The sequence below is a fragment of the Flavobacterium aquidurense genome (genome assembly GCF_001404985.1).
Classification (GTDB): Bacteria; Bacteroidota; Bacteroidia; order Flavobacteriales; family Flavobacteriaceae; genus Flavobacterium; species Flavobacterium aquidurense_B.
Genome location: NZ_JRLF01000012.1, coordinates 57,672 through 173,014, shown reverse-complemented (window position 1 = coordinate 173,014; position 115,343 = coordinate 57,672). Strand labels below are relative to the sequence as shown.

The 115,343-nt window shown below is 33.4% G+C and carries 101 protein-coding genes and 3 tRNA genes (2 of these 104 cut by a window edge); 50 read left to right on the top strand and 54 right to left on the bottom strand.

Translation table 11 applies throughout. From position 1 onward, the window contains the following. Window positions 1-1,047 carry the end of a T9SS type B sorting domain-containing protein gene (locus RC62_RS12570; RefSeq protein WP_055095640.1) on the top strand. The gene continues 1,308 nt to the left of window position 1, outside the view, so only the last 1,047 of its 2,355 coding nucleotides appear in the window; the start codon falls outside the window, past its left edge; the stop codon is at window positions 1,045-1,047. A 138-nt stretch (window positions 1,048-1,185) separates the two neighbouring features. Here RC62_RS12570 and typA read toward each other — a convergent pair whose 3' ends face one another. Continuing rightward, window positions 1,186-2,982 carry a translational GTPase TypA gene (gene typA, locus RC62_RS12565; protein ID WP_055095638.1) on the bottom strand — a complete coding sequence of 599 codons (1,797 nt, stop codon included), beginning with the start codon at window positions 2,980-2,982 and terminating at the stop codon, window positions 1,186-1,188. A 222-nt stretch (window positions 2,983-3,204) separates the two neighbouring features. Here typA and RC62_RS12560 point away from each other — a divergent pair, with 222 nt between their 5' ends. Beyond that, on the top strand, window positions 3,205-4,860 hold the full coding sequence (locus tag RC62_RS12560; RefSeq protein ID WP_245176822.1) for a PAS domain-containing protein: 1,656 nt from the start codon (window positions 3,205-3,207) through the stop codon (window positions 4,858-4,860). Window positions 4,861-4,865: 5 nt separating this feature from the next. Next, complete coding sequence (locus RC62_RS12555) at window positions 4,866-5,279, top strand: response regulator (RefSeq protein ID WP_055095634.1); 414 nt, start codon at window positions 4,866-4,868, stop codon at window positions 5,277-5,279. A 345-nt stretch (window positions 5,280-5,624) separates the two neighbouring features. On the opposite strand, the gene rpsT is transcribed toward RC62_RS12555, so the two are convergent. The 5 genes from rpsT to proS form a co-directional block, all read right to left on the bottom strand. After that, entirely contained in the window at window positions 5,625-5,876 is a 252-nt protein-coding gene (gene rpsT / locus RC62_RS12550; protein ID WP_055095632.1) for a 30S ribosomal protein S20, read from the bottom strand. A 153-nt stretch (window positions 5,877-6,029) separates the two neighbouring features. Continuing rightward, window positions 6,030-6,101 (bottom strand) — tRNA-Glu (locus RC62_RS12545). A gap of 43 nt (window positions 6,102-6,144) precedes the next feature. Continuing rightward, window positions 6,145-6,216, bottom strand: a tRNA-Glu gene (locus tag RC62_RS12540). Between the two features lie 44 nt (window positions 6,217-6,260). Beyond that, window positions 6,261-6,332: transfer RNA gene (locus RC62_RS12535), tRNA-Glu, on the bottom strand. A gap of 77 nt (window positions 6,333-6,409) precedes the next feature. Next, window positions 6,410-7,888 carry a proline--tRNA ligase gene (gene proS, locus RC62_RS12530; RefSeq protein WP_055095630.1) on the bottom strand — a complete coding sequence of 493 codons (1,479 nt, stop codon included), beginning with the start codon at window positions 7,886-7,888 and terminating at the stop codon, window positions 6,410-6,412. Between the two features lie 101 nt (window positions 7,889-7,989). Here proS and RC62_RS12525 point away from each other — a divergent pair, with 101 nt between their 5' ends. The 5 genes from RC62_RS12525 (at window position 7,990) to RC62_RS12505 (ending at window position 13,632) form a co-directional block, all read left to right on the top strand. Beyond that, window positions 7,990-8,985: a hypothetical protein gene (locus tag RC62_RS12525; RefSeq protein ID WP_055095626.1), complete on the top strand. Its 996-nt coding sequence runs from the start codon at window positions 7,990-7,992 to the stop codon at window positions 8,983-8,985. Between the two features lie 46 nt (window positions 8,986-9,031). Beyond that, window positions 9,032-10,555 (top strand): OmpP1/FadL family transporter, encoded by a 1,524-nt coding sequence (locus RC62_RS12520; RefSeq protein ID WP_055095625.1) that lies wholly within the window; start codon window positions 9,032-9,034, stop codon window positions 10,553-10,555. A gap of 213 nt (window positions 10,556-10,768) precedes the next feature. After that, a complete protein-coding gene (rimO, locus tag RC62_RS12515; protein ID WP_055095623.1) occupies window positions 10,769-12,082 on the top strand; it encodes a 30S ribosomal protein S12 methylthiotransferase RimO in 1,314 nt (437 codons plus the stop codon). A gap of 42 nt (window positions 12,083-12,124) precedes the next feature. Beyond that, a complete protein-coding gene (locus RC62_RS12510) occupies window positions 12,125-12,694 on the top strand; it encodes a hypothetical protein (protein ID WP_055095621.1) in 570 nt (189 codons plus the stop codon). A 32-nt stretch (window positions 12,695-12,726) separates the two neighbouring features. Continuing rightward, a complete protein-coding gene (locus RC62_RS12505; RefSeq protein ID WP_055095619.1) occupies window positions 12,727-13,632 on the top strand; it encodes an N-acetylmuramoyl-L-alanine amidase in 906 nt (301 codons plus the stop codon). 455 nt (window positions 13,633-14,087) lie between these two features. Here RC62_RS12505 and RC62_RS12500 read toward each other — a convergent pair whose 3' ends face one another. From RC62_RS12500 to RC62_RS12465, 8 genes are all read right to left on the bottom strand, one after another. Further along, the gene (locus RC62_RS12500; RefSeq protein WP_055095618.1) at window positions 14,088-15,161 is read right to left on the bottom strand and encodes an outer membrane beta-barrel protein; all 1,074 of its coding nucleotides are present in this window, start codon (window positions 15,159-15,161) and stop codon (window positions 14,088-14,090) included. A 522-nt stretch (window positions 15,162-15,683) separates the two neighbouring features. Beyond that, window positions 15,684-16,649 (bottom strand): glycoside hydrolase family 5 protein, encoded by a 966-nt coding sequence (locus RC62_RS12495; RefSeq protein ID WP_055095616.1) that lies wholly within the window; start codon window positions 16,647-16,649, stop codon window positions 15,684-15,686. 11 nt (window positions 16,650-16,660) lie between these two features. After that, on the bottom strand, window positions 16,661-17,899 hold the full coding sequence (locus RC62_RS12490; protein ID WP_055095614.1) for a glycoside hydrolase family 27 protein: 1,239 nt from the start codon (window positions 17,897-17,899) through the stop codon (window positions 16,661-16,663). Window positions 17,900-18,017: 118 nt separating this feature from the next. Next, entirely contained in the window at window positions 18,018-19,004 is a 987-nt protein-coding gene (locus RC62_RS12485; RefSeq protein WP_055095612.1) for a T9SS type A sorting domain-containing protein, read from the bottom strand. Window positions 19,005-19,211: 207 nt separating this feature from the next. Continuing rightward, entirely contained in the window at window positions 19,212-20,267 is a 1,056-nt protein-coding gene (locus RC62_RS12480; protein ID WP_055095610.1) for an IPT/TIG domain-containing protein, read from the bottom strand. Window positions 20,268-20,284: 17 nt separating this feature from the next. Beyond that, window positions 20,285-21,883 (bottom strand): RagB/SusD family nutrient uptake outer membrane protein, encoded by a 1,599-nt coding sequence (locus RC62_RS12475; protein WP_055095608.1) that lies wholly within the window; start codon window positions 21,881-21,883, stop codon window positions 20,285-20,287. 11 nt (window positions 21,884-21,894) lie between these two features. After that, window positions 21,895-25,092, bottom strand: coding sequence for a SusC/RagA family TonB-linked outer membrane protein (locus RC62_RS12470; RefSeq protein ID WP_055095606.1), 3,198 nt, complete (start codon window positions 25,090-25,092; stop codon window positions 21,895-21,897). Between the two features lie 311 nt (window positions 25,093-25,403). Further along, complete coding sequence (locus RC62_RS12465) at window positions 25,404-26,282, bottom strand: helix-turn-helix domain-containing protein (protein WP_055095604.1); 879 nt, start codon at window positions 26,280-26,282, stop codon at window positions 25,404-25,406. A gap of 304 nt (window positions 26,283-26,586) precedes the next feature. Between RC62_RS12465 and RC62_RS12460 the strand changes: the two genes are divergently transcribed. The 5 genes from RC62_RS12460 (at window position 26,587) to RC62_RS12440 (ending at window position 33,101) form a co-directional block, all read left to right on the top strand. Further along, window positions 26,587-27,723: a glycoside hydrolase family 26 protein gene (locus tag RC62_RS12460; protein WP_055095602.1), complete on the top strand. Its 1,137-nt coding sequence runs from the start codon at window positions 26,587-26,589 to the stop codon at window positions 27,721-27,723. A gap of 38 nt (window positions 27,724-27,761) precedes the next feature. Beyond that, on the top strand, window positions 27,762-29,153 hold the full coding sequence (locus RC62_RS12455) for an MFS transporter (protein ID WP_055095601.1): 1,392 nt from the start codon (window positions 27,762-27,764) through the stop codon (window positions 29,151-29,153). A gap of 27 nt (window positions 29,154-29,180) precedes the next feature. After that, window positions 29,181-30,371, top strand: coding sequence for a glycosidase (locus RC62_RS12450; RefSeq protein WP_055095599.1), 1,191 nt, complete (start codon window positions 29,181-29,183; stop codon window positions 30,369-30,371). A 5-nt stretch (window positions 30,372-30,376) separates the two neighbouring features. After that, window positions 30,377-31,567, top strand: a complete 1,191-nt coding sequence (locus RC62_RS12445) for an AGE family epimerase/isomerase (protein WP_055095597.1) — start codon at window positions 30,377-30,379, stop codon at window positions 31,565-31,567. Between the two features lie 247 nt (window positions 31,568-31,814). Further along, entirely contained in the window at window positions 31,815-33,101 is a 1,287-nt protein-coding gene (locus RC62_RS12440) for a glycoside hydrolase 5 family protein (RefSeq protein WP_055095595.1), read from the top strand. Between the two features lie 147 nt (window positions 33,102-33,248). Here the strand turns inward: RC62_RS12440 and RC62_RS12435 are convergent, their stop codons facing one another. From RC62_RS12435 to RC62_RS12420, 4 genes are all read right to left on the bottom strand, one after another. Then, the gene (locus RC62_RS12435; RefSeq protein ID WP_055095592.1) at window positions 33,249-34,205 is read right to left on the bottom strand and encodes an aldo/keto reductase; all 957 of its coding nucleotides are present in this window, start codon (window positions 34,203-34,205) and stop codon (window positions 33,249-33,251) included. A gap of 319 nt (window positions 34,206-34,524) precedes the next feature. Continuing rightward, window positions 34,525-36,819, bottom strand: coding sequence for a beta-glucosidase BglX (gene bglX, locus RC62_RS12430; RefSeq protein ID WP_055095590.1), 2,295 nt, complete (start codon window positions 36,817-36,819; stop codon window positions 34,525-34,527). Between the two features lie 289 nt (window positions 36,820-37,108). Beyond that, entirely contained in the window at window positions 37,109-38,500 is a 1,392-nt protein-coding gene (locus tag RC62_RS12425; RefSeq protein ID WP_055095588.1) for a sialate O-acetylesterase, read from the bottom strand. Beyond that, window positions 38,490-39,584, bottom strand: coding sequence for an SGNH/GDSL hydrolase family protein (locus tag RC62_RS12420; protein ID WP_055095586.1), 1,095 nt, complete (start codon window positions 39,582-39,584; stop codon window positions 38,490-38,492). Before RC62_RS12420 ends, RC62_RS12425 begins: the two co-directional genes overlap by 11 nt. Before the next feature lie 218 nt (window positions 39,585-39,802). Here RC62_RS12420 and RC62_RS12415 point away from each other — a divergent pair, with 218 nt between their 5' ends. Further along, window positions 39,803-40,309: a C40 family peptidase gene (locus tag RC62_RS12415; protein ID WP_055095584.1), complete on the top strand. Its 507-nt coding sequence runs from the start codon at window positions 39,803-39,805 to the stop codon at window positions 40,307-40,309. 107 nt (window positions 40,310-40,416) lie between these two features. On the opposite strand, the gene RC62_RS12410 is transcribed toward RC62_RS12415, so the two are convergent. Together RC62_RS12410 and RC62_RS12405 are read right to left on the bottom strand one after the other, a co-directional pair. Further along, complete coding sequence (locus RC62_RS12410) at window positions 40,417-41,988, bottom strand: murein L,D-transpeptidase (protein ID WP_055095583.1); 1,572 nt, start codon at window positions 41,986-41,988, stop codon at window positions 40,417-40,419. Window positions 41,989-42,150: 162 nt separating this feature from the next. After that, window positions 42,151-42,564: a DUF1573 domain-containing protein gene (locus RC62_RS12405; protein WP_055095581.1), complete on the bottom strand. Its 414-nt coding sequence runs from the start codon at window positions 42,562-42,564 to the stop codon at window positions 42,151-42,153. A 163-nt stretch (window positions 42,565-42,727) separates the two neighbouring features. On the opposite strand from RC62_RS12405, the gene RC62_RS12400 reads away from it, so the two are divergent. The 3 genes from RC62_RS12400 to RC62_RS12390 all read left to right on the top strand — a co-directional run bounded on the left by RC62_RS12400 (window position 42,728) and on the right by RC62_RS12390 (window position 45,636). Beyond that, entirely contained in the window at window positions 42,728-43,990 is a 1,263-nt protein-coding gene (locus tag RC62_RS12400) for a sensor histidine kinase (protein WP_055095579.1), read from the top strand. Beyond that, a complete protein-coding gene (locus RC62_RS12395) occupies window positions 43,987-44,670 on the top strand; it encodes a response regulator transcription factor (protein WP_055095577.1) in 684 nt (227 codons plus the stop codon). The genes RC62_RS12400 and RC62_RS12395 overlap by 4 nt, the downstream gene beginning before the upstream one ends. Window positions 44,671-44,871: 201 nt before the next feature. Beyond that, entirely contained in the window at window positions 44,872-45,636 is a 765-nt protein-coding gene (locus RC62_RS12390; RefSeq protein WP_055095575.1) for an MBL fold metallo-hydrolase, read from the top strand. Between the two features lie 2 nt (window positions 45,637-45,638). On the opposite strand, the gene RC62_RS12385 is transcribed toward RC62_RS12390, so the two are convergent. Next, entirely contained in the window at window positions 45,639-47,882 is a 2,244-nt protein-coding gene (locus RC62_RS12385) for a B12-binding domain-containing radical SAM protein (RefSeq protein ID WP_055095573.1), read from the bottom strand. Between the two features lie 277 nt (window positions 47,883-48,159). Beyond that, window positions 48,160-49,437 (bottom strand): MFS transporter, encoded by a 1,278-nt coding sequence (locus RC62_RS12380; RefSeq protein ID WP_055095571.1) that lies wholly within the window; start codon window positions 49,435-49,437, stop codon window positions 48,160-48,162. 268 nt (window positions 49,438-49,705) lie between these two features. Between RC62_RS12380 and bshC the strand changes: the two genes are divergently transcribed. The 3 genes from bshC to RC62_RS12365 all read left to right on the top strand — a co-directional run bounded on the left by bshC (window position 49,706) and on the right by RC62_RS12365 (window position 53,404). Beyond that, window positions 49,706-51,295, top strand: a complete 1,590-nt coding sequence (bshC, locus tag RC62_RS12375) for a bacillithiol biosynthesis cysteine-adding enzyme BshC (protein ID WP_055095569.1) — start codon at window positions 49,706-49,708, stop codon at window positions 51,293-51,295. 167 nt (window positions 51,296-51,462) lie between these two features. Further along, window positions 51,463-52,734 carry an acyltransferase family protein gene (locus RC62_RS12370; protein ID WP_055095567.1) on the top strand — a complete coding sequence of 424 codons (1,272 nt, stop codon included), beginning with the start codon at window positions 51,463-51,465 and terminating at the stop codon, window positions 52,732-52,734. 250 nt (window positions 52,735-52,984) lie between these two features. Next, entirely contained in the window at window positions 52,985-53,404 is a 420-nt protein-coding gene (locus RC62_RS12365; protein WP_055095565.1) for a nucleoside-diphosphate kinase, read from the top strand. Between the two features lie 128 nt (window positions 53,405-53,532). Here the strand turns inward: RC62_RS12365 and RC62_RS12360 are convergent, their stop codons facing one another. Both RC62_RS12360 and RC62_RS12355 read right to left on the bottom strand, forming a co-directional pair. Beyond that, a complete protein-coding gene (locus RC62_RS12360) occupies window positions 53,533-53,829 on the bottom strand; it encodes a DUF721 domain-containing protein (protein ID WP_055095563.1) in 297 nt (98 codons plus the stop codon). Further along, window positions 53,810-54,250 (bottom strand): hypothetical protein, encoded by a 441-nt coding sequence (locus RC62_RS12355; RefSeq protein ID WP_055095561.1) that lies wholly within the window; start codon window positions 54,248-54,250, stop codon window positions 53,810-53,812. Before RC62_RS12355 ends, RC62_RS12360 begins: the two co-directional genes overlap by 20 nt. A gap of 281 nt (window positions 54,251-54,531) precedes the next feature. Between RC62_RS12355 and RC62_RS12350 the strand changes: the two genes are divergently transcribed. Then, window positions 54,532-55,596, top strand: a complete 1,065-nt coding sequence (locus RC62_RS12350; RefSeq protein WP_055095559.1) for a serine hydrolase domain-containing protein — start codon at window positions 54,532-54,534, stop codon at window positions 55,594-55,596. A 196-nt stretch (window positions 55,597-55,792) separates the two neighbouring features. On the opposite strand, the gene ftsY is transcribed toward RC62_RS12350, so the two are convergent. From ftsY to RC62_RS12295, 11 genes are all read right to left on the bottom strand, one after another. Beyond that, window positions 55,793-56,746: a signal recognition particle-docking protein FtsY gene (ftsY, locus tag RC62_RS12340; RefSeq protein ID WP_055095555.1), complete on the bottom strand. Its 954-nt coding sequence runs from the start codon at window positions 56,744-56,746 to the stop codon at window positions 55,793-55,795. 264 nt (window positions 56,747-57,010) lie between these two features. Beyond that, complete coding sequence (locus RC62_RS22765) at window positions 57,011-57,163, bottom strand: DUF4295 domain-containing protein (RefSeq protein ID WP_007805819.1); 153 nt, start codon at window positions 57,161-57,163, stop codon at window positions 57,011-57,013. 98 nt (window positions 57,164-57,261) lie between these two features. Continuing rightward, window positions 57,262-57,444 carry a 50S ribosomal protein L33 gene (gene rpmG / locus RC62_RS12335; RefSeq protein ID WP_017495179.1) on the bottom strand — a complete coding sequence of 61 codons (183 nt, stop codon included), beginning with the start codon at window positions 57,442-57,444 and terminating at the stop codon, window positions 57,262-57,264. A gap of 27 nt (window positions 57,445-57,471) precedes the next feature. After that, window positions 57,472-57,708: a 50S ribosomal protein L28 gene (rpmB, locus tag RC62_RS12330; protein ID WP_008468080.1), complete on the bottom strand. Its 237-nt coding sequence runs from the start codon at window positions 57,706-57,708 to the stop codon at window positions 57,472-57,474. A 71-nt stretch (window positions 57,709-57,779) separates the two neighbouring features. After that, window positions 57,780-59,033, bottom strand: a complete 1,254-nt coding sequence (locus tag RC62_RS12325) for a CinA family nicotinamide mononucleotide deamidase-related protein (protein WP_055095553.1) — start codon at window positions 59,031-59,033, stop codon at window positions 57,780-57,782. 227 nt (window positions 59,034-59,260) lie between these two features. Then, a complete protein-coding gene (locus tag RC62_RS12320; RefSeq protein WP_055095551.1) occupies window positions 59,261-59,605 on the bottom strand; it encodes an Hpt domain-containing protein in 345 nt (114 codons plus the stop codon). Continuing rightward, window positions 59,605-60,216, bottom strand: coding sequence for a fumarylacetoacetate hydrolase family protein (locus tag RC62_RS12315; protein ID WP_055095549.1), 612 nt, complete (start codon window positions 60,214-60,216; stop codon window positions 59,605-59,607). The genes RC62_RS12320 and RC62_RS12315 overlap by 1 nt, the downstream gene beginning before the upstream one ends. 94 nt (window positions 60,217-60,310) lie before the next feature. Beyond that, entirely contained in the window at window positions 60,311-61,081 is a 771-nt protein-coding gene (locus RC62_RS12310; protein WP_055095547.1) for a 3'-5' exonuclease, read from the bottom strand. Window positions 61,082-61,297: 216 nt separating this feature from the next. After that, window positions 61,298-62,629 (bottom strand): dihydrolipoamide acetyltransferase family protein, encoded by a 1,332-nt coding sequence (locus tag RC62_RS12305; protein WP_055095545.1) that lies wholly within the window; start codon window positions 62,627-62,629, stop codon window positions 61,298-61,300. A gap of 84 nt (window positions 62,630-62,713) precedes the next feature. Next, entirely contained in the window at window positions 62,714-63,877 is a 1,164-nt protein-coding gene (locus RC62_RS12300) for a glycosyltransferase family 2 protein (RefSeq protein WP_055095543.1), read from the bottom strand. A 30-nt stretch (window positions 63,878-63,907) separates the two neighbouring features. Next, window positions 63,908-65,089 carry a hypothetical protein gene (locus tag RC62_RS12295; protein ID WP_055095541.1) on the bottom strand — a complete coding sequence of 394 codons (1,182 nt, stop codon included), beginning with the start codon at window positions 65,087-65,089 and terminating at the stop codon, window positions 63,908-63,910. Window positions 65,090-65,254: 165 nt separating this feature from the next. Between RC62_RS12295 and RC62_RS12290 the strand changes: the two genes are divergently transcribed. Then, window positions 65,255-65,818 carry a hypothetical protein gene (locus RC62_RS12290; RefSeq protein WP_055095539.1) on the top strand — a complete coding sequence of 188 codons (564 nt, stop codon included), beginning with the start codon at window positions 65,255-65,257 and terminating at the stop codon, window positions 65,816-65,818. Between the two features lie 56 nt (window positions 65,819-65,874). Here RC62_RS12290 and RC62_RS12285 read toward each other — a convergent pair whose 3' ends face one another. After that, the gene (locus RC62_RS12285) at window positions 65,875-67,065 is read right to left on the bottom strand and encodes a DUF5009 domain-containing protein (RefSeq protein ID WP_055095537.1); all 1,191 of its coding nucleotides are present in this window, start codon (window positions 67,063-67,065) and stop codon (window positions 65,875-65,877) included. Window positions 67,066-67,179: 114 nt separating this feature from the next. Here RC62_RS12285 and RC62_RS12280 point away from each other — a divergent pair, with 114 nt between their 5' ends. After that, a complete protein-coding gene (locus RC62_RS12280; RefSeq protein WP_055095535.1) occupies window positions 67,180-67,920 on the top strand; it encodes a tyrosine-protein phosphatase in 741 nt (246 codons plus the stop codon). On the opposite strand, the gene RC62_RS12275 is transcribed toward RC62_RS12280, so the two are convergent. After that, a complete protein-coding gene (locus tag RC62_RS12275; RefSeq protein WP_055095533.1) occupies window positions 67,917-69,335 on the bottom strand; it encodes an undecaprenyl-phosphate glucose phosphotransferase in 1,419 nt (472 codons plus the stop codon). The two genes, RC62_RS12280 and RC62_RS12275, sit on opposite strands and share 4 nt — an antisense overlap. 145 nt (window positions 69,336-69,480) lie before the next feature. On the opposite strand from RC62_RS12275, the gene RC62_RS12270 reads away from it, so the two are divergent. The 6 genes from RC62_RS12270 (at window position 69,481) to RC62_RS12245 (ending at window position 74,942) form a co-directional block, all read left to right on the top strand. Continuing rightward, on the top strand, window positions 69,481-70,446 hold the full coding sequence (locus RC62_RS12270; protein ID WP_055095531.1) for a hypothetical protein: 966 nt from the start codon (window positions 69,481-69,483) through the stop codon (window positions 70,444-70,446). 131 nt (window positions 70,447-70,577) lie between these two features. Then, on the top strand, window positions 70,578-70,997 hold the full coding sequence (locus RC62_RS12265; RefSeq protein WP_055095529.1) for a helix-turn-helix transcriptional regulator: 420 nt from the start codon (window positions 70,578-70,580) through the stop codon (window positions 70,995-70,997). 257 nt (window positions 70,998-71,254) lie between these two features. Beyond that, window positions 71,255-73,117 (top strand): ABC-F family ATP-binding cassette domain-containing protein, encoded by a 1,863-nt coding sequence (locus RC62_RS12260; protein WP_055095526.1) that lies wholly within the window; start codon window positions 71,255-71,257, stop codon window positions 73,115-73,117. Window positions 73,118-73,244: 127 nt separating this feature from the next. Next, window positions 73,245-73,613 carry a four helix bundle protein gene (locus RC62_RS12255; protein WP_055095524.1) on the top strand — a complete coding sequence of 123 codons (369 nt, stop codon included), beginning with the start codon at window positions 73,245-73,247 and terminating at the stop codon, window positions 73,611-73,613. A 78-nt stretch (window positions 73,614-73,691) separates the two neighbouring features. After that, entirely contained in the window at window positions 73,692-74,165 is a 474-nt protein-coding gene (locus tag RC62_RS12250) for an FKBP-type peptidyl-prolyl cis-trans isomerase (protein WP_055095522.1), read from the top strand. Between the two features lie 234 nt (window positions 74,166-74,399). Then, window positions 74,400-74,942, top strand: coding sequence for a hypothetical protein (locus RC62_RS12245; RefSeq protein ID WP_055095520.1), 543 nt, complete (start codon window positions 74,400-74,402; stop codon window positions 74,940-74,942). A 112-nt stretch (window positions 74,943-75,054) separates the two neighbouring features. Here RC62_RS12245 and RC62_RS12240 read toward each other — a convergent pair whose 3' ends face one another. Then, the gene (locus RC62_RS12240; RefSeq protein ID WP_055096691.1) at window positions 75,055-76,605 is read right to left on the bottom strand and encodes an SDR family NAD(P)-dependent oxidoreductase; all 1,551 of its coding nucleotides are present in this window, start codon (window positions 76,603-76,605) and stop codon (window positions 75,055-75,057) included. 166 nt (window positions 76,606-76,771) lie between these two features. On the opposite strand from RC62_RS12240, the gene RC62_RS12235 reads away from it, so the two are divergent. Both RC62_RS12235 and RC62_RS12230 read left to right on the top strand, forming a co-directional pair. After that, entirely contained in the window at window positions 76,772-77,563 is a 792-nt protein-coding gene (locus RC62_RS12235) for an O-methyltransferase (protein ID WP_055095518.1), read from the top strand. 104 nt (window positions 77,564-77,667) lie between these two features. Next, the gene (locus RC62_RS12230) at window positions 77,668-78,057 is read left to right on the top strand and encodes a helix-turn-helix domain-containing protein (RefSeq protein ID WP_055095517.1); all 390 of its coding nucleotides are present in this window, start codon (window positions 77,668-77,670) and stop codon (window positions 78,055-78,057) included. 87 nt (window positions 78,058-78,144) lie between these two features. Here the strand turns inward: RC62_RS12230 and RC62_RS12225 are convergent, their stop codons facing one another. Further along, window positions 78,145-78,804 carry a DUF6565 domain-containing protein gene (locus RC62_RS12225; protein ID WP_055095515.1) on the bottom strand — a complete coding sequence of 220 codons (660 nt, stop codon included), beginning with the start codon at window positions 78,802-78,804 and terminating at the stop codon, window positions 78,145-78,147. Between the two features lie 309 nt (window positions 78,805-79,113). On the opposite strand from RC62_RS12225, the gene RC62_RS12220 reads away from it, so the two are divergent. The 10 genes from RC62_RS12220 to RC62_RS12175 all read left to right on the top strand — a co-directional run bounded on the left by RC62_RS12220 (window position 79,114) and on the right by RC62_RS12175 (window position 90,039). Then, a complete protein-coding gene (locus tag RC62_RS12220; RefSeq protein ID WP_055095513.1) occupies window positions 79,114-79,800 on the top strand; it encodes an ABC transporter ATP-binding protein in 687 nt (228 codons plus the stop codon). Window positions 79,801-79,922: 122 nt separating this feature from the next. After that, window positions 79,923-80,492, top strand: a complete 570-nt coding sequence (locus tag RC62_RS12215; protein WP_055095511.1) for a cob(I)yrinic acid a,c-diamide adenosyltransferase — start codon at window positions 79,923-79,925, stop codon at window positions 80,490-80,492. A 291-nt stretch (window positions 80,493-80,783) separates the two neighbouring features. Continuing rightward, window positions 80,784-81,005, top strand: a complete 222-nt coding sequence (locus tag RC62_RS12210) for a DUF2795 domain-containing protein (RefSeq protein ID WP_007138072.1) — start codon at window positions 80,784-80,786, stop codon at window positions 81,003-81,005. 86 nt (window positions 81,006-81,091) lie between these two features. Beyond that, window positions 81,092-84,433: a preprotein translocase subunit SecA gene (gene secA / locus RC62_RS12205; protein WP_055095509.1), complete on the top strand. Its 3,342-nt coding sequence runs from the start codon at window positions 81,092-81,094 to the stop codon at window positions 84,431-84,433. A gap of 302 nt (window positions 84,434-84,735) precedes the next feature. Beyond that, a complete protein-coding gene (locus RC62_RS12200) occupies window positions 84,736-85,080 on the top strand; it encodes a hypothetical protein (protein ID WP_055095507.1) in 345 nt (114 codons plus the stop codon). A 115-nt stretch (window positions 85,081-85,195) separates the two neighbouring features. Next, window positions 85,196-85,999, top strand: a complete 804-nt coding sequence (locus tag RC62_RS12195) for an MbnP family protein (RefSeq protein ID WP_055095505.1) — start codon at window positions 85,196-85,198, stop codon at window positions 85,997-85,999. Window positions 86,000-86,159: 160 nt separating this feature from the next. Beyond that, window positions 86,160-87,200, top strand: a complete 1,041-nt coding sequence (locus RC62_RS12190; RefSeq protein WP_055095504.1) for a cytochrome-c peroxidase — start codon at window positions 86,160-86,162, stop codon at window positions 87,198-87,200. A gap of 249 nt (window positions 87,201-87,449) precedes the next feature. Next, window positions 87,450-88,409, top strand: coding sequence for a hypothetical protein (locus RC62_RS12185; RefSeq protein ID WP_055095503.1), 960 nt, complete (start codon window positions 87,450-87,452; stop codon window positions 88,407-88,409). Window positions 88,410-88,516: 107 nt separating this feature from the next. Further along, entirely contained in the window at window positions 88,517-89,152 is a 636-nt protein-coding gene (locus tag RC62_RS12180; protein ID WP_055095502.1) for a DUF2306 domain-containing protein, read from the top strand. After that, window positions 89,149-90,039, top strand: a complete 891-nt coding sequence (locus RC62_RS12175) for a YARHG domain-containing protein (protein ID WP_055095501.1) — start codon at window positions 89,149-89,151, stop codon at window positions 90,037-90,039. The genes RC62_RS12180 and RC62_RS12175 overlap by 4 nt, the downstream gene beginning before the upstream one ends. A gap of 101 nt (window positions 90,040-90,140) precedes the next feature. Here RC62_RS12175 and RC62_RS12170 read toward each other — a convergent pair whose 3' ends face one another. The 4 genes from RC62_RS12170 to cysC form a co-directional block, all read right to left on the bottom strand. Further along, window positions 90,141-90,803 (bottom strand): TrmH family RNA methyltransferase, encoded by a 663-nt coding sequence (locus tag RC62_RS12170; RefSeq protein ID WP_055095500.1) that lies wholly within the window; start codon window positions 90,801-90,803, stop codon window positions 90,141-90,143. A 69-nt stretch (window positions 90,804-90,872) separates the two neighbouring features. Next, window positions 90,873-91,832, bottom strand: coding sequence for a sulfotransferase family protein (locus tag RC62_RS12165; RefSeq protein WP_055095499.1), 960 nt, complete (start codon window positions 91,830-91,832; stop codon window positions 90,873-90,875). Window positions 91,833-91,840: 8 nt separating this feature from the next. Further along, window positions 91,841-92,524, bottom strand: coding sequence for an aspartyl/asparaginyl beta-hydroxylase domain-containing protein (locus RC62_RS12160; protein WP_055095498.1), 684 nt, complete (start codon window positions 92,522-92,524; stop codon window positions 91,841-91,843). Window positions 92,525-92,541: 17 nt separating this feature from the next. Next, on the bottom strand, window positions 92,542-93,075 hold the full coding sequence (cysC, locus tag RC62_RS12155) for an adenylyl-sulfate kinase (RefSeq protein WP_055095497.1): 534 nt from the start codon (window positions 93,073-93,075) through the stop codon (window positions 92,542-92,544). Window positions 93,076-93,385: 310 nt separating this feature from the next. Here cysC and RC62_RS12150 point away from each other — a divergent pair, with 310 nt between their 5' ends. The 4 genes from RC62_RS12150 (at window position 93,386) to RC62_RS12135 (ending at window position 98,706) form a co-directional block, all read left to right on the top strand. Beyond that, window positions 93,386-94,087, top strand: a complete 702-nt coding sequence (locus RC62_RS12150) for an SIR2 family NAD-dependent protein deacylase (RefSeq protein ID WP_055095496.1) — start codon at window positions 93,386-93,388, stop codon at window positions 94,085-94,087. Then, the gene (locus RC62_RS12145) at window positions 94,084-94,776 is read left to right on the top strand and encodes a sterol desaturase family protein (protein WP_055095495.1); all 693 of its coding nucleotides are present in this window, start codon (window positions 94,084-94,086) and stop codon (window positions 94,774-94,776) included. The genes RC62_RS12150 and RC62_RS12145 overlap by 4 nt, the downstream gene beginning before the upstream one ends. 90 nt (window positions 94,777-94,866) lie before the next feature. Further along, a complete protein-coding gene (purB, locus tag RC62_RS12140) occupies window positions 94,867-96,213 on the top strand; it encodes an adenylosuccinate lyase (protein ID WP_055095494.1) in 1,347 nt (448 codons plus the stop codon). Between the two features lie 243 nt (window positions 96,214-96,456). Beyond that, window positions 96,457-98,706 carry a cation:proton antiporter gene (locus RC62_RS12135; protein WP_055095493.1) on the top strand — a complete coding sequence of 750 codons (2,250 nt, stop codon included), beginning with the start codon at window positions 96,457-96,459 and terminating at the stop codon, window positions 98,704-98,706. 95 nt (window positions 98,707-98,801) lie between these two features. On the opposite strand, the gene RC62_RS12130 is transcribed toward RC62_RS12135, so the two are convergent. The 4 genes from RC62_RS12130 to RC62_RS12115 all read right to left on the bottom strand — a co-directional run bounded on the left by RC62_RS12130 (window position 98,802) and on the right by RC62_RS12115 (window position 102,916). Further along, window positions 98,802-99,440: a peroxiredoxin gene (locus RC62_RS12130; RefSeq protein ID WP_055095492.1), complete on the bottom strand. Its 639-nt coding sequence runs from the start codon at window positions 99,438-99,440 to the stop codon at window positions 98,802-98,804. 176 nt (window positions 99,441-99,616) lie between these two features. Then, complete coding sequence (locus tag RC62_RS12125; RefSeq protein WP_055095491.1) at window positions 99,617-100,837, bottom strand: MFS transporter; 1,221 nt, start codon at window positions 100,835-100,837, stop codon at window positions 99,617-99,619. A gap of 17 nt (window positions 100,838-100,854) precedes the next feature. Next, entirely contained in the window at window positions 100,855-101,769 is a 915-nt protein-coding gene (locus tag RC62_RS12120; RefSeq protein ID WP_055095490.1) for an AEC family transporter, read from the bottom strand. Between the two features lie 64 nt (window positions 101,770-101,833). Continuing rightward, window positions 101,834-102,916, bottom strand: a complete 1,083-nt coding sequence (locus RC62_RS12115) for a serine hydrolase domain-containing protein (protein ID WP_055095489.1) — start codon at window positions 102,914-102,916, stop codon at window positions 101,834-101,836. 179 nt (window positions 102,917-103,095) lie between these two features. On the opposite strand from RC62_RS12115, the gene RC62_RS12110 reads away from it, so the two are divergent. From RC62_RS12110 to meaB, 3 genes are all read left to right on the top strand, one after another. Then, window positions 103,096-103,503, top strand: a complete 408-nt coding sequence (locus RC62_RS12110) for an Rrf2 family transcriptional regulator (protein WP_055095488.1) — start codon at window positions 103,096-103,098, stop codon at window positions 103,501-103,503. 56 nt (window positions 103,504-103,559) lie between these two features. Beyond that, window positions 103,560-104,201, top strand: a complete 642-nt coding sequence (locus RC62_RS12105; RefSeq protein ID WP_055095487.1) for an NAD(P)-dependent oxidoreductase — start codon at window positions 103,560-103,562, stop codon at window positions 104,199-104,201. A gap of 149 nt (window positions 104,202-104,350) precedes the next feature. Next, window positions 104,351-105,448: a methylmalonyl Co-A mutase-associated GTPase MeaB gene (gene meaB, locus RC62_RS12100; RefSeq protein ID WP_055095486.1), complete on the top strand. Its 1,098-nt coding sequence runs from the start codon at window positions 104,351-104,353 to the stop codon at window positions 105,446-105,448. Window positions 105,449-105,518: 70 nt separating this feature from the next. On the opposite strand, the gene RC62_RS12095 is transcribed toward meaB, so the two are convergent. The 3 genes from RC62_RS12095 to RC62_RS12085 form a co-directional block, all read right to left on the bottom strand. Next, window positions 105,519-107,453 (bottom strand): LTA synthase family protein, encoded by a 1,935-nt coding sequence (locus tag RC62_RS12095; protein WP_055095485.1) that lies wholly within the window; start codon window positions 107,451-107,453, stop codon window positions 105,519-105,521. Window positions 107,454-107,502: 49 nt separating this feature from the next. Further along, window positions 107,503-107,730, bottom strand: coding sequence for a hypothetical protein (locus RC62_RS12090; RefSeq protein ID WP_055095484.1), 228 nt, complete (start codon window positions 107,728-107,730; stop codon window positions 107,503-107,505). A gap of 101 nt (window positions 107,731-107,831) precedes the next feature. Continuing rightward, window positions 107,832-109,217 carry an MATE family efflux transporter gene (locus tag RC62_RS12085; protein WP_055095483.1) on the bottom strand — a complete coding sequence of 462 codons (1,386 nt, stop codon included), beginning with the start codon at window positions 109,215-109,217 and terminating at the stop codon, window positions 107,832-107,834. A 190-nt stretch (window positions 109,218-109,407) separates the two neighbouring features. Here RC62_RS12085 and RC62_RS12080 point away from each other — a divergent pair, with 190 nt between their 5' ends. Then, window positions 109,408-109,926: a hypothetical protein gene (locus RC62_RS12080; protein WP_055095482.1), complete on the top strand. Its 519-nt coding sequence runs from the start codon at window positions 109,408-109,410 to the stop codon at window positions 109,924-109,926. Between the two features lie 168 nt (window positions 109,927-110,094). After that, window positions 110,095-111,030, top strand: a complete 936-nt coding sequence (locus RC62_RS12075) for a DUF6268 family outer membrane beta-barrel protein (protein ID WP_055095481.1) — start codon at window positions 110,095-110,097, stop codon at window positions 111,028-111,030. A gap of 2 nt (window positions 111,031-111,032) precedes the next feature. On the opposite strand, the gene RC62_RS12070 is transcribed toward RC62_RS12075, so the two are convergent. The 4 genes from RC62_RS12070 to RC62_RS12055 form a co-directional block, all read right to left on the bottom strand. Further along, a complete protein-coding gene (locus RC62_RS12070) occupies window positions 111,033-111,746 on the bottom strand; it encodes a LytR/AlgR family response regulator transcription factor (RefSeq protein WP_082421288.1) in 714 nt (237 codons plus the stop codon). Between the two features lie 151 nt (window positions 111,747-111,897). Further along, the gene (locus RC62_RS12065) at window positions 111,898-112,947 is read right to left on the bottom strand and encodes a sensor histidine kinase (protein ID WP_055095479.1); all 1,050 of its coding nucleotides are present in this window, start codon (window positions 112,945-112,947) and stop codon (window positions 111,898-111,900) included. A gap of 126 nt (window positions 112,948-113,073) precedes the next feature. Beyond that, complete coding sequence (locus tag RC62_RS12060; RefSeq protein ID WP_245176821.1) at window positions 113,074-113,670, bottom strand: porin family protein; 597 nt, start codon at window positions 113,668-113,670, stop codon at window positions 113,074-113,076. A 232-nt stretch (window positions 113,671-113,902) separates the two neighbouring features. Next, a protein-coding gene (locus RC62_RS12055; protein ID WP_055095477.1) for a cytochrome-c peroxidase crosses the window boundary here: on the bottom strand, window positions 113,903-115,343 show its 3' portion. It continues 371 nt past the right edge of the window; 1,441 of the gene's 1,812 nt are visible here — the last part of the coding sequence; its start codon lies beyond the right edge, outside the window; the stop codon is at window positions 113,903-113,905.

The following is a 115,343-nucleotide window of genomic DNA, read 5'->3' as shown; positions in this document are numbered from 1 at the left end:
ATTGTTTTTGCAAGACTGGAGAATCAATATGGCTGCTTTAAAATTGCCGAAGTAACATTAAAGATTTCAAACACAACAATTGCAGATCAAAATCCAATAGCAACTTGTGATAGTGATGAAAAACAAGATGGTTTTTATCAATTTGATCTTGAAGCACAAGTAACTCCGCAATTCTCAGCAGGTCTACCAACTGGCTTGGTTTTTATGTATTATTCAAATACAAATGATGCTTTAATAGGTAAAAATGCATTATCCAACATCTTTAAAAATACAACTCCTTACAGCCAGATAATTTACGGAAAAGCAACAAATGGAGCTGACTGCTTTGATATAAAGCCGATAACTCTTGTGGTAAATACATTTGACCCTCCAAATTTTGAAAATGAAACAGAATATGTATGCAAAGGAGAAGAAATAATATTAAGTGTAGCTTCAAATTTTGCCACTTATTTATGGAACACAGGGAACACAACTAATGCCATAAAAATAAATTCAGCAGGCGATTATTCTGTAACTGTAACAGATGTAAATGGTTGTGAAAAAACTAAAAATTTTAAAGTAGTTTCATCTGAACCAGCCTTAATAACAGAAACTATTGTAAAGGATTTTTCAGGAACTGATAATTCAGTACTTATAAAATATACAGGAATGGGAGATTATGAATTTTCATTAGACGGAACTGTTTTCCAGAATGATCCATTATTTACCGCTGTAAATCCCGGAACTTATTATGCAATTGCCAGAGACAAAAATGGCTGCGGATTATCTAATTCAGTTATCGTTTACGTTTTAGACTATCCCAGATTTTTTACTCCCAACGGAGATGGATATAATGATTTATGGTACATAAAAAATATAGATCAGCTTCCTGATTATAAAATTTTCATCTTCGATCGTTACGGAAAATTATTAAAAGAAATGAATCAAAACAGCGATGGCTGGAATGGTGTTTTTAATGGTCAGCAACTACCTTCAGACGATTATTGGTTTACATTACAATTTGTAGATGGTGAAAATGTAAAAGGTCATTTTAGTCTTAAGAGATAAAACTAAAAAACAATACTCATTTCGATTTCAATTATAAATATTGAAATTATTGAAAAAACAAGGTATAAAAAAATCCCAAATTCCAGTTCCGAGGCTTCGGTAGAAATTTGGGATTTTTATATTAAATGCTAGAAAGATTTAGATTTTAAATCTTTTTCTATCAGTTTCTGTCAAATAGATTTTTCTCAAACGAATAGATTTTGGTGTAACCTCTACATATTCATCTTTTTGAATATACTCTAAAGCTTCTTCTAATGAGAAAATGATTGGAGGAATAATTCTCGCTTTTTCATCATTTCCAGAAGAACGAACGTTAGATTGTTTTTTCTCTTTTGTTACGTTTACACACATATCATCAGCACGAGAGTTTTCTCCAATTACCTGACCTTCGTAAATTTCTGTATTTGGTTCAACAAAAAACTTACCACGATCTTGCAATTTATCGATAGAATAAGGAATAGCTTTTCCTTTTTCCATAGAAATCAATGAACCTTTGTTACGTCCGGCGATTTCACCTTTGTAAGGCTCATAACCAATGAAACGGTGTGCCATAATAGCCTCACCAGCTGTTGCAGTAAGCAATTGGTTACGTAATCCAATAATTCCACGTGATGGAATATTAAATTTTACAATCATACGCTCCCCTTTAGTTTCCATACTCAACATTTCACCTTTACGCAAAGTAACAAACTCTACCGCTCTACCTGAAAGTGATTCTGGTAAATCGATTGTTAATTCCTCAATTGGCTCACATTTTTTACCATCAACTTCTTTGATGATAACTTGTGGCTGACCAATTTGTAATTCATAACCTTCTCTTCTCATTGTTTCAATAAGAACAGATAAGTGAAGTACTCCACGGCCAAAAACCATGAATTTATCAGCAGAATCAGTTTCACCTAACTTCATAGCTAAGTTTTTCTCTAATTCTTTTGTCAATCTTTCTCTAATATGACGAGATGTTACAAATTTACCTTCTTTACCAAAGAAAGGTGAATCATTAATTGTAAACAACATACTCATTGTAGGCTCATCGATATCAATCGTTTTTAGACCTTCCGGATTTTCAAAATCAGCGATAGTATCACCAATTTCAAAACCTTCAACTCCAATGATTGCACAAATATCTCCAGCAATAACTTCTTGTACTTTTTTACGACCAAGTCCTTCAAAAGTATGAAGTTCTTTGATACGGGATTTAGATATAGTACCATCTCTTTTTACTAATGAGATTGGCATACCTTCTTTAAGAACTCCTCTTTCAAGACGACCAATAGCAATACGACCTGTAAAAGCTGAGAAATCTAAAGAAGTAATCAACATTTGTGGTGTTCCTTCAGAAACTTTAGGAGCTGGTACATTTTCAACAACCATATCCAATAATGCTTCAACATTATCAGTTACGTTTTCCCAATGATCAGACATCCAGTTATTTTTAGCAGAACCATAAACTGTAGGAAAATCCAACTGCCATTCTTCAGCACCTAATTCAAACATTAAGTCAAAAACTTTCTCATGAACTTCTTCAGGAGTACAGTTTTCTTTATCAACTTTATTAATAACTACACAAGGCTTTAAACCTAAGTCAATCGCTTTTTGCAATACAAAACGCGTTTGTGGCATTGGACCTTCAAAAGCATCAACTAGCAAACATACACCATCGGCCATGTTTAATACACGTTCTACTTCTCCTCCAAAATCCGCGTGGCCTGGAGTATCGATAATATTGATTTTTGTTCCTTTATATTGAACTGAAACGTTTTTTGAAGTAATAGTAATACCTCTCTCACGCTCTAAATCGTTATTATCAAGAATTAAATCACCTGTGTTTTCGTTGTCACGAAATAATTGACAGTGATACATAATTTTATCAACCAAAGTGGTTTTACCGTGATCGACGTGGGCAATAATTGCAATATTTCTAATAGATTCCATCTGAGATTTTTAATGGGTGCAAAGGTACACTTTATTTTGATATAAAAAACGTTTCTAAGATAGTTTGCGTATATACAAGTAATTAGTTCGTTAAAACAATGTAAATTTAACCCCCAAAATGAACTTTCGTTATTGTTTAATTATAGTTAATTTAACTATATTTGAGTAATGAAAAGTAAAACTCTCCAAATTACTCTAATTTACGTTATCATATCGCTAATTATGGCAGCAGTCTGTCATAAAATACTTACTACCTACTTTTCTAAACTCGAATATTTTTATTTATTTTTCTTAAAAGACATTCTTTTTATCCTCGCTACAGGTTTTATCTTCAAATACATACTATCTAAAAATGAAAGAAAAAATGTTTCCGTTTTTGAAAAATTAAAGAGTACAAACGAAGAAATTAAAGAATCAAACGAAAAATATGACATCGTTGCAAAAGCGACAAGCGACACAATTTGGGATTGGAAAATTCAGGAAGACAGCATTAACTGGAACAAAGGAATAGAAAGCATTTTTGGTTACAAATCTACAGAAGTAGGAAAAACTTCAAAGTGGTGGTTTGACAAAATTCATCCTGAGGACAGTATCAGAATGTCGATTAAACTCTATTCGTTTATTGAACAAAAAACAGAAAAGTGGCAGGATCAGTATCGTTTCAGATGCGCTGACGGAAGTTATAAATACGTTCTTGATCGTGGTTTTTTATTAAAAGATGAAAACGGAAGAGCCATCCGAATGATTGGAGCCATCCAGGATATTACCAAACAAAAAGAAGAAGAACAGCGATTAAAACTCTTAGAAACCGTAATTACGCAATCTAAAGATTCGATTTTAATTACAGAAGCAAATTCACTAGATCGAAAAATCCCCAAAATCGTCTATGTAAACCCTGCATTCTCACATATGTCAGGATATCTTTCGCATGAAATAATAGGAAAATCTACAAATATATTTAAAGGACCAAAATCTGATTCTGAAGAATTAAAAAAACTATTAAGAGCAATAAAAAACGAAGAAGAATGCCTAATAGAAACCATTAGCTACACAAAGAAAAATGAAGAATACTGGGTTCGATTTTCTATGATCCCGATTTTCAATAACGAAGGTGTTATCTCACACTGGATTTCTATACAAAGAGATATAACAGATGAGAAAAAATTAGAAACAGAAAAAGAACACCTAATCAGGGAACTAACTCAAAACAATAAAGACTTAAAACAATTTTCATACATTACATCGCATAATTTAAGAGCGCCTTTATCAAATCTAATAGGATTATTAAATCTTATTGAAGATATTGCTATTGAAAATCCTGAATTAGAAGAAATTCTTGCCGGATTCACCAAATCAACCCATCTTTTAAACGAAACAATCAATGATTTAGTAAAAGTCATTATTATCAAAGACAACCCTTCTATGCAAAAAGAAGAAGTATCTTTAAAAGAAGTATTCGAAAATGTATTTAGTCAATTGTCTTTTCAAATTGAATTACACAAACCGATAATCAAATTAAATTTTGAAAAAGTCCCTTTATTAAACACAAACAAAGCATATATAGAAAGCATTTTACTTAATTTGCTCACCAACTCTATTAAATACAAATCAGAAAATAGAAAATTAAAAATATCCATTACCGCAGAGCAAGTTGACCATCAGGCAATTTTAACTTTTAAAGACAACGGAATTGGTATTGACCTGGAGAGAAATGGCGACAAAGTTTTTGGTCTGTATCAAAGATTTCACAACTATCCTGACAGCAAAGGATTGGGTTTATATCTCGTAAAATCACAGGTAGAAACAATGGGAGGAACAATAAGTATTGAAAGCGAAGTAAATAAAGGAACAACATTTACAATAACATTTAAAAATTAATTTTTATGCTGGAGCAAATTTTATGCATTGACGACGACCCAATCACATTAATGTTATGCAAAAAAGTAATTTCAAAATCATCATTTTCCAAAGAAATTATCACAGCTCAAAATGGCGAAGAAGCACTACATCATTTTAATAATTTAAAATATACCAACAACAAAAACAAAGTAAACAAAAAACCGGAATTGATATTCTTAGACCTAAACATGCCTGTTATGGGCGGCTGGGAATTTCTGGACCACTTTACCTCACCTGCTTATGCAGACTTTAATACCGCACACGTAATTGTATTATCATCGACAATTGATCCTGACGATTTAGCTAAAGCAAAAAAATATCCGATCATTATAGATTTTCTCTCAAAACCAATTACTCAACCTATGTTAGAATATCTAAAGAAGAAAATAGCTAAATAAATTTTAGTTACTTCATCGATTATAATGGCGTTACCCTCCGGCTCGGGCTGTATGCTAAATCTTTTGTGCCGGCAATTTTATATAAAAGACAAAACCTGTATTGTCACAAAAGGATATCGCTGCCATCCCTAACGCAACCAACAAAATTCTAAAAACAAAACTCAAATTTTAGAAGAATCACATAAACAAATCGAAATAAAAAAATCCAAATTTCAATAAACACCGCTAAAGCAAGCACGTATAAATTGGAATTTGGATTTTTTTTTGAATTTCTTCAGTTTTTGCTCAAACAAAAAAAGTCCTCTAAAAGAGGACTTTTTATATATTTTAGGAAATTGTAGTTAATTACAATTTAGCAACATGCTTAGTTAATTTAGACTTCAAGTTAGAAGCTTTATTATCATGAATGATGTTCTTTTTAGCTAATTTATCAATCATAGAGATTACAGTTGATAATTTTGAAGTTGCATCAGCTTTATCAGTAGCTATTCTTAATGCTTTAATAGCATTACGAGTAGTTTTATGTTGATATCTGTTAAGAACTCTTCTTTTTTCGTTACTTCTGATTCTTTTTAATGCTGACTTATGATTTGCCATTTTTTTTAATTTTAGATGTAATAATTATTATAGATACTAGTTAAAAAAGAAAAACCTCCCACAATTGCATAGCAATCACTTTGGTTTTAACTAATAAAATAAAAATCGAGACACCAATCTTTATTTTACAAAACTTATTCACAACTAATTTTGTAGTCTGTAAGGGAATCGAACCCCTGTTACCAGGACGAAAGCCTGGAGTCCTAACCCCTAGACGAACAGACCAATATTGTCTAAGTTTTTCTATATTTAAATAGAGGTATTATTGTAGCCCGTAGCGGAATCGAACCGCTCTTACATGGATGAAAACCATGCGTCCTAACCGATAGACGAACGGGCCATTTTAATTCTCATTATTTCAAGAAAAATACGCAGTAAAAGTAGTAGCCCGTAGCGGAATCGAACCGCTCTTACATGGATGAAAACCATGCGTCCTAACCGATAGACGAACGGGCCTGCTTCTCTAATGCGGATGCAAAAATACAACTATTTTTAAGATGTACAATACCTGATGCAAAAAAAATTAAAAAAAATTAATATGCCTTTGCAAACAACACTCTTTTTGAAGACGGATTGCCAGTAAACACACAAGTTCCCGCCTCTTCAACAGCATCTAAAGGAACGCAACGAATTGTCGCTTTTGTCAAATCTTTTATCTTCTCTTCGGTCGCAGCAGTTCCATCCCAATGTGCAGATACAAACCCTCCTTTACCATCTAAAATTTCCTTAAATTCCTCAAAACTATTTACTTCTGTAATATGAGTATTACGATAGTCCAATGCTTTATTAAATAAATCCGCTTGAATCTGTTCTAACAAGTCATTTACATAAGTAACAATTCCTTCTGCAGAAACAACTTCTTTTGTCAGCGTATCACGTCTTGCTACTTCAAAAGTTCCATTCTCAAGATCTTTTGGACCAACAGCAATCCTAACAGGAACACCTTTTAATTCCCATTCAGCAAATTTGAATCCTGGTTTTTGAGTTGTTCTGTCATCATATTTAACTGAAATCTTTAATTTTCTTAATTTAGCCGTCAATTCATTAACTGCAGCTGTAATTTCAGCAAATTGTTCGTCTGTTTTATATATAGGAACAATTACAACTTGTATTGGCGCTAAATTTGGAGGCAACACTAATCCCTGATCATCAGAGTGCGTCATAACCAAAGCTCCCATCAAACGAGTAGAAACTCCCCAAGATGTTCCCCACACATGTTCTTGTTTTCCTTCTGCATTCGCAAACTTCACATCAAAAGCTTTCGCAAAGTTCTGCCCTAAAAAGTGAGATGTTCCTGCCTGCAATGCTTTACCGTCTTGCATTAAAGCTTCAATACAATACGTTTCATCAGCACCTGCAAAACGTTCTGTTTCGGTTTTTATACCTTTCACAACCGGAATAGCCATAAAATCCTGAACAAAATCAGCATAAACATTCATCATCTTTTCAGATTCCTCTATAGCTTCTGCCTTTGTAGCATGTGCAGTATGTCCTTCCTGCCATAAAAACTCTGCAGTTCTTAAAAACAAACGTGTACGCATTTCCCAACGAACCACATTAGCCCATTGATTAATTAGCAAGGGTAAATCTCTGTAAGATTGTACCCATCCTTTATAGGTAGACCAGATAATTGCTTCACTTGTAGGACGAACTATAAGTTCCTCTTCCAGTTTTGCATTAGGATCAACCATAAGTTTCCCTGGTTTATCCGGATCATTTTTTAATCTGTAATGTGTTACAATAGCACACTCTTTTGCAAATCCTTCTGCATTTTTTTCTTCAGCCTCAAACATGCTCTTAGGCACAAATAAAGGGAAGTACGCATTTTGATGTCCTGTTTCCTTAAACATTCGATCTAACTCAGCCTGCATTTTTTCCCAAATAGCATATCCGTATGGTTTTATAACCATACATCCTCTAACGCCTGAATTTTCGGCTAGATCTGCCTTTACAACCAGCTCGTTATACCATTTCGAATAATCTTCTGATCTTGTAGTGAGGTTCTTACTCATATTGAATAGTTTGGCACAAATTTTGTTTTAATAATTTTAACTAAATAGTTTGACAAAACTAACTATTTTTGTAATGTGCAACAATAAAAAACACCACAGATATGAAAACTTATACTTCTCTTCGCCAAAACTCAAGTCATATTTACTTAATTGGATTACTGGGTTTTCTTTTAGCATCGTGTGGTTCTTACCAAAATACTTCATATAATGATAATGACGGAGTATATGGTGGCTCACCAAGAACGTATGCTCAGACAAATACCACAAATACTAATAATCAATACAAAGATTACTTTAAATCTTTGCAAGACGATAATCAGCCAACTGAAATTTTTACAGATGTTGATAGTTATGGCAATTATCAAGACAATGACAGCACACAAACTGTAGCGACTGCTTACCCTGCTTGGGGAAGCGCCAATTCAGAAGTTTCAGTAAACGTTTATTCAGACCCTACATGGTCAATGGGATTTGGCTTTGGTTTTGGATATCCATATTACGGTTACGGATATGGAGGAGGTTATTGGGGCTACCCTGGATATGGCTGGGGCTACCCTGGATACTGGGGAGGCGGATGGGGCTACCCTGGATACTACAGACCTTATTATGGTTATGGATACAACAACTATTCTTACAGTTATGGAAGAAGAGGTTCAGCCTCATATTACGGAGGCAGAAATTATGCTTCTAACAGAAATTTTACAACAAACAGAGGTTATAATAGTAATAGAAACTACACCACAAACAGAAACTATACTACAAATAGAGGAAGTTATACTACCAACAGACAAAATGGCTACTCTGACTACAGAAGAAGCTCTTCTGTAAACGGAAGAACGTACAACTCTTCAAGCCCTACATTTACAAACAGAAGAAGTACAACCCAAGGTCAAAACAATAGCTATGATTACTCTAACAGAAGATCAAGCAGCAATACAACAACCAGAAGCTACGATAGCGGTAATTCATCAAGAAGCTACTCTCCTAGCCCATCACGTTCTATGAATAGTGGTGGCGGTGGCGGAAGCATGAGATCATCTGGCGGCGGTGGCGGTGGCGGAAGATCATATGGCGGAGGCGGTGGTGGAAGAAGATAATCTCTTCATTCACTTATCTAAAAAATCACATTAAAACTTTACCCAAATGAAAAAAATATTATTCCTACTTATTACAGGACTAACAGCCAGCGTCTCACATTCACAAGAAATATCTGATGCCGTTCGTTATGCGCAAGACAATTTAACCGGAACAGCACGTTTTAGAGCAATGAGCGGTGCGTTTGGAGCAGTTGGTGGAGATTTATCTTCTATGAGTGTCAATCCGGCAGGATCTGCAATTTTCTCTAACAATCAAACTGGTATAAGTTTCAGTAACCAAAATATCAAAAATAATTCTAACTATTTTGGAACTCAGACAAGCGACAAAGAAAATTCATTTATTCTAAATCAGGCAGGAGCTATTTTTGTTTTTCATGATCACAACCCAAGCAACAACTGGAAAAAAATTGCAATTGGAGCAACTTATGAAAACACGAATAATTTCGACAACAGTGTTGTGTCAGTAGGAACAAATCCAACAAATTCTATTGATAAATATTTTTTAGCTTATGCTAATGGAGAACCATTTAAAAATAATGGAATCCCTTTAAGCGTAATTACCGACATTCCATATAGAGATCAGTTTTTCACTGAACAGCAAGCTTATTTTGGATATAGAGGTTTTGTTATAAACCCAGTTACAGAAACTGACAATAACAATCAATACACTTCAAATGTACCTGCAGGTGGTAACTACTATCATGAAAATGAAGTTTACACCAGCGGATACAATAGTAAATTAAGTTTTAATATCGCTACATCTTATAAAGACAGAATATATCTTGGAGCTAATTTAAATGTACATATAACTGATTTCAGAAGATCAAGCAGTTTTTATGAAGATAACAGCAATCCATTAGAAGCAAATGCAACTATTTCGAATTTGCGTTTTAATAATGACCTGTATACTTATGGTAATGGTTTTTCTTTTCAACTTGGAGCTATTGCAAAAGTTACAGAATCATTTCGTCTTGGTTTAGCTTACGAATCAAATACGTGGTATGAAATGAATGATGAAGTTTCTCAAAGCCTTTACACTACCACACAAGCTATCAACGGACCAGAAAATTACGCAAACATAAACCCAAATATTGTGAATGTTTATGATTCATATACTTTACAAACTCCGGGAAAAACCACTTTTAGTGCTGCATATGTATTTGGAAAATCAGGTTTAATTAGTGTAGATTACGCTATCAAAGACTATGGAAATACTAAATACAAACCAACAAACGATGAAGGCTTTAGCCGTGTAAACACCCAGATTAACAATCAACTAACAAGCAATGGCGAATTACGAGTTGGTGCTGAATATAAAATAAAACAGTTGAGTTTACGCGGCGGTTACCGTTTTGAAGGAAGTCCATATAAAAACGGAACAACTATTGGAGACACAAACAGTTATTCAGGAGGTTTAGGATATAATTTTGGAGGAACTAAACTAGATTTAGCTTACTCTTACTTAGAAAGAAAATCTAATCAGGGATTTTTCGCAACCGGATTTACTGATGGCGCCAACATTACATCGAAGCTAAACAATGTTACTTTGACTTTATTATTTGAATTGTAATTAAGAATAAATAGATGAATTGAAATTTCCGTCAGGTTTTACTTGGCGGATTTTTTTTAGCCCTGATGAGAGTGACATCCTTTTTCTTGCTTCTTTAGCAAGGAAAAGATATAACGGACAGCAGGAATAGCTTCATAAAAAACATCTAAAAGAAACGGAAACAAGTGGTGTTTGAATAAAAAAGTGTAATTTTGCACTCCAATTTATAAAAGTATGAGAACCAAGTCTTTAAAAAAGAACAAAATTAACGTAATCACTCTTGGGTGTTCGAAAAATGTATATGACAGTGAAGTTTTAATGGGACAGCTTCGTGCAAACGGAAAAGAAGTGACTCATGAGGCGCCTGCAGCAGAAGAAGGAAACATTATCGTAATCAACACTTGTGGTTTTATTGATAATGCTAAAGCAGAATCAGTAAATATGATTTTGGAATATGCAGACAAAAAAGACAGAGGATTAGTTGATAAAGTTTTTGTAACAGGATGTTTATCTGAACGTTACAGGCCTGATTTAGAAAAAGAAATTCCTAATGTGGATCAATATTTTGGTACAACAGAATTACCTCAGTTGCTGAAAGCTTTAGGAGCTGATTATAAACATGAACTATTAGGAGAACGTTTGACAACAACTCCTAAAAACTATGCTTACCTGAAAATTGCCGAAGGTTGCGACAGACCTTGCAGCTTTTGCGCTATTCCCCTTATGCGTGGTAAACACGTTTCTCAATCTATTGAAAAACTAGTAAAAGAAGCTGAAGGTTTAGCTAAAAATGGCGTTAAAGAACTAATTTTAATTGCTCAGGACCTAACTTATTATGGTCTTGACATTTATAAAAAAAGAAATCTTGCTGAGCTTTTAGAAGCATTAGCAAAAGTAGAAGGTATAGAATGGATTCGTTTACATTATGCATACCCTACAGGTTTCCCAATGGATGTATTAGAATTAATGAAACGCGAACCTAAGATTTGTAATTATATCGATATTCCCTTACAACATATCTCTGACTCTATATTAAAATCTATGCGTCGTGGTACTACTCAGGCTAAAACGACTCAATTATTAAAAGATTTTCGAGCAGCTGTTCCCGGAATAGCAATTAGAACAACTTTAATTGTTGGATATCCAGGTGAAACTCAGGAAGATTTTGAGATTTTGAAAGATTTTGTTCAGGAAATGAAATTTGACCGAATGGGATGTTTCGCTTATTCTCATGAAGAAAACACGCATGCTTATTTATTAGAAGATGATGTTCCGGATGATGTAAAACAAGCAAGAGCAAACGAAATAATGGAATTACAGTCTCAAATTTCATGGGATTTAAACCAGGAAAAAGTAGGTCAGGTCTATAGATGTATCATTGACAGAAAAGAAGGAGCTCACTTTGTAGGAAGAAGCGAGTTTGACAGCCCGGATGTAGATAATGAAGTTTTGATTGACGCTTCTAAACATTACGTAAAAACAGGAGAATTTGTTAATATAAGAATAATAGAAGCAACAGAATTTGATTTATACGGAGAACCTGCTTAAATTTACGCTAAACAATTACCAATTTTAGATAAAAACAATTTTATGAAACCTATACAATCTTTATTTCTTTTGGTTTTTACTTTATTCTGCTTCAATTCTGTTTCTGCTCAATACGGAAATGGATACAATAATGGTTACGGAGGTGGCGGTTATGGAGGAAACGGATACGGAAGAGGTGGTGGAATGGGTATGGACAGAAGTATGATGGGAGGACCGCAAGGCAACACCAGCAAACCTAAAGAAGTTCCTGTAGAAGAGACAGCTGCTAAAATTGTAGAACAAATGAAACCGGTAGTAAATCTTGATGAACTTCAAGCGATTGCTATTACGAATGTTTTTACTGACAGTATGAAAGAGCAAGGTATTCTTTTGAAAAATGAAAGCAGCAGCCAGGATGAGAAATTAGAACAAATTAAAGCTCTAAGAGAAAGTACTACAAAAAAGATTACTGCTTTTTTGAATCCTGATCAGATTGAAAAATATACTGCTTTTATGGCTGATTTTAAGGAAATAAAAAAACCTTCTAAATCAAAAAAGAAAAAAGATTCTAAAGAAAACAAAGACACAAAAGATGTTAAGGAAGATATAGAAACAAAAGAAATCAAAGAATAATTGTTTCAAACTCGTCTTAAAATATAACTACCATGGCAAAAAAACATTTTTGTTTCCTGATATTAGCCCTAATCATTACCGCATGTTCTACAAACCCCTACAAGACAACTGAAAAGGTTTATGACAAGCAGCTTAAAACTTTAGAAAATCAAATTACAAACAAAGAAGCCCAACCAATTCCGGCAGTCACCCCTGTTGTTATTGACACAACTTATGCTGCACAATTAGGTATAGTAAAAGATACCCTGTCAAAAACCGGATCTACTTATTTACTAAATGGTGTAAACACAGAATGGATTGGCACAGTAAACTTTAATTTAAGAAAACCAAGTTTTATTGTTATTCATCATACAGCACAGGATTCTATCCAGCAAACTATAAAAACTTTTACCATAACCAGAACACAGGTAAGTGCTCATTACATCATTTCTGAGAATGGGAAAGTCGTTCAAATGTTAAATGACTATTTAAGAGCATGGCATGCAGGAGCATCGACCTGGGGGAAAAACACAGACTTAAACTCTTCTTCTATTGGGATAGAGCTTGACAATAATGGTTTTAAACCTTTTACAGAAGCACAAATTAGTAGTCTTGTAGCTCTTTTGACAAAATTAAAGAAGGATTACAACATTCCGACTCAAAACATATTAGGTCACGCGGATATTGCACCAGGCAGAAAACAAGATCCAAGCGCGTTGTTTCCATGGAAAACGTTAGCAGAAAAAGGATTTGGAATATGGCCGGATGAAGTTCTCGAAGAAGCTCCGTTTGATTTTAAAATCGAACCGGCTTTAAGAATTATTGGATATAATACTAAGAATCTTTCAGCAGCAATTCAGGCTTTCAAATTGCATTATATTCAAACTGATACAACTGCTACTCTAGATCGAAAAACAATAGATACTATTTACTCGATTTATAAAAAGCAAATTCAGTAAAAAAATAAATACTAAAATATAAACGCGTTTCTAAATATTTAGAAACGCGTTTTTTTTATTACTATATCACGTAGTAACAAATAAAAAGAAGAGTTTTGCCACAGATCAAACAATTAAAAAGATTGATTCTTCTTTTCTTTCTCTGTTTTTTACCACAAACTACACTAATTTGCATAAATTGAAATAAAACATAATGTTAGAAACTAAACGAAAAACTTTTTTTGTTTGACACAGATTCTGCAGATTAAATGGATTTAATTTTAGCTTTTGCATTAAATATTCTTACACACATTTACCTAAATCTTTTTTAAATCTGCGTGAAAAGAATTTACTAACTCTTCTTCAGTTCCCTATACTCTAATCGTAGCAAAAAAGTCTTCAAATAAAAAAGCTGCCAAAACATTAGTATGTTTCGACAGCTCCAAAAAAAAAAAAAAAAATATCAATCTTTATCTCTAGAAAGAGTATGTTGTAGCAATTAATCCGAAGAAAGATCCTCCTGCTGGAGCAGCATCTTTATCTAAGAAAATATCTTCAGACGCAGCATCGTATCTTAGCTCAGGAATTATGGTTAGTTTTCCAACTTTATAATTCAAAGAAACTGTATTAGCAAAAACATTTGATCCTGTTAATGTCCCTAAACTGGCAGCAGCATCTTTAGCATCAAAATATTCTATTCTGTAAGCCAGACTCAAAGATGGCTTAAAAGCATAATTAGCATATCCTACTAATGCGAACCAATCTCCGTCTAACTCACTATCGAAATCATTTTTGGTTTTAGCATATGTTGCATTAAATCCCAAAGAAAAAGCATCAGTTATTGTTTTAGATGCCACAAAATCGATTTGTGTTTTATTCTCATCAGATGCAGGATTACTACTGCCTGATGTAAAATTTAAATAAGCACTTCCGGTATCACCTATATATCCTAATTGTGCGATATATGTTTTTTGGCTTGAACCTGCATCCATGGCTGATTTAAAATCTGTAGGATTTGTAATCCCGGCCATAGCTGTAAATTTCCCTGATGTATATACTGCTTTTACTCCAGTATTAAAAAATGGGCCATAAGAAAAAGCATAAGACATGCTATAGTTTTTATTGCCTATCGCATCTAATACTTCATATCCTATATGTGTACCAAAACTACCTGCGACTACTTTAAATTCATCCGAAACCTGATAAGTAAAGAACAATTGTTTAATTAAAAATTTTGCTGTAATATCTTTATCCGTTGTTTCATTATATGAAAATTCCCCTGCTCTTTTTCCAAAACCTAAGTCTACAAAAACTGAAGCTTTTCCGAACGTATGCGCTGCCTGAATTGAGGCCATCCCTAATTCGAATGAATCTTGTGAGTTGGTAAAGCTCGTTAATCCATTCATTTGTTTTGAAAAATCATATTTATAATAAGCGTCTGCTGATCCTCCCCAAGTGGTTGCTGGCGAAACTGATGCTTCAGTCTCATCTTGGGCAAAAGCAAAAGAACTTGTTAACATCGCGGCTAATACGTGTAATACTTTTTTCATGTGTTAATTGGTTTTTAGTTATTAATTGATTCTGGTTAGTTAATCTTTTATATATCTATTTAATAGTATAAGTCATTTCTAAAACCTCTTACCCGCCTCTAAAACATTCTCTTTTTCATTAGCGAATTTATTAACTTTTGCATGAGTAGAATAACTGAAATCTGTTTTTTTGATGTTTTGAGTAAAGAATTATGGATTACAAAAATTAACTTGGCAATAATCATGATTTGACATTTATACTTCTTTATTTTTGAAAATTCAATAACCAAATTTCACATCAAACCCCATTAAATTAAAAATAAAATAAACTTTTACCTACTTAAAAACATACAATACCACATAAAAATATCTTTAAAAAACAACCACCCCCTTAAAAAATAGGGTATATTAAAAATAAAAATAAAATAATACTTTAAAAGACAGATTCACGAAAAATAAATTACACTAAAAACCACACGTAACAATTCCTACAAAAAAAATCTGTTCAAATTGAACAGACTTTAAAAACTTATGCGAGGATGGTTATTCCTGAGTATTGTATTTTCTTAAAAATTCCCGAACTTTAATCCCAGATTCTTTTAAATCTTCTTCTTGCCACTTTCCTTCTGATTTAGCAGACTTTTTTAAAATAGAACAAGTTTCATCTTTATCAGAAACAGACCAGGTGATCCAGCTTAATTTTCGGGCTTCCATCCAATCTATATATTCCTCCCACGCTTTTATATTTAAAGGGCCATCTCCTGAAGCCTCCATACCTGCAGATTCTGAAATAAATACAGGCAAACCACTTTTTATTGCATCATCTGTTTTATCTCTTAACTCTTTGCCATGTGTTGCCGCATAAAAATGCATTGTATACATTATATTGCTAAATCCTTTAATTGGGTCAGCAGCAGGAAGATCAACATCCTGATCCCAATGTGGACAACCCACGAGAATAATATTATGCGGGTCGTTTTTTCTAATGACCTTAATTACTTCTTCGGCATAAGCCTTAACTTCTGGCCACGATTCATAATCAGGTTCGTTAAATATCTCATATATTACATTAGGATACTTTGCATACTTTTTAGAAACCTCATCAAAAAATGCTGTAGCTTCTTTTAAATTAATATTATGACTATGCCAGTCAATAATAACATATATATCATTTTTTATAGCCCCTTTTACAACCGCTTCAATTTTTTGCTTTGAAAGTTGCGGTTCTTTTATATATGACATTTCACCTAACTCAATTCCCATTGCAGCACGAACTACATTGCAATTAAAATCTTTTTTTAACCAACCTACTGCTTTTTCATTATAGAATCTCGGCCACATGCTATGCCAGCCAAAACTCAGTCCACGCAATACAATTGGTTTATTGTTTTTATCTGTCAATTGAGTTCCGCTAACATTTAACTGACCATGATGTTTTACAAATTGTGCATTCGAAACAAAAAACATCAATAATAAAATAAGTATAAAGAGATTTGTTTTCGTTTTCATTATTATAAGTTTTAAGGTATTAATCGCAGTGTTATTACATCATGAGGAGCAATATCAGCAGTAAAATTCTTTTTTGTATTACCTGTCTCTTTATTTTTCCAAAGATCTTTTAGCTTGTAAATTGTTTTACTAAAATTAGCTTCATAACCAAAATCAGCATCTTTGATAGTATGCTTTTTCCAATCAAAATTGATTTTTTTCGCCAATTCACTTCTGTTCAAAAAAGTCAAGGCCCAATTACCATCTGCCAAAGGTTTTACCCAAACTTCAAGCCCATCTTCAGCAGAATATTTAAATCCCTGAATCCCTAATTTATCCTGATTAACAGCTATTAATTCCTTATTGGTTAAAATTGCAAGTGTTTCTTTAGACATTTTTCTAAAATCATTTCCGGCAACAAGCGGTGATGCCATCACACACCACATTGCAAAATGCGACTTATCCTCGGTATCATTCATTTCGTTTCCTACTTCCATCATATCAAAATCATTCCAATGATCCGGACCAGAATATTTACGAATATCTTTACGCATCTCTACGATTTTCATAAATCCCCAAGAAGACCAATTTCCTTCTTCGTGTTTAAATTCGCAATCAAAGCAAGGATAGATATCTCCAGAAATCCTCCATAAATTACCAATTGGTTTTCCCCATTCCCATGGTTGATTATCTCCCCATTCGCAAAGACTGAAAACAATAGGTCTTCCGGCAGTTTTAAGCGCATTGCTCATTGTCGTATAAGCTTCTTTAGCTGTGATTCCCTGCGTATTGCACCAATCGTATTTCAAAAAATCTATTCCCAGTTTAGCATAAAATCGAGCATCCTGATATTCGTAACCTCGTGTTCCCGGATAACCGGCACAAGTTTGCGTTCCTGCACAGTTGTATAAACCAAATTTCAAGCCTTTACTGTGAACATAATCGATTACTGCTTTCATTCCGCCGGGAAATTTAACCGGATCAGGAATCAAGTCCCCGTTTACATCACGTTCTCTGGTCATCCAGCCATCATCCAGTACAATATAATTATAGCCTGCAGCAGCCATTCCGGATGACACCATAATATCAGCTGTTTCTTTTACTAATTTTTCATCAATACTTGTCCCGAAAGTATTCCAGGAATTCCAGCCCATTGGAGGCGTCATTGCCAAACCTTCAAATTTTCCTGCCAGCTGTGTGTGCGTATTTCCCTGACTAAACCCTAAACCTGATATGCTTAAAGCAAACAATAATACTACTGCTTTTTTCATTTTTTATTTATTTTGATATTTTATTATATTCTATTGTAGTTTTTAAATGGATAATGATATAAAAAACTCCATCGCGATATTTCGAAATGGAGTTCTTATTTTTTAAAAAGAACTTAATTTAATTCACAACCAAATTTTGAGTTTTTACAATCCCATTTGGGTACGTTACCTGTACAATATAAAGTCCCGCTGTTAAAGAAGCTCCAACTGTAGTTTTCAGTGGAAATGATGTTGACGCAGCCGATAACGGAAAAGTAGCTTTTAAAACACCTGAACCATTATATACTTTACAAATTGTACCGGTTCCTAAAGAACTAATTGCCGGAGCATAAATAGTTATATATCCGTTACTATAAGGATTTGGGGCTATTGTCACATCATAATTTACTCCCGGGGTATTATTAGCACATCCTGCTAAGTTTAAAGAAACCGAATTGCCATATGATGTTGAAGTAACTGAGTTTGATAAACATCCTGACGACGAAGTTGTACTTGTTACATCATATAAAAAATAAGATTGTCCGTTTAATGGCAGTTTTAATTCGAATACATTTTTAGAAGTTTGCGTAATTATAATACTGGCATCAGGAACCCTTGGTGAAATAGTAAAATTGGTATTGGGAGTCGGATTTGGATTTGGGGTAATATTAAGTGTTATTATATGGTATTGAGTTGTACAATAATCATTTGTTTTTGTAACATAATAACTGGGTTGTGCCGGTAAATTTGGAGCTATAAAGGTAAAAACATTACTTTGAGCAACCACAGTTGTACCATTCAAAAATTGTACAGTAAGAGTTGTACCTCCCGCAATAGAACCCGGATTTTTATATAACACTTTAGAAAGTGACAATAGGGATGGATTCCCTGAAAATGTAACACTTGGATCACTGCATATCCATTTTACTTCTGTATAGTCAATCCCATCCGAAGGTTTTGTAACTGTATAAGTGGGACTTGAAGACAAACAATACGGATTTGCACCTCCAATAACTTGAGCATTTACTGCAAAACTGATTAATATTAAAATAAAACTTAATATCGAAAGTTCATTTTGTTTTGAAATTTTTAAAGTGCGAACACCTGAAAAGTCATTTTTTTTCATGATTTTTGTTTTATATATTTTGTTATAATACAATAAATTTAACCAGAAAAATAAACCATAAATGATATTATTTCCTCAAATAGCAGTACTAAAAAATCACACAACTACTTGATTATCAAATTAAAAACCCGAAAAAATATTCTAAAAAAGTATTCCCTAATTGAGTAGATCAGGGAATACTTAAAACAAAACTCAAAATAAAATGTACTATTTCAAAACAAACCCCATGTCATCCATAAGGATAGTGTTGCCACCAAAACCACCGGATTCCTGTAATGTTAACTGATCAAAAGTTGTTGGATTTCCAATTTCAGAAAAAGGGATTTCGATTGTAGTCCAGTTTGAAGCCAGAGACTTCTTAATTTGATAAGCCCATCCGCCAAAAACAAATGTTATACTTGCATTTGTATTTGTAGAAATGCTTTTAACCTTAACTCTAAACGCTTTATACTTGGAAACATCTCTTGAATTAAATTTCATATCTGCCCCATTCCATCCACCAAAAACAAATTTAATCGATGATTCTCCCTGCACTTTATCCACTTTATAACCAGTATCAAAAGAGTCTGCACTCTGCCACATCCAGTGACCCGCATCTCCTTGCATTACATCATCATAAAGTGCTGAACCAATAGCTTCTGCAGAAACACCAGTACCTGAAATATTAGTAACTGAGACATATTTATCAGTAGCATTGGCTGGCATCTTAAATTTAATTTCAGTTAAGGTAGAAGACACAACAGGTACATTTTCTGTCCCTACTTTAACAATAGGATTCAGGAAATAATCACCATTAACAGTAACGATGTCACCTTCTGCAGCATTAATAGAGTTGAACCAATTAAATGTTGGTGCCGGAGGTGCAACGGTTAAATTAAAAACAGCTGTTCCGCTTCCTGTCACTACTTTTAGCTGATTAGCAGCATTGGCATAAGGTGTTTTTTCATCTACCAAAATAACAATATCTGTATCTGTTACAAAAGTGGGTCTGAAATAAGTATCAAAATCATTAAAATAGACTTTTTGTGTTGACAATAATCCTTTTCCATGAATGATATAATAATTTTTTGGATCTACTAAAGTAACCGGAGTTGATGGTAAAAGATTTCCCGCAGTATCATAACCTGAACGTGATATAGATTCTATAATCGGTGTACCTGTATAAACTGAAGCACTGTCATCATTTGAGCAGGAACTAAAAAACATTAAAGATAACATCCATGTCATACATGCTGTTAACGAAACAATTTTTATATTTTTCATATTTTTATTTTTAAAAATTATTTAAAAGTATACGGTGCTACTTCTGTTAATTTTGGATTTTTAATCAAATCATCTGCCGGATAAGGCAATAAAAGGTTACTTGCAGAAATCGAAATGTGTTTTTCTGTAACCTTATCCCCTCTGTTTTGTGCTTCTAAAATTGCTTTTGCTTTCGCGAAAGGCAAACGTCCCAGGTCAAAATAATAATCTCCTTCGCAAGCTAGTTCTGCACGTCTTTCTTTGAAAATGTCATCAAAGGAGATTGATGTTTTAATAGGCAGACCAGCTCTTAAACGAACAGCATTAAACGATTTTAATGCCATAGCATCTGTAGTACTGCCTGATTGTCCGCCCAAAATAGCTTCGGCATGAATTAATAATAGTTCAGCATAACGCATCATATAACTGTTCATACTGCTTTCACCGTTAAACGGAGGATTAAATGGACCTGTAATTGGTAAATTTTCTTTTCCGATTACATATTTTTTCAATCCCGCTCCTGAACTTTGCGCTTCATTTTCTATCGCAAATGTATACCCTAAAATTAGTGGTGAATCAACAGCAAGCGTTTGTGCATATGTTAAATTAGGATAATAATCCCCCGGCAGCATAAACGTTTCTTTTCTTCTTTTATCACCATCTTCAAAAACATTATGAATCAAATCCTGAGATGGTGCAATCTGGCCTGAATAGGTAGTTTCTACCAATCTATTTTCTGGAGCGAACAAAGTATTAGAGAAGTTTCCCTCAAAATAAGTTCCTGCGCCTGTCCATTGCCATGAGAATATAGACTCTTCATTATTATTGTTTTTTTGCAAAAATAAATCGGCAAAAGATTTTGTAGGCAATTCTTCACCACCCAACAATTTAAACTCACCGCTATTAATTACTTCCTGAGCCATTTGTCTTGCCAGGTCATATTTCTTTTGGTATAAATAAACTTTTGCTAAAAAAGCTTTTGCAGATCCGCTTGACACATGTGCATTTGATGCATAGTCAGAACCTCTGTTTTTTGTTCTTAAATTCGCTATTGCAAATTTTAAATCGTTCTCAATAAATTTATAAACATCCTCAGTTGGATTACTTGGGATCACAAAGTTTTTTGAGTAATCAGCATTATTTTCGATAATAGGCACATTTCCCCATAATCTTACCAGAAAGAAATAAGAAAAGGCTCTGATAAAATGGGATTCGCCCAAGGCGTTATTCAATGCTTCTTTACTAACATTTGGCCCAACACTTTGAGGCAAATTGCTGATGTAAGCATTAGAATTTGCAATCGCTCCAAAACATGATCTCCAGGCATCAGAAATAAAAGCCTGAGAATTGGTAAAACTTAAATCTGTGAACTTACCAAAATCATTGTATTGACTTGCATACATATTACCAGAAATTACATCTGTAATACCATAAAATGCCGATTTATTCATATTGAACCAAACAATACCATACAATCCGTTGCTGGCGTTATCAAGTTTTGAATCTGAATCATAATAATTACCTATTGTAGGAGTTCCCTCAGCCGGCACATCAAGAAAATCCTGAGAACATGACGATGAGATCAACAATATCAGCGCCATAGCAACAGCACTGTTTATTTTTAGTATATTTTTCATATTAATTCGTATTAAAATTCAACATTAAAACCAAAAGTTATTTGTCTTGGCGTTGGGTAACGTCCGTTATCCACACCAGATAACAACGCATCCTGATTATAAGAACCTACTTCGGGATCATATCCTTTATATTTTGTAAACGTATATAAGTTTTGTCCGGAAACATAAAGTCTCAATCTTGATAATTTTAGCTTCGAAATCATATCAGAAGGCAGAGAATACCCCAAAGTCACGTTCTGAACTCTTAAATACGATCCATTTTCTATAAAACGTGTTGATACTGCATTGTTTATATTATCATAAGTTGATGGCCTTGGCAGAGAAGCATCTAAATTTGAAGCCGAATAAAAATCTGCAGCTTCTTCTAAATAATTTGTGCCCATATTACTATTCATTACACCTGAAGCACGAGTTAAATTCATTAACTTATTTCCTGCTGTTCCCTGAACAAAAACCGACAAATCGACATTTTTATATTTAAAGTTGTTTGTAAATCCATAAGTAAATTTAGGATTCGGATTCCCAATATTCACTATATCTTTTAAGTCAATAACACCGTCATTGTTTTGATCTTTATAGATAACATCTCCTTTTTGAAAACTAGGTAATAATGAATTTGTTCCATTTTTTAAAACTACTTTAGTTCCGGTAGCATCTGTATGACCATAAGCTGTCAGGTCATCATCTGTTCTGTAAATTCCTAAAGCCTCATAACCTATAAATGATCCAATTGGCAAACCTTCCTGGGTTCTTGAAACCGTCACTGTATTATAAGCAAGAGTACCCATTGTTCTAACAATATTTAATCCTGCCATATTAGTCACCTCATTTACATATTTGGTAAAGTTTAAATTAGCATTCCAGGAAAAATTTTCTGTAAATTTTTCGCTGTAACCAAGCGTAATCTCAACACCTTTATTTTCCATACTTCCAAGATTAAAGTAAGGAGGATTTACACCACCTTCATAATCACCACCTCCGGAAAGAAAGTTTGGCAAAGGAACCTGATACAAGAAGTTTTTTGAAACTTTTTTATACAAATCTACAGATGCAGTAAGTTTAGATTTAAACAATGCAAAATCCAATCCTAAGTTCGTTTGATCCTGAGTTTCCCATTTCAAATCTTTATTTGGTGTATTTGATGGCAAATAAGAAGTTCCCATTGAGCTGTTGATCAAGTGCAGATTAGCATCATATAAATTATTTCCAATTTGGTTATTTCCCGTTTGTCCCCAGCCAAATCTAAGTTTTATTCCATCAACATATTTTTTAGTTCCTTCCATAAAAGCCTCATTAGAAAGTTTCCATGAACCACCTACAGAACTAAAAACACCCCATTTATTTCCAACAAAAAACTTAGAAGACCCATCTGTTCTTACTGCAGCAGAAATTCCGTATTTATCTCCGTAATCATAAACCACCCTTCCTAAATAAGATGCTAAAGTCTGAGTTCCTGAATACACACCGCTTGTTACCGCTTTAGGCAAATCAGAAGCCGCAAGAGATTTATCATTATTATCTTTATAACCTTCTCCTGTTATAGTATATCCTTCCCAGTGCGCTCTGTTAGACTCCTGCACAGCCAAAACTGTAAAATTGTGTTTACCAATAGTATTTCTGTAAGTAAGCATGTTTTTTAAGTTCCACGAATTCCCACTTGAAGGACTGTAATATAAATTAGCGAAACTTTTTACCGCATTCCCCAACGAATACATTGGATCAAATCTTTGTCCTAAATTATCATAGATATAACCACCAGCTTCAAAACGATATTCTAAACCTTTAAGCAAATCAACCTGAGTATAAAAATTTCCAGAATAGTTTTTTCTTACCAAAGTATTAGAACCCAATAATGAAGTTGCAACAGGATTAACAAATGATGTTGCTCCTCCGGCTGGCGGCCCTGCAAAAGCACCAGATAATTCTCTTACAGCCACATCCGGAGTTGCTAATAATGAAGTTGCCACAACCCCGTTGAATTGTCCGTTTAGAGTTAATTTTTCGTCAGTAATTGCACCGCTTACATTAATACCAACTTTAATAAAACTATTTACTTTGGCATCAACATTTGTTCTGAAGTTATATCTTTTAAATCCGGATTCAATTACAATACCTTCCTGATTTAATACGCCTCCTGATATATAATAATTTATTCCTTCTTTACCACCTGAAAAAGACAACTGGTTCGATGTCATTATACCTGTTTGATATATCGCATCCTGCCAATCTGTACCTTGTCCTAAAACTTCAGGATGAGCAAATTCCGGACGTTTAGCAGTAGGATCATAAACTTCTGCCAATGCATTTTGATGAATTGCATATTGCTGCAGATTCATAGAATGTAATTTCTTAGGAAGATTACTGATTGAATACGAATTTTCGAATGATAATTTCCCTGTACCTTTTTTACCTGATTTTGTAGTTACGATTACAACTCCATTAGCCCCGCGCGAACCATAAATAGCTGTTGCAGAAGCATCTTTTAAAATATCGATAGACTCAATATCATTAGGATTTATAAGCGCCAAAGGACTTAATGTAATATTTCCTGAATTAGAAAAATTAGAATTTCCTGATGCATTTCTACCAGAAGTAGACGAGTTACGCGCATCTCCGGATATTGGCACACCATCAATAACATACAATGGTTCATTGGTTCCTGTTAAAGATGAAACCCCTCTAATTTTTACTGACACATTACTTCCCGGTTCTCCTGAATTACTGCTTACAACAACTCCGGCAGCTTTACCCTGCATCATTTGATCAAACGAAACTACTTTTAAATTTTCAATATCCTTAGAACTAATACTGGAAATAGCACTGTTTATATCTTTCCTCTTTTGAGTTCCGTAACCTATTACGACTACATCTTTTAAGTCTTCAGCATTTGTTTTTAAAACTACATTAATAGTTTTATTTACTCCTACAGCTATCCTTTGCGTATTAAAACCAATAAAAGAAAATACTAAAGTAGAATTTGCGGGAACATCAATTGTATATTTACCGTCAAAGTCTGTTGAAACAGTTGTTTTTAGTCCCACAACCGAAATATTTGCCCCAGGAATAGACAATCCCTTTTCATCTGATACAATTCCCGATACTTTTACCTGAGCAGTAATAAAATTACTTGTCAGCAACAAAAATAAAATCAAAGGAACTGCTCTGTGGTTAGCATTCCAATGAATGAAGTTAGTCATTAGTTTTTTCATAATAAATGTTTGGTTAGTTTAAATTTGTTTGATAATTCAAGTCTCAAAAAGATGGTATTTATTTTCTTAAATTATTTAACAAATCTATAACACAAGAAAACATTAAATCGATAGTATTATATCATTTAATGATAATATTTTTACTATAACGTTTTAAAAAAACACATATGAAAAAAAAAGTAATCAAAAATTACATTATTCGTAAATCACACCTATTAAACCCTCATGAATTATAAATAAAAATTAACGAATATGCGAAAAAGCAAACGATTTCGTTAAAAATAATATTTGTTTGTGCAAAAAAAGTATCACTACAAAATACGCTTTAATCCAGAAAAATCTTCTCTATATTGACTGGGCGTGCAATTTTTAATAGCTTTAAAACTACGATTGAAGTTTGCGATATTATTAAATCCCGATTTAAAAGCGACTTCAGAAACACTCATATCCTTTTCTACCAGCCAACGCGCAGCATAACCAATACGGATATCATTTATATAATTGACAAAAGTTTTTCCGGTACGTTTTTTTATAAAACGATTAAAAGAAATAATTGACATGCTGGCTACATTCGCAACATCTTCAAGAGTGATTTTATCTGCAAAATGCTTTTGCACATATTCATACACCAACTTCATTTTATCATAGTCATCAAACGTATCATAATCTACAGTATAGGTAGACAGCAAACGCTGATTTCTGGAATTCGCAAGATCATACAATAACGAAGTGATTTCTAAAAAATAGTCCATACCATCTAATTTAGAAAGCTTTACTAACCTTGGCGTCAACTCTTCGGCTACTTTTTTAGAAAATAAAATACCATGAATCGAACGATTGAACATATCCCGAATTGGATTCATAATACGTCTTGATAACAAAGACTCATGAAATAAATCATTATGAAACTGAATCGTTATTTCGTGAATTTTTTTACTGGTACATTTACTCAATTCCCAACCGTGATATAAATTAGGCCCAATCAAAACCAATTCGACATTGTCAATTTCCTCAATATTATCACCAACAACACGCTTCACTCCTTTTCCGTTTAATATGAAATTGATCTCAAATTCCGGATGATAATGTACCGGAAAATCAAAACTGTCTTTCACCCTGTCAAAAACTAAAAAACTATCGCCAGCCGAAAGTGGAGCGATTTCTCTGTAAAAATTTTTAGTATTACTCATCTTTAAAAATATTTTAGGAAGTACTTTTTGATTTTTTTTAATTGCAATAATATGATATATAATTGATAAAATAATATTAATTAGACGATAAACATCCGATTATCTTTGAAAAATAGAATTATCATTTTTATAAAAACAACATTGATAATAAACATTAATCATTTTTAATGCAATATCTTTTTATAGTTTTGATAATTTTAATCCAAAAATAGTAGTGAATTTTCGATAGGTTAAATTGATCTTTTTTAAAGACTACTATATTTATAAATTCGCAGTTACTGCACTGAACAACAAGTACATCATAATGAAAAAAAATATCCTGACGCTAATAGTTATAGTACTTATAGGTACTTCTTGTTCATCTCAACCTGTCTCAACTAATACTAATTTGTCACTTTCAGATAAAAAAGCAACAACTCAAACGGTTTCCTTATATAAAAAGCTAAACCAATTATCTCAAAAAGGCTATCTTTTTGGGCATCAGGACGATCTTGCTTATGGCGTAAATTGGAAATACGAAAACGGACGCAGCGATGTAAAAGATGTAGTGGGTGATTATCCGGCAGTTTACGGATGGGACATTGCCGGCCTCGAGAGAAATGATGCTAATAATATTGATGGTATTCCTTTTATCAAAATGAAACAATACATCGAAGAAGCACATGAAAGAGGTGGAATTTCGACAATAAGTATGCATTTTGACAATCCTGCAACCGGAAAAAGTGCCTGGAACAATACCCCAAACTCATTAAAAACTATTTTACCGGGCGGAGAAAACCATAAAAAATTTACTCTTTGGTTAGATAAAGCAGCAGATTTCTTTATTTCCTTAAAAGATAAAAAAGGAAAAAACATTCCTATTCTTTTCAGACCCTATCACGAACTTACCGGAGGTTGGTTTTGGTGGGGAAAGGGAAATTGTACTCCGGAAGAATTTAAAAACCTATGGAAATTTACTTTTGAATATCTTCAAAATAAGGGAGTTCATAATTTAATTTATATTTACAATACCAGTAGTTTTAATTCAGCAGAAGGTTTTCTGGAAAATTATCCAGGTGACGAATATGCTGATATTTTGAGTTTTGATTCCTACCAGAATAATGATGACAAAGACGGTAAAAAATTTATAGCCGAAGTGCAAAATCAGCTTAAAACCCTAAACGAAATTGGCACAAAACATCATAAACTAATTGCGATAGCCGAAGCAGGTTACGAAGCGATTCCAGACCCAAAATGGTGGACAGGAACTTTGTCTAAAGCAATTGGCGATTATAAAATATCGTATGTTTTATTATGGAGAAACCACGGCTGGCAGGAAAAAGAACAGAAAATGCATTATTACGCACCATATTCCGGCCAGATAAGCGAGAAAGATTTTGTTGACTTTTATAAACTTGACAGAACTTTATTCGAAAAAGATATCAAAAAAGCACTAAAATAATTCCCCAAATTTAACTCACAACCTTTAAAAGAAGCCTAATGCACGACAAAATTAGTTTAAAAGAAAAAATAGGTTACGGTCTTGGAGATGCTGCATCCTCCATGTTCTGGAAAATTTTCAGCATGTATCTTTTATTTTTCTACACAGATGTTTTCGGACTGGCGCCTGCTGTAGTAGGAACCATGTTTTTGATTACCCGCATCTGGGATTCCTGCTTTGATCCCATCGTTGGAATCATTGCAGACAGAACAAAAAGCAAATGGGGGAAATTCAGACCTTATTTATTATGGGTTGCCGTGCCTTTTGCCGTAATTGGCGTATTAACTTTTTACACACCTGATTTTGACGAAAAAGGAAAAATAATATATGCCTACGTAACCTATTCAGCCATGATGATGATTTATTCGTTAATCAATGTACCATACGCATCACTTTTAGGCGTAATGTCATCTGACAGAAAAGAGCGAACAACTTTATCCTCCTACAGAATGGTTTTCGCCTTTGGAGGAAGTTTATTAGCACTTTGGTTAATTGAACCTTTGGTAAACTATTTTGGAGGAAGCTTAAATTCCAAATCGGGTTGGCTGGCTACAATTTCAGTTTTTGGAGTAATTACAACTGCGTTTTTCTGGGGTTGTTTCTTCTTTACAAAAGAAAGGGTTAAACCAATATCAGATGAACAAACGAATCTAAAAGAGGATTTAAAAGATTTACTAAAAAACAAACCTTGGTGGATTTTACTTGGAGCCGGAATTGGTGCATTGGTTTTCAATTCTATCCGAGACGGAGCTGCCGTCTATTATTTTAAATATTATGTAAGCAGCAGCGTCAATTTTGATTTTTCACTTTTTGGGACAGATTTTCACATGACCCCTACGTCTATTTATTTGGTTTTAGGACAGGCAGCCAATATCATTGGAGTTATTGCCGCTACACCAATTGCGAACAAGATTGGCAAAAAGAAAACTTTTTTTGGTGCTATGGCATTAGCCGCAATTTTAAGTTTGATTTTCTATTTATTCGGGAAAGAAGATATTTTCTTAATCATGACATTTCAGGTTTTAATCAGTATTTGTGCCGGCTGTATCTTCCCGCTAATCTGGTCGATGTATGCTGACAGTGCTGATTATTCAGAGTGGAAACAAGGCCGCAGGGCAACAGGATTGGTTTTCTCTGCTTCGTCTATGTCGCAAAAATTTGGCTGGACAATTGGCGGTGCCGGAACGGGATGGCTTTTAGGATATTATGGTTTCCAGGCAAATGTGGAACAAACTGCAATAACTCAAAACGGAATTCAATTAATGCTGAGTATTCTTCCTGCCATTGCGGCAATAATATCAGTTCTTTTTATCCTGTTTTATCCCTTATCAGAAGATAAGCTTCAGATAATCGAACAGGATTTAAACGAAAAACGAGACCAAATCAATTAAAAAATACAGATACAGAAACCTATTTATATGACAGCAATAGCCACTTCAACTACATTTCAGGATAGAAAAGTAGCATTAGAAAAAGAACATAAAATACTGATAGAGCAAAAAAATGCTCCACAGGATCACGCCGGAAACGGTATATACGAACGCTACAAAAACCCTGTTGTTACAGCAGCACATGTGCCATTGAACTGGCGTTTTGACCTTAACGAAAAAACAAATCCGTTTTTACAGGAACGAATTGGAATGAATGCCGCTTTTAATGCTGGCGCCATGAAGTGGAATGGAAAATATTTGCTTGCTGTTCGTGTGGAAGGAATTGACAGAAAATCTTTTTTCGCTATTGCGGAAAGTCCAAACGGAGTAGATAATTTTAGATTTTGGGAGAAACCATGCGTGATTCCCCAAACCGAAGAACCGGACACCAACGTTTATGACATGCGTTTAATCAATCATGAAGACGGTTGGGTTTATGGTATTTTTTGCACCGAAAGAAAAGATCCGAAAGCGCCAAAAGGAGATACAAGTTCAGCTATTGCCAATGCCGGAATCGTTCGTTCGAAAGATTTGATAAATTGGGAAAGATTACCGGATTTAATTTCGAATACAGGACAACAGCGTAACGTAGTTTTGCACCCGGAATTCGTAAACGGAAAATATGCTTTATACACACGTCCGCAAGATGGATTTATTGATGTTGGAGCCGGTGGCGGAATTGGTTTAGGCTACGTTGATGATATGACAAATCCGGTTGTAAAAGACGAGAAAATTATCTTCGGAAAACAATATCATACCATTTATGAATTAAAAAATGGTCTTGGCCCAGCTCCTATTAAAACCGAAAAAGGCTGGCTGCATCTTGCACACGGTGTTCGAAATACGGCTGCAGGATTACGTTATACCCTGTATATGTTCATGACAGATTTAAACGATATTTCGAAAGTAACACACGTTCCTGCGGGACATTTTATGGGACCAGAAGGAATTGAGAGAGTTGGTGATGTATCTAATGTTTTATTCTCTAACGGATGGATCGAAGATAACGATGGAACTGTTTATGTGTATTATGCATCATCTGATACCAGAATGCATGTTGCCGTTTCATCAATAGAAAAACTGGTTGATTATGTTACAAATGCTCCCGCAGATACTTTTATTTCTGCAGGTTCAGTAAAAACAATCATCAATCAAATCGAAAAAAACAATACAATTTAATTACCGTGTCTATACAACTAAAGCAATTAAAATCTGAATTATCAGACGAACTTGATTCGATTTTAAAATATTGGTCAAAATATACTTTAGACAATAAAAATGGTGGTTTTATTGGTCAAATCGATTTCAATGATCATATTATTGCCAATATAGAAAAAGGTTCTGTTTTAAACGCCAGAATTCTTTGGAGTTTTTCGGCAAGTTATAAAGTAACCAAAAACGAAAGCCATAAAAAGGTAGCCAAACGCGCTTTTGAGTTTCTTTCAGATTATTTTTATGATATTGAATTTGGAGGTTTATTTTGGAGCATTAACGCTGATAAAACACCAAAAGACACTAAAAATCAGATCTATGCTTTAGCTTTTGCTATTTATGGATTATCTGAATATTATGCTATTTCTAAAGACGATAAAGCTTTAGAAATAGCCATAAATTTATATTTAAAAATTCAGGAACACAGTTACGATCCTGAAAACAAAGGTTATTTTGAAGCTTTAACCCGCAACTGGCAGCCTATCGAAGATTTGCGTTTGAGCGATAAAGATGCCAATGAAAAGAAAACCATGAATACACATTTGCATATCGTTGAAGCATATGCCAATTTGTATAAAGTCTGGAAAGACAAAAAGCTAAAAAGTGACATTGTTGAAATATTAGAGACAATAGAAAAACATTTCATTAATATAGAAACAGGACATTTACGATTATTCTTTAATGAAAACTGGATCGAAAAACCAGATGTTATTTCGTATGGTCATGACATTGAAGCTGCGTGGCTTTTACTGCAATGCGCACAAATTTCTGAAGATGAAACGTTGATTGCCAATTATACCAAACACGCCATTCAAATGGCTGAAGTTACCAGAGAAGGATTAGATTCTGATGGTGGTTTATGGTACGAATTAGATCCTGAAAAGAAAGAGTTAGTTGCCGAAAAACATTGGTGGGTTCAGGCCGAAGCTCTAATTGGTTTTTACAACGCTTATCAATTAACAGGTGATGAAACGTACTTAAAAATTGTTTATAAAAACTGGGATTTTATAAAAAAATACATTTTGGACAAAGAAAACGGAGAATGGTTCTGGGGAATTAATCGTGACTATTCTTTGATCGAAAAAGACAAAGCCGGATTCTGGAAATGTCCATATCATAATAGTCGGGCTTGTTTGGAATTAATTGATCGTATTAAAGTATAAATTGATAATTAACGCTTTTTATGTCATCCCGAGGAACGAGGGATCCCACTAGAAACTCCGAAATCAAAATCGCCAATCTTTGTAGAATCCCTTGTGTGATTTCTCCTTCGTCGAAATGACAAGATTATGACAAACTAAAAAACGAAAATCCCTAGCCCTGATAGAAGTGGAAATCCTTTTGTTTTTTTTCTTTAAAAAAATAAAAGATTGAAACGGATAGCAGGATTAGCTCCTAAAAAAACAACTAATGAAAAATAAATTTCTAAAAACTCTTGTATTCGGTTTAATGCTTTGTGCAATTGCTTGTCAGGCGCAGGAAAGAATTACGGTCAAAGGAACGCAATTTTATAAAGGAAATAAACCGTACGCATATATTGGAACCAATTATTGGTATGGAAGTTTACTGGCTTCGAAAAAAGTGGGCGACAGAAAAAGATTGCTTCGTGAATTGGATTTGATGCAGAAAAACGGAATTGACAATCTCAGAATTCTCGTTGGTGCTGATGGCGGAAAATACGATTTTACAGTTCGCCCAGCGTTGCAATACGAACAGGGAAAATACGATGATGATTTGCTTGACGGGTTAGATTTTTTGATCAGTGAAATGAGCAAACGCAAAATGTATGCGGTTTTATATCTAACCAATAACTGGGAATGGTCCGGCGGAATGTCACAATATTTAGAGTGGAATGGCAAAGGCGCAATTCCGGTTCCGAATATTGCTCCCAATACCTGGCCTCAATTTATGGCATATACAGAACAATTTCATAGTTGTGAACCTTGCATGAAAGCTTTAGAAAATCATGTGAGATTTATTATTGGAAGAACCAATAAATACTCTAAAAAGAAATATACTGAAGATAATACGATTATGGCGTGGCAAGTGGGTAATGAACCACGATTATTTACTGTAGAAAATGAAACAAAATTTACGATTTGGTTGAATAACATTGTAAATCTGATTGACAGCCTGGACAAAAATCATCTGGTTTCAACAGGTTCTGAAGGGAAAAACAGCTCGAACGACAGCATGGAAATTTTTGAAAGAACACACCAAAATCCTAACATTGATTATTTGACCATGCACATCTGGCCTAAAAACTGGAATTGGTTCAAGGCAGATAATCCAGAAAAATCAATGCCAACAACACTTGAGAATGCAGGTAAATATATTGACGATCACATTAAGGTCGCTAACAACCTAAAGCGTCCGATTATTATTGAAGAATTTGGTTTAGGAAGAGAAAACGAAAGTTTAGTGGCAACTGCATCAACATTAAACAGAGATGTTTTTTACAATTATATTTTTAGCAGAGTTGCCGAAAGCGTTAAAAATAATGGTCCGTTACAAGCCGCTAATTTTTGGGGATTTGGTGGAGAAGGAAAAGCAGTAACTCAAGATGGAAAATGGAATCCGGGAGATCCGTTAACTACAGATCCTCCGCAAGAACCACAAGGATTGAATTCGGTTTTTTCTACAGATAAATCGACTTTGGATATTGTGAAGAAATACAATTTACAATTGAAAAAATAGATAAAGCAAACCTTTATACATTTTAAACCCGACAGTCCCGAAGCCTCGGGATAAAAACCTGTCGGGTTTATTTATGCACAACGGAGACGCACTGCTGTGCGCCTCTACAATATGCGCATGTACAATTTACATTTTACAGAATACATTTTACTCCAATATCTTTTCAATTGCATTCAATTCATCATGAGTAAATTCCAGACTTTGTAAACAATCAATATTATTGTTCAATTGCCTAACAGAACTTGCCCCAACTAAAACCGATGTAATTCGTTTATCCTTTTGCAGCCAGGCTAAAGCCATTTGTGCTAAAGACTGATTGCGATTTTGAGCAATTTCATTCAGCTGAACTAATTTTTGAATGCGTTCCTGAGTTACCTCATCTTCTTTTAAATGTCCGTTTGGGTTATGTGCTCTGGAGTTTTCAGGTATTCCATTCAGATATTTATCTGTTAAAAGTCCTTGTGCCAAAGGCGAAAAGGCGATACATCCTACTCCTTTTTCTTCCAGAACATCTAATAAACCATTTTCGACCCAACGCTCTAACATTGAATATTTTGCCTGATGAATCAAACATGGCGTTCCTAATTGCTTCAGGACATCAACCGCTACACGAGTTTCTTCAGCCGAATAATTACTGATTCCTACATATAACGCTTTTCCACTTCTTACGGCATAATCAAGCGCCATCATAGTTTCTTCAATTGGAGTTTCAGGATCTGGACGATGTGAATAGAAAATATCGACATAATCTACTTTCATTCTTTTCAGGCTCTGATCTAAACTCGATAACAAATATTTCCTGGAACCCCAATCTCCGTAAGGCCCGTCCCACATGGTATAACCCGCTTTAGTCGAAATGATAATTTCATCACGAAGATTTCCCTGAAAATTATGCCATAGAATTTTACCAAAATTAGTCTCTGCAGAACCCGGAACCGGTCCGTAATTATTTGCCAAATCATAATGCGTAATTCCTTTATCAAAAGCTTCTACAGCAATACTTTCTGCATTATCAAAATTATCTACAGAACCGAAGTTATGCCACAATCCCAAAGAAATTTCAGGTAGTAATAGTCCGCTTCTTCCACATCTGTTATATTTCATTATTTTAGTTTAATTGGTTGGAGTTTTAATAGGTTTTAAAGGTAGAAAAATATCAAAAGTTATTAATTCAAAAGTTGTGTTTTTTTTAATCTCGCAAAGACGCAGAGACGCAAAGTTTTTTCGCCATGATTCACGAATCTTAAGATTGAATAGCGTCCATCTTTAGCTGGATGAAAATATAAACGCTAACAAAAGGGCTTTAGCCAAACTTTATAGTTGGGCTAAAACCCTTTTCTATTCAAATGTTATTCTCTAGCTAAAGCTAGGGTCTATTCAAAAAAACTTTGCGCCTCTGCGTCTTTGCGAGATTATTTCTTCACTATTTCAATTCAAAGCCACTCGTTAAACCAGTATCTGAACTTCCTCCAACCATAATTTTAAAAGTTCCCGGTTCAACTAAATAATTTCCATCATTATCATAAAACCCTAATTCTTTTTCTGTCAAAGTAAAAGTTACCGTTTTAGTTTCTCCTTTTTTCAAATTCACCAATTCAAAACCTTTTAGTTCTTTTATTGGTCGCACAATACTGGCGTATTCATCGCGAATATATAATTGTACGACTTCTTTACCGTCATAATTTCCGGAGTTGGTTACAGCAACACTAACTTGTACGTTCTCCCCTTTTGCAAAAGCAGTTTTATTTAATTTTAAATCTTTATAATCAAACTTCGTATAACTCAATCCAAAACCAAAAGGATATTGAGGTGTTTTCTCCACATCCATATAATGTGACCAAAACACATTTTTATCGCTGTCTATTGGTCTTCCTGTACTGTATTTATTGTAATAAACAGGAACCTGACCCACATTTCTCGGGAACGACATTGGCAATTTTCCACTCGGATTATAATCGCCGTATAAAACCTGTGCAACTGCATTTCCGGTTTGAGTTCCTAATTGCCAGGCTTCTACAATAGCCGGAATATTTTCTGCTGCCCACGGAATACTCAACGGACGACCATTATTTAAAACCAAAACCACATTTGGATTTACTTTATAAATTTCTTCTAACAATTCCTGTTGCAATCCCGGCAAATTCAAGTCTGTTCTGCTTCTGCCCTCACCGCTTTGAAATCCGTATTCTCCTAAAACCATTACGACAACGTCAGCATTTTTCGCAGCTGTTTTAGCGGCTTCAAATCCACTTTTATCAGTGGTATTAAAAATAGTTTCTGTTAAAAAAGTAGCTTTTTGCGAAAGCAAATCGGCACCCTTTTCAAAAACCAATTGATTGTCTTTGTATTGCTTCATTCCTTCTAAAACCGAAACGGCTGTATTATCATCTGCAGCAATTCTCCAGCTTCCAAGAGGACTATTTTTATCATTTGCCAAAGCACCAATCAAAGCAATTTTTTGTCCTGATTTTTTCAGTGGAAGCAAATTCTTTTCGTTCTTCAACAATACGATAGATTTCTTCGCCATATCCAAAACGCCGTCATTATTGGCTTTGCTTCCCACAACTTCTTTTTCGCGTTTTTCATCACAATATCTATATGGATCATCAAACAAACCAAGTTCAAATTTTACACGCAAAATTCTGCGAACCGCATCATCAACTAAACTCTCTTTTACTTTTCCATCTTTTACCAAAGCTACTAATTTTGCCACATACAAATACGATTCCATGTCCATGTCAGAACCGGCAAGTACAGCTTTTGCAGTAGCATCTGCTTCGTCTTTTGCATATCCATGCGCAATCATTTCTCGAATCGAAGCATAATCTGAAATCACAAAACCATCAAACTTCCATTTTCCTTTCAGAATATCTCTTTGCAAGAAAACATTTCCAGTTGCCGGAACGCCATTCAAGGTATTAAACGAATTCATAAACGTACGAACTCCCGCCTGAACCGTTGCTTCAAAAGGAGGCAAAACTGAGTTGTATAATTTTGAATTACTAATATCGACAATATTATATTCTAATCCCGCCTCTACATAACCGTAAGCCGCAAAGTGTTTTGCACAAGCCGCAATCGTATTTACTTTAGCCAGATCAGCAATTGTTTCACCCTGAAAACCATGAACTCTGGCAATTGCAATTTTACTGCCTAAATACGGATCTTCTCCTGCACCTTCCATCACACGACCCCAACGCGCATCATTTGCCACATCAACATTAGGTCCAAAAGTCCAGTTAATTCCAGATGCCGAAGCTTCATCAGCCGCAATGGCTGCCGATTTTTTAATTGCTTCCAGATCCCAACTCGCGGCTTCTGCCAACGGAATTGGGCTCAACGTTTTATAACCATGAATCACATCAAAACCTATAATCAACGGAATTCCTAATCTTGTTTCTTCAACCGCAATTTTCTGAACAGCACGAACTTCTTTTACACCTCGAACAGTAAGCATCGAACCTACCCATCCTTTTCGTAAATGTTCGTATTTTAGTTCAGCACTTCCACCTTTTGGAGCTGGTCCCGTTACATCCCAAAATCCGTTATATTGATTCATCTGCCCCACTTTTTCCTCTAATGTCATCAAAGGCAAAAGCAAATCAATACGTTGTTCAATCGTTTTATTTTTATCCAGATAAGGCTTTTTTTGTGCATTCATATTTCCAACAGTAAACAGGGCAAAAACCCCGATAGTTATTATTTTTTTATTTTTCATAATGGTAATGGTCAGATAGTTTATTTTAAAAGCAATAAGGTTTTGAGGCTTTGAGATTCTAAGTTGCTAAGTTTTACATTTTGGTCGTGTCCCTTCGGGTCGGGCTATTCGCTACAAGTCCTCGCGCTTCCTTCGTCAGGCTGTGGGCTTTTCACTGCTATCCCTCACGCAATTTACAGATATTCCTCGTTCCTAAGAATGACAAAAAAACTATAAAGCACTCTTGAAGAGATAAAAAAATAAAATCCACATCAATCCGTTACATCAGTACAATCCCTGAACAAATTCTTTATTCAGAAATAAAACAAGAAGCCGGCAAATTCGCTTTATTAAACAAATCAGACTGAATTGTATTTCCCCATGCAAATCTCACTTTTGCAGGATTTAGAACTTTTTTACTCACCAAAATCACTTGATTGTTTTTTATCGAAGCTTCTGCAGGATAGAAAACTCCATCAGCTCCGGCGACTTCAAATTGATTCGAAGTTTTGTTTTTAAAATACAATCCATCAGCATAATCAAACGAAACGATTGCTTGGTTCTTGTCAATTTGAAAATCTTTATAAAGCGGACTATTCACCAGACTGGAATTTAGTACTGAAACCTCATGATAAGTTTCTGCCAAAGCCAGATTTGCCAAACGAATCCCAACTGACTTTTTATTCTTAGGATGAATATCTATAGTATCCGAAACATCGCTGATCACCACAATTCCGGTTTTATTAACTTCTTTCAGTACTTTCCGTTGAGAATTTCTTACCGTAACATTCGAAAAATTATTAGAACCCGTTTTATATGGCGCAATTTGAACGAAATAAAATGGGAATTCATCTTGCCAGGCTTTTCTCCAGGAAGTAATCAAAGCCGATAAAGTTTGATCATAAACCAATGAACCCACATTCGATTCGCCCTGATACCAAAGTGTTCCTGCAATTTTAAAACCAATAAGCGGGTAAATCATTGCATTATAGGCACGTCCGGGTTGGCGTGGCCCATATTCTTGTTCGTTCAGTTTTTTAGCATTTTCTAATAAAACAGGATCATTCTGCACCACTTCTTCGGGCATCCAGATTTCAGCAGGAGTTCCGCCCCAATTAGACGAAATTAATCCGATAGGAACATTTTTTAAATCTTCTTGTAAACGCTTGGCAAAAAAATAGCCAATTGCGCTAAAGTATTTCATAGTTTCCGGAGTCGATTCGACCCAGTTTCCTGATAGATTATTTTGAGGAGTTGTCGCCGTTAGTTTCGGGACAGTAAAAAATCGAATGTTCGGATTTGTCGAATTTTTCATTTCTTGCTCTCCATTATCTATTCCCCAGCTTACAGACATTTCCATGTTAGATTGTCCGGAACAAACCCAAACTTCGCCAATCAGGATGTTTTTAAGCACAACTTCGTTATATCCTTTTATAGAAATCGTGTAAGGTCCTCCTGCTTCAGGTGTTTTTATATGCAATTCCCATTGTGCCTGATTATTGGCTATTACTTTATATTCCTGATTGTTCCAGCTCGAAACTAATTTGATTTCCTCTTTTGGATTTGCCCAACCCCAAATTTTCACTTCAGAGTTGCGTTGTAAAACCATATTATCGCCAAAAATAGTCGGAAGTGTAACGTTTGCCATCATAGTACTGGAAATCATCAGAATGAAAACAAACTTAAATATATTATTTTTCATTTAGTAACTTTTTTAAAAACGGAGCGTATTCCTCTGCCAGAACTTTATGATCTGCCACATCAGGATGTCCGCTGCAACCGTTTGGAGTCATTGGTTTAAATTTAAAAATCAACACAGGTTTATGCGTTTTATCAGATTCAAAAGCGGCTTTTACTTTATTCAGGCAATCTTCAAAAACAATTCCTCTTTCTCCACCAACCATTGGGCTGTTTGTAATCACTATTTGTACTTTCGGATTGTGTTTATACAACATTTTAATAAAGTTGATGTAATTCAAAACGTACTTTTCAGGATTAAAAGGCATACGTTCTTTTTTACCATCTCCACCTGAAAAATCATTGGTTCCTAATGCAATACTGATAATATCAGGCTGAAAAGCAAAATCATATTTAGGTTTAGAATTGTCTTTCGTCAAATATAAATTCTGGTAGACATCCGGCATAATGGCTTCGTCTTTATTCTCATCGTTCCAATTTCTATACATGCCAATTCCTGAAACAGAACTCATCAAATAATCAACACCAATTGCACGGGAAAGTACTGGTCCGTAAGCATAATAGCCATTATGATGATCAAAATATTCTCCTTTATCACACGGAATATCAGACGGATCGCTTGCCGCTCCGCAAGTAATGGAATCGCCTATAAATTCGATTTTCTTTTTCTTTTTAGAAGTAAGAGAAGTTAGTTTTGCTGTAGTTCCTGCAAATAGAATTCCGCCACTGTGTGCTTCTGTAGTTTTATAGATTTCGAGTGTATGAACTTTTTTATTTGAAGTTACTTTTATTGGAAATACTTGCTGTGCCCCTTTTTCGATTCTGAGTTTCCCAATATATTTCCCGTCTAATACTAAAGAAACATAATTATGATGTTCCCATGAATCAACACTTTGCAAAGAAATTGAGCATTTATTTCCTATAAAATTAAAAGAAACGGAAGAAGCAGTTCCAATTAATATTACAGTATTATTTTCAAGTTTTTCTACACGACCCTGATAAAGAAAAGTATTTGTTTTGCTTTGTGAAATTGAAACAATTGAAATCAGCAAAAATGAAATTAAAAATGATATTTTTTTGAGAAACATAATTTATTTGTTAAATATAAATACGATTCACAAATATATCTGAAAAACGACATACAGAAAGATACTAAAACATCAAAAAGCAATAAAAAAACACCAAAATATAATATATCTTTTTGCGTTTTATAATGAATAGCAAAATCTAATAACGAACTATTGCTTTGATAATCAAAAGCAACGGGTTATCTTTATTCACTAATCTTCTGATTTAACTTCAAAAAATGAAATCAAGCCTTTCTATATTATTACTTTCTGCCGTATTATGCTCTTCTTTTACTTGTAAAAAAACAAATAAAACCGAAATAATTCAAATTCAGGAAAAATCAACTAAAATCGAGCGTGCTTCTATTGTTAAATATGCTAAAAATTACTTAGGAACACCTTATTTATATGCAGGAAATGATCCTAAAAAAGGATTTGATTGTTCTGGTTTCGTAAATTATGTTTTTAAAAATTACGGCATCACTTTACCAAGAAGTTCAAGTGGTTACAAGAATATAGGAACAAAGTTATCTCCTGAAGAATTTAAAGTGGGAGACGTTTTAGTTTTTTATGGCTATAAGGATAAAACTATTATTGGGCATTTGGGAATCATCTGTGAGGCAAATGGTATGCACTCCAAATTCATTCACGCGTCATCCGGAAAAGCCGGCAGCGTAACGATTAGCGATCTGGACTCAGATCATTACAGCAAACGTTACTATAAGTGTGTTGATGTACTTCCTTGATTTTTTTACCACGAATTACACAAATTTTCGCGAATTAATTTTTTAGCATTTGTAAATAATAAATTAGTGCAAATTCGTGAAATTCGTGGCAAAACCTCTCGTAGATTTTATTCTTCGGTAAGTAATTTTATCAAACTTTCATCTCGATTATAAACATCTTTATAAAAGTTCAAATTGCCGTCACGATCTACCCAAGCGGTAAAATACCCAATATAAACCGGAATTTTCTTTTTTAAAGTATACCAGCTTTCTTTACCGGCGTGCATTGCTTTATCGATTCTCTCCGGAGTCATACTTGGATCTTGTTTTAAAATTTCTATTGCTAATTCTCTAGGTTTTCCTACGCGGACGCAACCATGACTAAAAGCCCTGTTTTCTCTTTCGAACAAACTTTTTGCCGGTGTATCATGCAAATAAATATTATTTGAATTCGGGAATAAAAACTTCACCAAACCAAGCGAATTGTTTTTTCCTGGTAACTGACGAACTGCACCATTATTCCATTCCAGATTTTTCTGGGCTAAATAATTTTTATTTTTAGCCATTCCGGGTTTTATCTCACTTTTGATAATGCTTGGAGGCACATTCCAATACGGACTAAAGACGATATTATTCATCATACCGCTAAAAACAACCGTTTTTGTCATTGCTTTTCCTACCACAACTGGCGAAACAAAAGCAATTTCATGATTTCGAATTAAGTATAATCTAAATTCCGGAATATTAACTTCAATGTATTCTTTACCTTTTTCAAGTTCAGGATCAATCCATCTGCAACGCTCCATGTTTGCAATGATTGTTTTAATTCTATCCGAAACAGGAATATTCAATTCTGCAATATGTTCCGGTAAAATGGTGTTTTTAGGCGTTAACCCGTGATGTAATTCGTAGCTTCTAATTGCTTTTATCAAAACAGAATCACAAATATTGCTTTTGCTGTTTTCTTTAAGATCACTCGTTATATAAAGTCTTTCTCTAATTTGCCCAATTGCAGCAACAGAATCTCCTAATTTAAGGCTTTTAAAATCTTCATCGGTTTCAATAGTTTTCCATCCTCCTTTTTTCTCAATTTCCCTGTATTTATGAAGTGCATCACGTAGCTTATAATATTGGCTGAACATTTTGCTTTTTTTGTCGTCGCTAATAGTAGATTTTTTATAAATAGAATCTGAAAAAACCTGATAGTTTACTTTTTTACGGGGTAAAAGCCATTCTAATGATCTGGTCGTTTTTTCATCTACGCCAGAAACTTTCTGAACATAATAAAAATACAAATTTGAAATCATCAAATCGGTGTCAGTTTGTGATAATTTATTTTCCGCCGTATGCTCAAAAATAGGATTGATTTTTTCTTTATAGGGAAAATTAGCTTTCAAACCTTCCTGATCCAGCCCTTTATATTTATCAAACAAGGTATTTCCATATTCGACCACTCCTCTATTATCCAGCCATAACTGAGTAGATTTGTTTTTCTTGTATAAAGCCAGAACTTCATTCTGAAATTTTATCAATTTAGGATATGTTTGATAAAATGAAGTAATTTTTACACTGTCGATTGTAATTTTAAGTTCAGGAATCGCTTTTTCTGTAGTCTTTAATTCTTTTTTTTCTGCTTTTTTATTACATGAAACAACACTTAAAAGAAGCACAACAGCTACAAGCGAATGCAAAATTTTCATAATCTTTTTTTTAATAAAAATAGAAAAGTTTTGATGAAAACAAAGCATTTCAGAAAAAAATAATATTGCCTTTATAATCTTTTCCACTTTAGAAAAAGGTATAAAAAAGACTCCGGATACATTATATATCCGGAGCTGCCACTTTATAACCAACCTTTATTTTTAAATTACTGTTCCTTTTAAAGTAAGTATTTTGGGAGCTGTTTCTGCACTTGTTGTTACAGTTACTGTTTTTGTAAAGCCGCCTTTGTTTGCTGCATTATACGTTGCTGTTACTTTAGCTGATTTACCAGGTAAAATTGGCTCTTTTGTGTAATCTGTTGCTGTACAACCACAAGATCCCTGAACGTTTGTAATTACAACTGCCGTTTTTCCTGTATTTTTAAATTCATAAACAATTGCTTTTGGCGTTCCCTGAGGAATTTGACCTACATCAATAGTTTCTGCTTTCCATACAATTGTAGAAGCTGTTGTTTCATTTTTTGTTTCAGCAGCAATCGATTTGATTGGCGCAATTGCTGAAAAAGACATTAAGCTTAAAGCTAAAGCTAACATCGAAATTTTAATCATTTTCATAGTTATAGATATTAATGGTTTATAGTTCTAATTTTGTTTTACAAAGATAATTCAGACAAATTCAAACCGCTGTTAACCGCTTTCAAATCTTTGTTAACGACTTGTTAATAGCTGTTTTTAAGCTTAAATTTGATTAATATTACATTTTAAAAACACCTTTTTCTTGAAAATAAACAAACTCAATAGTATTATCCTTCTGGGACTTGTTGCCATTATTAGTATTCTGGTTGCACAATTGCTTTGGACAAAAGAGGCTTTTACTTTAGAACAAAAGAAACTGAGCCAGAAAGTAAATATTGCTTTACTTGAAGTTGCCAGAAAACTATATGAAGGAAAAGATCACGAATCATCCTGTCAGAATCCTGTACAAAAAATATCAAACGACTATTATATTGTAAATATCCAGAACGATTTTGAACCGGATATTTTAGAATTCTATTTGAGATCAGAGTTTAAAAAAATGAATATTATAACTGATTTTGAGTACGCAGTATATAATTGTCAAAGTGATGAAATGGTCTACGGAAAATACATTTCATTTTCTGAAAAAGAAAAAGCTAAAAGAACAGTTTCTTTCCCTAAGCATAAAAACTTAGTGTATTATTTTGCGATTCGATTTCCCAACGAAACTACTTATCTATTTAGTTCAATGCGTTTTTGGTTTGTCCTTTCGATTGCATTAATACTTATTTTATTGATCTATGTATATTCGATATTTACGCTTTTACAGCAAAAGAAATATTCTGAATTACAACGTGACTTTATCAACAATATGACACATGAATTCAAAACGCCATTATCTTCCATTTTAATTGCTTCGAAATATTTAAGTGAACAAAATCCGATTAAAGACGACAAAAAACTTCATACATACACGAATATAATTATCAATCAGAGTCATAAACTGAACAATCATATTGAGAAAATTTTAAATATTGCCAAATCAGATTATGCCCCGTTAGAACTAAAAAAAGAAACAGTTTTAATTGTTCCTGTTATCGAAGAAACTATCGAAAATATTCAGTTGAAATATCCTGAAGCTTCTATAAATTTAGAAATGATTTCTGGTGATTATCAAATAGAAACTGATGTTTTTCATTTTTCAAATCTGGTTTATAATTTACTTGATAATGCTATTAAATACAGTAATGAGAAACCGGAAATCATAATTGGAATTGCACCCGAAAATTCGACTTTAAAACTGGAATTTATCGATAACGGAATTGGAATTGCTCCTAAAAACTTGTCTTTTATCTTTGATAAGTTCTATCGCGCACAAAACGAGAAAAGCAACGAGGTAAATGGTTTTGGACTTGGTTTGTATTATGTAAAAGAAATTTGCAACTTGCATAACTGGAAAATAAAAGTCGAAAACAACGCTACAAACGGCATTACAATAACTTTGTCTATTCCTTATAAAAAATGAAACAATTCAAAATACTTTATACCGAAGACGATGAAACACTTGCGTTTTTGACCAAAGATAATCTGGAACAAAACAATTATGAAGTGATTCATTGCTGCGACGGAAAATTGGGTTTGGAAACCTTTAAAAAAGAAAATTTTGACATTTGTATTTTTGATATCATGATGCCAAAAATGGATGGTTTTGAATTGGCTACAGAAATCAGAAAAATAAATACTGATATCCCGATTATTTTTCTCTCTGCAAAAACATTAAAAGAAGATCGGATTAAAGGTTTGCGACTGGGCGCTGATGATTATTTGGTAAAACCTTTTAGTATTGAAGAATTGCTGCTGAAAATCGAAATATTTCTAAAACGTTCTCAGAAAAGTATTCCTGTAGACAAATCTGTTTATGAAATTGGAAAGTATCAATTTGACACGAATAATTTTATTCTTTTTAACGAAAGTGAAAAAATCAGTCTTACACAACGCGAAGCTGAATTGTTGAAATTATTTCTGGACAATAAAAATTCCGTTTTAAAAAGGGAACAAATCTTAACCTCACTTTGGGGAACTGATGATTATTTTATGGGAAGAAGCCTGGATGTTTTTATTTCGCGGCTGCGTAAAATTTTAATTAATGAGAAAGGTATTTCTATAGAAAACCTTCACGGAATTGGATTTAGATTTACGATGTAGTTTTTTTGACTTTCAAAGCTTTTACAATAAACAAGAAAAAGCAATTTTCGCTTAATTGACCTTTAAATAAACACAATACATTCAAAATACTTATAATAATTGCGTAATTCTAAAAAATTATATTTTTAATACAAATAAGGAAAAAACTGTAAAATTAATTTTAAAAAACTTTCGTATTTTTAATATCTAATTTTCCTCGATATGAAATTACATCATTTACGCAACGCCACTTTAGTTATTGAAACTGAAACCGATGTTATATTGGTTGATCCAATGTTGGGAAAAAGAAAAACGATTCCTCCTTTTACGATTTTTCGTTATAACCCCCATAGAAATCCACTTGTTGCTTTACCCAAAAATAGCAGAGATATTTTAAGCAGAGTTACTATTTGCCTGATTACACATTTACATCCGGATCATATTGACAAAGCAGGAGAAGTTTTTCTACGACGTAAAAGTATTCCGGTAATTTGCAGTACAAAAGATCAAAGTGCTTTAACTGCACGAGGTTTAAACATAATACAAAGTTTAAATTATTGGGAACCACAAGAATTTTTAGGAGGCAGAATTATAGGAATTCCAGCTATTCATGGCTACGGATTTATTGCGAAATTTATGGGAAACGTTATGGGTTTTCATATCGAATTGCCTAATGAGAAATCAATATACATAAGCTCTGACACCATTTTTACGGAACACGTACAAAAAGTTCTGGTCGAATTTAAACCAGAAATTGCAGTCGTAGCTTGCGGAACAGCAAGATTAGATATTGGTCAGCCTTTATTAATGCGAATGAATGATATCCTGAAATTTGTTGCTTTAGCGCCTAAGTATATTTTAGCCAATCATTTAGAAGCTTTAAATCATTGCCCAACAAAAAGATCTGAATTGAAATTCGCTTTAGAACAAAACAATCTTTTTCATAAAGTTTCGATTCCGGAAGATGGCGAAATTGTTTCTTATTGAAATTATAAAACCAGCAAACCAAATTCACGCAAAGTGTTTATGGGTTTTGAATACCAAAACAATTCAAAGTCTTCTAAACTGGTTTCAAAATCAGCTTTTACTTCCTGAAAAGTATAATTCTTAGCATTAGAGATTGTGATTTTTGTCAAAATTTCAACCAGCCATTCTCCTTCTTCTTTATTGGTCTGAATATTGAAACTTTCTTTTTTATCATGAAAAGTAAAACTCATCATTTCCCATGATCTTCCTTTTTTAGATTTTGTAAAATGCTCTGTAAAAGGTTTCCCTCCTAACCAAACCACTTTTGCATTTGGTTTTGTATTGAAATCATTTCCTTCTTCGAGGGCATTAAAAATAAAATCGGGATCAATTTTGGTTTTTGGAATTTTAAAATCGAACCAATCTTGCAATTCATAATCAAAGCAAATTCCGTGCATGAAATTAAAGAGCGATTTCTTTAATCCAAAACTAAACTTATCATGATTGATTCCTGTAGAATCTGTATAATCGATATCATTATTGGCAAACGTTCCAATAGCTTCGGTCTTTTTTGTTACACCAAATTTCTCCGGATATAATCCAACCGGACTGTGTGCTGTCATGGCAAATTGATGCCAAAATCCGGATTGCAAAATTCCGGCTTCAAACAATTGGCGTACCATTTCGAGACTATCCACTGTTTCCTGAATAGTTTGTGTTGGATATCCGTACATTAAATAAGCATGAACCATTATTCCGGCTTCAGTGAAATTTCGTGTCACTTTTGCTACTTGTTCTACGGTTACGCCTTTGTCAATTAACTTGAGTAATCGGTCTGAAGCTACTTCTAAACCTCCGGAAACAGCTATACAACCGGAAGCTTTTAGCAATAAACATAAATCTTTAGAAAAGCTTTTCTCAAATCGAATATTTGTCCACCAGGTTACTGCAAGTTTTCGTCGCAAAATTTCCAAAGCCAAAGCGCGCATTAAAGCTGGAGGAGCGGCTTCATCAACAAAATGAAATCCATTTTGCCCTGTTTGCAGCATCATGTCTTCCATTCTATCACACAACAAATTGGCAGCAACAGGTTCATATACTTTGATATAATCTAACGAAATATCACAAAAAGTACATTTTCCCCAATAGCAACCGTGCGCCATAGTAAGTTTATTCCAACGGCCGTCGCTCCACATTCTATGCATCGGATTTACAATTTCGATTACCGAAATGTATTTATCCAAAGGCAAACCAGAATAATCAGGCGTTCCTACGTAAGCTTGTTTGTAATCGTGTTTTAATGAATTGTTTTTATAAACTACTTTTCCGTCTTCTAAAAGAAAAGTTCTCTTGTATCGCTTCTCGACTTCGCTCGAAGTCTCATCATTTGGATTTTCAAGATTGAAAATTAATTCCTCTATCGGAACTTCGCCATCATCTAAAGTTATAAAATCGAAAAACTCAAAAACACGAGCATCAGAAAGGGAACGCAATTCGGTATTTGGAAAACCACCGCCCATCGAAATCTTAATTTCGGGATGATTTTGTTTAATCCATTGTGCACATCTGAAAGCACTGTATAAATTTCCCGGAAAAGGAACCGAAATAAGAAAAAATGTAGGCTGAATTGTTTCAATCTTAGCTTTTAAAATCGAAATTAAAATAGCGTCAATATAAGTTGGTTCCAATTGTAAAGCTCCATACAATTCATCAAACGAGTTGGCGCTTCGGCCTAAACGTTCAGCATAACGGCTAAAGCCAAAATTTTCATCGACACATTCTACAATATAATCGGATATATCTTCAAGATATAAAGTCGCCAAATGTTTTGCTTTGTCCTGAGTTCCCATGGTTCCAAAAGCCCAATCGAGTTCTTCCAGTTGTGCAAAACGTGAAGCTTCAGGCAGAAAATCTTCCTGACAAATTTGCAAAGCCAATGTTGGATTTTTCCCCTGCAAAAACTGAATTACAGCATCAATGGTTTTGATGTATTCGTCCTGCAATGCAAAAATACGCTTAGAGTTATCAGAAACTTCATCCTTCAAATCTGCTCGGGAAGACACATTTTCAAAAATACTTTCAGAATAATGAAACAAATCTATCAATCCTTTTTTCGAAAACAACTCCAAAATAACATCAATACCTAAATCAGCCTGAGCCGATTCGATATTTTTGGTATTCAGAAATCCTTTTATATATGCTGTTGCCGGATATGGTGTATTCAGCTGTGTAAAAGGCGGTGTAACGACAAAAAGTTTGGTTTTCAAGGCAACATTATTTTTTGCAAAAATACGGGATATTTATAGACTTTTCATGAAAAGATTCGACTCTCTCTTTTTACTTTTAAATCCTTCAATTTTTGATTTTATTTTATAACCATTTGATTGCTTTTATTCCAACACAAAACCAATTTTTTAATATTTTCTAAAAAAACATTCCTTTACTTTTTTATTAATTATAAAGTCCGCAATCCTGATAATAATCGAGATTGCGGACTTTGCCTATATTTTTACTCCTGATAATATCAGGCTTTATGTTAACCTTTTAAAACTTATGTTCTTCTTTACTAATCATCAAAAATGCAAACAAAGAAATGCATGCCGCAATTGTTAGATACAGCCCTACATAACTTACACTATAAGTAGAGGCTAACCAAATTGCGATCATTGGTGCAAATGCTGCACCAAGAATTCCTGCCAAATTAAACGTTAAGGACGCACCTGAATAACGAACGTTTGTTGGAAACAGTTCAGATAAAAAAGTTCCCAAAGGTCCATAAGTGAATCCCATTAAAGCCATTCCGATACAGGCAAAAGTGGTCACTAAAACAATGTTTCCGGAACTTAGAAAGTACGAAAAGAAAAATCCGAAAATCGCGATCGCTACTGTTGCAATAATAAGCATTTTGCGTCGGCCAATTTTATCTGCAACTACAGCCGAAACCGGAATAAAGATGGCAAAAAACAATACCGAAAACAACTGTATCAACAATCCATTTCTTTTAACGATTCCTAAATCTGAAGTTGCCCAACTCAAGGTAAAAACAGTCATTAAGTAAAAAACCAAAAAAGTGGTAATAGCGGCAAAAGTTCCAAAAATTAGTTGGTTTTTATATGATTTTACAAGCTCTAAAAAAGGAACTTTAACTTCTTCCTGCTCTTTTTTAGAATTTTCGAAAGAAGGCGTCTCCGTTATTTTTGTTCGAATATAGAACCCCAAAATTACCAAAAGTGAACTGGCAATAAACGGAATTCTCCATCCATAATCCATAAAAGCTTCATTGCTCATTGAATCTGTCAATAATAGAAAAGTTCCTCCTGAAAGTAATAATCCTATTGGAGCTCCTAATTGCGGAAACATTCCGTACCAGGCGCGTTTATTTGGCGGTGCATTTTCTATAGCCAATAAAACAGCTCCACCCCATTCACCTCCTAAACCTACGCCTTGTCCAAATCGGCAAAGCATCAATAATAACGGCGCAGCAACACCAATACTGGCATAACTTGGTAAAAAGCCAATGGTAACAGTAGAAATACCCATTGTTAATAAAGCAGCGACTAAAGTAAATTTACGTCCGATTTTATCTCCATAATGTCCAAAAAAAGCTGAACCAAGTGGTCGCGATAAAAAAGCTATTGAAAAAGTAGCTAAAGATTCCAAAGTCGCCATAGTCGAATCAGAGCCGGGAAAAAATAATTGAGGAAAAACCAATACAGCTGCATTGGCATAAATATAAAAGTCAAAAAATTCAATTGTGGTACCAATTAAGGAACCGAAAAGAACGTGTTTTAATGAGTTCTTCTTTTTCGGGTTAGTTTCCATGTAAATAGATATATCTTTTTTAATTACAAAAATAGAATTTCGTTACTAATAATTCACTTTTAGAACAAATACTTTTAAATGATCCTGCATTTTTAACAAATTTTCCGAATTTTCAATTTATTCCTTCCTTAAGATAAATCAATATTAAAAACTTGATTACACGAGCTTTAAAATAAAATTTAAAAATCAAATCATAACCTATCGTTAAAACTGTTTTTCACTGCATATTTTCATTAAATTTACAGCTGTCAAAAATAAATTTAAAATTATGCCTACCGACTGTATCAGCTATCAAACTTCAGGATATTTCTCTAAATTGATGCAAGATTATTTAGATCAAAAATCAGAATTAAAACCGCTGTACAACAATTTCCCCAGCTTAGAAAACTTCGAAAAACAAATTGCTGAAAAAGCCGCTAACTTTAATAACAACAACCGAATTCCTTTGGTTGAAACTTTAAAAAAGCAATATCAGCATATCGAAATCTCTGATTCTACAAAACAAAATATTGAGCTTTTGGCTCTTCAAAATACGTATACGATCACAACCGGCCATCAGTTAAATTTATTTAGCGGTCCTCTGTATTTTTTATATAAAATCATTTCGACGATTAATCTCACCAAGGAATTAAAACTAAAATATCCAACGAATAATTTTGTCCCTATTTATTGGATGGCGACAGAAGATCATGATTTTGAAGAGATCAACTATTTTAATTTCAAAGGGAAAAAATTCCGATGGAACACAGAAAGCACGGGTCCCGTGGGTAGACTTGCGACAGAAGGTTTAACTGAATTTTTCGAAATTTATTCGAAAGAATTAGGATCAAGCACGAATGCAAATGTTCTGAAAAAACTATTTGAAGAAGCCTATTTAAAACATGAAAAACTAGCTGATGCTACTCGCTTTTTAGCCAATAGTTTGTTTGCCAGTTATGGTTTAGTGATTTTAGATGCTGATGATGCTAATTTAAAACAAGCTTTTATTCCGTATATCAAAGAAGAATTATTTGAACAGACATCGTTTAAAGCGGTTCAGGAAACTATCGAGCAATTAAAAGAATATAATGTTCAGGTTAATCCACGTGAAATTAATTTATTCTATATTGAAGATAACCTGCGAGAACGAATTATTTTTGAGAATGATAAATACTTTGTCAACAATACTAAAATTTCCTTCTCAAAAGATGAAATTCTATTATTATTAGAAAGTAATCCGGAGAAATTTAGCCCCAACGTGATCATGCGTCCACTATATCAGGAAATTATTTTACCTAATTTATGCTACATTGGCGGAGGCGGAGAAATTGCTTACTGGTTAGAATTAAAATCATTTTTCGAAGCTGTAAATATAACTTTCCCAATGCTTTTAGTTCGTAACTCGGTGCTTTTATCTACAGAAAAACAAGCTAAAAAAGCAGACAAATTAAACCTGTCTTGGGGAGATTTATTCACAAAACCTGCAGATTTAACGAATGCCATTACACATAAATTATCTGCTTTTCCAATTGATTTAACACCTCAAAAAGAAGTATTGGAAAAGCAATTTGAATATCTTTACGAATTAGCAGAGCAAACCGATAAGTCTTTTACCGGAGCTGTAAAAGCACAGGAAATCAAACAAAAGAAAGGATTGGAAAATCTTGAAAAAAGATTATTAAAAGCTCAAAAGCGAAAATTAGATACCGAAATACAGCGTGTCACAGATTTACAATGCGAATTGTTCCCTAATCAGAGTTTACAGGAACGCCAAACTAATTTCTCAGAATTTTATCTGGAAAAAGGCGAACTATTGATTCCGCTTTTAATTCAAAAATTAAAACCTTTAGAAACGAATTTTAACATCATAACAATATAAAGCAACAAAAAAAGTCGCCATAAATTTACAAATAGATTCGTGTGAATTTGTAGCAAACAATAAAGTAATAATCCTCAGAAACAAATAACCACCTCTTCTGAAATTATTGCCTCTCTAAACCAAATAGTAACTTTTAAAAACAAAAATTAACCTATTTACCAAAAATTATGACCAGAGAGCGCTTGATATCTTTAGATGTCTTTAGAGGATTAACGATTTTATTGATGACAATTGTTAATAATCCAGGAGATTGGGGACATGTTTACGCCCCTTTATTACATTCAGAATGGCATGGCTGCACACCAACCGATTTAGTTTTTCCATTTTTTATTTTTATCATGGGAGTTGCTGTTCCTCTAGCAATGCCAACCAAAACCTGGGACGATACTACTTTTAATAAAATTCTGGTTCGTTCTTTACGAATGTTCTGTCTGGGAATTTTCTTTAACTATTTTTCCAAAATACAAATATTTGGATTAGAAGGAATTTCACTTCTTATTGGCCGTTTAATCATTACCGTTACAATTGGTTATGCCTTAATGGGTAATTTCAGTTCAAAACTCAAAAATATCCTGGCTTTTTCAATTCTCTTTATCTATTTGTTTTTAGCCTACAGTGGTATCGAAGCCTATCAGGATGTTCGCCTTCCAGGAGTTTTACAGCGAATTGCAATTGTATATTTTGTGGTTTCTCTTTTGTATTTAAAAACTAGCAAAAAAACGCAAATCATAACCGGTGCAGTTTTATTATTAGGTTATTGGGCAGCAATGACATTAATACCTGTTCCTGGAATTGGAGCTGCAAATCTGGAAAAAGGAACCAATCTTGCTTCATGGGTAGATAGTATATTGCTAAAAGGACATATGTATCGCGAAACCATAACCTGGGATCCTGAAGGAATTTTGAGTACTCTGCCATCAATTGTAAACGGAATCATAGGTTTATTAATTGGACAGATTTTACAACTCAACATTACAAAAAACCAAAAAGCATCAAAAATAGCTCTTGCGGGCGCAGCACTTATCATTGCCGGATTACTTTGGAATATCATATTCCCTATAAATAAATCACTCTGGACAAGCAGTTATGTTTTGTACACAACAGGATTAGCTGCAACTTGCCTGGCACTACTATATTACGTAATTGACATTGCAGACTATAAAAAAGGATTCAAATTATTTTTAATCTGGGGAGTAAATCCAATGATTGTCTTTTTCTTTTCTCAGATTATTCCACAAGCACTGGTAATGATTCAATTCAAAAACCCACATAACCCTGCAGAACAAATTAATCTTCTAAATTATTTATATACTTTCGGGATTGCACCATTATTCAGCAATCCAATGACAGCTTCATTGGCCGGAGCATTGGTTTATGTTGGAATCTGGACTTTTATTTTATGGATATTTTACAAAAACAAACTCATTTTTAAAGTTTAATTTAATTATTTTATATCGAGCGGAGTTCAATGTATTACATGTTGATGATTGCGCTCGAATCGAAACACTTAAATATCGGCGTACTATTGTGCGCCTTTTTTTGTGTAAGATTATATCTGATCTTTTTTACTATCGTCATTTTACGTTTTTCTCCATTAAAAGTTAATTCTAATCGTTATAATTATGAATTTATTAAAATCAATTCATAAAAAAAGTATACTTTTGCACAAAATTAAAAATAAGCAATAAAATGGCAACAAATAGAACTTTTACAATGATTAAGCCAGATGCAGTTCAAAACGGACACATCGGTAATATCTTAGCAATGATTACTAATGGAGGTTTCAAAATCGTTTCATTAAAATTAACTCAATTAACTGTAGCTGATGCTAAAGCATTTTACGCAGTTCACGCAGAAAGACCTTTCTACGGAGAATTAGTTGAATTCATGTCTCGCGGACCAATTGTTGCTGCAATTTTAGAAAAAGACAATGCAGTAGAAGATTTCAGAACTTTAATTGGAGCTACAAATCCAGCTGAAGCTGCTGAAGGAACTATTCGTAAAGCATACGCAACTTCTATAGGAGAAAATGCAGTTCACGGATCTGATAGCGATGAAAATGCTGCTATCGAAGGTGCATTCCATTTTGCAGGAAGAGAGCAATTCTAATATTAGTTTACAGTCTCAGTGACAGTTTTTCAGTCACAGAAACACATAAAAAAAATCCTGTTTGTTCTAACAAACAGGATTTTTTATTTAGATAAGACTGAGACTGAAAACCGAGACTGAGATTAAAATCAGCGCAATACGACATCCTTCACAACGTCACGCCCCAATTCTTCATTTATCATTTTTACAATTTTAGATTTTCCGTGGCTCAATTCTTCTCTTAAAACCGCTGATCCCAGTTCAACATACAATGTACTTCCTTTTAACACTACATTTTTTGTATAAGTGTTTACTCCATTCCCCATCAATTGTCTCCATGCTTCTTTTACATCAATCTGATCCATTCCGGGCTGAAGTTTGTTTACCTGGATAATCTGTTGCAAAACAGCCCCAATCGTACTTTGATTATTTAGTCTTTTTGCCATTGTCTAATAAATTTATTGGTCCTGCTTTTTTATAATGATATTCTTTATTCTCCTGGTTTTTTACCACCAGTTTTTCATCTGTAATCGAAATCAACTCCTCGCTCCATTTCGCATAATCTGTTTTATAATCCAGAAAAACCTGATCTCCTTTAAATCGAACCGACACATTTTCAAAAGAATCACTTGTCAAAAAAGTTCCATCCAGTTGAGGCATAACTTTCTTCCTTATCCCTTTATTATTTTTAACATCAAAATAATCAAAACTCTCATTCATTCCGTAATCCTTATCTTCTCCTTTATCAAAAACCACTTTTTCAATTTCCCAATAACCATTTAATTTTACAATATCTGCAGGTTTAATTTCCTGTTTGCAACTCACAAACAAAAGCGATAAAACCAAAATCATAAAAGTGTTTTTCATAGTATATTTTATTAAAATTTGACAACTTTGAATCTAAATATTTTAAGCTTTAGGAGAATCAGGAGCTATTTCTATCAAAGCTTCAGTATCTAATATATCCTTTTTTTGTAAAAAAGATAGATAAAGAACGCTGATTCCATCAGGATTAGAACTCCATTTTTCAAAAGAATATTTTGTGATACAAAGTTAACTTTATAAATTCAAAACAAATAAAAATTTGCAAAACACATTAAACTATTTTATATATTTTTGATCTTACTCTAAACCAAAATCAAAAAAACATGACCAAAACTATTTACACAATCCTGATAATCATGGTATTTGTAGGATGCAGTTCAGATCCCACTGATTCATCTTCTGCCACAAACGAAATCATGTATTTCCCTCCATTAACAGGAAATACATGGGAAACAAAATCAATTTCTGATTTAAAATGGAATCAAAATGCTGTTCAACCCCTTTTAGATTACTTAGAACTTAAAAACTCTAAATCTTTTATAATTCTAGTAAATGGCCGGATTGTTTTAGAGGATTACTTTAATGGTCATTCAGCAACGACAAATTGGTACTGGGCAAGCGCAGGAAAAACATTAACATCAACGGTAACCGGAATTGCACAGCAAGAAAACTTATTAAACATTAACAATAAAGTTTCACAATATATTGGCACAGGCTGGACAAGTGAAACACCCGCACAAGAAAACTTAATTACCTGCAAAAACCTACTTACAATGACCTCAGGTCTTGACGATAGTACAGATGAAGTAGATCCAGCAAATCTTATATACAAAGCCGATGCAGGAAAACGTTGGGCATATCATAATGTATATGTAAAACTACAAGATGTTGTTGCAAAAGCAAGCGGACAAACCTGGGAGAATTATTTTAACATCAAACTCAGAGACAAAATTGGCATGAATGGTAATTGGATTCAAATTGGAAACAATAGCGTTTATACCAGTACATCCAGAAGCATGGCTCGCTTTGGACTCTTAATGCTTAATAAAGGAAAATGGGATAATACTCAAGTTTTAAATGAGACCTATTTTGACGAAGCAACAAATACATCCCAAAATATTAATTTAGGATATGGATATTTATGGTGGTTAAATGGTAAATCGAATTACCATCTGCCACAATCACAGCTTACCTTTCAGGGAAGTATAATCCCAACAGGTCCAAATGACATGTTTATGGCTTTGGGTAAAAATGATCAGAAAATATATGTTGTTCCAAGCAAAAAAATGGTAATTATCAGAATGGGAGATGCTGCTGACGATGTCAACTTAGCCTTATCCGATTTTGATAAAACTTTATGGAGCAAAATTAGTGCACTCTACCAGTAATTTATCTTTTTGTACGTAATCTTTTTAAGATTCCCATAAAAAAGAAAACTATTCCCAATACAAGTAAAATGTAGTAAAAAGACAAAACTTTATCCCTTAATACATTTGCTAAAACAAAACAAATAACACTTCCGAAATAAAAAGTAAGAGGTGTTATATTTTTTAAAGAAGAAAAACTCATTGAACTATCTCAAAATTATTTAAAAAAACTATCTACAAATTCATATTTATTAAAAACCTGTAAATCTTCAATTCCTTCACCTACACCAATATATTTTACAGGAATCTGAAACTGGTCAGAAATACCAATTACAACACCACCTTTTGCAGTTCCGTCTAATTTGGTTACAGCAAGAGAAGTTACTTCAGTTGCAGCGGTAAATTGTTTAGCCTGTTCAAAAGCATTTTGACCTGTAGAACCATCTAAAACCAAAAGCACATCATGAGGCGCATCAGCAACCACTTTTTGCATTACACGTTTTACTTTGGTAAGCTCATTCATTAAATTAACTTTATTATGCAAACGTCCCGCAGTATCAATGATTACAACATCGGCATTTTGCGCTACAGCAGATTGCAAGGTATCAAAAGCTACAGAAGCGGGATCACTACCCATATTTTGTCTCACGATTGGCACATCTACACGATCTGCCCAAACCTGTAACTGATCGATAGCGGCAGCACGAAAAGTATCAGCAGCTCCTAAAACAACTTTATAACCTGCTTTTTTAAACTGATAGGCTAATTTACCAATTGTAGTAGTTTTACCCACTCCATTTACTCCTACAACCATTAAAACATATGGTTTCTTATCTTTTGGGATTTCGAATTCGGTTGCTTCACCAGTATTGGTTTCAGACAATAAAGCACCAATTTCTTCACGCAGGATTTGATTTAGCTCATCTGTACCTAAATATTTATCTTCAGCAACACGTTTTTCGATTCTGGAAATTACTTTCAAGGTTGTATTTACACCAACGTCAGAAGCTACCAGAATTTCTTCCAGATCATCTAAAACATCATCATCGACTTTAGATTTTCCAGCAACGGCTTTACTTAACTTTGAGAAAAAAGTAGTTTTTGATTTTTCAAGACCTTTGTCTAAAGTCTCTTTTTTATCAGTAGAGAATAATTTTTTAAAAAAACTCATTTTTTATAGGTTGTTAGTTTTTTAGACTATACGATTTTAACAATCTGATAGTCCTAATTTTATAGAAGCCCATTGTTTTCATCTGAACCGATAGTATTTATACCTTTTGATTCCACAATGCGGAGAGTAAAGATATAGAGGATATCGGGAACTAATGCTTAAAAAAAAGCCAATTGTTATATTTCTATAAAATTTTAGACAAATATAAAAAATAAAAAAGCTACTTCCGAATGAAAGTAGCTTTTCTATATACTGTAATTGTTATTATTTCTTTTTCAAGAAAGTATCAACTTCTTCAGGAGCCATAATAGATTCTACGAATGTATATGCACCAGTTTTAGGAGATTTCACCATTTTGATGGCTTTTGATAATCTCTTAGAAGATGTTTGTAACGATGCTACGGTTTTCTTTGCCATGATTTAAATGTTATTGAAATTCAATAAATCTTAAAATGTTTAGTGTTATTAATTTACTTAATAATCAACATTTAGGATTGTACTAAAATCTCTAATTATTACTTAATTTCTTTGTGAACAGTTACACGTTTCAAGATTGGATTAAATTTCTTAATCTCTAATCTGTCCGGAGTATTTTTTTTGTTCTTAGTTGTAATGTATCTTGAAGTACCCGCAACACCAGAAGTCTTGTGTTCAGTACATTCTAAAATTACCTGGATTCTATTACCTTTCTTTGCCATCTTGCTATATATTTATTTAGGAAAAGATTATTTGATAAATCCTTCTGACTGTGCTTTTTTCAAAACAGCAGTGATTCCATTTTTATTAATTGTTTTTATCGTAGATGCTGCTACTCTAAGAGTAATCCATCTATCTTCTTCTGGAAGATAAAAACGCTTTTTAACTAAGTTTACAGAAAATTTTCTCTTAGTTTTGTTCATAGCGTGAGAAACGTTATTTCCTACCATCGCTCTTTTACCTGTAAGGTCACAAACTCTTGACATTATACTTATCTTTTATCGTTATTCAAAATCAGGGTGCAAAGAAAAGAAAAATAAACGATTGAAACAAAAAATTACAGCACATTTTTTAAAATTTCTTTCTGTAATATTTCTAAACTCTTAATCGAAGCTCTATCTATCACTTTTTCACGTGGTTGGCCAAAATTAAATTCTTCTGTAATTATACCGTTTGGAGTAGCCAAAGCGATAAAAACAGTTCCAATTTCAGCATCTGAATCTCCTTTTGTGGGTCCGGCGTTCCCAGTTGTTGCAATTGCATAGTCTGTTTTTAGTATCTCTTTCACGTTCAAAGCCATAGCAGAAGCAACCTCTGCGCTAACTACCGAAAATTGATCTACTAAATCCTGCGAGATACCGAGAACACTAACCTTAGCCTCTGTTGCATATGAAACTACACTGCCTTTAAAGTAGTTAGAAGCTCCGGGAACTGCTGACAAAATCGAAGCAATTTTTCCTCCTGTAAAACTTTCTGCAGTGGAAATCGTTTTATTTTGTTTGGTCAAAATTTTGCCAACTACGGATTCTATCGTTTCATTTTCTTCATATCCTACTATAATATCATGAATTATAGCATCTAATGTTTTTACGTTTTCTTCGATTGCCGCTTCAAGCAATTCTTTATTAGTTCCTCTTGCTGATAAACGCAAACGCACTCTGCCGGGATTTGGCAAATAAGCCAATTTTATAAATTCAGGCAAATTATTCTCCCAATCCTCAATACGTTCTGCCACTAGACTCTCGCCCTGACCGTAGGTTAAAATGGTTTTATGAATAATATACGGACGTTTATACTCTCGAACTATTTTAGGAATTATCTCTTCTTCGACTAAATATTTCATTTCGTACGGAACTCCCGGAAGCGAAATAAAAACTGTATCTTCTTTCTTCATCCACATTCCCGGTGCAGTTCCCATTTTATTATGCAAAACGGTACATTTTGAAGGAACTAACGCCTGATCTTTATTTAATTGTGAAATTGGACGTTTATAAAATCCTTCAATTAATTCTGTTACATGAGCCAGAACTTCCGGGTTTACGACTAATTGATCATCAAAATAATCACAGAATGTTTTTTTAGTTACATCATCTTTTGTTGGTCCTAAACCTCCCGTTACAATTACAACATCTACTTTGTTTTGCAATTGCGCAAAAGTATCCAGAATGTGTTTTTTATCGTCGCTTATCGAAATCATTTCATGAACCTCAACACCAATTCTATCTAAGGACTTGGCAATAAAACCTGAATTCGTATCTACAATTTGGCCTATTAAAATTTCGTCTCCAATAGTAATGATAGTTGCTTTCATAGCTGTGGATTATTTTTACTTACTTGTGCTGTAAGTGATTATTATAAAGAAGAGTTATGCTCCTGTTTTACCTGAGTGGTACAAACGATATCCTTTTGTAACAAAAGCGACATCTATTCAAGCAAAATATTTCAGGAACAAAAGATATAGTAAATTCCGATAACTATAGATGCGTCCCTGTTTTTAACCTTTAAACATAAACTCAAAAACAGGAACATGCCTAAATTTTACAAATCGAAATCTTTTTTAATTTCTTTGATTGCTTCTTTTACCTGAACTTTAATACTTTTAAAAGTTTCGATAATTTCCTTCTTCTTGCCTTCGGCCTTTGTCCAGGCTTCAACTTGCAGAATTTCTTCAAAAGCAACATTTAAACCCATTAAATCTAATGTAGGTTTTATTTTATGGGCATAAGAATATGCATATTTATGATCTTTTTTCTTGATCCCTTCTTTGATTTGCTGTAAATCTTCAGGAACTTCGGTAACAAATAATTGCAGAATTTCGTTTACAAATTCCGGATCATTGTCTGAAAGCGCATATACTTTCGAAAGGTTGTATTTTAAAGCCATTATTTTACTTGTATTCTAAATAATTTTTTATCTTCTAAAAAGCCTTCTAAAACATCATTAGGTTTAACCGAAGCAACACCTTCAGGAGTTCCCGTAAAGATAATATCTCCAATTTTTAAAGTAAAAAATTGCGATACATACGCCACAAGTTCATCTATTTTCCAAAGCATAAAGCTTGTATTTCCTTTTTGAACAGTTTCAGAATTATTTGTCAACTCAAATGTAAGATTTTCCATCGAAACAAAATCAGTTTTCGGCAAAAACTCTCCAATAACCGCAGAGCCGTCAAATGCTTTTGCTTTTTCCCAAGGCAATCCTTTTGCTTTGAGTTTATCCTGCAAATCTCTGGCAGTAAAGTCAATACCTACACTAATTTCATCATAATACTTATGAGCAAATTTGGGCTCTATATACTTCCCTACTTTATTAATTTTAACAATTATCTCTATTTCGTGATGAATTTCTTCAGAAAATTCAGGAATTACAAACGGATGCTGTTTCAACAAAACTGCCGAATCCGGCTTCATAAAAACTACTGGCTCTGTTGGTCTTTCATTCTTTAATTCCTCAATATGATTGGTATAATTTCTACCGATACAGATTATCTTCATTTCTTTTATAAGTTACTAAGTCACTAAGTCACTAAGGCTCTAAGAAACTATGCGTAAAAAACTTAGCAACTTAGAATCTTAGCAACTTAGAACCTTATTTTGTATTTAACTTTCTTAATTTAATTGCTGTCAGAACCTTTTTGGTATATAACGGGAAGTCCGCATTTTGAATCCAGCTGAAATAGCCTGGTTCGCTTTCAAGAATTTTATCAACCTTTGCACCTTTATGTTTTCCGAATGTAAAAATTTCTTCGTTGTCTTTATCGAAAGCAATCATTCCGGCGAAATCAGCGATTTTTTTACGGGTTGTAAATTCAGATAATGACTTCATATCATTTTCTAAATCCGGATAACGATCTAATTGTGCTTTTAATATTTCGTAAGTTGCCATTGTATCCGCTTCTGCAGAATGCGCATTTTCAAGACTTTTTCCGCAATAAAATTTCAATGCAGCACTTAAAGTGCGTTCTTCCATTTTATGAAAAATAGTCTGCACATCTACTGAAACTTTATTTTTCATATCAAAGTCAACTCCGGCACGAAGTAATTCTTCTGCCAATAACGGAATATCAAAACGATCTGAATTAAATCCACCCAAATCACTATCCTTAATCATATTATGAACCTGAGGCGCCAGTTCTGCAAAAGTAGGTTCATTTGCTACTTTTTCATCTGTAATACCATGAACTGCGGTAGTTTGCGGCGGAATTGGAATCGTAGGATTCACTAACCAGGTTTTACTTTCTTTATTTCCGTTTGGAAAAACTTTGAATATCGAAATTTCTACAATTCGATCTTTACCGATATCAATTCCGGTTGTTTCAAGATCAAAAAAGCAAATTGGTTTGTTGAGTTTGAGTTCCATTTTTAATTTTTATAAGATTACAAATGTAATTTTTAAAGCCGAATTTCCTCCTGTATTCTTATTTTTTTTAATCAAAAATGGATTCAATTTTTAGATTTCAACTTCAAAATATAGTATCAAAGAAAAGCAAAGATCGTTTCCTTAACCTTTTCTTACAAACAAAAAACCCGGAAAATCATTAAAATCTTCCGGGTTTAAATTTATTTTTATTTGATTTTAGAAATCACGATCTACATCAAAAGCTTCTAGATATTCTGCTACTCTTTTTACGAAACTTCCACCTAAAGCTCCATCAACAACTCTGTGATCGTAAGAGTGCGACAAGAACATTTTTTGACGAATCCCGATAAAATCCCCTTCCGGAGTTTCAATAACCGCAGGCACTTTACGAATTGCACCAAGAGCCAGGATTCCTACCTGTGGCTGATTGATAATTGGCGTTCCAAAAACACTGCCAAAAGTTCCCACATTCGTTACTGTATAAGTACCACCTTGTGTATCGTCTGGTTTTAATTTTCCTGCTTTTGCACGGTTACCTAAATCATTAACCGCTTTTGCCATTCCTACAAGATTCAATTGATCTGCATTTTTAATTACAGGAACAATTAAGTTTCCGTTAGGTAAAGCCGCAGCCATTCCTAAATTTATATTTTTCTTTTTGATGATATAATCACCATCAACAGAAATATTCATTCCCGGGAAATCTTTTAAGGCTTTTGCCACAGCTTCCATCATAATTGGTGTAAAAGTCAACTTCTCGCCTTCTCTTTTTTCGAAAGCGGTTTTTACTTTTTCTCTCCATTTTACAATATTCGTTACATCGACTTCAATAAACGATTGCACGTGAGCCGAAGTCTGAACTGAAGCCGTCATGTATCCTGAAATCAGTTTACGCATTCTGTCCATTTCGATAATTTCGTCACCTCCATTTACAGAAACCGGAACTGCTTGCTGGCTTTTTTGAACCGGAACTGCATGAACTTTCTGAGCTACTGGTTCTACTGCTTTTGGAGCCTCAACAACAGCTTTTGGAGTTTGAACACCGGATTTACGATCTTCAATATATTTTAAAATATCTTCTTTTGTTACACGTCCGTCTTTACCAGAACCTGCAAGACTTTCTAATTCAGCAACAGAAATCCCTTCTTCTTTCGCAATATTTTTTACTAACGGAGAAAAGAATTTATCAGATCCTGAGAAATCTTGTGGAGCAGCTACAACATCTTTAGCAGCTTCTATAGTTTGTTCTATTGCCGCAGCTTCAGCCGGCGCTGTAACTTCTTCAGATTTTGCAACTGGTGCATCACCTTCTGTTTCAATAATTGCAATGGTTTGTCCTACCTGAACTAAATCATCTTTACCAAATAACTGTTCAACTAAAATTCCCGAAACTTCGCTTGGCACTTCACTGTCAACCTTATCAGTTGCAATTTCAAGTACAGCTTCATCAGCTTCAATTTTATCTCCCACTTCTTTCAACCAGTTGGTAATAGTTGCTTCAGCGACACTTTCTCCCATCTTAGGAAGCTTTAATTCAAATCTTGCCATATTGTTAATCTAAAGGATGATTTTGATTTTCTGATTGCGAAATTACTAAATATTTTAAATATAAATTACACTTAATATAATTTTTTACTCAATTTTTATAATTTGCCCTCTGTCATTTCGGGAATTACTCCCGATAATAAAATTTGTATTTTTGGGGAAAATCTTAAAAGTAATGTTCTTATCTTTAAGAGTTTCTATGATTTTGATACATTTTTTGAACGAAACATACTGATTATCCAAAATAATCTCCATCTTTTTACCCCTAAAAATCAGGGACGAATTTACCATTTTTTCTTTTTTCAAATCGAAAAAGACAACTTTATTTTTTAAAATAAAAGGTAATTTTTCAGACAAATTTCTATTTAAAGAATAAAAAAGAACACTTTCCGGTGCAGGTTTTGGCTTCGTTTTTCCCTCAAACATTTTTACAATAGAGAAAAACCAAATCCCAATTTGAATGAAAAATTCAAAAAACCATGATTTTTTAAAATGCTTTTGATAGAAAAAGCTCATTGCTTCCTGAAAGCGTTTCATATATTTTTCGTCTTTCACGGTACTTTCACCTTTATAATGCAAAACTGTGGTTTCATGAAAATAATAATTCGATTTCTGTTTCTGCAATACACGATATGACAAATCGATATCATCTGCGTACATGAAACATTTTTCATCGAAACCTTCCAGCTCCAGATACAAATTGCGATGCATAACCATAAATGCACCAACTAAAATTTCAACTTTTCCAGTCTCATTTTCATTGATATGCTGTGCATAATATTGATTAAAAACTTTCGACTTTGGAAAAATTTTATACAAACCAAAAATCTTCGTAAAGGCAACCCAGGGCGTTGGAATTCCTCGTTTACTTTCCGGGAGAAAGCTTCCTGTTCCGTCAATTAATTTACAGCCTACAATTCCTAAATCAATTTGCTTTTCGGCAAAAGCCAAAACTTTTATAAATGTATCTTCTGCAACAACAGTATCCGGATTTAAAATACAAATATATTTTCCGGAAGCTTGTTCAACACCAATATTATTGCCTTTTGGAAAACCACAATTAGAATTATTTTGAATTAATTTTACGTTTGGGAATTTACTTTTCATCATCAAACAGCTTTCATCTGATGAATTATTATCAACAACAATAATTTCGGCATCAAGTGTCGAAAGTGATTCCTGCACACTTAAAACACATTGTTCCAGAAAGTAACGCACATTATAATTGAGAATAATTACCGATAATTGCATGAAAATTTGATCTGTTGATTTTTGGGAAAGTTAGAAATTTTCAGCCAATCCTAACCGTAATGACCAATCGTTTTTACTAACACCAAAATCCAGTACCAAATTACTATTGTTTTGTTTGTTCCATTTGATACGTAAACCGGTTCCAACGGCCGGATTCCATTTTTTAAAATCATAAGTATCTAACTTTGAAACTGACGAAAGATTGGTAAAAAACACCATTCCCCAAAATCCGTTTTTAGAAATATCTGTTCGATATTCCGTTTCAAAATAAATTAATGCGTTGCTGCGAAATCTATTTCTTGTAAAACCTCGGCCCGTTTTTCCGTCACGATCCCAACCAATGCTTGGCAAATCAAGATAATGTGGTTTTCCGCCAAACGTAGACCAGTAAAAAGCCCGGTACGCCAAAACTCTGTGTTTATATTTATGGAAAGAATGATATTTTCGTGCATCCAAATAAATAGATTTCCATTTTGCGCCTTCTACTCCACTGGTATTAATTCTGTAATCTGCTTCGACATACAAACCCTGTTCAGGATTTACGTTGTTTTTTCTGGAATCATACAATCCCTGAATAGCAACACCAAAAGAATTTTCGTTTGAGAAATCGTCATTCATATATTTCGAATAATCGGTTTGGTCTTCTATATAGGATTCTTCAGAAATATTTTGATAATTATCCAATAACAATCCTAATCCTAAACGGAAATCACCAATAATCTTTCGGGTTGCAAATTGATAAAACCGCCATTGCTGATAATCTAAAGTCGACATTTTTTTATCTGTATTATGTCCGCCTAAACCATAAGTTGGCTGCGGATAAATCATATATCTGTAATCCCCAATAAAATTCCAGTTATTGTCTTTTGTATAAATATAAGATTGTATAGGAAAAACGTATTGCTTGGTAAAACTAAAATAGGGCGAAAATGAAACTTGCGACATTTTTGTCGTATTGCTGTCGCCAAGATAAAATGTGGTTAAAAAAGAGACTACTAATCCTGCACTTTTATTTGCATCTATAGGAACCGGAAGCAAAGAAAAAGCAACTCTTTTATCCGGATTAATTCGCACTGAGTCATTTTTATGAAAGAGCTTATATAAAACATCTAAAATATCTTTTTCGTTATTCGAAATCGAATCCTTTTGTGAATAACAAAATGAACCTGAAAAAAAGAAAAACAAAACAATTAAAGATTTTAGAATTTTCATTTCATAATTATTTAAGAAACAACTTCTTACAAATTTAAAATTAAATTTAGAACAGAGGTTGATTATTAGAGATAATAAAAAAAGAAAACTTAAGACAAACTATAAAATCATATTTTTGATTTCAACTAATTTTAATTTATATGAAAAAGAAGATATTGATTAAGATTGAATCTATTTTTAATTCTGACAGTAGGCTTTTTAATAGTAGGTTTTATTTCTATTAAAAATGATTCAGATAAAGATTTAGTTAAAACCTCAACTTGGTATATTGCAGGTCCTGCAGTAGAAAACCAGGAGATTATTAATCGTGTTCGTCAGGAAAAAGGTATTATTAAGGTAACGGCAAAAGATAATCCCGTTGGTGAAATTGAATTGAATGTTTTAATAACGGAATCAAATTCAAATGATGGTGCGCCTACAAATTTATCAGATAATTCTAAATTTGTGAGTATTACTTATAAAGCATCTCATCTTGTAAAATTACAAGCGCGAGAAGGAAATCCAGAAGGAACAGGTTGTGTGCATGGAGGTTCGCACCCAAGAGTTGATCTGGCAGCTTCACCAACGAGGTTTACAACTATTAAAATTCTGTGGTCAGATTTTAAACAAGACGGACTCCCTGACGGAAAAATTTTAAACATTCATAATCTTTGCAAATTCAATTTTGTGAATTATACTCCGGTTTCGGGGGCATTTTTAGAAATAAAATCAGTTATAATTGAGAAGTAAAAAAATTGTTTCATGTTTCACATTGCGTTGACCTGAAACCTGAAACTTTTAAATCTTTACAAGTGCAACTGAATTTTATACCGGTTACATAATTTCATTACAAACAACATAATGGTAGAGAAAATTAATGACCAGATAATTCCAGGAACACCTACACGAAAATATCCCGGAATGATATGAATATTAAAAGCTTTACAGAAATAATACAATACTCCCGGTAAAATATAAATCAACAAAGGATTTGCTGCTGCAGGCATAAAGAAATTACTCCACTTCGTTATTTTTTTTATTTCCATCAGCCAATAAAGAAAGTAGAACAAAACGGTACAAATTGCAGCTGAGAACATCGTCCAGGATGGGGTTCCCTTAATTTTTGAAATTCCATAATAAGGTCTTAGCAAATATCCTGTTACAAAAAACAAGATTGTAAAACCTATGACTGCCCAATTGATTTTTGCAGGCACTTTTCGATCAAAAAATAACAGCGAGATAACTACTCCGGCAGCAACTAATGCAGCATGTGTTAAATGTCCTGCAATAAAATTAAACCATGGCAAATGCTGCAATGGAGCTCCTTGCGTTAAATTTATAGTATTTGCCAAAACACAAACTACTAAAAAAGTAATCATTGCCCATAATTTTCCGCAAACAATCCAATAATAAACGATAGTAAAAAGATATGCCCAACCTATTAAACCCAGAATTCCCCACCATTTTGGCGTCATCCCAATTTCTCCGGTATCCTGAACATATAAAAAATACAGCGCAACTAAAACCAACATTCCGCCGTATCGAAGTATATTTTTTAACCAAACCGGAAAATTTTTATCATATTTATTCCAAATTGGTATTGGCATTGCATAAGCTAAAAGAGCCCAAAATACAGGTGTAATTATCATTTTCGCAGCATCATAACCATCCTCAGCATTAACCATAAAAACACCAATGATAATTAATGCCAAAGCTCTTTTTAAAGTATGTGACCAAATAATTTTTGTACTATCTCCTTTTAATAATCGGGCATTAAAAGCAAACGGAACAGACATACCTACAATAAATAAAAAAGCAGGAAAAACAACATCAACAAAAGTCATAGCGTCTGCATCAGCCGGCATATGCTTCATCCATTGAGGTACATTTTTGATACTTGCCAGTTCATTTACAAAAATCATAACAAAAATCGTAATTCCTCGTAAAGCATCAATAGATATAATCCTCTGATTGTATAAATTTTCTTTAATTTTCATAAAATAGTAGATTTTTAGCAATCCAAATATAATATAATCCAAAAGGTGTTGTTACATTTTGTTACATTAAATTTAAACAATAACAAATCCTTTCTATTTTCATACTTTTGCAACATGCTATCCTTCCTCAAATCAAAACCTGTCCTAAAAGATCTTTTGTCTGATAATTATATTGATATTCACTCCCATTTATTGCCAGGAATAGATGATGGTGCAAAAACCATAACAGAGACTACAAAACTTGTTCGTGCGTTTGATAAAATTGGGGTTTCTCAATTTATTACAACACCTCATATCAGCCATTATGTATGGAATAATTCTCAGGAAACTATTGCAGGAAAACATCAGGAAACTAAACTTCTTTTAGAAGAAAAGAATATGAAAATTCCTTTTCAGGCTGCTGCCGAATATTTTATAGATGATTGGTTTGAAAGTCATTTTAAAAACGAAAAGCTTCTTACTTTAAAAAACAATCATGTATTGGTTGAAATATCGTATCAGAGTGCTCCCATAAACCTATACAAAACACTTTTTGAATTACAAGTTGCAGGATATACTCCGGTTTTAGCGCATCCGGAACGTTATTTATATTACCGAAAGGATTTTGGTGAATATGAAAAGCTAAAAAAAGTAGGCTGTTTATTTCAATTAAATTTATTGTCGACAGTAGGTTATTATGGAGACACAATAACTCAAATTGCCGAAGAACTTCTAAAAAAAGGATTGTACGATTTTACAGGAACAGATGTGCATCATATGAAACATATTGCCTCTTTTGATGAAAAAATAAAAATAAACAGCGTTTCTAACCTAAAGGAAGTTATTAAAAACAATCAGTTTTTTCGATTTCATTAATAAGCATTCTCTTCACCCTTGAATATATTGATGACTGTTTCTATAATGATTTTTACATCCAGTAACAGGCTCCAGTTTTCGATATACCAAATATCATATTCTACCCTATTTTCCATATCGCTTAATGTTTTTGTTTCACCACGAAACCCATTAATCTGTGCCCATCCTGTAATTCCGGGTTTTGCATATTGCCGAACCACATAATTATTAATCAGATCGCTATATTCTTTTACAACATTCATCATATGTGGTCGTGGTCCTACAACAGACATATCGCCCCAGAAAACATTAAAAAACTGTGGCAATTCATCGATACTTGTTCTACGAATAAAAGCGCCAAACTTAGTAACACGACTGTCCCCTTTTTTTGTTATTTTATCATGTGCAAAATCATTTACATACATGCTTCTAAATTTAAAACACATAAAAGATCTATTATCCCTGCCTGATCGCTTTTGCTTAAAGAAAACAGGACCCGGAGATTCTAGCTTAATAATCAACATTATAATTGGAAACAACCACGGAAATACAAAGAAAATAACCGAAGCAGAAAAACAAATATCAAATATTTTTTTTATAAGTCTGTTTACAGGAAACTCCAACGGTTCTGTACGAAACATTAATACCGGAGTATTTTCATAAAAAGCTACCTCTACTTTGCTTGATTTTGTGTACAATTGAAAATCAGGAATAAATTTAATTCTCACCATATTTTGTTCACAAATTCTGGTCAATTCATTTATTATCTCAATATTATCAATGTGTAACGCCACATACATCTCATCCACTTTTTTTTCAAGGACAAAATTTTTAATAGAATCAAATCCTCCTAAAACCAAGTTTCGATTAATAATTATATCCTCTATTTCTTCATCAAAAAAACCTAAAAATCGATATCCGTAAGTTAAATCTTTAGCTAATATTTTACGTATTTTATCTCCGGATTCATTGGCACCAACAACTACAAAGGTTTTAAAATTATAGCCTTGTGCCCGAATGTATTTTAAAAGCTTCATCGAAAAATAACGAGAAATCATTAACAAGCCGAAAAAAATCAGGTAAAAAGAAAGCAATCTCCATCGCGAAATATCAGTGTAGTTTAAGTAAACAACAAAAATTGAAATTAGAGAAGCATGAATTATTATTTTTTTTATTGTTCTGACCAATATAGATTCTATGGGCTCGACCCGAATACTTCTGTTAGAATCATTTTGAAGCAATAAACCAACCCAAATTAAAATTGCCAGCAACGAAACCGTTCTTTCTTCTTTAGACAAAAGCCTGTCTAAACTCCCAAATCTGGCCAATGCTGAAAGGATTGTAGCTAAATTTAACAATATCAAATCTACACCTACAAATAAAATTTTAAAATAGCGCGAAATACGATAATGTGAAAGTCGTTGTAAAATTTTCATATTTGGGAATTATGCTACATCCAGAGAAAAAGCCTAAATTAAATTAGCACTGCAAAATAACATTTTAATTATATTTTTTCAATAATATTTAAAGCTATTCTTTAAAACTTTACTTTTATCTTATGCAAATATAACATTGCAGGATATGCTAAAAACGATTTTATTTTTTTGTTTGATTTTCACTTCTAATTATGCACAAATTCATGGTTGTACAGATCCCAATGCTAAAAACTATAATCCGGATGCAACAGTAAATGATGGAAGCTGTTTGTATAAGGAACTCAAAATCAAACCTGAATATTCTATCAAATTAAGTGATTCGGTACACGAAACTTCAGGATTAATTGCTTTTGACAATTTATTATGGACACATAACGACGATCATGACAAAACGATATACGGATTAGATTCGTTGGGGAAAATTCAGAAAAAAATTATTCTGGACAAAGTTATAAATCACGACTGGGAAGAAATTTCGCAAGATAACTCGCATTTATACATTGGAGATTTTGGCAATAATAATTCCGGAAACCGAACTGATCTTACCATTTTAAAAATTGAAAAAAAATCATTTTCAGAAGGAAATCCCATTATAGAAAATATCTCATTCAGTTATGCTGACCAGACGGATTTATCATCTAAAAAAGGAAACACAACAAATTTTGATTGCGAAGCTTTTATTGTTTCTACTGATAGTATTTATTTGTTTACTAAAGAATGGAGTTCGTCTAAAACCAGTATTTATGCATTACCTAACAAATCCGGTAATCACGTTGCACGACTAAAAGATACTCTAAATACAAAAGGTTTAGTAACGGGAGCAACCTATTTAGAATCACAAAAATTAATTGTTCTTTGTGGATATTCGAAAGTTGGAAAACCATTTTTATACCTATTATACGATTATAAAAACAATGATTTTTTATCTGGAAATAAAAGACGAATTAGCATTAAATTTCCCATTCTTCAAATAGAAGGAATTGCAACTCAGGATGGTTTACATTATTATATAACTAATGAAGCTTTAGTTCGAAAACCTATTATTAATGTTATCCAGCAAATTCATCGTTTTGACCTGAGTCCGGTTCTAAATTCCTATCTCCATAAATAATTCGCAAATAGTCCTGGAATAGTTTACTATTGCAAGAAAGATATTTACATGATATTTTTTTATCTTTGGAAACCCATGCTTTTTCATCGAAATGGGTTTATCTTTGAATCTTCAGAAAATTGATATTCATTATGGAACAAAAAATACATCAGGGAAGAAACATAAAACGTTTCAGGGAAATGCTTGGAATCAAACAAGAGGCATTGGCTTTTGATCTGGGAAAAGACTGGAATCAGAAGAAAATTTCTATGCTGGAGCAAAAAGATATAATTGAAGACGATATATTAAATCAAATCTCAGATGCATTAAAAATTCCTGTTGAAGCTTTTCAAAATTTTGATGAAGAACAAGCGGTGAATATTATTGCAAATACTTATTCATTCCAAGATTTTAAAGATAATGCAGTCGCTTCTGGATTTAGCTACCAACCTTCTTTTAATCCCGTAGATAAAATTATTGAGTTATATGATGCCAAAATTGCATTGTATGAGCGTATGTTGAAAGAGAAAGATGAGATGATGCAAAGACTTGAAAAATTAATCAATAAATAATTTTATAAAATTATTTATAAGACATAATTAATACACAAAGAGACTTTATAGTCTCTTTTTTAATTTTGAAAATTAAGCTCTCTTGTGTATTATTTAGGACGGGCGTAGAAATAATTTCCGAGGAATTGATTTTAAGTCTTGTCTTTAATTGCTATTCCATAAATAATTCGCAAATAGCAATATAATAGTTTACTTTTGCAAAAAAGTTATGTTTTATAAAGGATTCATAACTTATAATTTATAACACATAGTTTATAGTGAATTACTTATCTGTAGAAAATATATCGAAGTCGTTTGGCGAAAAAACGCTTTTTGACAACATTTCATTTGGAATCAATAAAGACCAAAAAATTGCTTTTATTGCTAAAAATGGTTCTGGAAAAACAACCATTATGAGCATTATTAATGGTTTAGACGAACCAGATACTGGTCAGGTAGTTTTAAGAAAAGGCATTAAAATGGCTTTTTTGTCGCAAAACAATAATTTGCAGGAAGAACTGACTATCGAAGAAAGTATTTTTGCTTCAGATAATGAGACTTTAAAAGTTATAGAAAAATACGAAAAAGCACTTGAAAATCCAGACGATGAAGAAGCATATCAAAAAGCTTTTGACGGAATGGACCTACATAATGCGTGGGATTTTGAAACGCAATACAAGCAAATCCTTTTTAAATTAAAACTGGAAGATTTTAAATTAAAGGTAAAAAATCTTTCGGGAGGGCAAAAAAAGCGTCTTTCATTGGCGATTATCTTAATCAATCGTCCGGATTTATTAATTCTTGATGAGCCTACCAACCACTTAGATCTTGAAATGATCGAATGGCTGGAAAGTTATTTTGCAAAAGAAAACATTACGTTGTTTATGGTTACGCACGACCGTTTCTTTTTAGAGCGTGTTTGTAATGAAATCATCGAACTTGACAACGGAAAATTATACCAATACAAAGGAAATTACTCTTATTATTTAGAGAAAAAAGAAGAACGAATTGCTTCTGAAAATGCCAGCGTTGATAAAGCTAAAAACTTATTTGTAAAAGAATTAGAATGGATGCGTCGTCAACCAAAAGCGAGAACTACAAAATCAAAATCCCGTCAGGATGATTTTTATTTAATTAAAGAAAAAGCGCAAAGCCGTCGTCTTGAAAACAAAGTCGAGCTTGAAATTAATATGGAACGTATGGGAAGCAAGATTATTGAGCTTCACAAAATTTCAAAAAAATTCAAGGATCACGTTATTCTGGACAACTTTAGTTTTGATTTTCAGCGTGGGGAACGTATTGGAATTATTGGTAAAAACGGAACTGGAAAATCTACTTTTTTAAATCTTTTAACCGGAACACTTCCTTTAGATAGTGGCCGTGTAATAAAAGGTGAAACGATAAAAATTGGGTATTATACTCAGACTGGTATTAACCCAAAACCGCAACAACGTGTAATTGATATTATAAAAGAATACGGAGAATTTATCCCGTTAGCAAAAGGCCGCATGATTTCGGCTTCCCAATTGCTGGAACGTTTTCTTTTTGATGCCAAAAAACAATATGACTTTGTAGAAAAATTAAGCGGAGGAGAATTAAAACGTTTGTATTTATGTACGGTTTTAATTCAGAATCCTAACTTTTTGATTCTGGATGAGCCTACAAACGATTTAGATATTGTTACATTAAATGTTCTGGAGAGTTTTCTTTTAGATTATCCCGGATGTTTGCTTGTGGTTTCTCACGACCGTTATTTTATGGATAAAATCGTAGATCACTTATTTGTCTTTAGAGGAAATGGTGAAATCGAGAATTTTCCAGGAAACTATTCTGACTTTAGAGCTTATGAAGACAGTGCTGATGTAGCTCAAAAAGAAGAAAACAAAGCCGAAAAGAAAGACTGGAAACAAAATAATCCAACAGGAAACTTAACTTTTAACGAGCAAAAAGAATATCAAAAACTAGAAAGAGAAATTAAAGATCTGGAAATTGATAAAACTAAAATCGAGCAATTATTCTCTGACGGAAAAGTTGCCGATGCTGATATCGAGAAAAAAGCAAACGAATTACAAAACATAATCAATAAAATAGATCAGAAAGAAGAGCGCTGGTTTGAGCTTTCGGCTAAAATTGAGGGATAGTTTTTAGTTTTCAGTCTCGGTTTTCAGTTTTCGGTCTCAGTGTCAGTTTTCAGTTTGAATTTGTAAATATTCCTTTTTTAAAGTAGTCTTTTTCTTTCTTTTTTTTATCTTTATAAGAAATAAAAAAATGGATTTTAAAGAATTATTGGCTTATAAAAAATCTTTTGAACTTGCTATGGAAATTTTCGAACTTTCAAAAGATTTTCCAAAAGAAGAAAAATATTCATTAACAGATCAAATAAGACGTTCTTCAAGAAGTGTTTCAGCAAATATTGCAGAATCATACCGAAAGAGAAGATATGTAAATCATTTTATAAGCAAATTAACCGACAGTGATGCTGAAAACTCAGAAACGAATGTTTGGCTAGAATTTTCACTTAAATGCGAATATATCAATCAGGCAAAATTTGAAATCCTGAACATGAAAAATATTGAGATTGGAAAACTTATAAATTATATGATCAACAATCCGAATAAATTTGGATCTGGTATCTAATATCCTCAAAACAACTGAAAACTGTCACTGAGACTGAAAACTTTATTATATTAGCCGTTTTAAAAAAATCAAAAATTCATGAAATACCTTTTAACTTCATTTCTGGCTTTAACTCTTTTTATCTCTTGCAACGGTGATAAAGAAATAGACAAACAGGAACCGGAAAAAGATTATACTGTTGAAAACGACAAAGAAATCACAGATTATATTGCAAAAAACAAATTAGCAGCTGTAAAAAGCGAATCTGGATTGTATTATGTTATCAATGAACCGGGAACAGGGAAACAGCCAACAGCAACATCAAATGTAACTGTAGCTTACAAAGGATATTATTCTAACGGTAATGTATTTGATAAAAGTAAAGACGAAGGACTTTCTTTTGGATTAAATCAGGTTATTAAAGGCTGGACAGAAGGTATTACCTATTTTAAAGAAGGCGGAAACGGAATTTTATTAGTTCCTTCACGTTTAGGTTACGGAAGCTTTGACAATAATGGGATCGCCGGAGGTTCTGTACTTATTTTTGATGTTAAATTAATCAAAGTCAACTAAAGAAATTAAAACTTTATTGCTATTAATAAAAACCACAACAGAATATATTTTGTTGTGGTTTTCTTTTTTTATCAAATAATTGCAAAATGAAATAATAGCAAAAAATAAGATCTATTTTATTAAAATGAAAATTTCAATATGTAATTATTAAGAAAAATTATGTAAATAACTATCTGGAGTGTTTCACGAGCTTTGTGTAAGTGAAAATGAATTCACAATATAAATTTACATAAAATGGAAAATACACATAACCCTGACGGAACTAAACGTCAAATATTAACAGGAATGTTTACTGATCGTGAAAGCACAGAAAGAGCTTACAACACTTTAAATGACAGAGGATATACAAAGGATGAAATAAACCTTATCATGTCTGATGAAACAAGAAAAAAACATTACTCAGATAAAGATGACCATTCTGAATTGGGTACAAAAGCTGCTGAAACTGCTGGTACAGGATCTGCAATTGGAGGAACAATTGGTGCTATCGTAGGAGTTATTGCTGCTTTAGGAACAAGCCTTGTTATCCCTGGATTAGGATTAATCATTGCCGGACCTCTTGCTGCAGGTTTAGCCGGTGCAGGAGCTGGTGGAATCACCGGAGGATTAATTGGAGCTTTAGTAGGATCTGGTATTCCGGAAGACAGAGCAAAAGTTTATGAAGATGGTATTAAAGATGGTCACGTTGTATTGGGAGTTCATACTCGTAATGACGAAGATGCTGAATATTTTGAAAGAGAATGGAAATCAAACAAAGGAGAAAACGTTTACCGTTAATCAACTTATATTTTCAAAAATAAAACCACAACAAATATATTTTGTTGTGGTTTTTTATTTTTTGGATCACAAAGAAAAACTGAGACTGAATAGTGAGACTGAGACTAAAAGTCTACCAGGGAATCGGATTATAATCTTTCAGGAATTTTCCGCACCAATGCTTTCCAGTATTAATACCATCAAACAAAGGATCCATTACACGAGCAGCACCGTCAACAATATCTAATGGAGGTTGAAAATCTTCTAATTCCTGTTTCTTTTTCGCCAATTCGGCAGGATCTTCATCGGTTACCCAGCCAGTATCTACGGCATTCATAAAAATACCATGTTTCGCTAAAGTTCCGGACGAAGTATGTGTTAACATATTCAGCGCTGCTTTTGCCATATTGGTATGCGGATGACGGTCTTCTTTAAAGAAACGATGAAACTTTCCTTCCATCGCAGAAACATTTATAATATGTTTTTGTCCCGTATTATCCTTCTTCATCACTTCAGAAAGTCGGTTGCATAAAACAAAAGGCGCAACAGAATTTACCAACTGTACTTCGATCATTTCAGTAGTTTCTATTTGTCCTAAACGTAAACGCCAACTGTTCGTTTTTCGCAAATCAACTTGTTGTAAATCAGCATCGAGTTCTCCTTCCGGAAAAACTTCATTTGCTACCAAGGCATTATCAAACGAATACGGAATTTGAGATAATTGAGCCGAAGCCCGCAAACCAATTCCTGGTTCCGGACCATGCCACGTTACCGGCATATTTTCGTTTGAAGAAGCTCCGCTTGTCAGGATTTTCAATTCATCCAGACAATTAAGATGATCTAACAATAGTTCCTGCGCTTGTTTTGGCAGTACATGTATTGGTAATTCTTCATTCGCCATTAAATGCGAATAAAATCCCGCAGGCCTTCTAACGGTTTGTGCTGCATTATTAATTAAAATATCCAGACGCTCATATTTTTGCTCAATAAAATTGCAAAAAATCTCCACACTTGGTATGTGTCGTAAATCTAAACCATGAATTTTTAAACGATGTCCCCAATCCATAAAGTCCTCTTCTTTTGCAAAACGCAAAGCCGAATCTACAGGAAAACGCGTTGTAGCAATAACTGTTGCTCCGCCACGTAAAAGCATCAAAGTAATATGATATCCAATTTTTAATCGGGAACCTGTTATAATAGCAACTTGTCCTTTTACATCAGCAGTCTGAAAACGTTTTGCGTAATTAAAATCACCACAATCTGTACACATCGTATCATAAAAGTGGTGCATTTTAGTAAATTCTGTTTTACAAACGTAACAATTTCTTGGAGTTTCGAGTTCTAATTGTTCTTTATGAGCAAGATCAGTATAGGCTAATAATTTTGGAGCTACAAATATACTGGCTTCACGTGCATGACGGATTCCGGTTTCTTTACGAGCGGTTTTGTCTTTCTTTTCTTTTTTACGTTTGGCAGCTTGCAAACCATCTTTTACTCTTCTCGAAAACTCATCACGATCCGGTCTCGAAAACATTCCAGCCTCTTTGATCAGAGCAATTCGCTGTTCTTTTGGGATATCAAATATCTGATCTGTATTGGTATTCAATTGTGCCAAAATAGCAATGCATCGATTAATTTCTTCAGAAGATATCTTTTTTGTATCCTCTATTTCTTCCTTCAACATCATAAAAAACGTATTACTATTAGCTTAATTAAAGTTGGCAAATATAGTCTTTTTAGAGTCTGAAAGTCGAAAGCCTAAAGTCTTAAAGTAATATCTTTATCCTTAAACTTTCGACTTTTCGACTTTCGACTTTTTTGTATCTTCGCACTTATATGTAACTTTTTATATGCTATTTCAAATACAATCTTATTTAAAATTCCTTTGGGATTCCAAAAACGAACACGGAGTTCATTCCCCATTCGTATTTAATTTATTGACAAAGTGTTTTTACGACAGGAAATCAAAACCCGAATATTTGATCTTGGAGAATTATAGAAAATCTCTTTTAGAAAACAAAAATTATATTGAAGTAACAGATTTCGGAGCCGGTTCTAAAGTTTTTAAATCAAACAGAAGACAAATTTCGAAAATAGCAAAGACAGCAGGAATTTCAAAAAAACGCGCAGAGCTTTTATTTCGTGTAACTAATTATTTCCAGCCCGCAACTATTCTTGAAATTGGAACATCTTTAGGTTTAGCAACTTCTGCTTTGGCTTTAGGAAACACAAATGCAAAAGTGATCACACTCGAAGGTTGCCCACAAACCGCAAGTTTCGCAAAAAATCAATTAAATGAATTTGACTATAATAATGTTGACCCGATAATTACAGAATTCGAAAGTTATCTTAAGGATCTTCAACTGAGACTGAAAACAGAGACTGAAAACTTTGACTTGATATATTTTGACGGAAATCATTCGAAAAAAGCAACCTTAGCTTATTTCGATCTTTTATTGACCACTATCACAAATGATTCTGTTTGGATTTTTGATGATATTCATTGGTCGGCAGAAATGCAAGAAGCCTGGAAAGCCATTAAAGACCACCCTAAAGTTACCGTAACAATTGATACTTTTCAGTGGGGATTTGTGTTTTTTAGATACGAGCAGGAAAAAGAACATTTTGTAATTCGTGCTTAATATCTGACAAAAAATACATTTACTGAGATGTTTTTTATCTTTGAAATTCATTTTTTTAGTACAGATAGCTTTATCTTTGATCCTTAAGAAAAACGACACTCATTATGGAACAGAAAATTCATCAGGGAAGAAACGTAAAACGCTTCAGAGAAATGCTTGGCATTAAACAAGAAGCATTAGCTTATGATTTGGGAGAAGACTGGAACCAAAAGAAAATTTCAATACTGGAACAGAAAGATGTAATTGAAGATAATCTACTAAGACAAATATCTAATTCTTTGAAAATTCCTGTTGAAGCTTTTCAAAATTTTGATCAGGATCAGGCATTAAATATTATTGCTAATACTTTTAGTGATAGTACCTTAATAATTAATAACTACAATCCAATTGAAAAGATTATTCAATTGCATGAAGAAAAAATCGCATTATATGAGCGTATGCTGAAAGAAAAAGATGAAATGATGACAAGGCTTGAAAAACTAATCATCAAATAAATTTCAGGACGATTCAGCAAGATTCTGGCATAAAAAAAAAGACAATCATTGCTGATTGTCTTTTTTTTACTAATTCAATTTACTTAATTATTTTTTAGCTTCTTTGTTTTCTTCAGATTTAGCACCCATTCTGTTAACAGTATACATTGGGGCAAATTTCAATTTTAAACCTGCAATTTTTCTATTATCTTCAGATGTAAGACCTTCTTTTTCAACTGTATTTTTACGGCTGTCAAGTGCTTCGTACATCAATTTTACTTCATCCCAGTCTTCACGAGAATATTTATCTTTATTGTTCTCAACAGTGTGAACAAATTGTTGGTATACACTATGAATATTTTTAGCGTTTACCCAATCAAAATTCATATCATCGCCAATTTTTCCTTCACCAAATAAGGCATTTCTTAATTGTTGTTTTGGGCTTGGAGCGGGAGGGGCAAAAACGGTGGTCATTTCATTTTTAAATTCTTCGTATTTTACTTTACTCGCGTTTATCTTTTCTGTAGCAGCTGTATTGTCTTTAATATCAGCAAGTGCAGTTTGAGCTTCAGCAGCTTTTCTGTCATATTCAGCTTCTACATCTTTCCAATCTGCTTTCAAATCGTCAGCTTTGACATTTTTAACTGAATCTACGTAAGCTACATAGGCGTCGATAGTTTTTTGAGCTTTTTCTTGTTTCTCATCTTTACACGATGTAAAAGCTAATGCAATTAATGCAATTCCCGATAATAATTGTATGTTTTTCATAATTCTGATTATTTAAGATTAGATAACAAATATAGTTAAATATTTGAATTAAAATGAATAATTAATAAAAATTTAATATTTAAAACTAAAATAATTCAATAAAAAATGAAAAATATGATAATTATATAAAATCATTTCATAATCATATAACATGTTTTTAAATCAATAGAATATAATAAGATTAAATAGTAAGGTTTCGAAAAAACAAAGTCTTATAAACCGCTGCTTTTGTAACAAAAATCAATTTCAGTCTACTTATCGTTTATTGAAAAGTGTTTTGTACTTTTAAATCCAAAATTGTAAATCGAAATGGCAAATCCATTAATTAAAATAACCAACATCAAACGAGATTTTGTATTGGGTAACGAAATTGTTTATGTTTTAAAAGGTATAGATTTAGAAATCAACAAAGGGGAATATGTCGCTTTAATGGGACCGTCAGGATCTGGAAAATCAACTTTAATGAACCTGTTAGGTTGTTTGGATACGCCAACTTCAGGAAATTATGTTTTAAACGGAAAGGATGTGAGCCAAATGAAAGATGATGAATTGGCGGGAATCCGAAACAAGGAAATAGGATTTGTATTCCAGACCTTTAATCTTTTACCCAGAACTACTGCTCTGGATAATGTTGCATTACCAATGATTTATGCAGGACATTCTAAATCTGAACGTAATGAACGTGCCATCGAAGTACTAAATCAGGTAAATCTTGCTGACAGGATGGACCACCAACCCAATCAGCTTTCAGGAGGACAACGTCAGCGTGTAGCAATTGCACGCGCTTTGGTCAACAAACCTTCCATTATATTAGCTGATGAACCAACCGGAAACTTAGACAGTAAAACCTCTGTAGAAATCATGAAACTTTTTGGAGATATTCATGCACAAGGAAACACTGTAATTTTAGTAACTCACGAAGAAGACATCGCAGCCTATGCGCATCGTGTAATTCGTTTACGTGATGGAGTTATCGAAAGCGATACAACGAAATAATTTTAGAATCGTTTAAAAATTTTAGATTTCTGATTTTAGATTTTAGATTCTTTTCTAAATCTATTTTTTAAGTTTTAATTTTTTTCAATCTAAAATCATAAATCTACAATCTAAAATAAAAAATGAAAGTATATACAAAAACCGGAGACAAAGGAACAACGGCTCTTTTTGGCGGTACCCGGGTTCCTAAAGATCATATCAGGATTGACAGTTACGGAACTGTTGACGAATTGAACTCTTATATAGGACTCATTCGCGATCAGGAAATCGATTCACATTATAAAACCATATTAATAGAAATTCAGGACCGTTTATTTACTGTAGGAGCAATTTTAGCCACTCCGGCAGAAAAAGAAGTGTTGAAAAACGGTGAACTTCGATTGAAGAATCTCGGAATCATTGAAACTGATATCGAACTGCTAGAAAATGAAATTGACAAAATGGAAGAAAGTCTTCCTCAAATGACTCATTTTGTTTTACCAGGAGGACACCCAACCGTGTCACATTGTCATATCGCACGTTGTATTTGCCGTCGTGCAGAGCGTTTGTCAGTACATTTAAGCCATAATGAACATGTTCCGGAAATCGCAATCAAGTACTTAAACCGACTTTCTGACTACCTTTTTGTCTTGGCACGGAAGTTGTCGTCAGACTTAAAAGCGGATGAAGTGAAGTGGATTCCGCGAAAGTAAAACAGTTTGTAGTCGCAGTCACAGTTTTATACTGAAACGGCACTAAAAACTTAAACTTTAAAAAGAAGTAAAACAGTCGCAATTTTCAGTTTTCAGACTGTAAACTGTCATCGAAAACTGAATACTAAAAAATACAGCAATCAGTAACAAATTTCAGTTTTAAGACTGAAAACTGCCACTGAAAACTGAACACTAAATAGAGACGTTCTTAAATTTTATTAAAATAAATCAAATTTTACTTGTCTTTTTCAGTAAAAAATTTATTTTTGCACAAACTAAACAAGATAACAGATGTATTGGACATTAGAATTAGCATCTTATTTAAGTGATGCGCCATGGCCTGCTAACAAAGACGAACTTATAGACTACGCTATTAGAGCTGGTGCTCCATTAGAAGTAGTAGAAAACCTTCAGTCAATTGAAGACGAAGGAGAGATATATGAATCAATGGAAGAAATTTGGCCAGATTATCCAACAGACGAAGATTATCTTTGGAATGAGGATGAATATTAAAAAATAAACCAAAGAAAAAGTCTCATCACCGAGGCTTTTTTTTTGGTTCAAATACACATTTACACAAAATAGAAATACAATAAATCATGAGTTTCATAAACAGTATTATAAAAGTCTTTGTTGGTGATAAATCACAGAAAGATGTCAAAGCTTTACAGCCTTATTTAAATAAAATTAAAACATTCGAAACCAGCTTAATGGATTTGTCTCACGACGAATTGAGAGCCAGAACCGTTTTTTTTAAGGAAAAAATAAAAGAAGCCAGAGCTGATAAAGATGCTAAAATTGCTTCTCTTAAAGCAGAAGTAGAAAACATTGAAGACATCGACAAAAGAGAAGATCTTTATGATGCTATCGATTCTCTTGAAAAAGAAGCATACGAAATCTCAGAGAAAACTTTATTAGAAATTCTTCCTGAAGCATTTTCTGTTGTTAAAGAAACTGCACGTCGTTTTAAAGACAACTCTTTTATTGAAGTTACTGCTACACCAAAAGATCGTGAATTTTCGGCTTCAAAAACTTATATCACTATTGACGGTGATAAAGCAGTTTGGGCTAACAAATGGAACGCTGCAGGTAAAGAAATTACCTGGGACATGATTCACTACGATGTTCAGTTAATTGGTGGTATGGTTTTACACGAAGGTAAAGTTGCCGAGATGCAAACTGGTGAAGGTAAAACTTTGGTAGCTACACTCCCACTTTACTTAAATGCCTTAACAGGAAACGGTGTTCACTTAGTAACCGTGAATGATTATCTGGCAAAACGTGATAGTACGTGGAAAGCACCTTTATTCGAATTTCACGGTTTAACTGTTGATTGTATCGACAATCACCAGCCAAGTACTGAGCAAAGAAAAAAAGCATACGACGCTGATATCACTTATGGAACCAACAATGAATTTGGTTTTGACTACTTAAGAGATAATATGGCACATTCGCCAGCAGATTTAGTACAAAGAAAACACAACTACGCTATTGTCGATGAGGTCGATTCTGTATTAATTGATGATGCAAGAACACCACTTATTATTTCAGGACCAGTTCCTCAGGGAGATCGTCATGAATTTAATGAATTGAAACCAAAAATCGAAAACTTAGTAAGCCAACAACGTCAGTTAGCAAATGGTTTCTTAGCCGAAGCTAAAAAACTAATCAAAGAAGGAAACACTAAAGAAGGTGGATTTTTATTGTTAAGAGCTTACAGAAGTTTACCTAAAAATAAAGCATTAATTAAATTTTTGAGTGAAGAAGGAATTAAACAATTACTTCAAAAAACCGAAAATCAATACATGCAGGATAACAATCGCGAAATGCATAAAGTCGATGAAGCTTTGTATTTTGTAATTGAAGAAAAAAACAATCAGGTTGAATTGACTGATAATGGTATTCAATACCTTTCAGGAGATACAGATGCAGACTTTTTCGTGCTTCCGGACATTGGAACTGAAATTGCTGCTATCGAAAGACAAAAACTGGATAAAGACGGTGAAGCTGAAGCCAAAGAAAGATTATTCCAGGATTTTGGAGTAAAAAGCGAGCGTATCCACACTCTTACTCAACTTTTAAAAGCATATGCTCTTTTTGAAAAAGATGTAGAATATGTGATCATGGACAATAAAATTATGATTGTCGATGAGCAAACTGGTCGTATCATGGATGGTCGTCGTTATTCTGACGGTTTACACCAAGCGATCGAAGCTAAAGAAAATGTAAAAATCGAAGCCGCTACACAAACTTTTGCAACTGTTACATTACAGAATTATTTTAGAATGTACAGCAAATTAGGTGGTATGACCGGAACAGCAGTTACAGAAGCTGGAGAGTTATGGCAGATTTATAAATTAGACGTAGTTGAAATCCCAACCAACCGCGCCATTTCAAGACAAGACAAAGAAGATTATATCTATAAAACTACACGTGAAAAATTCAACGCTGTAATTGAAGATGTTACTGAATTATCAAATGCAGGAAGACCAGTATTAATTGGAACAACTTCTGTAGAGATTTCAGAATTATTAAGCCGAATGTTGAAAATGAGAGGCGTTACACATAACGTTTTGAATGCTAAAATGCACAAACAAGAGGCACAAATCGTAGAAGAAGCAGGAAAAGCCGGAGTTGTAACTATTGCAACAAACATGGCTGGTCGTGGTACCGATATTAAATTATCTCCAGAAGTAAAAGCTGCCGGAGGTTTAGCAATCGTGGGTACAGAGCGTCATGATTCCCGTCGTGTAGACAGACAGTTACGTGGTCGTGCAGGGCGTCAGGGAGATCCGGGAAGTTCTCAATTCTATGTTTCTCTTGAAGATAACTTAATGCGTTTATTTGGTTCTGAAAGAGTTGCTAAAGTTATGGACAGAATGGGACTTCAGGAAGGTGAAGTTATCCAACATTCTATGATGACTAAATCTATCGAGCGTGCTCAGAAAAAAGTAGAAGAAAACAACTTTGGTGTTCGTAAACGTTTATTAGAATATGATGACGTAATGAACTCTCAACGTGAGGTAGTTTACAAACGTCGTCGTCACGCATTATTTGGTGAGCGTTTGAAACTGGATATCGCAAACATGTTATACGATACTTGCGAGTTGATTGTAAGCCAAAACAAACAAGTTAACGATTTCAAGAATTTTGAATTTGATCTGATCCGTTATTTCTCTATTACGTCTCCAATTTCTGAAGCTGATTTTGGAAAATTATCTGATATTGAAATCACAGGAAAAATATACAAAGAAACACTTGCTTTCTACACAGAGAAAACAGAACGAAGCGCAAGAGAAGCTTTCCCAATCATTAAAGGAGTTTATGAAGAGCCAAATAATCATTTTGAGCGTATCGTAGTTCCATTTACTGACGGAATCAAAACTTTGAATGTTGTTACAGATCTTAAAAAAGCATACGATAGCGAAGGTGCTCAGTTAATCGCTGATTTCGAGAAAAACATTACTTTATCTATTGTTGATGAAGCTTGGAAAAAACACTTGCGTAAAATGGATGAATTGAAACAATCTGTTCAATTAGCCGTTCACGAACAAAAAGATCCATTGCTTATCTACAAATTAGAAGCTTTTAATTTGTTTAGAGGAATGTTAGACAACGTTAACAAAGAAGTTATTTCATTCTTGTTCAAAGGTGATTTACCGGCTCAAAACGTTCCTGAAATTCACGAAGCAAAAGAAGTACGTCAAAAAGAAAACTTCAAATTAAGCAAAGACGAAATTGTAAACAGCGAAGACATCAACCGCGAAGCTGGAGAAACACAACAACGTCAGGTTACAGAAACTATTGTGAGAGATATGCCAAAAATCAATCGTAATGATACTGTTACCGTTCAGGAAATTGCAACAGGAAAAACTGAAGAAATGAAATTTAAAAAAGCAGAAACTTTAATCGCTTCTGGCGCTTGGGTTCTTGTTAAATAGTTTACAGTCTCAGTTTACAGTATTCAGTTTCACTATTCAGTCTGATATACTAAATTATATAAACCCGACAGATTTTTAAATCTGTCGGGTTTTGTCTTTTAAAATAGTTTTTAGTTCACAGTCTGAGACTGAATACTGTAAACTGTGACTGTGACTGAGACTGAATACTATAACTGAGACTGTAAACTTTTTTTTCGGAAAATTTAAAAATAAATTCTTTCTAAATCGAATAAACAGTACTTTTGCATTCGAAACAACAAAATAAACTCTTGAAGAAGTTTTTTATAATATTACTTTCCTGTATGCTATTAGTACCCTCTTTTGGCAGCTTTGTTGTTTATACCTCCTTCAAATTAAATCAGGACGAAATTTCTAAAACTATTTGCGTACAACGTAAAATGGTTTATAATACGTGTAACGGTCGTTGTGAACTTCAAAAAAGTTTAAAGAAATATGCTGATAATGAGAAAAAAATGCAAAACAACCTGAAAGAAAAATCAGAAGTAGTTTACATTCAAAATACAATCACAAACGAATTCAAATTAGTAGCGCCAATAACATCTGAAACAAAACTTTTTGCTTTTTTAGATGCAAAACCTATTTCGGTTTCAATTGCTACTTTTCGCCCTCCTTCCTATTTTATATAATTTTTTAAATCCCATTTCGATTATTAATTGAGATGCTTTTTTATTGTTCTAAAACAATGAAAACGTGTTTACGCACATCATAAATTTAAAATTACAATTATATAAAATTCATAAAATGAAAAATACTTTATACAAAGCATTCGCTCTTGTGGCAATCTCTATAGCATTAAATTCATGTTCAAACGACGATAACAAAAACGACTTATCAGGATCAGGAAGCCTGACTTTAGAATATGATAATGGTTTTGGGGCAAACGACTTGATTTTAAACACACAAGGAAATACAACTTCAAACAACGAAGTCCTAAAAGTTAGTCTGGTTAAATATATCATCAGCAATGTAGTGCTAACAAAAGCTGACGGAACAACTTTTACATACCCAAAAAGCAAGAGTTATTTTATCGCTGATGAAGCATCTGCAGACGGTCACGAATTTAAACTTACAGATATCCCGGCAGGAGATTACGTAAAAGTAAAATACGGAATTGGTGTTGATGAAGAACAATGGAAATTAGGTGCTTCTGGTCAGGGAGATTTTCTTGCTCAGGCTGATAAAGCCGGAATGATGTGGTCTTGGGCTGCAGGTTATAAATTCCTGGCTTTTGAAGGCACTTTTACATCACCAACTGTTACTACTGCAACTCCTTTTATGATTCACACCGGTAAAACCGGAACCGATTACAATTATACAGAGGTTACACTTGATTTACCAACAAAAGCATTGGTGCGTACTACAATTACCCCTACAGTACATATTAAAATCGATTTATCTAAGATAATTGACGGAACTAACAAAATCAAACTTTCTGACAACAATATGGGCGGAATGGGCGCTATGATTATGAGCGGGGCCAACCTACCGTTGATTACTCAGAACATCTCGACTATGTTTAAGGTAGACCACGTACATAACGACTAATTTTATTTTCAGGAGCACAAAAGTTTCTTTTTACAAGAAATAACGTCCCGCTTTCGGCTTTATCTTTTTTGAGGCCAAGAAAAATCGCCTCAAAAAAGGATACCGCTCTCTATCGGGGCTATTCCAGAACCTTTTGTGCTTCTAATAAAACATAAAAATCATGCTGAAAATAAAATATTTTCTATGGTTGATGATTCCGTTGTTATGGAGCTGCTCTAATCAGGACGACGAATATGTAAACATTCCTTTAGAATTTACTGTTCCGTCAAATTTTCCTGCCTTGGCATACAATATTGCACAGAATCCACCAACCGAAAAAGGATTTGAATTAGGTAAAAAACTCTTTTACGACGGACGTTTAGCGTCTGACGGAGTGGTTTCCTGTGGTTTTTGCCACATTCAAGCAAATGCATTTACGCATCACGGACACACTGTAAGTCATGGTGTAAATGATGCTCAGGGAACACGAAACACACCGCCAATTCAAAATTTAGCTTACCAGTCTATATTTATGTACGACGGGGCTGCAGACCATTTAGACTTACAGCCTATAATTCCGTTAACGAGTATTATAGAAATGAACGGAGATCTGAATGCCATTTTAAAAATGATGAAAGCAGATAAGGAATATCAAAAACTATTTGGTCTTGCTTTTGACGATGGCGCAATTACAACCGAAAATATGCTAAAAGCTCTTTCGCAATTTATGGTTATGGTTACTTCATCAAATTCAAGGTTTGACAAATACAGACGTAATGAAGCCGGCGGAACTTTAACAACCGATGAATTGGCAGGATATGACTTATTCAAATTAAAATGCTCTTCATGTCATGCAACCGATTTACAAACTGATAATTCTTTTAGAAATAATGGTTTAGCCGTAAATCCTTTTGTAAATGATGTTGGTCGCTATAAACTGACGGAATTAGAAAGTGATTATTACAAATTTAAAGTACCAAGTTTGCGAAATGTTGAAGTTTCAGGTCCTTATATGCATGACGGAAGATTTGGAACCCTCGAAGGTGTTCTGGATCATTATGCTAGTGGCATAGAAAACTCGGCTACTTTAGACCCAATTTTAAAACAGAATGGAAAATTAGGAATTTCACTTTCTGAAACTGATAAAAAACAAATAATAGCTTTCCTGAAAACGCTGACAGATAATGAGTATTTGACAGATAAACGTTTTTCTGAATATTAAAAAATATATTGTCAAAGATTGTGTAAGATACTTTTGCTGCTCATAGCGCCAACCTTTGTTGACTTACGAGTGTGATTTCTCCTCTGTCGAAATGACAAGATTGTGTTATTAAGAGTGCAAAAAAAATAAAATTATAATGAAAACTGGAGTCCTAGCCCCGATAGAGGCGGTATCCTTTTTTGAGGCGATTTTTCTTCGCCTCAAAAAAGATATAGCCGAAAGCGGGATCAGCTCCTAAAAAAAATTAAAATGAAAAAAATAATAGTAATGTTTGCTCTTTTGGCTGGATTTTCGGCCTTTAGTTTTACAGTAAAAGACAGTATTTCGGCATTTACTTTTCAACGTTTGGCAATGATGGAAGATTTTGACTGCGATGCCTGCGGATGTTCAGCAAGTGGAGGAAGTATGGGTTTTGGTTCTATGCTTAACAATAATTTTGTTGGCTTGAGATATCTAAAACAAAGTTATACGAGCCGTGATGGAATCTTTGCCAATTCGCCTTGGATTGATGAAAATTTTAATACCATTCAAGCTTGGGCAAGAATTCCGGTTACGGATAAAATACAAATTTCGGCATTAGTTCCGTATCATTTTAATGAAAGGAAATTAACAGCCGGAACAGAAAATATTGCCGGATTGGGAGATATTACTGTAATGGCTTTGTATACTGTTTTTGAAACAAAGAAAGACAGTACATTTTTTACCCATAAAATAAATTTAGGCGGTGGTGTAAAACTTCCTACGGGAAAATTTACAGAAGCCAATAATCTGGGAAGTGTCAACCAGAGTTTTCAATTAGGAACCGGAAGCTGGGATTTCCCTGTAGTTTCTGAATATGTGGTTAAACATAAAAACTTAGGTCTGAATACAACGCTAAACTACATTTTTAAAACCGAAAACAGTAAAAATTATCAATATGGCGATCAGTTCAATTATGCGGGAACATTCTTTTATTTGTTTGATTTAAAATCAGTACAGATTGTTCCGCAAGCTGGTTTAGCAGGCGAACTTTATCAAACCAACAAACAATATGGCTTAGATTTACCTAATACGGCAGGCGATATTTTATTTGGTAAATTTGGTATTGAAGCCGGAAAAGATAAATTTTCTGTTGGTATTAATGCAATGTTGCCTATCAATCAGAACTTATCAAGTGGTAACATGGAAGCGAATTACAGATGGAGCGTAAACCTGAATTATACTTTATAATCGAAAATAAATTACAAATAAAATTTCGAAATATTATAAGATCCCTGATTGCAAAAGTAATTGGGGATTTTTTATATTTGAACAACCTAAACCCGCTCACTTAAAAATTGAAAAAGAATCTTTGGCTTTCTCTACAACTTATCTGGATTATTTGCTTTAGTTATTTTTTCATTTTAATGATTAAAATAACGGCACAATATATTCCGCTAAAAAGTGATGTCGCATTTCTTCAGATAAAACAAACGGAGATTAGTAAAATCTCTTTTTACTATCCCATATTTTATGGACATGTCTTTTCGGCGATTTTTGTTTTGCTTGCAGGATTTTTTCAGTTTAATTCAGTTCTTCTAAAAAAATTTCCTGCAGCACATAGAAACATTGGGAAATTTTATGTTTTTGTGGTTCTTTTTTTAAGTGCGCCTTCGGGCTTGTTTATTGGACTTTTTGCAAATGGCGAACTTTACTCTAAAATCTCTTTTGTGAGTTTGTCTATTTTATGGTTTTGCTTTACCTACAAAGGCTTTACGGCTATCAAAAACAAAAATATCACGAAACATAAAGCTTATATGTTCCGAAGTTTTGCTTTAACTTTTTCTGCAATAACGCTGCGTTTCTGGAAGGTTATTCTTGTATATTTGTTTCATCCCGCACCTATGGATGTTTATCAGATAATTGCATGGCTGGGCTGGGTTCCCAATTTATTAATCGTTGAATATTACCTTTATAACCAATTAAAAAAATGAAAAAACTTTTTTGTTTATTGTTATCAATATTCCTTTTTTCCTGTAATTCTAAAGAGAAAAAAACTATAAAAGACAAGGCTGAAAATCTGCCTAAAGAAATTAGAACAGATTTGTATGGTTCCTATGTAGGTGATTTTACTGTTTTAGAACGCGACACAACGAGACCTGAAAAAGAAAATCACGTTAACAAAATAAATATCATCATTAAGAAAATTACAGAAACTGAAGTTACCGGACAAAGTGTTGTTGCCGGCAATAGCAGAGCACTTAGTGGTCAAATGAATGTTGATGGTAATACAATTCATTTTATACTTAAAGAACCTGGTAATGATAAAAATGATGGCGTTTTTGATTTTGAAATAAAAAACGACAGTATTTTAGTTGGAACATGGACTGCCAATAATACTAAAAAAGAAGTCACTAAAAGGAAGTTAGAACTTACTAAAAAAGAATTTAAATATGACCCAAATGTAATGCTTCCGGAAGAAGGATTGTATGTTGATTATGTAAATCCAAAGGAAGAAGAAGTAACCGAGGAAAGTGATGATCCGGAAATAAAAGATACTGCGACATATATGGAAACTGTGTATAGAGAAGCATCCGAAAGCATTTTTAAAATCAATTCGTCAACACAAAAGTTAAAAGAATCAGACGTAAAAAATCTAAAGAAAATTGATTTGGAGATTCTTAGAAACACAATTTTTGCCAGACACGGACTTACTTTTAAAACAAAAACAGTTCGCCAGTTCTTTGATGATGTCGAATGGTATATTCCTGTTTCTGATAATGTGAATAGTGAATTAACATCCGTAGAAAAAGAAAATGTCGTTTTATTAAAACGTTTTGAAAAATATGCCGAAGACAATTATGATTCTTTCGGGAGATAAATAAACTTTAAGTCCTTTAAAGTGTGTTTTTGTCAAATGAGCGGAGTCGGAATTCTTTTTAAATAATAAGAGGTTTCTACTCCGCTCATCCTGACACAATTTTATCTTGGGTTTTCTTCGAAATAACGTGCTTCTATTCGTTTAATATCCTTAATTGAATTTTTAGCCCAAGCCAAACGTTTTTCCAGAATTTCTTCTTCGGATAAATGCCATTCAATATCTGAATTTTGCAATCTGTTGGTTAGGTTTTGAATGATGATAGCGGCTGAAACCGAAATATTCAAACTCTCTGTAAAACCAACCATTGGAATTTTAAGAAATCCATCTGCTTTTTCCAGTATTTCTTCTGATAATCCGTCTCTTTCTGTTCCAAAAAATAAAGCACTTGGTTTAGAAATATCAAAATCTTCCAGCAAACAATCATTCTCATGAGGTGTTGTAGCAATAATTTGATAGCCCTGATCTTTTAGAGTAGCAATACAATTGGTAACGGAATCAAACTGATTGATATCAACCCATTTTTGAGCGCCCATAGCAATTTCTTTATCGATTTTTTTTCCGTAACGCTGCTCGATAACATTGAGTTCCTGAATTCCAAAAACTTCGCAGCTACGCATAACAGCACTTGTATTATGCATCTGGAAAACATCTTCGACCACAATTGTAAAATGTTTTGTTCTTTTTTTCAGAACTTTTAAGAATTTTTCTTTGCGATTATCTGTTAATATATTTTCAAGGAAAGCGAGGTAATCTAAATCAATCATTTTATTCGTGTTTGCCACAAAAATACACATAATTAAAACAGAAAGAAATTTCAACTCGATTTTCAAGTGTCAATATTCAACTAAGCTATTATTGAGTTTTTCATGCAAAATATCAAGCCTCGAAAAATCGATTTGCAAAACTTCTTCTTTATAAAGATCTCCTGAAAAAACAGCCGTTTCATTTTTAGAATGTTTTTTTAAGCGCTCAAACATTTTATGGAGTTCTTCATTAGAATAACAGACATTAATGAATGATGTGAATTTCTCAACGACACCTTTCATCCCTTCATTATAATTGAGCATTACAACATTTTGATCTGTTTGGTAAAAATCAAGAAATCCCTGAAAATATTTTTCCAGCACCAATGCGCCATATTGCTCAAAACTAACCTCATCGATTTCTTTAGCCGAAATCCCAAAAATAATCGAAGGCAATACATTAGGAACCATATGCATTCCCATCATTTTTTGATGTGATTTCAAAACCTCCGTCGGATTTCTGTAAAGCAATGCAAAAGGCGTTTCAGGAAAAAGTGATCTTAAATAATCTGCGTTAAAAATATGCCACGCATCAAGTTTTATGATTAAATTTCGTTGCTCCGGAAATCTTTTTTGCCCTAATAGATTCAGGACAGATTTTAAAAGCGTACTTTTTTCATCTGCTCTAAAAAGAGTACTTCTTACTATCTGATCAATAATTGGCGCTTCAGAGATCATTACGTTTTCTAAAGAAGTTGCTAAAGATTGGCTCAGCATTGTAGAACCGCATCTTGACACATGAAAAACAAATGATTTTAGCTCAACCGAAATCAAGTCATTAGACCAATCTATGAGATTATCTACGGTACTTATTACTTTAAATGGTTTTGAATTAAAATCATGGCTCTTGCATTTTGTGATAGTTTCATCAAAAAATGGTTCAGCATATTTTATATCGGCTAAATAAATCCATTCAAAATAAATCTCATTATCTTTTTCTATTAAGTTCACAGGAATCCAGTTGAAAAGCGGGTGATTGATGTTTTCCATTTATAATTTTATTTTGCCTGCAAGTCTGCAATAATTTTGGCTGCAGCTTCTGATGGATTTCGGGAAAGTTCAGCTATAATCTGTTGTTTTATTTCGTCTGAATATTGATTTTCTTTTGGCGGTTTATTTATATCAAATCCCATAGAAACAAACAACTTATCTGACCAGTCATTTCGTATACAATCCAGTGTGAGATGAATACGTGGCTTATAGCTCCTGTTTTCTACGCTATGCGGAAGCTGAAAATTAGCATACCAGCACTCTCCCATTTTCATGGGAACTAATTTTTTATCTACATAAAAAAGCACATCAGCATTTGTTATTATAGGTACATGAATTCTAAAAAAACCATCTTCATATGACGTATCATTATCTGTATGCTCCTTGATTTCGCTTTGAGGATCTAACCTGAGTAATCTTACAGCTTCTTTTTCGCATTGAAACCAGTCCATGATTTCTTTAAAATAATGGCATCGGTCCAGCAAAACTGTATTAATGTATTCTTTATTTGAAAAAGACATAATATCACTTTCCAAACCAGATTGCGACCTTAAAGAAATACTCGTCCAGTTTCCCTGATACCGATTCGTATTAAAATGTGGTGTCCATAAATCATTTTCGCATATTACAAGATCTTTTTGCAGTTTATCTATCGAAAACGAAACGGGCAGTTTATGAGAAGATGGATTCATATGCTGAAAGTATTAAATTATTCAAAATCAGATAAATTATTAAGGATAAAATTATAAAGTTTATCAGTCGAAAAAATTTCAGTTTCCAAATCAGTCCTTAAAACTAAATCTGCATTAGACGGAACCTCAAAAACATCGCTTATTCCTGTAAAATTATTAATTTTATTAAAGTCATTATCAGGCAGCAAAGCTTTTTTATACAGCCCTTTTGGATCTCTTTTAATAAGATTATTTATGGAACAGTCTAAATATACAGTTCGCACAAACTCATAAGTTCTGAGTTCATTACGCAGATTTTCATAAGGATTAATAACTGACATTAAAACGATTGTATTTTCTTCGATAAAATTTTGGCCTACCATAAACAAACGTCTGATATTTTCGCATCTGTCCTCTTTTGAAAATCCTAAATCACTGCAAATGGTTTTTCGATAAACATCTCCGTCCACTATTTCGACTTTATAACTTTTATCCATTAGCAAGTGGCGAACATTATGCGCTAATGTCGTTTTACCTGAACCTGACAATCCTGTAAACTGTATTAAAATCATTGAATAGCCATTTTGATTTGTGCTCCCTTAAAATTAAATAATTTGCATCAACCGGACAATAAGTATAAATACGCTTTTATTATCTGTAAAAATCAAAAGTCAAAATATGCCTTTAAGTACAGAATATTAGTAATTAGTTTTTTGATATTCACCGGCGTGCCGTAGGTATACAACAAAACGACCGCTATTATGTACCTACAGCAGGCTAAATTTATTGTAATTCCTATTTCTACCAACATTTAATAGCTAACGGCACAAAGTATAGGCTTTAATTCTTTTATTCGCTATTTTTATCTTTTAATTGAATATGATGAAAAAGAAATTGGTTGTTTTAACCGGAGCCGGAATTAGTGCTGAAAGTGGCATTAAAACTTTTAGGGACAGTGATGGTTTATGGGAAGGTCACAACGTAATGGACGTTGCAACGCCTGAAGGGTGGCATCAAAATCAGAAATTGGTTTTGGACTTTTATAATAAAAGACGCCAACAACTGAAACAAGTTGAACCTAATTCAGGTCATACAATCTTAGCCGAATTAGAACAGGATTTTGATGTGCACATTATTACTCAAAATGTAGATGATTTGCATGAACGTGCCGGAAGTACAAAGGTTCTGCACTTACATGGCGAATTACTAAAAGTAAGAAGTACTAAAAATCGTGATTTAATTCTGGATTGGAAAGAGGATTTATATACTGGTGATCTGGATGAAAACGGACATCAATTGCGTCCGCATATTGTTTGGTTTGGCGAAGATGTTCCCGCTCTTGAAGAAGCTATAGAAATTACCGAAACTGCAGATTATTTTGCAGTAATAGGAACTTCACTTCAAGTATATCCTGCCGCAGGACTAATATCATATACGTATAGTATTACACCGGTATTTTATATTGATCCAAAACCAATAGCAATCCCTAATATTCAGAATAAAGTGGAAGTTATCGCTAAAATCGCGTCTGAAGGTGTAGCGCAATTAAGAGAAAGATTATTTGAAATAGAAAAGAATACATGATTTTTGAAAGCTGGTTACAACAACTATCGCAGTTTAATTTATTTATACTTTTCATTTTCTTTCTGGCAGAAAATGCAACTCTTTTATTTCTTTCTGTCTTACTTGGCAAAATAATAGAACCTGAAAATACCAAACTCAATAAAAAAGACAGAAAATGGATTTTCACAACTCTTATTTGTAATACATTCATCACTCTTTTAGGATATGAGTTCTATTATTTTGAAATCATGAAAGTAGATTTTACACCATCAATTCTATCCATAATATTAGATACTTTATTGCTGATTTTTTTAATGGATTTTTTTATGTTTTGTTTTCATTATTTGGTACATCATCTAAAATGGTTTTACCCAATTCATCAGCTTCATCATACCCATATCGAAACGAGTGTCTATAGCTTATTTGTACTTCATCCTATAGAAACTTTAGGGTTTGGTATTATTTGGCTTTCTTCGATTACATTATTTCATTTTAACTTTATCAGTATTATTATTTACCTGGTTTTAAATCTTTCATACGGAATATTTGGACATTTAAAAACGGATATTTTTCCTGCTTTCTGGTATAAAAGTTACGTTACAAAATGGATATCGACCACAAAATTTCATGCAGACCATCATAAAAATGAATCTCATAATTTTGGCTTGTATTTTACTATTTGGGACAAAATTTTCAAAACAATAATTTAATTATTAGTTTCTGCCATAATAACTCTTCGGTAATTTTCAGAAGTTTTAACAATAGCTTATATTTGTGCCTTTCGAAAAAACAACATAACAATGACTACTCTAAACGAATTGAATGCTATATCACCAATCGACGGACGATATAGAAGTAAGACCCTTTCATTAGCACCATTTTTCTCTGAAGAAGCTCTGATCAAATACCGCGTATTAGTTGAAATTGAATATTTTATTGCTTTGTGCGAAGTTCCTTTGCCACAACTTACAGATGTAAATCCAAATTTATTTGACAGTTTACGTGATATCTATAAAAATTTCTCGACAGAAGATGCTCTTTGGATAAAAGAAACAGAAAAAGTAACCAACCATGATGTAAAAGCGGTAGAATACTTTATCAAGGATGCTTTTGAAAAATTAGGCTTATCTCAATATAAAGAGTTCATTCACTTTGGCTTAACGTCTCAGGATATTAATAACACTGCAATTCCGCTTTCTACAAAAGATGCTTTTGAGCAGGTTTATTTACCATCGCTAATTACTTTAATCTCTAAGTTAAAAGAATTAAGCGTAGAATGGAAAGACATTCCGATGTTAGCACGTACACACGGACAACCGGCTTCTCCTACTCGTTTGGGTAAAGAAATTTTGGTATTTGTAGAACGTCTTGAAGAGCAAATGCGTTTGTTGTTTAATATTCCGTTTGCTGCTAAATTTGGTGGAGCAACAGGAAACTACAATGCACATCATGTGGCATACCCACAAATTGACTGGAAACAATTTGGTAATAAATTTGTTGAAACAGATCTTGGTTTGCACCACTCTTTTCCAACAACTCAAATAGAACATTACGATCATTTTGCCGCATTTTTTGATGCCTTAAAAAGAATCAATACTATCGTTATAGATTTAGACCGCGATATCTGGACCTATGTTTCAATGGATTATTTTAAACAAAAAATCAAAGCCGGAGAAATTGGATCTTCTGCTATGCCACATAAAGTTAATCCTATTGATTTTGAAAATTCAGAAGGAAACTTAGGAATCGCAAATGCTATTTTTGAACATCTGGCGGCTAAATTACCCGTATCAAGATTACAACGTGATTTAACTGACAGTACTGTTTTACGTAATATTGGCGTGCCAATAGGACACACAATTATTGCCTTTGAAGCTTCATTAAAAGGATTGAATAAATTACTATTAAACGAAGCTAAATTTGCTGAAGATTTAGAAAAAAACTGGGCTGTTGTAGCAGAAGCTATTCAGACTATTTTGCGTCGCGAAGCATATCCAAATCCTTACGAAGCATTAAAAGGTTTGACAAGAACTAACGAGGCAATCGACAAAAAAGCGATTCATAATTTTATTGCAACTTTAGAAGTTTCTGATGCTGTAAGAGCAGAATTAATGGCGATTACTCCTAGTAATTACGTAGGAATTTAAAGAAAACTAAAAATATTTTCTCAAAAAAAGCTATCTTTATCGATAGCTTTTTTTATTTAATACCGGGAATTTAGCCCAGATTGCAATGAAAAGCCTTTTACGAAAAAAGCCATATTTTTTCGCAGGTACAGAGCACTCCCGAAGCCTCGGGAGAAGCAACTGGAACTGCTTAAAAAATAGGCGCTTTGAGTAAAAGCTTGAAATGGAAAGCTGGATTAGCTCCTTAATATAAAATACCACTTTATGATTGCCTTAAACGCCGCTGCAGAAACTACACACCACTTACAACCCCTTATCAGCGACTTGGGATTAATCCTGATGACCGCTGGAATTGCTGTTTTGATATTTAAAAAAATGAAACAGCCTTTAGTTTTAGGTTATTTGATTGCAGGATTTTTAGCTGGAAATCACTTTGACTTTTTCCCATCTATAACAGATATGAAAAGCGTTGAAGTATGGGCTGAAATTGGGGTTATCTTTTTACTATTTAGCCTTGGACTCGAATTTAGTTTTAAGAAATTAATGAAAGTTGGAGGAACTTCTTCCATCACCGCCATAACCCAAATTTTATTCATGACACTCATTGGTTATTGCGTTGGGCAATGGATGGGTTGGGGAAAAATGGATAGTATTTTTCTGGGGGCAACACTTTCAATTTCATCGACAACCATCATTATTCGGGCGTTTGATGAACTGGGAGTTAAAGGAAAAAAGTTTGCCGGAATTGTATTTGGTGCCTTAATCGTTGAAGATATCGTCGCGATTTTAATGTTAGTTCTATTATCAACAATTGCAGTGAGCGACCAGGTTTCAGGCGGTGCATTATTACAATCTGTTTTAAAATTAATCTTCTTTTTAATTATATGGTTTTTAGGCGGAATCTTTATCATTCCAACAATCCTTAAAAAGGCAAAACATCTTTTAACAGATGAAATGTTGCTGATTATATCGTTAGCACTTTGTTTAATGATGGTTATGTTTGCCGCAAATGTAGGCTTCTCCCCTGCTCTTGGTGCATTTATTATGGGATCTATTATTGCAGAAACTACACAAGCCGAAAAAATTGAACATTTGATCCAGCCTGTAAAAGATTTATTTGGCGCTGTTTTCTTTGTATCTGTGGGAATGTTAATTAATCCGGAAACTTTGGTGACCTATATGTTGCCGGTTGCCTTAATAACCCTTCTGACTATTTTTGGTAAAGCATTTAGTTCATCTATCGGAGCTTTATTATCAGGACAACCACTGAAGCAATCTGTTCAGACAGGTATGAGTTTGGCGCAAATTGGGGAGTTTTCGTTTATTATTGCGACTCTTGGTATGACGCTTAAGGTAACGAGTGATTTTTTATATCCTATAATTGTAGCTGTATCTGCAATAACAACATTTACGACTCCATTTTTGATTAAATATTCTGATCCGTTTTCTGGATATTTAGAGCAAAAATTACCTAAAAAATGGATTAAAAATATTAACCGATATAGTGTAAATGCACAAGCAATAAAATCTGTTAGTACATGGCAGATTGTTCTTCGTGCTTCTATAACTCAGATAATATTACATACTATAATTATTACAGCTATTATATTATTGTCGGCTAAATTTGTAGCGCCTTTAGTCGCTGATACACGCTTTGGCAATACTCTTGCTGCATTGATTACACTGGTTGTAATTGCACCTTTTTTATGGGCACTTTCTTTGCGACGTGTAAAAGTTACCGAAGTAGAAGAACTTTGGGAAGAACGAAAATATCGTGGCGCACTTTTGATGCTGATATTGATTAGAATGAGCCTTGGTTTATTTTTCGTTGGTTTTTTATTGAATATCTTTTTCTCGCCTTTAGTAGCTTTTGTGGCTTTGATAATTGCAATTGGAGCTTATCAATTGTTTCCTAAAAGATTAAACGAACAATATCATAAAATCGAAAATCACTTTTTAAAGAACCTAAACGATCGCGAAAACAAAAAGATCGACAGAAGATATGCCAATTTAATGCCTTGGGACGGTCACATGTCTATTTTTGATATTGGTAAAGAATCAAATCTGGCTGGTAAAACTTTAGAAGAATTACGCATTAGGGAAAATATGGGAATCAATATTGCTTTTATCAGACGTGGTGAAATCACAATCCCGATCCCTACTAAAAACGAACGTTTATTTCCCGGTGACGAAATTTGTGTTATTGGTACAGACGAGCAAATTACACAGTTTACGAATTATTTGCAAAAGGAAATTGAAGCTGCTAAAAACATCGATGAATCAGATATTGTATTGCGCCAAATGGAAATTTTTAATCAGGAATTTATCCAAAAAAGCATTGGTCAGTTTAGAGGTAAAACTGGCGGACTTGTAGTGGGAATCGAAAGAAACGGTAATCGAATTTTAAATCCGGAATCACAATTGCTTTTAGAAAAAAATGATATTATTTGGGTTGTGGGTGATAAAAAACGAATGAACGAACTCATGAAAAAGAGTGTTCATGTAGAGTTATAAATAAAGTTACTAAGAGGCTAAGTTTCTAAGATGCTGAGTTTTTTTATATAAAACTTTTAAATCTTAGAAACTTAGCCTCTCAGCAACTTAGAAACTTATTTATTAGGTTGCGGTGTCATTCGCAAATAAGGTTTGATAGGGGTATGTCCTTTTGGAAATTTCGCCGGAATATCACTATCCGGAACAGCAGGTGTAATAACAACATCTTCACCGTCTTTCCAGTTGGCAGGAGTTGCTACACTGTAATCTGCGGTTAATTGTAAACTATCGATAACACGAAGTAATTCATCAAAATTTCTTCCTGTTGATGCCGGATAAGTCAATGTCAACTTTATTTTTTTATCAGGTCCAATTACAAAAACAGAACGTACTGTAAATTTTTCACTTGCATTAGGATGCAGCATATCATATAAAGTCGCTATCTTTTTGTCTTCGTCAGCAATTATAGGAAAGTTAACGGTTGTATTTTGAGTTTCATTAATGTCTTTAATCCATTCTTTGTGTGACTCAAGACCATCTACACTCAACGCAATAACTTTTGTATTTCTTTTTTTAAATTCAGGAACATAATTGGCAACTGTTCCTAATTCTGTTGTACAAACAGGGGTAAAATCTGCAGGATGCGAAAATAAAACACCCCATGAATCTCCTAACCATTCATGAAAATTGATTGGCCCTTCGGTTGTTTCTGCATGAAAATCTGGAGCAATATCTCCTAATCTTAATGTTGACATAATTATATTTTTTTAGTTCATCTAAAATTAACTAAAAAACAGATAAGGAAAACATCAATTTTTTAAAAATAAGTTAAAATTCTATTTTTTCTATCGAGTTAGTATTTAAATTCTAAAAACTATGTGCAAAATACTAAACCATTTAAAGAAAACTTTTACTGAGAAAAAAATCTATCTTAATTCTTCTTCTTTTGAATGTTTGGTAAAAAATAAGCCAGAACGCCAATCAATGGCAGGTAAGAACTTACTTTATAGACATATTCAATACTGGTTTGATCTGCAACATAGCCCAAAATAGCAGATCCTAAACCTCCCATTCCAAAAGCAAATCCGAAGAACAAACCTGAAATCATGCCCACTTTTCCCGGTTTTAATTCCTGTGCAAAAACCAATATTGCAGAAAATGCCGAAGCAATTATAATCCCGATAATTACAGCCAAAATACCTGTCCAGAACAAATTAGCATAAGGCAAAAGCAAGGTAAATGGTGCCGCACCTAAAATAGAAAACCAGATAATATATTTTCTTCCAAAATGGTCTCCTAAAGGACCGCCTATTAAAGTACCAGCTGCCACAGAAGCCAGAAAAATAAATAAGTATAATTGAGAATCCTGTACTGACATAGAAAATTTACTCATTAAATAAAAAGTAAAATAACTTGACATACTAGCCATATAAAAGAATTTTGAAAAGATCAACAACAATAAAACAATAATGGAAATTGTAATTTTCTTGTTTGACAATAACACTTTCTCTTCTTCTAAACCTGATTTTTTAGCAGCTCTCAGCGCCATATGATTTTCATACCAAAGTGCAATTCTCGATAAAATCAGAATTCCGATAACTCCGGCAATTACAAACCAAATTACATAAGATTGTCCATGTGGTGCAACTACCAGTGCTACTAATAAAGGACCAATTGCGCTTCCTGCATTTCCTCCTAATTGAAAAATTGATTGTGCCAGTCCACGTTTACCTCCGGAACCCAAAAAAGCTACTCTTGAAGCTTCGGGATGAAAAATAGACGATCCTATACCTACAAAAGCAACTGAAACCAATATCATCCAGAAAGAGCTGGCAAAAGACAATAACCCTAATCCTACAATGGTAAAAATCATAGAGATTACAAGTGAATATGGTTTTGGCTTTTTATCTGTATAGAGACCAACAAAAGGCTGTAATAAAGATGCTGTAAGCTGAAAAACAAATGTAATTAACCCAATTTGTGTAAAACTTAAACTGAAGTTTTCCTTTAAAATAGGATAAGTTGCAGGAATTACTGCCTGCATTAAGTCGTTTAATAAATGTGCAAATGCAATTGAAAATAAGACTGAGTAAACTGTTTTTTGAACTAAAGCATTGCTGTCAGCAGCAATTGTTTGTGTAGATGAATTCATGATTGTTTTAACCAAAATTAAATGACAAAACTAACGATAAAATACCATATAGCCAGTGTTAAAAATGAAATAGGAATTCCAAAACCAATCATCATACTGCTTAATTTTGGTTTTAAACCATAACTCGATGCTAAGATTGCCCCTGTAATCATGGGTGCCATCGCAATTTCCATAATAGTTATTTTAATAGCCTCAGAATGCTGGTCAAAAATAAAAACATATACTACCAAAATTATAAGAGGCGTTACAATAAGCCTGAAGAAAAGTCCGAGCCAAAGAAATCGCCAATGCTGGCTTTTTCGATCAAAGGTAAGTTGTAATCCTACTGAAAGTAAAGCGAGTGGCGTTACTAAACTGCCTGTTTTTACCAAAACATATTGTAGATTTTGATCCAGATCGTACTGAAAAACATTCATTAAACAAGCCACCATAAAAGTAATAAAAGGCGGAAAAAAGATTATTTTTTTGAATATACTAAAGCTATCAGGACTTCCTTTTGAATAAAAAGCTGCAACAAAAACCCCCAGAGTAGAAACCACCACAAAGGTTCCGGGCTGATCTACAAGAATAGCGGTTTCTAATCCTTTTTTACCAAATAAAGCTTCAATAATAGGATATCCTAAAAAAGATGAATTACTTAATCCTGCCGTAAGAACCAAACAGCCAATAAGTTTATTCGACCACCCCAATCGTTTACCTAAAAAATGAAAAAATACAAAAGCCAGTAAAAAACTAATCCAGCCAGCTAATATTGGAAACAGCAATTCGGTACTCCATTTTATTTTTGGAATATGATATAAGGTTATTGCCGGGAGGCATATATAAATAACAATTTTGTTTAAAACCTTATAAATGTGAGTTGGAAATTGCTTTATATGTTGCAAGATGAGACCTAAGGCAAGAAAGAAAAATATAAGTATAAAATTGTTCATGGCGGTAAAAGCATCAAAAATAAGAATTTATAAATAGCTGTATTTTAAACCCTGACAAAACATGTTAACTGCCATAATCTTTTTTTAATTTTCTCATTATTAATCGTACTCCGTTTACCGTCGCTTCATTAAAAGAATTGGTAAAAATAATATAACCAATACCTTTTTTTCTATCAATCGCTGCAATTGTATAATAAGTTCCCGCAGTTCCGGAATGTGTAGAAAAATCCTGATTGTTCTCATAACTATTAAACCATCCCAGAGAATATCCTGCAATACCTTTATGAATAAAAGTATAGGTAGTAGCTTTTAAGTAATTATCATGCCCCTGAAGTCCCTGAATATTAAGCTGAATAAACCTGATATAATCCGTAAGTTTAATATTAATATCGCCAGCCGGTTCTGTATAATCCAAACGATAATCTGTGTTTGAAGGAACAGGAGTTAATTTATTATTTTCAAATGAATGTCCCCAGGTATCTTTTGCAATTTGATTTTCAGGCCATGATAACTTAACGTTCAGTTTTAAATCTTTATTAAAAACTATATCTACCAATTGTTCCCAACTTTTACCGGTAACTTTTTCAGTCATCATGGTTGCTAAAGTATAGCCAGCATTAGAATATACATATTTATGCTCTGAGTTAATTTCGACAGGATCTAATGTTAGTATGTATTTGCCAAACTGATCTCTTTTTTCTTTTGGGTTTCCTTTAAAGTCTGGAATTATTGGATCATTTTCTCCTTGAAAAGGCTGAATTCCGGCTTGATGAGATACTAGTTTTTCGAGCGTTATCTCATAATATTCCGCCTTTGATGCTTTCTTTAAATCCGGAAACAAATCAAAGAATTTCGTATTCCACTTTAATTTTCCTTTCTCAACATATTTAGCAATTATAAATGCCGTCATTGCTTTTGTGTTAGATCCAATATGAAATCGATCATTTAAATCAGCAACATCTTTGAGATCAACTGAATGTACCCCCAATGCTTTAATTTCTAAAATCTTATCTCCTGATATCACGGCATAACTCAGTTCAGGAATTGCATTCGATACCCGAATTGAGTCAGCAAACTGAGCATGATTTTGTCCCGATATTAAAATGGGTAAACAGCAGAAAAATACAAAGCTTACTATAAATTTCATTGTTGTAATGGATAAAGTTGCTAATTAATTACAAATCTAGCATTAATAAAAAAGAAGGAGCTTTTGAAATTGTTTTTATTTTAAAAGCTTAATAGCATTTATGTTAAAAATTAATTTTTCGTTAAAAACTTTTTTTTTCTCTCAAACATAATTACATTTGTAACATATTTTATTACAGTATGATTTCAGGTAAATTTGCCATAACGATTCACATTCTTACTTTACTCACTAAATTCCCTAATGATTATTTATCATCTGAATTTATTGCGGGAAGCATTAATTTGAATCCTGTTTTGGTTCGAAAAGAAATTGCCAACTTAAAAGCACATCATATTGTAGAAAGTAAAGAAGGTAAAAACGGAGGAACAAAATTAGCGGTAGACTCCACTAAAATTACATTAAAAGAAATTTTCGAAATGACTTTTGAAACCATCAATCTTGGCTATGCAAAAAATCAGCCTAATCCGGATTGTCCCGTTGGTAAAAAAATCAATCAAAATTTGAGTGCTTTATATGCTGACATGAATCAAAAAGTGAGCTTGCAATTAGACGGTATTTCTCTCGAAGATTTTTCAAATCAATTCTAAACCTTTTTTTACCTAAAACTGTAACATTTTTTATTACTAATTAAATATAATATATTATGAAAATCGCAATTATTGGAGCAACAGGATTTGTAGGCTCAGCCATTTTAAACGAATTAGCAAACAGAAATCATGACATTACTGCAATTGCAAGAAACCCAAAAGACACAACAAATGCAACCTGGAAAAGTGCTGATATTTTTAATGTTGATGCTTTGGCAGAAATTCTAAAAGGAAACGACGTTGTAATCAATGCTTATAATTCAGGTTGGACGAATCCAAATATTTACGATGATTTTATTGCAGGATCTAAAGCCATTCAGGAAGCGGTGAAAAAATCCGGTGTTAAACGTTTTATTACAATTGGAGGAGCAGGAAGTTTATTTGTAGCTCCGGGTTTGCAAGCAGTTGACACACCTGATTTTCCTAAAGAATATCATGCCGGTGCAACAGCTGCAAGGGATTATCTAAATATTATTAAAGAAGAAAAAGAATTAGACTGGGCATTTTTTAGTCCGGCTTTTGAAATGCATCAGGGAATTACAACCGGAAGAACAGGAAAATATCGTTTAGGTCTGGACAATCCGGTATTTAATGACGAGCAAAGAAGTATACTTTCAGTTGAAGATTTAGCAGTTGTAATTGCTGATGAAGCCGAAAACGCAAAACACCACCAAGTTCGTTTTACAGCAGCTTATTAAAACACGATTTTCACGAATTAGATTACTAAGAATAAAAGCAAGTACTGTATTTCATTCGTGGTAAACAAACTCAACAGTTTCAAAAGGGTTAATTGTCTTTTTGAAACTGTTTTTGTTTTCTGTACTTTTACAGTATCAAAAAGTACATTTTGTCAAGTTCAAAAAATCAATCCAGCAGTTTACAAGAAAAAGCCGGGATTTCACCACCTGAAATCACCAATGATGCTGCTATCAATCTAATTAAAAAAAACAGAAGACAACAACCCTCTTCTATTGAAATGATTGACGGTATTATAAACGGAAATATTACATCCCTTAGCCGCGCCATAACTTTGGTAGAAAGTACAAATTCTACTCACACTGCAAAAGCAAACGAAGTCATTAATGGCTGTTTGCCCTATGCAAATAAATCTATCAGAATAGGAATCACAGGAGTTCCTGGTGTTGGCAAAAGTACTTTTATTGAAGCTTTTGGAAGTTTCCTGACTCAACTGGGTAAAAAAGTTGCTGTTCTGGCCGTTGATCCAAGTAGTTCACTTTCACACGGAAGTATTCTTGGAGATAAAACACGCATGGAAGAATTAGTAAAGGATGAAAACGCTTTTATAAGACCAAGCGCTTCCGGAGATACACTGGGCGGTGTAGCCAGAAAAACACGTGAATCAATCATTTTATGTGAAGCCGCAGGTTTTGATACAATCATTATCGAAACAGTTGGTGTTGGACAAAGTGAAACTGCCGTTCATAGTATGGTTGACTTTTTTTTATTATTGAAAATTTCCGGTGCCGGCGATGAACTTCAAGGCATTAAACGTGGTATTATGGAAATGGCAGATGCAATTGTCATCAATAAAGCTGACGGAGATAATATAAAAAAAGCAAATCAGGCAAAACTGGAATTCAACAGGGCTTTGCACTTATTCCCTCCAAAAAAATCAAACTGGCAGCCAAAAGTCACGACTTGCAGCGCTATTACAAAAGAAGGCATTGCTGAAATTTGGAATACAATTTCTCAATATTTTGAACTGACAAATCAATCCGGTTTCTTCCAGGAAAAAAGGAAAGAACAAAATCATTTCTGGATGATGGAAACAATTAACGAGCAATTAAAATTGAATTTCTACAATCAGCCTGAGATTATTTCGCAATTAGAACAAAACAAAAAAGCAGTGCAAAACGATGAAATATCACCTTTTGCAGCTGCTCAGAGTTTGTTGTCGTTATATTTTAATAAAGGTTCAAAGTAGCAAAGGTTCAAAGCTACAAAGTTTTTTACGCTTTGTTTCTTTGAACCTTTGCATCTATGTTCCTTTGAACCTATTTCTTCCTCAACTTATACTTATTCTCTTTATATAAATTTCCTGCTGTAATTACATGTGCCAAAGCATCTTTTGCTAATTCTTCATTTAATTTTACAGGAACTAAAGTCGTATCATTTTTGATTTCGAATTGCAAAGGTTTCAAATTAGGCTGCATGATTACAACTTGATTTTCGACTCTGAAAGCATTGATATCATTAAACTGCATGATTGATCTTCCTTGTGTTTTTGGATCTAATTTATTTAGATTTCTTCCTACCATTGGTGTTTCAAACGGAACTCCTAAATAGCTTAATAGCGTTGGTGGAATATCGATCTGACTTGCAAGTTTGTTATAAACAGTTCCTTTTTGAACTCCTGGTCCCATAATCAAAGCCGGAATATGAAATTTATTAATTGGAACTAAATTTTTTCCGTAAGTCCTTGTATTGTGATCTGCTATTACAATAAAAATAGTGTTTTTGAAATACGGTTCTTTTTTAGCCATTTCAAAAAACTTTCCAATAGAGAAATCAGCATATTTCATGGCATTATTTACCGTTGCAGGTATTTTGTCATACGGTTTGATTCTTCCTGCCGGATATTCAAAAGGCTCGTGATTTGAAGTTGAGAACATTAATGAAAAGAAGGGTTTATCTCCTTTTCCTTTAAAATAATTATTTGCTTTAGTTACTAAATCTTCATCAGAATAACCCCAGGTTCCTTTAAACGCATATTTATTTCCATCTGAGTCAAAATCTTCCTGATCTACAATATCTTCAAAACCATTTCCATTAAAAAACGAAGCCATGTTATCAAAATTAGCCATTCCGCCATAAATAAAACTGGTATCGTATCCTTTTTGTTTTAAAGCATCAGCAAGTGTAAAAAATCCCTGTTGAGAGTTTCCAAGTTTTACAACACTTTCTGATGGTGAAGGTAAAAATCCGGTTACCACAGCTTCAATTCCACGCACACTTCTAGTTCCCGTGCAATATAAATTCGTAAACAACAATCCTTCTTTTGATAGTTTATCAAATTCAGGCGTTAGTGGTTTTCCACCTAAAATCCCAACATATTCAGCACCTAAACTTTCTTGTAGAAAAATTACTAAATTATATGGTTTCTTTAAAAGTGTATCCGGTTTCTGCACATGAAGAAACGGAATCTCAGCATCTGTAAAATCATTTGGTCCGGCAATCATGTATTTTTTTACACGAGCAATTGCTTCGGCTTCCTCCATTTTACCATACATCTTCGTGTTTCCTTCATTTTTAATCGAATAAGCTGCAAAAGCTACGGTATAAAATGAATTTAATCCCAAAGTATTCGTTAACTGATCTGTTGAGAAAACTGCATTACTGGCATTGATAGGACGTTTTGAAGTAAGACTTGAACGGGCTCCAAAAAACAATAAAAAAGCAACTAATGGAAAAGCTATCAGTTTGAATTTATATTCGGTACTTGTAGTATGAAAATACTTTTTACCTTTCTTGAAAGCAAAATACAATACAACTCCTAAAATTATAAAAGTGACAATGATCGAAGTCAGGTAGCTTTTTAAAAGCATCCCAACAACTTCTTTAGGATAAATAAGATAATCTAAGAAAATCTTGTTTGGTCTTGTATCGTATTGTTTCACAAAATCCGGCGAAGCCAATTCTACAAAAAGAATAAGAAACAGAAATAAAAAGCTATAAATCACCAAAAAATTATTGGTAAACTTCAGTGCTCTATTCGGCAGAAAAGTAATTAAAACTGCCGGCAGAAATGACAAATAACACAATAAAATCAAATCCATTCGAAGTCCGATTGGAAAGATATACCAGAAATCCGGTGTCTGCTCTACTCTTTCTTTAAAAAGAAAAAACAGAAATATTCTACTTAAAGTTGTAATCAATAATCCGATTAAGATAAAATTGAAAATAGGTTTTAAATAACTTAATTTTTTCATTAGATGATTTTATATTTAGACAGATAATAAGACGAACAGTTATTCGTTTTTATTCTTCGTAACGTTTTATTTCCCTGTCGTAAAATTCATTCGCAAGAACAATTAAACCTTCCATTTCGGCATTTAATTCTGCTTCGTCAAGATCTTCTGCTTCTTCCATAAACTCAACCTCATCATCTTTTAAGTTGATAATAAATCTTGGGTAATCAAGGTGAATGATGAAAATATCATCTGGAAAATCAGTGTTGTCTCCGAGTAAAAATTTAGGTAATTCCATTTTTATTTATTTGTTATTTTGTTCTTATCTTCTTTTTCCACTGATTGCACTTTAAAATAATTCTTTAGACAATCTGTGGTAATTTTATTCAAGTTTCAAATTTAACTATTTGAAAGTGAATTTTGGATTAATTTTTTTGTAAGGTAATGAAAACGAATATACAGAAAAATTGCTGCAGACGTTAATCCTGCCAAAAGCCCGATCCAAACTCCCTGCGCCTTTAATTCAGTATATTCAGCCAGATAATATGAAATAGGAAAACCTATAACCCAATACGCCACAAATGTGATGTACATAGGAACTTTTACATCTTGCAATCCTCTCAAAGCTCCAAGAACCACTACCTGAATTCCGTCAGAAATTTGAAAAACTGCTGCTATCAAAAGCAATTTCGATGCTATAGATATTACTTCGCTATTATCGAGAATTTGTCCACTGTTCTCCATATTTAAAAAGATATGAGGAAGAAAATTATGGAAAGCCACAAATAAAACAGCAAAAATAGTCTCTATTATAATGGCCAATAAAAATATAGAACGCGCTACAACAATTAAGTTTTTAAAATCCTGCAAACCTCTTTGATTACTTACTCTGATCATCGAAGTTACACTTAATCCCATTGCAAACATAAAAGTCAGTGATGCAAGGCTTAAAGCAATTTGATTGGCTGCCTGACTCGTTTTACCAATATTACCACAAAGCCAGATTGATGCCGTAAACAAAACGACTTCAAAAAGCATTTGCATTGCCGACGGAAATCCTATACTTATGATTTTTTTTATGGTTTCTTTTTTAATCTCGTCAAAACTGAAATTTTTAAAGAAACGCTTTAAGTCGTTTCTTCTCGACAACATAATATGCATGAACATTACTAAAAATATTCTTGAAATAACGGTTCCTAAAGCTGCTCCTATGATTCCCATTTTAGGAAAAATCCAGATTCCATATATCAACATATAATTAATCCCAACATGCAGCACATTTGCCATAATCATGGCATACATTGAATATTTTGTCAACGATAATCCGTCAGCAAATTGTTTGTATCCCTGATACATGATTAAAGGAATTAAGGAGAAAGCTACCCAATCAAGATATGGTTTTGCAAGTGCGATTACATCTGCAGGTTGTTGCAGCAATTCCATTATAGGTTTTGCCAGAACAATTACACCAAAAAGTACCAGTCCTAAAACAGTACACAAAAATAAACCATGATGAAATGCTGAACGAATCTTGCTGTCATTTTTCTCTGCATCGCCTTCGGCCACAATTGGCGTAATTGCTGTCGAAAAACCAATTCCTAACGACATCGCGATAAAAATCATGCTGTTTCCCAATGAAACAGCTGCGAGCTCTGTACTTCCTAATTTCCCTACCATTATATTATCGACTATACCTATTAAGGTATGGCCAACCATTCCTAATATAATAGGGTATGCTAATCTTAAATTATATGAAAACTCCTTTGTATACTGCGCAAAATTCACTTGTAATCTTTTTTAGTCGGCAAAGATAATCAGAAGCTTTGGATTCTTTGATATTATTAAAAACATAAGCTAATATTAAGACGATTTTACACGAACACTAATATTATATAACAATTATTAAAAATTATATAACAACCTCCTTAGGGCTTGAAAGTATTTTTACAGTATTAAAAATTCAAAAAAAATTGTCATGAGAAAATTACAAATGTTATGCCTAGCTGCTTTCGCTTTATTATACGCCAATACTACTTTCGCTCAAGACAGTGAAGTTAAAAATTACGATCAGGGTTTTAGATTAGGATTTGGATTAAACGGAGGACTTCCTACAGACAACGCTTACGATTGGGCTTTGGGTGGTGATGTACGTTTACAATATGATTTAACTAAAAGAACATCATTGACCCTTACAACAGGTTTTACCAATTTATTTATGGGAAAAGATGAAAATGGAGTTGATGCAAAAGACCTTGGATTTATTCCTGCAAAAGCTGGTTTTAAAGCCTTTATTTGGGAAGATCAATTTTATGTTTTAGGAGAAGTTGGTGCTGGTTTTGCTGTTACAAACGGTTACGATCAAACTACTTTTTTATGGGCGCCAGGAATTGGATACGCCAACAAATACATTGACATCAGTGTTCGTTATGAGGACTATAACAAATTCAAAACCAACCAGGTTGCTTTACGTTTAGCATACGGTTTTGATTTATAAAAGAAAAGGTTTATTTTATTTTTTTGTTTTTGGTATAAACCCGAGAGATCGCATAGTCTCTCGGGTTTAGTTGTTTTATACCATTGGTCAAAACATAAGCACCATTAGTCAAATGATTTTTTAAGATTGATTTAGAACGCGGTAATTCGCAGAAAAATTAATCAAATCATGAACAAAACAGTTTTTTATCTCACACAGCTTTTTCTTTTTCTATTAGTTTCACTTACCGCAAGGTCACAATCCGGAATCTCAGGTGAATTCAAAGTCGATTATGTTCCTTTTTCGAAATACGTACGGCCAATGGACAGTACTAAAACAAATGCCGAAAGTAATTTTAAAAGAGCCCAAATAGCTTTTGAAGTACCTCTTTCTTTAAAAATGGACAAATACAATCATCCAAGGCTTTGGTCCGTTTTTCTTAATGGAAGTTATGCCAGAATGGAAAACAAGAATTATCAAATTCAGGATCTTCCAATAGAATTTCAGGCAGGGTTTCCTAAAGAACTTCTTAATACACAAATTGGCGTTAAACATTTACGATCCATTTCTCCCTCCTGGTCTTTATTGATCCTGGCTTCTGTTGGTGTTTATACAGATATGGTCGAGATTAATAAAGATGATGTCCTGATACAAGGTGGTGTTCTTTTTATAAAACAATTCAATCCTAATCTGGCTTTAGGTATAGGACCGGTTTTAACCAATAGTTTTGGTGTTCCTATGGTACTTCCGGGAATTTATTTTAATTGGGAATCTAAAGGAGCTTTACATTTCAGGATTGCTTTTCCTGAAGGCGCAGAAGCAGGTTATAGAATGTCTGATACTTTTGATTTAAAGGCTGTAGTAGAATTAAGCGGAATGACGGCAGAAACCAAAATTGGAAATAAATCTTCATTATTAGGATATCAGCAAATTATTGCAGGCTTAAGACCTCAACTAAAATTTGGTGAACACTGGACCTTAGAACCTACCGCAGGGACGACTCTGGTTCGTAATTTCTCGACTACAAATAGAAAAATCAAAGATGTTTTTAAGGAAAAAGATATTGCAGATCCTAAATTTACAACAACATTTTATGGAGCAATAGCTCTAAAATGGAAATTCTAATGCTATCTGCTTAATAAGTTTTTATAGACTACCTCTTTCAATAATGCTTCTCGGCGTGTTCTTGAAATAGGTAGTTCTTGTCCTTTTATAAACAATCGTCCGCCGGAAACAGAATCTATATGGGTAATATTGACCAAAAATGACTTATGAATTCTAAAGAAAATCTCTTTTGGCAATGTTTCTTCTAATGAAATCATGGTTTGGTGAATAACGATAACTTTATCCTTAAAATGAAGTTTAGCATAATTCTGCATTCCTTCGATATATAAAATATCTACCCAGGAAATCTTCTGAAATCCTTCTTCCTGACGCACATATAAAAACGGATCTAAATGATTTTGTTTTGGAGACTGAATCATTTCATACCATTGTTTTGCCTTTAATGAAGCCTGATAAAAACGCTGAAATGTAATAGGCTTCAATAAATAATCGACGACTTGCAAACGATATCCGTCTAAAGCATGTTCAGAATAAGCTGTGGTAAAAATAACCAAAGGCGGATTATCCAAAGATTCTAAAAATTCTAATCCGGAGAGATATGGCATATTGATATCCAGAAATAATAAATCAACCTGCTTTTCCTGAATATAAGATGTCGCTTCTAATGCCGAAGCACAAGTACCAATAACTTCCAGAAAATCAATTTTAGAAACAAAGTCTACTATCCCGCTTCTTGCTATAGGTTCGTCGTCGATAACGAGGCATTTCATGTTCATAATTTTTGTTTCAGTTTTTGTGTTTATTTTTTTGTTTCACGCAGATTTATTCTATCTCTTTATTCTTTATTCTTGCATCTTTCCTCTTTCCTCTTTCCTCTTTCCTCTTTCCTCTTTTACAAAAAAACCTTCTAATCAATGGCAAAAAAAATTATTTTAAATCTAAAGTTACGGTAACAGTAAAATCAGAATTGGTTTTATTGATATCGAATTGATGTTTTTCAGGATACTGAATCGCTAATCTTTTCCTGACGTTTTCAAGTCCTAATCCCTGGCTTTTAGATGGAATTTTATATTGTTCGGTATACGAATTTTCGATTCTAAAATTCAATTGGTGGTTTATTTGTTCGCATGATAAATGAACATATCCTTTTTCGTTTGGAAGTCGGGAAACGTGTTTAAAAGCATTTTCGATCAAAGGAACCAAAAGTAACGGAACGATCTGAAGCTGTCCGTCTTCGATATTCCATTTGCTTTTTACTTCAAGTTCATTTCCCCAACGGGTTTCTTCAACAGCAATTAAATCTTTCAAATATTTAATCTCAAGATGCAATGGCACGTATTCCTTATTACATTCATATAACTGATAACGTAAAATATCCGAAAACTGAACCAATAAAACAGACGCCAGTTTTACATCGCTTTGCATTAAAATATGAATATGATTCAGGACATTAAACATCAAATGCGGATTGATCTGATCTTGCAAAATCTTTATTTGTGCTTCTAGATGCACTTGCTGTAATTGTGCGTGGTCTTTTTCGATAACACTATGTTCCTGATAAAACCGAAGTCCACAAGCGGTACCATTTATTAAAATGGCTGCCGGAATACTACCCCAAAATCTCACCCATAAAAACTGAAGTGAGTTTAGATTATCTTCATCATGATACAACCGGCCTCGCGATCCTACATCCGAAAAAACAGTATAAATTAATGCCAGACAAAAGGACAAAAGCAACACAACAATAACACTTTGAACTGCAAACCAGTTCATTTTGTTTTTTCGTAATGCTTTGGGCAATATTACATCACTCAAAAAATGAGCTAAGAAAGTAGAACACAATAATACTAAAACGGCCTGTGTAGTAGCCGACCAAAAATTGTACTCTTCTATCATTTGTGCCCAAATAGTGATCCCCAGCAAAGACCAAAAGAAGACTAAAAATATCCAATGTCTGTTTTTATGTATTGTAATCATTTAAAAAAAGAAATAAGTAATTTGTAAGAAATACGAAGTCAAAATTAGCCCTATATTTTCTAAACAAGCAGCAAAGAACCAAAAAAGATTCTTTGCTGCTGAGGGTTAAAATATAAAGCGATAAACTTATAGAAAAAAGTAGCCAACACTAACATTAAACGAATTAGGTTTAGAACTGAAATTTTTATTTACATTGTTTAATCCGCCCTGGTAGGTTACGTCAACAGTAAATTTCCACATTTCTATTCCCGCACCAACCTGATATCCAATATTCGATTTATCAAATTTCTTATACGAATCTCTTAACTGATTTAATGATGAAAAATTTTCATCGAGCACATAAGAATATACTCCTCCACCAAAAACTCTCACATTCAGAGCCGAGAGATCGATTACCTTGTATCCAATAACCAAAGGAATGTCGATACTTTTCCACTTGGCATTTTTAGATCCTGTTCCTGAAGTTTTATCAATTTTAGATGACTTCTCGCTATACAATATTTCATTCTGAATATAGAATCTTTTAAAATCAAATCGAGCCATAGCGCCACCAAAATACCCAAAAGCATGCTTAGAACTAAAGCCATCTGAAACCGGTAATTCAGAATAATTTGATCCTCCTTTTATTCCAACATGAATAGGAAGCGGAGATTGTGCATTCATTTTAGAAACTAATCCTAATAAGAAAATTGTAGTAAGCAATAATAATTTGTTCATGTTCATGATAATAGTTTTTATTAATTTGATGCAAAGGAGCACAAACCTAAAAAGCTACTAAAATTAGTTTGATGAACTAAATTGTTGTTTTGACCAATGGAACTATTTTATTTTTTTTGCCACAAATTTCACGAATTAGCACTAATTAATTTTTAAAAATCTGTGGGTGGAAAATTTAACCGCTAAGAATGCGTAAAAATTCTTTGCGTGCTTTGCGTTAAAATCAAAACACACTAAACTAAATTCTCTTCACTCTTTCTTCTTTATTCTTTCTTCTTCTCTCCAAATACTTCTTATCCGTTAAAGTTCTCATAAAAGCAATAAGCTGTTTTTTCTCTATATCAGATAAGTTTAATTTGTCTTCTGGTAAAGTTTGGTTTGGGAGATCAAACCCTAAACCTAAACCACCGCCTTCGTTGTAAAAATCGATTACTTCTTCGAGCGTTTTATAAACACCATTATGCATGTAAGGAGCTGTAAGTTCAATGTTTCTAATAGTTGGCGTTTTAAAAGAATATTTATGAATCGCAGCTTGCGTAATCACAAATTTGCCCAGATCTCCATCGAGTTTTTTATTTTTATTAGGAACACCTAAAATTTCACTTTCAGAGCGGTTAAAATTTGGCGGAACAGTTCCGTTTGTTAACGGAATAAAATGGCAAGTCGCACATTTGGCTTTTCCTGCAAATATATTAAAACCTGCTTTTTCATCTGTTGTAAATGTGGTTTTGTCTTGCATATATTCGTCAAATTTAGAATCGTAATTACTCAACGAACGAATATAAGAGGCTAAAGCATTTTTGATTGCAAACTCATTTATTTCTCCCTTAGGGAAAGCATTTTTGAAATCCTTTACATAATCAGCTTTTTTTTGAATCGCCAAAGCCGATTTCTCTAAAGAGCCGTGCATTTCGTTTTCGTTTTTAATAACTGCTATTGCCTGATCTTCGAGATAACTTACTCTTGAATCTGCAAAAAATACACGCTGAAAAGCAATATTTGTAAGTGTTGGCGTATTACGCTGAATCATCGATTTGCCATCTAATGCAATTGCTTTTTCTAAACCGTCTGTAAAGGCTTTGTCCGCATGATGACATGATGCGCAAGAACGCGTGTTGTTTCCTGATAAAATGGGATCATTGAATAACTTTTTACCCAAAGCAATTTTTTCAGGCGTTGTTTTATAATCCGGAAAACCAGAAAATGCTTCAGCATCGAAGGCAGCTGTATCGAATAAAGTTTGGGCTGTTACTCTTAAACCTCTTTGTTCCTTCATGAACGGAATTCCTAATTGGGATTGCGTTTTAAAAATCCCTTTACTTAACGGATTTAAAATTTCTTTGATAAAATATGCTCGGTCAAAAGCATTAAAATTAGAATTTGCTATTAAATACTTTTTTCCTTTTTCCAGAATCTGAAGCACTTCTTTAGAATTCGAAACCGATTTATTTTCCAGATAAACTTTATAATATTTTTCGATAGTTTCTAAAACTACAGAAGCTTCGGGCAGCGAATTTAAAACCACAGGTGAATCAAATCCTGTAATGCCTAAAGTTATGATTCTATAAACCTCCAATCGCATAGCATCAAAAACATGTGCATCTGTCAACTCAGTCGAATTAGAAACTTTTTCTAACCGAATTAAATTTGCAGACAAAACTCCCAATTCCTGAAGTAGT

Excerpts from the sequence above, each read along its gene's own strand:
- RC62_RS12075 (WP_055095481.1), top strand. The coding sequence starts at position 110,095 with ATGAACAAAACAGTTTTTTATCTCACACAGCTTTTTCTTTTTCTATTA.
- RC62_RS12525 (WP_055095626.1), top strand. The coding sequence starts at position 7,990 with ATGAAAACTTATACTTCTCTTCGCCAAAACTCAAGTCATATTTACTTA.
- RC62_RS12275 (WP_055095533.1), bottom strand. The coding sequence starts at position 69,335 with ATGAAAATTTTACAACGACTTTCACATTATCGTATTTCGCGCTATTTT.
- rpmG (WP_017495179.1), bottom strand. The coding sequence starts at position 57,444 with ATGGCAAAGAAAGGTAATAGAATCCAGGTAATTTTAGAATGTACTGAA.
- RC62_RS12435 (WP_055095592.1), bottom strand. The coding sequence starts at position 34,205 with ATGAAATATAACAGATGTGGAAGAAGCGGACTATTACTACCTGAAATT.
- RC62_RS12410 (WP_055095583.1), bottom strand. The coding sequence starts at position 41,988 with ATGAAAATTTTGCATTCGCTTGTAGCTGTTGTGCTTCTTTTAAGTGTT.
- RC62_RS22765 (WP_007805819.1), bottom strand. The coding sequence starts at position 57,163 with ATGGCAAAGAAAACCGTAGCATCGTTACAAACATCTTCTAAGAGATTA.
- RC62_RS12475 (WP_055095608.1), bottom strand. The coding sequence starts at position 21,883 with ATGAAAAATATACTAAAAATAAACAGTGCTGTTGCTATGGCGCTGATA.
- bshC (WP_055095569.1), top strand. The coding sequence starts at position 49,706 with ATGCCTACCGACTGTATCAGCTATCAAACTTCAGGATATTTCTCTAAA.
- RC62_RS12145 (WP_055095495.1), top strand. The coding sequence starts at position 94,084 with ATGATTTTTGAAAGCTGGTTACAACAACTATCGCAGTTTAATTTATTT.
- RC62_RS12065 (WP_055095479.1), bottom strand. The coding sequence starts at position 112,947 with ATGATTACAATACATAAAAACAGACATTGGATATTTTTAGTCTTCTTT.
- RC62_RS12365 (WP_055095565.1), top strand. The coding sequence starts at position 52,985 with ATGGCAACAAATAGAACTTTTACAATGATTAAGCCAGATGCAGTTCAA.
- RC62_RS12450 (WP_055095599.1), top strand. The coding sequence starts at position 29,181 with ATGACAGCAATAGCCACTTCAACTACATTTCAGGATAGAAAAGTAGCA.
- RC62_RS12210 (WP_007138072.1), top strand. The coding sequence starts at position 80,784 with ATGTATTGGACATTAGAATTAGCATCTTATTTAAGTGATGCGCCATGG.
- RC62_RS12150 (WP_055095496.1), top strand. The coding sequence starts at position 93,386 with ATGAAAAAGAAATTGGTTGTTTTAACCGGAGCCGGAATTAGTGCTGAA.
- RC62_RS12405 (WP_055095581.1), bottom strand. The coding sequence starts at position 42,564 with ATGAAAATGATTAAAATTTCGATGTTAGCTTTAGCTTTAAGCTTAATG.
- RC62_RS12490 (WP_055095614.1), bottom strand. The coding sequence starts at position 17,899 with ATGAAAAAAGCAGTAGTATTATTGTTTGCTTTAAGCATATCAGGTTTA.
- RC62_RS12355 (WP_055095561.1), bottom strand. The coding sequence starts at position 54,250 with ATGAAAAACACTTTTATGATTTTGGTTTTATCGCTTTTGTTTGTGAGT.
- RC62_RS12190 (WP_055095504.1), top strand. The coding sequence starts at position 86,160 with ATGCTGAAAATAAAATATTTTCTATGGTTGATGATTCCGTTGTTATGG.
- RC62_RS12115 (WP_055095489.1), bottom strand. The coding sequence starts at position 102,916 with ATGAAATTTATAGTAAGCTTTGTATTTTTCTGCTGTTTACCCATTTTA.
- RC62_RS12270 (WP_055095531.1), top strand. The coding sequence starts at position 69,481 with ATGCTAAAAACGATTTTATTTTTTTGTTTGATTTTCACTTCTAATTAT.
- RC62_RS12160 (WP_055095498.1), bottom strand. The coding sequence starts at position 92,524 with ATGAATCCATCTTCTCATAAACTGCCCGTTTCGTTTTCGATAGATAAA.
- RC62_RS12295 (WP_055095541.1), bottom strand. The coding sequence starts at position 65,089 with ATGAAAATTCTAAAATCTTTAATTGTTTTGTTTTTCTTTTTTTCAGGT.
- RC62_RS12500 (WP_055095618.1), bottom strand. The coding sequence starts at position 15,161 with ATGAAAAAAGTATTACACGTATTAGCCGCGATGTTAACAAGTTCTTTT.
- RC62_RS12280 (WP_055095535.1), top strand. The coding sequence starts at position 67,180 with ATGCTATCCTTCCTCAAATCAAAACCTGTCCTAAAAGATCTTTTGTCT.
- RC62_RS12415 (WP_055095584.1), top strand. The coding sequence starts at position 39,803 with ATGAAATCAAGCCTTTCTATATTATTACTTTCTGCCGTATTATGCTCT.
- RC62_RS12425 (WP_055095588.1), bottom strand. The coding sequence starts at position 38,500 with ATGAAAAATAATATATTTAAGTTTGTTTTCATTCTGATGATTTCCAGT.
- RC62_RS12095 (WP_055095485.1), bottom strand. The coding sequence starts at position 107,453 with ATGAAAAAATTAAGTTATTTAAAACCTATTTTCAATTTTATCTTAATC.
- ftsY (WP_055095555.1), bottom strand. The coding sequence starts at position 56,746 with ATGAGTTTTTTTAAAAAATTATTCTCTACTGATAAAAAAGAGACTTTA.
- RC62_RS12510 (WP_055095621.1), top strand. The coding sequence starts at position 12,125 with ATGAAACCTATACAATCTTTATTTCTTTTGGTTTTTACTTTATTCTGC.
- RC62_RS12070 (WP_082421288.1), bottom strand. The coding sequence starts at position 111,746 with ATGAACATGAAATGCCTCGTTATCGACGACGAACCTATAGCAAGAAGC.
- RC62_RS12220 (WP_055095513.1), top strand. The coding sequence starts at position 79,114 with ATGGCAAATCCATTAATTAAAATAACCAACATCAAACGAGATTTTGTA.
- cysC (WP_055095497.1), bottom strand. The coding sequence starts at position 93,075 with ATGATTTTAATACAGTTTACAGGATTGTCAGGTTCAGGTAAAACGACA.
- RC62_RS12455 (WP_055095601.1), top strand. The coding sequence starts at position 27,762 with ATGCACGACAAAATTAGTTTAAAAGAAAAAATAGGTTACGGTCTTGGA.
- RC62_RS12175 (WP_055095501.1), top strand. The coding sequence starts at position 89,149 with ATGAAAAAACTTTTTTGTTTATTGTTATCAATATTCCTTTTTTCCTGT.
- typA (WP_055095638.1), bottom strand. The coding sequence starts at position 2,982 with ATGGAATCTATTAGAAATATTGCAATTATTGCCCACGTCGATCACGGT.
- RC62_RS12420 (WP_055095586.1), bottom strand. The coding sequence starts at position 39,584 with ATGTTTCTCAAAAAAATATCATTTTTAATTTCATTTTTGCTGATTTCA.
- RC62_RS12120 (WP_055095490.1), bottom strand. The coding sequence starts at position 101,769 with ATGAACAATTTTATACTTATATTTTTCTTTCTTGCCTTAGGTCTCATC.
- RC62_RS12170 (WP_055095500.1), bottom strand. The coding sequence starts at position 90,803 with ATGATTGATTTAGATTACCTCGCTTTCCTTGAAAATATATTAACAGAT.
- RC62_RS12485 (WP_055095612.1), bottom strand. The coding sequence starts at position 19,004 with ATGAAAAAAAATGACTTTTCAGGTGTTCGCACTTTAAAAATTTCAAAA.
- RC62_RS12250 (WP_055095522.1), top strand. The coding sequence starts at position 73,692 with ATGAAATACCTTTTAACTTCATTTCTGGCTTTAACTCTTTTTATCTCT.
- RC62_RS12470 (WP_055095606.1), bottom strand. The coding sequence starts at position 25,092 with ATGAAAAAACTAATGACTAACTTCATTCATTGGAATGCTAACCACAGA.
- RC62_RS12165 (WP_055095499.1), bottom strand. The coding sequence starts at position 91,832 with ATGGAAAACATCAATCACCCGCTTTTCAACTGGATTCCTGTGAACTTA.
- rpsT (WP_055095632.1), bottom strand. The coding sequence starts at position 5,876 with ATGGCAAATCATAAGTCAGCATTAAAAAGAATCAGAAGTAACGAAAAA.
- RC62_RS12225 (WP_055095515.1), bottom strand. The coding sequence starts at position 78,804 with ATGAAAAACATACAATTATTATCGGGAATTGCATTAATTGCATTAGCT.
- RC62_RS12305 (WP_055095545.1), bottom strand. The coding sequence starts at position 62,629 with ATGGCAAGATTTGAATTAAAGCTTCCTAAGATGGGAGAAAGTGTCGCT.
- RC62_RS12235 (WP_055095518.1), top strand. The coding sequence starts at position 76,772 with ATGCTATTTCAAATACAATCTTATTTAAAATTCCTTTGGGATTCCAAA.
- RC62_RS12300 (WP_055095543.1), bottom strand. The coding sequence starts at position 63,877 with ATGCAATTATCGGTAATTATTCTCAATTATAATGTGCGTTACTTTCTG.
- RC62_RS12265 (WP_055095529.1), top strand. The coding sequence starts at position 70,578 with ATGGAACAAAAAATACATCAGGGAAGAAACATAAAACGTTTCAGGGAA.
- RC62_RS12520 (WP_055095625.1), top strand. The coding sequence starts at position 9,032 with ATGAAAAAAATATTATTCCTACTTATTACAGGACTAACAGCCAGCGTC.
- RC62_RS12240 (WP_055096691.1), bottom strand. The coding sequence starts at position 76,605 with ATGTTGAAGGAAGAAATAGAGGATACAAAAAAGATATCTTCTGAAGAA.
- bglX (WP_055095590.1), bottom strand. The coding sequence starts at position 36,819 with ATGAAAAATAAAAAAATAATAACTATCGGGGTTTTTGCCCTGTTTACT.
- RC62_RS12090 (WP_055095484.1), bottom strand. The coding sequence starts at position 107,730 with ATGGAATTACCTAAATTTTTACTCGGAGACAACACTGATTTTCCAGAT.
- RC62_RS12105 (WP_055095487.1), top strand. The coding sequence starts at position 103,560 with ATGAAAATCGCAATTATTGGAGCAACAGGATTTGTAGGCTCAGCCATT.
- RC62_RS12360 (WP_055095563.1), bottom strand. The coding sequence starts at position 53,829 with ATGGCAAAAAGACTAAATAATCAAAGTACGATTGGGGCTGTTTTGCAA.
- RC62_RS12395 (WP_055095577.1), top strand. The coding sequence starts at position 43,987 with ATGAAACAATTCAAAATACTTTATACCGAAGACGATGAAACACTTGCG.
- RC62_RS12465 (WP_055095604.1), bottom strand. The coding sequence starts at position 26,282 with ATGAGTAATACTAAAAATTTTTACAGAGAAATCGCTCCACTTTCGGCT.
- RC62_RS12130 (WP_055095492.1), bottom strand. The coding sequence starts at position 99,440 with ATGTCAACATTAAGATTAGGAGATATTGCTCCAGATTTTCATGCAGAA.
- RC62_RS12440 (WP_055095595.1), top strand. The coding sequence starts at position 31,815 with ATGAAAAATAAATTTCTAAAAACTCTTGTATTCGGTTTAATGCTTTGT.
- RC62_RS12135 (WP_055095493.1), top strand. The coding sequence starts at position 96,457 with ATGATTGCCTTAAACGCCGCTGCAGAAACTACACACCACTTACAACCC.
- RC62_RS12230 (WP_055095517.1), top strand. The coding sequence starts at position 77,668 with ATGGAACAGAAAATTCATCAGGGAAGAAACGTAAAACGCTTCAGAGAA.
- rimO (WP_055095623.1), top strand. The coding sequence starts at position 10,769 with ATGAGAACCAAGTCTTTAAAAAAGAACAAAATTAACGTAATCACTCTT.
- RC62_RS12125 (WP_055095491.1), bottom strand. The coding sequence starts at position 100,837 with ATGAATTCATCTACACAAACAATTGCTGCTGACAGCAATGCTTTAGTT.
- secA (WP_055095509.1), top strand. The coding sequence starts at position 81,092 with ATGAGTTTCATAAACAGTATTATAAAAGTCTTTGTTGGTGATAAATCA.
- RC62_RS12060 (WP_245176821.1), bottom strand. The coding sequence starts at position 113,670 with ATGAACATGAACAAATTATTATTGCTTACTACAATTTTCTTATTAGGA.
- RC62_RS12245 (WP_055095520.1), top strand. The coding sequence starts at position 74,400 with ATGGAAAATACACATAACCCTGACGGAACTAAACGTCAAATATTAACA.
- RC62_RS12185 (WP_055095503.1), top strand. The coding sequence starts at position 87,450 with ATGAAAAAAATAATAGTAATGTTTGCTCTTTTGGCTGGATTTTCGGCC.
- RC62_RS12555 (WP_055095634.1), top strand. The coding sequence starts at position 4,866 with ATGCTGGAGCAAATTTTATGCATTGACGACGACCCAATCACATTAATG.
- RC62_RS12195 (WP_055095505.1), top strand. The coding sequence starts at position 85,196 with ATGAAAAATACTTTATACAAAGCATTCGCTCTTGTGGCAATCTCTATA.
- RC62_RS12460 (WP_055095602.1), top strand. The coding sequence starts at position 26,587 with ATGAAAAAAAATATCCTGACGCTAATAGTTATAGTACTTATAGGTACT.
- RC62_RS12370 (WP_055095567.1), top strand. The coding sequence starts at position 51,463 with ATGACCAGAGAGCGCTTGATATCTTTAGATGTCTTTAGAGGATTAACG.
- RC62_RS12380 (WP_055095571.1), bottom strand. The coding sequence starts at position 49,437 with ATGGAAACTAACCCGAAAAAGAAGAACTCATTAAAACACGTTCTTTTC.
- RC62_RS12480 (WP_055095610.1), bottom strand. The coding sequence starts at position 20,267 with ATGAAAAATATAAAAATTGTTTCGTTAACAGCATGTATGACATGGATG.
- RC62_RS12560 (WP_245176822.1), top strand. The coding sequence starts at position 3,205 with ATGGCAGCAGTCTGTCATAAAATACTTACTACCTACTTTTCTAAACTC.
- RC62_RS12315 (WP_055095549.1), bottom strand. The coding sequence starts at position 60,216 with ATGAAGATAATCTGTATCGGTAGAAATTATACCAATCATATTGAGGAA.
- RC62_RS12325 (WP_055095553.1), bottom strand. The coding sequence starts at position 59,033 with ATGAAAGCAACTATCATTACTATTGGAGACGAAATTTTAATAGGCCAA.
- RC62_RS12285 (WP_055095537.1), bottom strand. The coding sequence starts at position 67,065 with ATGAAAATTAAAGAAAATTTATACAATCAGAGGATTATATCTATTGAT.
- RC62_RS12495 (WP_055095616.1), bottom strand. The coding sequence starts at position 16,649 with ATGAAAACGAAAACAAATCTCTTTATACTTATTTTATTATTGATGTTT.
- rpmB (WP_008468080.1), bottom strand. The coding sequence starts at position 57,708 with ATGTCAAGAGTTTGTGACCTTACAGGTAAAAGAGCGATGGTAGGAAAT.
- RC62_RS12505 (WP_055095619.1), top strand. The coding sequence starts at position 12,727 with ATGGCAAAAAAACATTTTTGTTTCCTGATATTAGCCCTAATCATTACC.
- RC62_RS12110 (WP_055095488.1), top strand. The coding sequence starts at position 103,096 with ATGATTTCAGGTAAATTTGCCATAACGATTCACATTCTTACTTTACTC.
- RC62_RS12080 (WP_055095482.1), top strand. The coding sequence starts at position 109,408 with ATGAGAAAATTACAAATGTTATGCCTAGCTGCTTTCGCTTTATTATAC.
- RC62_RS12320 (WP_055095551.1), bottom strand. The coding sequence starts at position 59,605 with ATGGCTTTAAAATACAACCTTTCGAAAGTATATGCGCTTTCAGACAAT.
- RC62_RS12350 (WP_055095559.1), top strand. The coding sequence starts at position 54,532 with ATGACCAAAACTATTTACACAATCCTGATAATCATGGTATTTGTAGGA.
- RC62_RS12200 (WP_055095507.1), top strand. The coding sequence starts at position 84,736 with ATGCTATTAGTACCCTCTTTTGGCAGCTTTGTTGTTTATACCTCCTTC.
- purB (WP_055095494.1), top strand. The coding sequence starts at position 94,867 with ATGACTACTCTAAACGAATTGAATGCTATATCACCAATCGACGGACGA.
- RC62_RS12310 (WP_055095547.1), bottom strand. The coding sequence starts at position 61,081 with ATGGAACTCAAACTCAACAAACCAATTTGCTTTTTTGATCTTGAAACA.
- proS (WP_055095630.1), bottom strand. The coding sequence starts at position 7,888 with ATGAGTAAGAACCTCACTACAAGATCAGAAGATTATTCGAAATGGTAT.
- RC62_RS12390 (WP_055095575.1), top strand. The coding sequence starts at position 44,872 with ATGAAATTACATCATTTACGCAACGCCACTTTAGTTATTGAAACTGAA.
- RC62_RS12255 (WP_055095524.1), top strand. The coding sequence starts at position 73,245 with ATGGATTTTAAAGAATTATTGGCTTATAAAAAATCTTTTGAACTTGCT.
- RC62_RS12215 (WP_055095511.1), top strand. The coding sequence starts at position 79,923 with ATGAAAGTATATACAAAAACCGGAGACAAAGGAACAACGGCTCTTTTT.